The following is a 113,482-nucleotide window of genomic DNA, read 5'->3' as shown; positions in this document are numbered from 1 at the left end:
TTCGCCTTGATCTCGCCCGCGATGCGAACCATGTCCTCCCACGTCCAGCCGGCCGTGGGGACGTCTGTCACTCCGAGCTTCTTGAACACTGCTGTGTTGTAGACGACCGACCAGACGTCCTGATCCTTGGGAATGCCGTACTGCTTGCCGTCGAACTTGTACAGGCTGACGAACTTCTCTGGGTAGGCGTCCATCGACACCTTGTCCTTCTCGATGTACTGATCCAACGGCTCCAGGGCGCCGCCCTCGACGTACACCGGAGCCCGCGAGCTCTGCCACATCACATCCGGGCCTTCGCCGGCGCCGAGCGACGCATCGAGCTTGGTGTAGTACTGGTCCTCCGGGACCTGCTCCAGCGAGACCTTGATGTCCGGGTTGGCGGCCTGGAAACCGTCCACGGCCTTCTGCACGCCGGCCTTCTGGGCCGGATCCCAGATCATCAAACTCACCGAGGCCGGGCCGCCGTCCGATGAGTCGGCGGAGCCCGGCGAGCAACCGGCAAGGGCCGCGGCGACGGTCGCCATGACCGTGGCCAGGACAAGGGGCCCGCGGGAGCGTTCGAAACGGCGCATCTTCCTGCCTTCCGACGAGATATGGTGCGGAGTGAGTCAAACTGGGACCGGTCCCGGGATCGGTCCCAGTCGGGGACGCTACCACCGTCGGAAGCCCGCGAGAAGAGGGAGCCATGCGAAATTCATCGGTGCTTCACCGCACCCACACCAGCCGAGTCCGAAGCCAGCACCGGGGCCGCTGGCCGGCCCCGCGGAGGGGTTGAGCATGGGCTGGGCCTGGACCGGGACGACGGCAATCGAGCTTCAACTGCTCGGACTCGCCTTCGTGCTGTGCGCGATCATCGGCCTCGAACGGCTGTACCACCAGAAGGCCGCGGCCCTGCGGACCCACACGCTCGTCGGGATGGGCTCCGCGGTCTTCACCCTCGTCTCCGCGTACGGATTCTCGGGCGTGGTCGGCGCCGACGTGGTCCTCGATCCGTCCCGGATCGCCGCTCAGGTCGTCTCCGGGATCGGTTTCCTCGGAGCCGGCGTGATCTTCCTGCGCCGCGACATCGTCCGCGGCCTGACCACGGCCGCAACCGTGTGGGTGTCAGCCGGCGTCGGCATGGCGTGCGCGGCCGGCATGCCGGTCATCGCCACAGCAGTCACCGGCCTGCATCTCGTGACGATCTTCGGCCTCGCGCCACTCGGCCGCATCCTCCCGACAACGGACCGACGCCGAGCGCTCATCGTCCGGTACCACGACGGCGAAGGCGTCCTGCGCACTGTGCTCGCGACAGCCACCGACATGGGCTTCCATGCCGCGATCGTGTCGACGTCGCTGCACGAGAAGCCGGACGGCGACCGCATCGTCACGGTCAACTGCCGGTTCCGCGGCAAAGCACCACTGCGCGACCTCATGACCGCGCTGACCGCCGTACCCGGCGTCGTCGGCATCCAGCCCCAGGCCGACGACACCACCGATGACGACTAGTTGACCGCAGCTGTACGGGTCAGGTTGGCGGGCGTTCTTTACTGGTCGCCTGGCACTGTGGCGCGTGGGGTTTCAGGGCGCTGGGCGGCCGTGGCGAATCGGTCTGGGCGGAATGGTGCCAGCTGGTCGACTGGGTTGCCTTGGACGACTTCTTGGGCCGCGTAGTCGGCCAGGAGGGGCGCGAGTGTGACGCCGCTGTGGGTCGCGATGACATAGAGCCAGGCACCGTTGCCGGTGAAGCCGCTGACCGTCTTGCCGTCGGCGGGGATGGATCGCCGCCCGACCTGTAGGCGTTGGATCTCCACAGGGCCGTCCAGGCGGAGGACTCCGCTCAGCCGTTCCGACAGTTCAGTGGCCAGGGAACCCGCTGTGTCTGCACCGCGGGCGGGGTCGGCAGCACTGTCCAGGTCGAGGCCGTGGAGGATCATGCTGCCGTCGGGTTGTGGTCTGACGTTGAGGCGCGAGGTGGTCAGGAGCCGAGTCAGGCGCAGAGGGCGTGGGCGGGTGTGGGCCAGGAGACCGATTGCCGGTAGTCCCCTCGCCTCGGTGGGTGCCATCGGCACCTGATCGACGCCGGCTGAGGCGAGCAGTTGCTCGGTCCAGCGGCCGGCGCAGGTCACCACGACGTCTCCGGCGACAACCGTCCCGTCGGCAAGATGGATCCGGGCCCCGTCACGCCGTTCGATGCGGGTCACTTCCGCGCCGGTCAGCACCTCCGCTCCCAGGGCGCGGGCCGCTCGCAGAGTCGTCGAGATCATCATTTCCGGGACGCAGATGGATTCCTGCGGATACGACACCACGCGGTCCACGCCGTCATCGAGTCGCAGGGCCGGCTCCAGGGCCAGCGCTTCAGCCGGCTCCAGGAGCTGCGACGGATAGCCCCAGGCCGCCATCCGCTCCAGCTTCTCGTCGAGCAGCGCGGAGTGGGCCGGCTCGGTGCTCCATTCGAGGTGCCCGGTTCGCCAGAGCCACTGGTCCAGCGCGCCCTCGGCAAGATCCTGGTGCCAACGGCTGTGCGCGCGCATGCCGTCGACATTGAGGTCGAAGTACTCGCGAGGCTCCTTGCGGTTGGAGTTGACCCAGGCGTACGACTCCCCCGACGTACCCGCACCTGGGTACGTCGCCTCGCAGACCGTGACCCGCGCGCCGGCCCGGCTCAACGCGAATGCCGTCGCGCTCCCGACGACTCCTGCACCGATGACGATCACCTTCATCAGTTCACCCTTTCAGTCTTCGTCTCCGGCCATGCCCTGACGTCGCATGCGCATCCCGAACAACACCGACACGACAGTGAACGCCGCGAACGCAATGAAGATCGGCCGCTGGAGATAAAACGTGGGAGACAGCGCGAACACTGATCCACCCGAGTAACCGAAGTGGCGGGTCAGCTTTTGGTGGTTTCGGCTATTTGTTCGTGGTGGCGGATTACTTCGCTGATGATGAAGCCGAGGAGTTTTTCGGCGAAGGTGGGGTCGAGTTTGGCGGTTTCGGCCAGGTTGCGGAGGCGGGCGATCTGGCTGGCTTCGCGGGCCGGGTCGCCCGGTGGGAGGGCGTGGACGGCCTTGAGGTGGCCGACCTGCTTCGTGTACTTGAAGCGTTCGGCCAGGATGTGCACGAGGGCCGCGTCGATGTTGTCGATGCTGTCGCGCAGACCGTCCAGCTCGGCGCGAACCGCCGGGTCGATGTCCTGCGGGTCTGCGCCGTTGCTCGTGGTCATGGCGTTCAGCATAAGCAGGCGCTGCCAACTGGTCTTCTTCGTGGCTTCGGGATTGGTCCTTCAGGTGGGACCAGGGATGGTCGAGGATCTAGGGACTGACAGCTAGCCGAGCAGGAGATTGCGATGAGTACCGCACTTCCGGATACCGAACCGCAGACCGCCGCGGGCAAGGTGCTGTGGCACTTCACGATGTCGCTCGACGGGTTCATCGCCGGGCCGAACCACAGCATGGACTGGATGGGCGGCATCACCAACGGGCGCGCCGACATCATCCAGGAGTACATCTCGACGACCGGCGCCATCCTCGGCGGCCGGGACGGGTTCGACGCGTTCCCCGATGCCGACTCCACGTACGACGGAACGTGGCAGGGAACCGTGTTCGTCCTCACCCACCATCCCGAGGACGCCCCGCCCACACCCCAGACCGTCTTCCTCAACTGCGACGTGGCCGAAGCGGTCCGGATCGGGCTCGAGGCCGCCGGCGGCAAGAACCTCGAGATCCTGTCCGCGTCGATCGGCCGGCAGCTCCTCGAACGCGGATTGATCGACGAGATCGACCTGCACATCGCCCCCGTCCTGCTGGGCGACGGGATCCGCCTGTTCGACAATCCCGGCGGCTCCCCCGTCAAACTCCAGTTGGTCAACGGCGACAGCCCCACCGCCGAGATCAATGTCCGCTACCGCCCAGCCACTAGCTGAGTTCCGAGCGGGCCAGCCGGAGGAAGGCTTTGAGGCCGGCGATCACTTCCTGGTTGTCGGTGAGCCGGGTCAGGGAGTGCTCGAACTGGCGGGCGTGCGCGTCCACCTTGGCGTGCAGGGCCCTGTCGCGGGCGATGGCGTTGGCTTCGGCGGCCGCAAGGCCCTGCTCCAGCTGCGTGACACGGCGGGCTTGAGCGTCTGACGTGTCATGCAAGCCCTCGAGGTCGGTCTTCATGGTGTCCAGGCGGCGGAGGGTTTCGATGACGTCGTCGCGGGGGTGCTTGACCTCCTGCAGCATCGTGCTCATCCGGTCGCGCAGGTAGCTGAAGTAGGCGCCGGCCGGCCGGAAGAAGGTGCTGACCAGATAGAGACCGGCCAGGTAGTAGCCGATGGCGCCATCGGACAGATAGGTGATCAGGGCAACGAGTGCCGCGGACACCAGATGGGACCCGATCGCGAACCAGCGCATCCGCGAGGCGATCCGGCGCGCCTCCGACTCCCGCCCATCCGGTACGTCGATCCCGCGGTCACGGCTCGTCTGGATCTCGTGGATCAGCGCGTACGCCTGGAAGTACAGGTTCCACGGCACCGTCAGCAGCAGGATCAACCAGAGCAGACACAGCACCCCGAGGAACAACGACAGGATCTCCTGAAGCGACACATCCGCGATCGCGACCAGTACGACGGCGACGATCGTCACGACCACAGCTCCGCAGAACACCCAGATCTTCGACATACCCAGCAGGCTGCCCGAACCCGCCGTCCGCGGAATCGGTACAACTACTCAGCACGCCGGAAGAAAGCGGTGGGCTGCGAGGTTGGGGCTCGTATGACCACACTTGCCGACCGCGTCGTCGCGGCGCTCCGGGCCAACCACGACACCCTCTCCGCACTCGTACCGAACCTGTCCGACGCACAACTGAAGGGCCGCAGCGGGGCTGCGGAATGGACCCTGGCCGACGCGCTCTCGCATCTGGGGAGTGGCGCCGAGATCTCCCGCAAGCCGATCGCGATCGCCGCCGGCGAACACGTCGATGCCGAGGACAACCAGGCGGTCTGGGCCCGCTGGAACGCCGCGTCCCCGGCCGACCAGGCGGCCGGGTTCGTGAAGTACAACGCGGCGTACCTCGACACCGTCGACGGACTCAGCGCCGAGCAGCGTGATCTCCCGATCAACACGGGCATCCTGCCCGAGCCGGTGTCGCTGGCGGTCGCGCTCGGCCTGCGCCTCAACGAGGTCGCCAACCACGCCTGGGACGTCCGCGTCGGGGTCGACCCGTCGGCCACGCTGGAGCCGGGTTCGGCCGAGCTGCTGCTCGAGCTGTTCGGCGGCCCGATGGCGTTCCTGCTCGGTTTCGCCGGCAAGCCCGACCAGCTCGAGCAGGAGGTCCGCCTGGCCATCCCGGGCGGCGGCATCACGATCACCGACACGGTCACCGTGGCCGACGTCGACGACCCGACGGCCACGTTCGAAGGACCGGCAGAGGCCGTGGTGCGGCTGCTGACCGGACGACTCGGCGCGGAGCACGCCGCGGGCGTGAGCGTGACCGGCAACGTCACGCTGGACGAACTCAGGAAGGTGTTCCCGGGGTACTAAGGCTGTACGACGACGCGGCGGCCGCGGGAACTTGTGCGCTGCCAGGCCGATGCGATGTCGCTCAGAGGTATCCGGTCGATCTGGAAGGTGAGGGCGCCCGAGCGGGTCCACTCGACGACCTGTTGGTACGACTCGCCCATCGACTCCGGTGTGAGGTTGCGGGCGGCGCCGCAGATCTCGACGCCCGAGGTGCGGAGCGCCGACGCGGGGACGACGAGGTCGGCGCCGGCCGACTCGCCGGTCTGGATGATCCGGGTCGGCGCGCCGAACGCGAACTCGTCCGGGGTGAGGGCACGCAGCAGGATCTCGGTCGGACGCCCCCACAGGAAGTCGAGTACGACGTCGTACCCGCCGACGTCCGCATACGCCTGCTGCAACTCCTCGTCCGAGACGGCTGTGTTGATCACCGCGTCGACGTCGAGTTCGGCGAGCTGGCTGTCGTCGCGGCCGGTGGCGACGATCCGGCCCGCGCCGAGCAGTCGCGCGACCTGGATCGCGAGCCGCCCCGCCACACCGGTCGCGCCCTGCACCAGGACCGTCTCTCCCGGCTGCAGCCCGGCTGCGGTCTTCATCGTCAGTGCGGTGATCGCGGACGCCATCACCGTCGCGATCGCCGGGTCGATGCCGTCGGGGATCGGCGCGTACGACCCCTCGGGTACGACGGTCTTCTCGGCGAGCGCGCCGTACGGCAGTCGCGGGTTGCCGAAGCCGACCACGGTCCCGTCCGGAAGCGTGCCGATGCCGTCGAACACCGGGATCATCGGCAGCACGCCCAGGTACTTGGCACTGGCGTAGTGCGTCCCGGCGGCGACCGCCTTGTCGACGTTCTCGACCGCGGCCGCGAGCACGTCGATCACCACTTCTCCGTCCGCGGGCACTGGGTCGGGGAACTCCTCGTACCGCGGCACGCCGCCCACCTCGTGCAACACAGCAGCCTTCATGACTCCACCCTCTCTCTAACACCGTTAGATTCACTCTAACACTGTTAGAATCCGAACCGTGAGCCTGGACCGGACCCGGATCGTCGACGAAGCGGTCGCGCTGCTCGACAGCGAAGGACTCGACGGAGTGACCCTGCGCAAACTCGCTGCCCGTCTGGGGGTTCAGGCGCCGACGCTGTACTGGCACCTGCCCAACAAGGCGGCTCTGGTGACGGCGATCGCCGAGGCGATCGTGCCGGATCCCACGCCGCCGGCGCCGGATCAGCCGTGGCAGGACTGGCTCCGAGACTTCGCCCACCAGCTACGGACCGCACTCATTGCGCATCCGGACGGCGCGCGCATCGTCTCGATGGCCCAACTGTCCAGGCAGACGGCGGCCTGGTCCGAGCTGGCGATGAGCGTGCTCGCGGACCGCGGGGTCGCCCTCCGCGACGCCCGCATCATCGTGCTGACCGTGGAGCGGTTCACGGTCGGTCACGTCCTCGAGGAGCAGTCGCCGCCGCCGGACACCGCCGCTTTCGACCTCAACCAGTACGCCGCGACGTACCCGGTCACCGTCCGCGCGATCACGGAGTACTTCGCCCCCGGCCGGAACGTCGACGATCTGTTCAGCGACTGCCTCGAAACGGTCCTCGCCGGCGCCGTCGCGATCGCAGAGACCCCCTAGCCGAAGACGTCCCGGATCATCTCGAGGTAGCCGTAGCCGTGGTGGCTGTCGGGGAGCAGGGCCGAGCCCTCGGTCCACTCGTTCCAGGCGTTGACGGTGATGACCGGATGCGGTTGGCCGTGGCGTTCGAGGAACGACTTGGCCAGCAGCAGCCCGTCCTTGAACTCCTCGGGCGAGGGATCGAACGTCGTCGTCCACGGATAGCGCCCGCGCTCGAACGCACGATTCTGGTCGGTGCGCGGGGACGCGTCCCACCCGACGGTGACGTTGGGGTAGAACGGTACGTCGAGTTCCGCGACGTACCGCTCGTACTCGGCGAACGCCGCAGCGCGCAGCGGCCCGATCTCGGCGCGCGGGAACTCGAACCCGCCGAGGTCGGCGTGATGCACCCAGACGTACGACGTGGCCGATCGGAAGCCGAGCCTCCGCACCAGACCGGCCGGCGAGTCGAGGGTGATCGCTGTCGGCAGTACGCCGATGCCCCAGATCACCGCGTCCAGGTGGAGACCTTCGAAGCCGGCCTGGCGGGTCTGTTCGTCGAACCACGCCAAGGCATCAACAGTCTCCGGCACTCCGCCCAGGCCGGCGATCAGGCTGCCGAGTTCGTAGATCGACAGCCACGGCCGGCCGTCGACGGTCAGATAGTTCGGGCGCGCGAAATACTTGTCGATGACGTGCCTGGCCAGCTTCTCGAAGGCAGCGCGATCGATCGCGCCGTTCTTCAGCCGCTGGGGTGAGTCGTTCGACGGGTCGTCGTGCGGGAAGATGTCGACGAGCTCGTGGTTCGCCCACATCAGCGCGAACTTCACGTCGTTGGCGTTCCGCGCGGCGAGCAGGCCGTCGTCGAGGGCGGCCTGTAAATAGGGCCCGTCGTCGTACCAGTAGTAGTCGACCAGGAAGCCGTCGACGCCGTACTGCGCGGCGAGCCGGATCTGCCGTTCCGCCGCGGCCGGGGTGGCCTCGTCGAACGAGCCGTCGATCGGCCGGCGTGGCTGCCGGTGCCCTTCGAACCGTGGCCGTGCGGCTTCGAGCAGCGTCCACTCGTCCCAGCCCTCACCGAACCACTGCGCGTTCCGCGGATCGCGGTGCCAATCCGGGAAGTAGTACGCGAGTACCCGCGGTCGCTCCATGACGGAATCATTTCACCCGGCCGCCGTACAACTTTCCGGTCCTCGTGAGTATCGAGAGGGGTAGAAGCACTACTGCGACCCCGAAGGGCTGGCTATGTCCGGTCGATTGAGCAAGGCGGCGATCGCCGCGTTCCTGGTAATGGGAGTCACCCCTGGGGCCGCGCAAGCGGTGGGTGCGGAAGGGTCTGCGACAGCGCAGGCATCAGCTGGTTGTCGCGTGGTTGTCGGATCGGTGACTGCCGGGGGTGATGTCGCGAGCAAGCTGGTCACTGTCGGCGCCGCGACCGCCGACGCCCCGGACATCGGCGTCTTTCCGGCCGGCGCGGTCCGCGTCAGCGGGTCGCTGGAAGGTGATCCGGACGTCACCGGGCACAGCGCGTGGGTCGGCGGGTACACCGTGATGGGCTCGTCCATGTACTCCACCTCGTACTACCTCACCCTCGACGGAGACGTCGACCGGACCCGGCCCACGACGTACCTGGTCGGCGGCGGCTGGGGTGACACGACCTTCTTCGAGACCACTCGGTTCTGGGACTACCCCAAACTGCCGAACCTCACCACGCAGTACCAGTTGCGCGCCGACGGGACGCTGACGCGCTGGGAGATGTACTACAACAACGGCAACAACCCGCGACTGTGGGCCAACAAACGGTCCGCGACCGGGTTCGCCGCGGTGAAGACGATGGCGATGATCAGCCAGACGCTGACCTACGACACGTTCCTGGCCAACACCCGTGGCGGCGCGCTCTACACGATCCGGATCCCCCGCACCTCACCGATGAAGCCGATCGTCAAGAAGGTCCGCGGCTCGACCTGGCAGGCGTTCGACGCACTGGTGGCCGAGAAGTGCGGCCGGTACGGAACGATGGTGGTCGGCATCGACAAGGACACCCAGACCGCCTACTCGTACGCCGTCGGCCACGCGAACGGCACCGCTACCGTGATCCAAGGCCTCGGCAAGGTCCCGGCCACCTTCGCCGATCCGGTCTACTTCCGGCGCCAGATGCGTCAGGGCGACGCCCAGATGCTGTTCGGGGAGTGATCATCATGCCGAAACTCAGTACGGCGGGGCGAATGGCTGCTGCCACCGCATTGATGACGGGACTGCTGGTCGTGGCTCCGGGTGAGGCACTGGCCGCAGATACAGGTTCCGCAGCCGCGTGCAAGATGGAGATCGGGTCGCTGACCGCCGGTGGCGATCACACCGACCGGGTCATCACCGCCGGCTCACCGGCATCGGTGCAGGACAAGACGACCTATCCCGCGATCTATCCCGAGGGCCTGCCCAGGTTGAGCAGTCTGTTCTTCAACGACCCCGTCGTTCCCGGCACCGGCGGCGGGTACTTCGGCCACGTGGTGATCGGCTCCGGCCTGTACAGCAGCACCTACTTCCTCACCGAGGCCGGCGAGGTCGACCGATCGCAGACGCACAACTTCAGGATCGGCGGCGGCTGGGGTGACACGACGTACCTCGAGACGAGCTACCCCAACGATCCGGACCCGTGGGCCTTGGTCAACCACTACTCGCTGCGTAGCACCGGCACGATCACCCGGTGGGACGACAAGGGCGGGTTCGGCTGGACGAACGCACAGTCGGCGGGTGGGTTCTCGGCGGTGAAGACGATGACGCTGCTCAGCCAGACCGCGACGTACGACACCTTCCTGGCCACCACCCGGGGCGGGGCCCTGTACACGATCCGGCTCCCGCTGACCTCGCCGATGAAGCCGATCGTGAAGCGGGTCCGCAGCGCGACCTGGCAGGGCTTCGAGACGCTGATCGCCGAGAAGTGCGGCCAGTACGGCACGCCGCTGCTCGGTATCGACAAGGACACCAAGTCCGGCTACCTGTACGCCGTTGGTCACGCCAACGGCACGGCCACCGTCATCAACAGCCTCGGGAAGGTGCCGGCGACGTTCGCCGACCCTGTCTACTTCCGCCGTGTGCTGCAGCCCGGCGACCAGCCGCCCCTGTTCGGCGAGTGACGCATGATGTCGCGGGCCGCGGGCACCGACAGAGAGGAACGTCCGTTGATTGACTGAGGGTGGCGAGATGGTACTGGATCCGGTGGACAGCCTTGGTACGGCGATGGCCAAGGTGGCTGCCACGATGCACGCGCCGGTCGACATGCCGGCGACGTTGCAGGCGATCACTCGCGCCACCGTCGGCACACTGCCGAACGTGGACTACGTGAGCATTTCGCTGACCCGCGACGACGGCCAGATCGTCACGGTCGCGCCGACGGCGCCGCTGGCGGCCGAGGCCGACGCGATGCAGTACCAGCTCGGCGAAGGCCCCTGCCTCGAGGCTGCTCTCGACGAACCGGTGGTCCTGTCCGAGAACCTGGCCCGTGACGCCCGGTGGCCGTCGTACGGACCGACCGCGGCAAAGGCCGGGCTGGGATCGCAGGTCGCGTTCCAGTTCCTGGCCCAGCACGGTCACGTCCGCGGCGCACTCAACCTGTACTCCGAACAGGCCGGCGCCCTGGATGCCGAGACGATGCAGATCGGTTCTCTGTTCGCCACCCAGGTCGCCATCACGATGGGCTGGGTGCGGCATGAGGAGGACGTGCAGGCCGCGCTGTACACCCGGGAGGAGATCGGCGTGGCGATCGGGATCCTGATGGAGCGCTACTCCCTGACCCGCGACGGCGCGTTCAACTTCCTCGTCCGGACCTCCCAGACCGGCAACGTGAAGCTCCGCGAGGTCGCGGCCGGCATCATCGACGAAGCCGGCCGGGCCTCAGGTGCGGGGTAGTTTCCGGGTGTCGATGAGTTGCTGGGCGACGTCGCGGAGCTTGGTGTTGGTGTCCTGCGAGTAGCGCTTGAGGATGGCGAACGCGCGGTCGCCGTCGAGGCCGTAGCGTTCCATCAGGATGCCCATCGCCTGGCCGACCAGTTTCCGTGCGTCGACCGCCTGGGCCATCGTCTGCTCGTGCCGGGCGGTGGCCACCGCGACCGATGCGTGCCGCGCGAGGATGTGGGCGATCGCCTCGTCGTCCGGACCGAAACCGTCCGGCTCCGGGGAGTACAACCCGAGGACGCCGAACGACCGCGCACTGGCGCCGCCGACGGCCAACGGCACGTCCAGCACACTGCGGACCCCGAGACGAGTCACCTCCGCGGCCCAGGTCGGCCAACGGGCATCCGTCGCGGTGTCGCGGACCAGCACGACGGCCTGCCGGTTCATCGACTCGATCAGCGGGCCGGCTCCCTCGTCGATCTGCAGGTTGTAGATCTCGGCGACGACCGGATCCGTCACGGCCGGGATCTCCGGTCGCCGGCCGCGGTTGTAGAGCGCCACTCCGGAATAGCTGCAGCCCAAGGCCTGCAGCGCGAACTGGACCACGGCGTCGATCGTTTCCTCGACGCCACCGGCGCTGTGCAGCTCGACCGCGAGCCGCGCGAAGACAGCCGCCGTCTCGTCAACGGTGTCGACCATCCGCAGCCGGGGCTCGGCCACCCTCTCGTGAGCGTTCAGCTCGAGGGCGTCATCCTCGATCTCGCTCATACCGCGTCAATGCCGCCAACGGCCATGGTTCCTCCCAGTCAGCACAAAATCACTCAACCGGCTGCTGACTGCCCAACAGTCGCCGCTACTGAGCTTGCCACGATCCCGACCTCCACACCAGTCCCATCTCCGGCCGCTTCTCCTCGGCAAACGAGTGATTGCGAAAGGGGTGCAGGGGGCACTGGGGCGGTATGGCTCGTACACCGCAGACGCGAGCGACGCGGACCGATCGGGCGCCGCAGTTGAGATATGTACGGACGTTCGGTTGTGCTGCGGACCGCTTGTGGAAGCTCATTACCGCACCGGAGCAGCTCAGTGGCTGGCTCGGACCGACTGTGCTGAGTGACACGCAGTACGGCGGGTTCATGGTGGTCGCCGGCCCGCGGGTGGAACAGACCGGGATCGTGACGGTCTGCGAGCCCCCGCACTATTTCCGGGCTGCCTTCGACGACCCGCCACACCCGGCGAGCATGGTCCTGGTGGACGTGATTCCGGGGCAGAACGAAACGCACCTGATCCTGACCCACGGCGGCATCCGCCAGAGCCTGCTGGCCGAGTACGACGCGTTGTGGACCGGCGCCTTCGACCGCCTCGCGCAGGTGGCGGACGTCAGGTGGCGGGCTGAACCACGCGGGTGAAGGTGGTTTCGGCGGCAGGCGCGGCGTAGGAGTAGGCGCGGTCGCTGGCCAGCCGGGCGGACATTCCGGCGGTGAGGGTCACCGCCTGGTCGTCGGCGGTCAGCAGCAGGGTGCCGGCGGTGACCAGGAGGAGTTCCTCGGTGCCGGGGGGATCGGGTTCGGCGTCGTAGCGATCACCTGGCAGCAGGGTCCATTCCCACAGTTCCGCGCCGCCTCGGCGGGAACCGGCGGCGTGCAGGACGGCACGGCTGCCGGCGTCGTTGCGCCAGACCTCCGTCGGTTCGGACACCGCGAGCGGTTCGCTGGACGAGGGCGCCGAGAGCGCGGCGAAGTCGACGCCCAGGGCATGGGCGATCTTGTCGACGGTGACCAGGCTCGGGTTCGCCGTACCCTGCTCGATCTGCGTGAGCATCCGGCGGCTCAGCCCGGCCCGGTCCGCGAGGGTCTGCACGGTCATCCCACCGGTCTGGCGACGCCGGCGTACCTCACGGCCCAGTCGCTCGATGAACGCCGTACTGCGGTTCTCGTCCGTTGACATCCACCCTCCGCGATGCGCACTATATTTCCCACTATGAGCATCAGCATACCCATTGTGGAGCAGTTGCCTGCGTTGCCGACCGCGGACGTCCTGTCCGCGGTGCGGTCGGCGTTCACCGAACTCGCGGCCGGGACCGCGGTGCAGCCGCCGCAGACCGTCACGTTACTGCCGGGCGGTGGCGACGTGATCGCGTATCAGGCCGCCACGAGCGATGCCTACGCCGCCAAGGTCTCGCCGTACCTGCCGCAGCCTGGCGATTCCGCGACCGTCACCGCGTGGACCCTGGTCCTGAGCACCCGGACCGGCCGCCCGCTCGTGCTGTGCGATTCCAAGGCACTCACCGTCGAACGGACCGCGGCGACGACGGCACTCGCCATCGACCTGCTGGCACGGAAGGATGCGTCCACGCTGGCCATCATCGGCGCGGGCGCTCAGGCGCACGCCCATCTGCGCTACGCCCGCGCGGTCCGGTCGTTCGCCGACGTACGGATCTACAGCCGGTCGCTGCGCGCCGCCCAGGACGGCACGATCGCGGCCAGTGCGGACGAGGCCGCCGCCGGAGCCGACGTCGTACTGCTCTGCACCTCGGCCGGCGAGGCGGTCATCGACGTCACTGCCCTCGCCCCCGGCACGCTCGTCACCTCGATCAGCACCAACGTCCCGCGGGCCCACGAGATCGCCCCGGCCGCGTTGCCGGGCCTCGACGCGTACGGCGACTACCGGCCGACGGTCACGGCCTCCGCCGGGGAGATGGTGATCGCCGCCGAGCAAGGCGCCTGGTCGCCGGAGCAGCTGCGTGGCGATCTCCCCGAACTGCTGACCGATGCGTGCGAGCGTCCGACCGGCGACCGCCCGGTGTTCTTCCGCTCGATCGGCCTCGGGATCGAGGATCTCGCCATCGCCCGTCTGCTCGTCCCGTCCAGCTGAGAGGTCTTCGATGTCTTTCACCCCGTTCGCACTGGAAGAGTGGCAGTCGCGGTACGAGCACTCGGTCGACTACAACCTCGCCGACAGCGGCTGCCACCCGGTCGCCCTGGGCGAGTTGCTCGGTGACGATCCCGATGCGGTACGCCGGTTGCTCGCGATCGAGCTGCACTACCCGCCGGTCGGCGGGACGGATCCGCTCCGCGCACTGATCGCCGACTGGCACGGCGCCGAGGCCGGGAACGTTCTGGTCACCGTCGGTGCGGCCGAGGCCAACGCGATCACCGTCGCCGGCCTGGTGTCCCCCGGCGATCACGTGGTGGTGATGGAGCCTGGATACCGGCAGGTGCGGGGTCTCGCGCTGAACGCGGGCGCCGAGGTCGACGCGTTCCCGCTCGACCCGGGCAACGGGTGGCGCCCGGATCTCGCCGCGCTGGAGAGCGTCGTACGCCCGGACACCAAGCTGATCGCGATCACCAACCCGAACAACCCGGTCGGCACGATCCTGACGGCGTCCGAACTCGAGGCCGTCGTAGCGGTCGCCGAGCGGGTCGGCGCCTGGGTCCTGGCCGACGAGGTCTACCGCGGAACCGAACGGCTGACGGACGAGATCACGCCGAGTCTGTGGGGCGGGTACGACAAACTCGTCTGCGTCGGAAGCCTGTCCAAGGCGTTCGGTCTGCCCGGGTTGCGGCTCGGGTGGCTGGTCGCGCCGCCCGCGATGGTCGAGGCGGCCTGGCGTCACCACGAGTACGCGACGATCGCGACCAGCATGCTGTCCATGCATCTCGCGGAGGTCGCGCTGCGGTCCCGCGACCGGCTCCTCACCCGCAACCGCGCGCTGATCCGCGACGGCTACGACCGTCTGTCGAGGTGGGTTGCCGATAGCAACGGTCTGCTGTCGGTCGTCCCGCCGCAGTCCACCGCGCTGGCCTTCGTTCGCTACGACCTCCCGTTGACCAGCGCCGAGGTCGCCGACGCGCTGCGTACCGAAGGCAGTGTTCTGGTAGGAGCGGGTGAACACTTCGGCATCGAGTCCCACCTCCGCATCACCCACGGCCTCGAACCGCACTATCTGACCGCGGCCCTGACCAACATCACCAAGGTCCTACGGAACTACCAGGCATAGGCCTCCGGAGCGGGACCTGGGCCGGGGAAGATGTCGTCCAAGGCCGCGAGCACGTCCGGGGCAAGTAACAGGTCGGCCGCGGCCAGGCCGTCCTGCAGATGCTGCAGTGTGCGTGCTCCGACGACCGGGGCGACGACCGCGGGTTGAGCACAAAGCCAGGCCTGGGCTACGACCGCAGGTGGATGGCCGAGGTCGTTGCAGAGCTTTTCGTAGCGTTCGAGCCGCGCCCGGTGCGTGACCAGGTTGCTGGTCGCACGGGAGCTTTCGCTGCGCGCGGCCTTGTCGGACTTGGACAGGATGCCGGCGAGCAGCCCGGAGTTCAGCGGCGAGTACGGCATCACCCCGATCCCGTACGACGTACACGCAGGCAGCACCTCCAGCTCGACGGTGCGTTCCATCAAGTTGTAGATGCTCTCCTCGACGACGATGCCGAGCAGGTCACGGCGAGCGGCCGCCTCCTGGCCCTGGACCAGCTGCCAGGCCGCGAAGTTGCTCGTGCCCGCGTAGCGAATCTTCCCGGCCTGCCGGAGATCGCTCAGCGTCTCCCAGATCTCGTCCCAGCTGGTCGAGCGGTCGACGTGGTGCAGCATGAAGACGTCGAGATGGTCGGTCCGGAGCCGGCGCAGCGACGCCTCGCAGGCCCGCCGGAGGTGCACCGACGACAGGTGCAGGTCGTTCACACCAGGACCCATCCGCCCATACGCCTTGGAAACAAGGACGATCTGGTCGCGCCGGCCCGGGCGTTTCGCCAGCCAGTTGCCGATGATCCGCTCGGTCAGTCCCTTCGCCGCGGAGTCGTCGGCGATGGTCCGGTTCGCGTCCGCGCCGTACACGTCGGCGGTGTCGATCAGGTTGACGCCCGCATCGGTCGCCGCGTCGAGAATCGTGTGCGCCTCGTCCTCCGGTGTCACCGGGCCGAAGTTCATCGTCCCCAGTGCGATCGGGCTGACTCGTACCCCGGCGCGCCCGAGGGTCCTCATGCTCCGAACCGGTCCGGCGAGAAGCGGCCCAGCGCGATGTCCGACGTACCCTCCAGCGCGAGGTCGACGGTGATGTCACCGACGGCGGCCGAGTGCTTGAACCCGTGCCCCGAGAACCCGCCCGCCAGCACCAGCGAGGGCGCCGCCGCGGGAATCCCGATCACGAAGTCCTGGTCCGGCGACTTCGAGTTCATGCACGGCGTCGCGGCTGCCGCGACCGGTTCGAGCCCGGGAAAGGCACGCCGTACGAACGCCTCCACGGGATCCGTGTCGACCGGGCCGATCGGATAGTCGTTGTCCGAGGCATGCTCCAGCCACGGCTTGAACGCCACCGACGAGCCCACGCCGACCTTCACTCCGCGCCCGTCCACGTCCGGGATCCCCCACCCGTCGAGGTCGCCGCTCTCCCAGATGAACGTCGGGAACCGGCCCGGACCGTACGCCGCCCGGTCCGCGCCGGTGAACCACACCAGCGGCGACCGCTGCACCCGCAACGGCAACGCCAGGTCCGGCACCAGATCGGTGAACCAGGCGCCGGTGGCAACGATCGCCCGGCGCGCGGTGATCGTCTCCGCCCCGACAGCGATCCGTACGCCGCTATCGTCGTACTGCAATCCGGTGACCTGCGTTTCGAACCGCAGCTCGGCGCCCGCGGCCTTCGCCAGGCCCAGCGCCGCGCGGATACAGCCCTCCGGATCGAGGGCGCCGGCGCCCGGCTCGAACACGCCCACGTCACCCGGCGCGACCGCGAACTGCGGGTACCGGTCTGCCAGCGCGGCGGCGTCGAGCAACTCGATGTCGACATCACCTTCCTCCGCACACCGCACCGCATCGCGCACCAGCTCACCGTCCGCGGCGCCGACGCACAGGCCGCCCGAGCGGTGGAACACCGTTGCGCCGCTGTCCCGCTCGAGCTGCGCCCAGAGCGACTCCGCGCGGTTGACGACGGGCACGTAGTCGATGCCCTCGAACACTGTCTTGCGGAAGATTCGCGATCCGCCGTGCGACGATCCGCGCGCGTGCGCCGGCGTGAACTGCTCGATACCGATCACCGAGGCTCCGCGCGCGGCAGCACGCCAGGCCGCGGCGGCTCCCATCGCTCCGAGTCCGAGAACGGCAACGTCGTACGAAGTCATGTGAGCACCTTCGAGAGGAAAGCTTGTGTGCGTGGATGGGAAGGGTTGTTCAGTACGGCGGACGGCGGGCCCTGCTCGAGGATCACGCCCTGGTCCATGAACACGACGACATCCGCGACCTCGCGGGCGAACCCGACCTCGTGGGTGACCACGATCATCGTCTGCCCTTCGGCGGCCAGCGCCCGCATCACGTCGAGCACCTCGCCGACGAGCTCCGGGTCGAGGGCCGACGTCGGCTCGTCGAACAGCATCAGCTTCGGCCGCATCGCCAGCGCCCGCGCGATCGCGACACGTTGCTGCTGGCCACCGGACAGCTGCCGGGGATACGCGTCGACCTTGTCGGCCAGACCGACCCGGGTCAGCAACTCGATCGCGCGGGCGCGCGCCGGCGTACGGTCCTCGCCGCGCACCAGCACCGGCCCGGCCATCACGTTCTCGGCCGCGGTGTAGTGCGCGAACAGGTTGAAGTCCTGGAACACCATCCCGACCTCGGCGCGCTGCCTGCTGATCGCCTTCTCGTCCAGCTCGTGCAGCTTGTCGCCGTCCTGCCGGTAACCGATCAGGTCGCCGTCGATCGAGATCCGTCCGGACCGGATCCGCTCGAGATGGTTGATACAGCGCAGGAACGTGCTCTTCCCGGAACCGGACGGTCCGAGGACGCAGACGACGGTTCCGGCCATGACGTCGAGGTCGACGCCTTTCAGTACCTCGTTCGCGCCGTAGTTCTTGTAGACGCGCTGGGCTCGTAGCAACGGCTCGGTCATCTGCCCTCTCCTGCCGAGAACCGGCGTTCGATCTTGCCCTGGGCAACGGTCAGCAGCGAGGTCAGCGCCAGGTACCAGATGCTGACCACGATCAGCAGCGGGATGGTCTGGAACGTCCGCGCGTAGACGATCTGCGCGCTGTACAGCAGCTCCGGGATCGCCAGCACGCTGACCAGCGAACTGGTCTTCAGCATCGAGATGGTCTGGTTCCCGGTCGGCGGGATGATCACCCGCATCGCCTGCGGCAGCACGATCCTGCGCATCGTCGTCATCCGGGTGAAGCCGAGCGCGCTGGCCGCCTGAATCTGGCCGGCCGGCACCGAGACGATCCCGGCCCGGACGATCTCGGCCATGTACGCCGCCTCGTTCAGCGCCAGCCCGAGGAACGCGGCGGTCATCGGCGAGATCAGCGCGTTCGCGTTCAGCGCGGTCAGCTCCGGGCCGCCGAACGGGACACCGACGACGATCCGCGGATACAGCGCGCTGAGGTTGAACCAGAACACCAGCTGGACGAGCAGCGGCGTACCGCGGAAGAACCAGATGTAGATGCCGGCGGCGCCGGACAGCAGCCGGTTCGGGGAGCCGCGCATCACCGCGAAGACGACGCCGAGCAGGATGCCGGTCAGCATCGAGACCGCGGTCAGTGCGAGGGTCAGCAGCAGGCCGCGCAGGATCGTGCGCGCGAGCAACCACGAGAACACGACGTCCCACTGGTACCGCGGGTTGGTCAGCATCGAGTGGACCAGCATCGCGGCGAGCAGGACGACGACGGCCGCGGCTGCCCACCGCCATGGGTGCTTCGGCGGGATCGCGCGGATCTCGAGCTCGCCGGTCCGCGCGGTGTCCTGCACCTCGGTCGTCATTCCGCGCAGCCTTCACGGATCGGCTGGTAGTAGTACGTGTGGCCCGGCGGGATCGCGGCCGGATCCGTGAAGACCAGCGACTTCTGCACCGTGCCGTCCGGCCCGACGCCCCACGGCTCGCTGACCTTCTGGTACTGGTCCGACAGCGTGGCGCCCTCGACCGCGACCCCGGTGTTCCAGAACTTCGAGATCTGCGCGTAGTCGCCGTTCTCGATCAGATGGTTGATCGCCGCCTGCAACGCGGTCGTCAGGTCCTTCTTGCCCTTGGGTACGGCGATCCCCGCGATGCTGTGCCCCGTCTGGTAGGTGCTGACGACGCACAGTCCCTCGGCGTGCCCGGCGGCGTACTCGACCTGGGGCTTGTCGCCGACGACCACATCCGCCCGACCGGAGGCGAGGTTCAGTACGACGACGTTCTGGTCCGGGATCTGGTTGATCGTGATCGCCTTCTTGCCCTTGGCAACACAGTCCTTGCTCGCGTCGGTGAGCGCGTCGACCTGGCTGACGCCCTTCTGGACCGCGACCCGGTAGCCGCACAGATCGGCGAAGGAGCCGACCTTGATGCCGCTGCCCTTCTTGATCAGGAACCCGCCGCCGGACAGGTAGTACGAGACGAAGTCGACCGTGCCGAGCCGTTCGTGCTCGATACTGAACCCGGCGATCCCGCCGTCGTACTTACCGGCCTGCAGACCGGGGATGATCGCGTCGAAGGAGATGTTCTTCCACTCCACCTTCAGCCCCATCGCCGCGCCGATCGCGTTACCCAGATCGATGTCGTACCCGATCAGGGTCTTGTTGTCCTCCTTGAAGTACTCCAGCGGCGGGTACGGCGCGTTCGTCGCCAGGACCAATGTGCCCTTCTGCTTCAGCGCCGCCGGGACCAGCGCCTCGACCGCCGGATCGGCCTGCGTCACTGGCACCGTCGCGGGTTTGGTACTGCTCGGCGTGGAGGCCGCATCGGACACGGTCGTGGGATCCGCGCACGCGGCGGCGGTCGTCAACAGCAAGCCTGCGAGCAGGCACCCCCAGAAGCCCTGCGATCGATGCGTCATGACATCTCCTTGTCGATTCCTTATCGCTGGACGCTCCGCGCCGCGGATTCGTAGCCGTCGGTCGTGGCAGTCAGTACGGCGGACTCGAGCGAGCCTGCCAAGTTGCGGGCGACCGCGTCCTCGCGCCAGCGCAGTCCGGTGATGCAGCGCCCGGCGAAGACCTCCGACACCCGGTGCAGATTGGTGAGCCCGTCCAGCAGGCCGAGCGTGACGACCGGCGCCATCGCCGAGACCTCCAGCTCGCCGACCTCGGTCGCGCTCCGCGCCGCCGCGGTCGCGCCGTTCAGCAGGAACGACACCTGCATCACCAGTTCGGGGATCACCGGGTTCACCTTGCCCGGCATGATCGAACTGCCGGCCTGTACCGCGGGCAGCTCGACCTCGCCGATCCCGCCGACCGGCCCGGACGCCAGCAGCCGCAGGTCCCGCGCGATCCGCGCCAGCACCCGCCCGGCCCGGCTCGCGGCCTCGCTGACCGCGGTCAACGGCTCGAGTGACGCGAGCGAGTACGACGGACTCGGCGCGATGGTGAGGGCGAGGCCGGTGAGCGCCGTCAGCTCCTCCAGCGCAGCCTCGGCGAAACCGGGGGCGGTTCCGAGTCCGGTCCCGACGGCGGTCCCACCGAGCGGTACGGCGTACAGCTCGGTGGCAGCTGCGACGAGGGCATCCATCGCCGGGCCGACGCTCGCCGCCTGACCGCGGTGGAAGTCGGCGACCGGGATCGGTACGGCGTCCTGCAGACAGGTACGGCCGAGATGGACCAGGGCGTCGTACTCGATCGCCTTGTTCTCCAGGGACTCCGCGACCCGGCGCAGACCCACCAGCGCCTGGTCGATCAACGGGATGACGGCGATCGCGATCGCTGTCGGCATCACGTCGTTGGTGGACTGGCCGCGGTTCACGTGGTCGTTGGGGTGGACGACGACGCCCGACAACTGGGACGCACGGGCGGCGAGGACCTCGTTCACGTTCATGTTGGTCGACGTACCGCCTCCTCCCTGGACCACCGGCAGCACGAACTGGCCGAGATGGCGGCCGGCCCGGACCTCTTCACCTGCCGCGACGATCGCACGGCCACGGGTCTCGTCGAGTTCACCGAGCGCGACGTTGGCCCGCGCGGCGGCGATCTTCACCGCGGCGACGGCCTTGACCAGCTCGGGCCGATCGGACAGCCGCGGCCCGGCCAGCGGGAAGTTGGTGAGGGCTTGCGCGGTCTGAGCGCCGTACAAGATCTCACCGCCGTTCAGATTCGCCAGGTGGTCAGACCAATTCATGCACAGGACTATGGCGATTGGCCTGACCACCTGTCAACCTGTTCTAGACTTTTGGCGTGAACCCGTCCGATGAGAGCCCCTTCGCCCCGGTGGCCACGCCCCGGAGCGCACCCGCCCAGGTCGCGGACCAGGTGGTGGCAGCGATCCGCGACGGTCAGATCCAGCGCTACGACCGCCTCCCCGCCGAGCGCGAGCTGGCCAGGCTCCTCGGCGTCAGCCGACCGACGTTGCGTGAAGCGCTCGCCGGGCTGGAGCTCGCCGGGCTGGTGCGGTCCCGGCAAGGCCATGGCACCGTCGTGATCGCGTCCCCGGCGCATGTCGCGAACTGGGGCGCCGAGGTCACTCCGATCCAGGTGTTCGAGGCTCGACTGGTGATCGAGCCCGAACTCGCCCGGCTCGCGGCCGAGAAGCGGTACCCGGACGACATGGCCGCACTCCGGGAGGCCGGCGCCGCGGTGGAGCAGGAGTTCGCCGAGACCGGTCACTACCGCAGCGACCTGCCGGTCCACCGCGCCGTCGCCCGCGCCGCGCGCAATCCCGTCCTGGAAACGGCCCTCGAGGACGCCCTACGGCATACCGAATCGGCCCGCTGGCGAGAGCTCCGATCCTCCGCGCTCCGCCCCGAGGTCATCCGCGAAGGCCACGTCGACGAGGTCCGCCAACTCATCCAGGCCGTCACCCAGGGAAGCGCCGCCGACGCCGCCGCCGTCTGGCGCCGCCACCTGATCCACTTCCGCGACGAAATGCTCACCGGCCTCCACGACGAGGACGGCGCTCGCAACTAGGTCAGAATGTCTTCATGACTGGTTTGCGTGTGCTCTTTCTCGGTGGGACGGGGATCATCAGTTCGGCGTCCTCGTGGCGGGCGGTTGAGGCGGGGCTCGATCTCACGGTCGTCAACCGGGGGAAGACCTCGACTCGCGCGCTGCCTCCGGAGGCGCGGGTGCTGACCGCCGACGTCGGCGATGCCATGGCGTTCGCGGAGGTTGCCGGGCAGGAGTTCGATGTCGTGGTCGACTGGTTGGCGTTCACGCCTGATCAGGTGCGGGCTCGGACCGACGCGCTGCGTGGGCGGGTCGGGCAGTACGTGTTCATCAGCTCCGCCTCGGCGTACCAGACGCCACCGGCGCGGCTGCCGATCACCGAGTCGACGCCGTTGCGCAATCCGTTCTGGCAGTACTCGCGGAACAAGATCGCTTGTGAGGATCTGCTCAACGGCCTGTATCGCGACGAGGGTTATCCGGTCACGATCGTGCGGCCTTCGCATACCTATGACCGGACGCTCGTCCCGTTCGACGGCGGATGGACGATCGTGGAACGCATGCGCCGCGGCCAGCCTGTCGTTGTCCACGGCGACGGTTCCTCCTTGTGGACGTTGACTCATCATCGCGACTTCGCGCGCGGTCTGGTTCCGTTGCTCGGTCATCCCCGGACGCTCGGCGAGGCCTTCCAGATCACCTCCGACGACGTCCTCACCTGGGACCAGATCGCCCACACCCTCGCCGCCGCGGCCGGTGTCACCGCCCAGATCGTCCACGTCCCATCGGACGCCATCGCCGCCATCCACCCCGCGTGGGGCGCCGGCCTACTCGGAGACAAAACCCACTCAGCAGTCTTCGACAACACCAAACTCCGCCAAGTAGTCCCCGACTACGTCGCCACCATCCCCTTCGAAACCGGCGCCCGCGAAATCATCACCTGGCACGACGAAGACGCCTCCCGCCGGCGCGTAGACGCCGATATAGACAACGCCATGAACACCCTGATCGCCCGCTACACCAACTGAACGACCAGCCTCTCTCGTCCCCCGTACGGGGGTCAGCCCGAGAAAGTTCGGCGACAGCCGGCGGCGTTTTCGAACAACCTCGATCAAAGTCACCGCACAAGATCACTGTGCGGTTCCACGTGGTGTCCGTAATGTCTGCCGTGGCCGCAGAACCTCAGCACGCGGAAATAGGCCAAATGGGTGACTTACCTATCGAATGCACAGCGGATCCAGCGGGTTCGGCGGAATTCACCGCGGCGTTCGATTCGAAAGACGAGAAAGGGATGAATGTTGAAGAAATGGACGAAACGGGTCACGACCGGCCTGGTGGCCGCTGGCCTGGCGGTCGCCGCGCAGAGTGCACCGGCGCTGGCTGACCAGCAGGCGGCACCGGATTCGGGCACCACCACGGTCGCCGCATCGGAGGTCGACGGCGGCACGGTCGACGTCTCGCTGACCGAAGCGGCCCCGGAGGCCGGAGCCGTCACCGCCGCCTGCGGCGGCTGGCGTGGCGCTTTGGCCAGCTACAGCAAGTGGAAGGTGGACAAGTCGAGCTGCGGCTGGATCACCTTGGATTCGAAGAAGAACCCGCAGCACCGCCGCTACACGTGGCGGATCCCGCCCGGCAGCAACAGCAGGATCTGTGTCCAGGCGCGGGGCATCTACTACAGCACCGCCAAGAAGAAGATGGTCGGGAAGTGGACGACGGCGGGATGCGGAACCGGTGGCACCGTTCTCGTGCGCTGGTCGGGTATCCCGAAGAAGAACGGTGGCTACTCCGGTGCCTCCGGAGTCCCCCAGGTGCGGGCGAAGGTCCAACCGGGCTTCGGCGGCGTCGCGTACAGCTGGAAGTGAATCGGCTCGCGCCGACCTGACCGGCAACGACCACGGATCCGGGACACCGCCCACCCCTCGACGGCGTCCCGGATCCGTGCTGCGGCAGCCCCGACTATCGCAGACCGATCTCGGTGAGCAGGGCCTGCGCCTTCCGCCCGTGATCGTCGGCCAGGCCGGTGTCTCCGGTGACGGCCGCGCCGTGTTCGATCCCCTTGTGCGCCCGTGCTTGCTCGTAGCGGTCGCCCAGTCTCTCGGCGACCGCCAGCGCTTCGCGGTGCCTGGCGATCGAGCCCGCGGCGTCACCCAGGTCGCCGAGTGCGATGCCGATGCCGTTGAGCGCCTTGATCTCGAACTCGCCCAAGCTGTTCCGGCGCGCGAGGTCCAACGCCTCGCTCAGGTGCGCCAGGGCGTCGTCGTGCATGCCCAGCCGCGCGAGCAGCGTGCCGATGTGGAGCAACGCCTCGGTCTCCGGGAACGGGTAGCCGAACTCGCGTGCGCTGCCGAGTGCCCGCCGGTAATGGTCGAGCGCACCGACGGAGTGGCCCTGCTGCTCATGCACCGTACCGAGGTTGCCATAGGTCAGGCATACCCCGACCTGGTCCCCGACCTCCAGCATGATCGCCAGTGCCTCGTCCAGGTACGTCGCGGCCTTGTCCCAGTTGCCGACGCGCATCGCGCTGGTCCCGAGGTTGCCCAGCGCGCGGCTCTCGCTGGTGCGGTTGCCGTTGACCCGGTGCACGAGCAACGCCTGCCGGTAGCAGTCCTCGGCCGCCGCGAAGTCGCTCAGCCGGTCGAAGGCGTTGCCGAGGTTGTTGAGTGCCCGCGCCCAGCTCGCCCGGTCACCGACCGCGTCGTACCGCGTGAGTGCCTGCTTGAGCTGGTCGATGCTCTCCGGGTAGCGGTTGGAACGCAGGTAGACCGCACCGAGGCTCAGATGTGCACTCGCCTGGATCAGCGGGTCGGCGGCACGGACCGCGATACCGTGCACGATCTCCGCGTCGGCGAAGTGCAGCGCGTTGTACAGATAGCGGTTCAGAATCGGCGACATCATGGCCGCGTCCTCGCGTCTGCCCTGCTCCTCGGCCAGTGCGGTGATGCCCACCAGGTTGTGCCGCTCGGCGTCCAGCCACGCTGTCGCCGCCGCGACGTCGGCGAAGTCCGGCGCCGGGACGTCCGAAGTGGACACGGCGGGCCTGCGGTCGCGTTCGTGCGGCGCGTAGCGGTCCATGGCGCGGCAGGCGGCGTGCCGGTAATAGTCGAACAACCGGCCGAGTGCGACCTGCCGGGCGGAGGCGGCGTCCACGTCGCGCGCCAGCCCCGCCGCGTAGAGGCGGACCACGTCGTGCAGGCCGAACCGATCCTGGACGCGTCGCTGCACCAGACTGGTGGCGACCAGTTCGCCCAGCAATGTCTCCGCTGTGCGCAGGTGCACGCCGGCGAGCGCGGCCGCCGCGCGCGTGTCGACGTCGCGGCCGGGATGGATCGCGAGGAGTCGCAGCAGCAGCGCAGCCTCGGCCGGCAGATCGGCATAGGACAGGCCGATGGCGTTCTCCACCTCGTCCTCGGCCCGCAGGCTGCCCCGGCGTTCCGCGAGCCGGGCGGCGTGATCGCGCAACGTCCAGTCGCGCCGGCTCCGGATCCGGCCGGCCACCACCGTCAACGCGAGCGGCAGGTGACCGACCAGTTCGGCGATCCATGCGGCGGCATCGGTGTCCTCGGCGACCTCGGCCGCGCCGACCAGCCTGCGCAACATGTCCAGCGACTCGGTCCCCCGAAACGCCTCCAAATGCACGCGCCGCGCACCGGCCAAGCCGGTCAGGCGCCGTCTGCTGGTGATCAGCACGGTGCCGCCCGGCCGGTCCGGCAGCAGTGGACGCACCTGGTCGGCGTCCGCCGCGTTGTCCAGCACCACGACCGGGTGCCGGTCCGCGAGCAACCGCCGGTAGGTCTCCTGCCTGCCCGCGGGGCCGAGACTGTGGATCTCCGCGCCCGGCACGCCGAGCAGCCGGAGAAACTCGTCCAGCACCGCGAGTGGGTCGGCAGGCGCGCGGTCGGCGTCGTAGCCACGCAGGTCCGTCCACAGCCGGACCACGGCGCCGTCCCGGTGTGTCAGCCGGTGCGCGGCACGGACGGCGAGACTGGTCTTGCCGACACCGGCCAGACCGTCGATCACCACCACCGGCGACCGCCGCTCGTCGCAGCCTGCCCCGGTGATCGCGGCCAGCTCGGCGTGCCTGCCGACGAACTCCGTGCTGTCAGCGGGCAGCTCACCTGCCACTGTCACCCACGACGAGTCGGCGGTGAGTCCCGCGATCACCTGACACACCTGTCGCCACCGCGCTACGACCGCTTCGTCGGCGGTGAGCGCACGTACGATGTCCGCGACGAGGTCCGCGTCCACCCGCCGCCTTCCCGGCTGCAGGCAGCGGTAGACCGTGTTGAACACCGGCAGATCAGGGTTCCCTGCCGCCCGCCGCCCCCGCACGACCCGCCGGTGCAGTTCCCGGTAGGACACGCCGTTCCAGCCGCGCAGCGCGTTCAGCCGAGCCGCCAGCTCATCGAACGAACCGGCGCCCAGCGGCCCCGGCGGCACTCCGCCCTCGTCCGGCGTCCGATCGGGAGTCACGATCCGACACAGTAGTCCGTATGGCGGTCAACACTGTCCATCGCTGATCAGTAGGAGAACCGCTGATCCTCCTGCCGCGGAGCACGGCCGGTCAGGTGTTCTGCGAAGGTTTGGGTGATGCGGGTGGGGTGGGTGATGGCGGTTCCTACGGCTACGGCGTAGGCGCCGGCGGTCAGGCAGGACTGGGCTTCGGTGGGGTTGCGGATGCGGCCTTCGGCGATGACGGGGACGGTCAGCCGGGCGACGAGTTCGGTGAGTAGGTCCAGGTCGGGGCCGCGGGTGACGGGGCGCTCGCCGGTGTAGCCGGCCAGTGTGGTCCCGACGCAGTCGGCGCCTGCTGCGACGCTGTAGAGAGCATCATCCAGACTGCCGCAATCAGCCATCACCAGGGCGCCTGCTGCGTGCACGGCGGCCACGGTCGCCGCCAAAGGTTGTCCGTCGGGCCGGTCCCGGCGCGTGCCGTCCACGGCGACGATGTCCGCGCCGGCGGCGACGCAGTCCAAGGCATCCTCGACTGTAGGCGTGATGAAGACGCCGTCGGCTCCGCGTTTGACCAATCCGATCAGGCAGACGTCGACCAGCGGACGAATAGCCTCCAGGTCCTCGATCCCCTGCGCCCGAACACCTCCCGCGCCACCAGCGACAACGGCCTGCGCAACGGCCGCCATGACAACCGGAGACCGCATCGGCTCACCGGGATAGGCCTGACAGGACACAACGAGCCGCCCTTCGATCGAGGCGAGCCGCGCGTCGATCATGCGCTCATCCTCCTCATCACGTAGTGGGCCGCGCCACGCAGCGCGGTCTCGGCGCCAGCCGTGGAGATCTCGAGCCGCGTGGCCGAGACGGACGGAATCAACGTGTTCTCGTACGCCGAGCGCAGCGCCGACGCCCACGGCTCGCCCGCCCGCGCGACGCTGCCCGCGATGACGACGAGCTCAGGGTCGACGGCGTTCACCAGTCCACCGGCCGCCGCGCCGAGCGCCGTACCGCCGGTTGTCAATGCGGCCTTGGACCGCTCGTCCGCAGGTCGGTCGATCAGATCGCGGGTGGTTGTGACCGCGGGATCGCCGCCGTGGGTGTGGTACCAGGCGAGGATTCCGTGGCCGCTGGCAACGGCTTCGAGATGGCCGGTTCGCCCGCAGGGACAGGGCATTCCGGCTGCCTCGGGTACGACGATGTGGCCGAGATGACCGCCTGCGTGATGGGCGCCGAGGACCGGTTCCCCCGCGACGATCAGACTTCCTCCGACGCCGGTGCCGACCACTAGTGCGAGGAGGTTCGTCGCGTTGTACTCGAGGGACAGCCCGATGCCGAAGGCGTTGCCGTCGCCGAGTACCCAGGTCGGTAGGCCGAGTCTCTCGGACACGAGAGCAGCCAGACGCGTCCCGCCCCACCCGGGAATGCTGCTCGTCGCGGCGAGCACGGTTCCGGTGGAGGTGTCGACGACACCAGCCGTCGAGATGGCGACGGCGATGTCGTCGGGCTGCCGCAGGGAGCCGAGCAGGGCGACCGTCGCGTCGACCACGCCGAGGGCTCCCTGCCCGGCCGGGGTCGGGGTTTGGCGAAGGTCAACGGCGGGGCCGTCGGCGGCGACGCGGGTGGCGGCGAGTTTGGTTCCGCCGATGTCGGCGACGAGGATCATCCCTTCACCGCGCCCGCCGACAGGCCGCTGACCAGATACCGCTGGGCGAAGACGGCGAACAGCACCGGCGGCAACGTGGACAGGACGGCGGTCGCCGAGATGTCGCCCCAGCGGATACCGGTGCTGGTCACGAAGTTCGCGGCGCCGAGGGTGATCGGGGTGGCGTTCGACGACGACAGGACGAGGGCGAACAGGTAGTCGTTCCACGAGAAGATGAAGACCAGGACCGCGACCGCGACCAGTGACGGGGCGAGGATCGGCATCAGCACCGACCAGAGGATCCGGTAGGTGTTCGCGCCGTCGACCTTGGCGGCCTCCTCCACCTCGATCGGCAGGTCCCGGAAGCCCGCGGACAGCAGAATGATCGCGAGCGGCAGGTTGAGGAACGTGTTGGCCAGGATCAGGCCCGGCACGGTGTCGAGCAGACCGAGGTTCGACATCAGCAGGAAGTACGGGACCGCGAAGAAGATTGCCGGAAGCAACCGAAGTCCGCTGGACGCGTTCATGATGAACCGGCCGCCGAACCCGAGCCGGATCGCGGCGTACGTGCTGGGAATCGCGATCAGCAGCACGAGCAGGACCGCGCCGAGCGCGATCAGCCCCGAGTTGAGGAAGAAGCGCGGGAAGTCGTACCCCGCGGCGCCGAGTGCGTTCGCGTAGTGGTCGGTCGTCGGGGTCCCGACGGCGGTGGCGCCCCGGGAGATGTCGCCGTCGGACCTGAAGCTGACGAACAACGTGTTGAACCACGGGACGTTCACCAGTACGGCGATCAGGCCGACGGCGATCGTCGTACCCCAGAGTCGTCTCATCGGTGCGACCCCGCGATCCGCTTGACGAAGAGCGGAACGAACGGCAGCAGGACAATCATCACGAGGGTCGACGCTGCCGCGGCCAGGCCGAACTGCCCGGACTCGAACGCGGTCTTGTAGATGTAGATGCTCATCGTGGTGGTCTTCGTCCCAGGCCCGCCGGCCGTCAGTACGTAGATCACGTCGAAGGTCCGGAGGGCGTCGATCAGCCGGAGGAACACCGCTGCGAAGATGATCGGCTTCATGATCGGGACGACGATGGAGCGCACGATCCGCAGCCGCCCGGCCCCGTCGACCTGCGCCGCCTCCAGGACGTCGGTCGGGAAGGACTGCAGACCGGCGTACATGATCAGGAACGCGAACGGTGTCCACTGCAGGACGTCCAGCAGGACCAGCAGCGGGACCACGGTGTCCGGCGCGAACAGGGAGACATCCAGGCCGACGCTGCGCAGCGCCGCCGGGACGAGGCCGATGTCACCATTGAGCAGCAGCCGGAACATCACGCCGAGCAGCGCGGGCGCCACCATGATCGGCACCAGCAGCATCGTGAAGAAGACCTTCTTCCCGGGGAACTCCCGGTTCACGAGCAGCGCCAGGCCGAACCCGAGCACGGTCTCCACCGCGGTCACTGCCACCGCGAACAGCACGGTGAAGCGCGCGGCGGCCCGGAACCCGGGATCGCTCAGCACGGTGCCGAAGTTCTCGAACCCGGTGAACAGTGTCTCGGGGTTCTGCAGCGACAGCCCGTAGAAGCCGGTCTGGATGCCTTGGTACACCGGGTAAGCCACGAAGATCAGCGCGAAGATGATCAGCGGCGAACCCAGCACCCACTTCGGCACGCGTGCCGTGGTTGGTCTCAGCATCTTCAGCCAAGGAGTTTTTGCAGCGAGGCGTTCGCAGTCTTCAGCGCCGTACCGGCGTCCTGCTGGCCGACCCAGGCGCCGCTCAGGGACTCGGCGAGCTTGCTGTAGGCCTGGAAGGTGTTCGGGAATACCGGCACCGAGTAGCCGTACTTGTCGATCGACTCCGCGATCTGCCCGAACGCCGGGTTGATCGCCGCGTTCTCCTTCAGTACGGCGGGCATCGCCGGGATACCGCCGGCCTTCGCGTACGCCGTCATCGCGTCGGGCGTCGCGAGATAGTCGAGGAACTTGGTCGCGGCGCCCTTGTTACCGGAGTACTTGTTCAGCGCCACGGCCAGCGCGTGCACGTGGGTCTTGTGGCCGGGCACCGGCGCGATCGCGATCTTGCCCGCGACGAGCGGTGACTTCGCCTTGTCGTTCAGCTCCGCGAACCCGGCCGACCACTGCAGCGCGAACGCCGTCGTACCGGCCTTGAGCGCGGCCTGCGTCTCGGGGAACTCGGCCTGCGAACTGTCCTTGGACGTCCAGCCGTTCTTGTAGATCGTGCTGTAGACCCCGACCGCCTTGGCCGCCGCTGGGGTATCCAGATTCGCCTTGCCGTCAGAGGTGGTCCACGAGCCGCCCTGGCCCCAGAGCACGTCGTCCCAGATCATCGTGTTGTACAGCAGGTTCTTGGCCTGCAGGATCGTGCCGTACTGCGTCGGCGCCGCCGGGTTCGCGGTCTTGCTGAACCAGGCCGCCATCGCGACGTAGTCGTTCCAGTCCCAGTCCGTGGCGGGCTTCGGGTCGCGCTTCTCGCCGATCGCCTTCTGGGCCACCGCCTGGTACGCAGGCCACTGGTTCTTCGCCGCGAGCAGCGCGTCGAGCAGGTCCTTGCGGTACAGCAGGAAGTGGTTCGAGACGTCCAGCGGCAGCGCGTACTGCTTGTCCTGGTACTTGAGGCCGTCGACCGCCACCGGGAAGTAGTTGCTGGCGTCAACGGAAGTGAGCGGGTCGAGCGAGTTCGCGTACTGCCCGACGTTGTAGCTCGCCACGAAGTAGATGTCCTGCTGGCTCGACTTGGCCGCCATCAGCGTCGCCTCCTTGGAGAAGGTGTCCTGACGCGACAGCAGGGTCATCTCGACCTTGATCTTGTCCTTGGCGCCCTGTCCGGCGTTGTAGGCCTCGACCACCTTGCCCATGGCATCGCCCTCGGGCCCCGGCCACAGCACCATCTTCACCGTGCCGCTGCCGCTGCCCTGCTCCCCGCCGGCATCGCCGGCCTTCGACCCGGTGCTGGGCGCGCAGCCCGCGAACACTCCCGCCAGGGCAATCGCCGCCAGGACGGCGAGTCTTCCTTCACGCATCACGACCTCCAGGACCGATATCCCTAGGGTATTCTGATTACCATAGGGTTGCTTGACCGTAGCAGAGCCTGCCGGGCAAGCCAAGCGGTGACTGGAAGTCGATTGCACTAGGGTTGGCAGGGTGGCGCACAAGTACGAAGAGATCCTTCAGGACCTGACAGGGCGGATCGCGACGCTCGAGGCCGGGGCGCGGATCCCGACCGAGAAGGAGCTCGCCGCCGAGTTCGGTGCGTCGACGATGACGGTCCGGCGCGCGCTCCAGATCCTGACCCAGAACGGCCAGCTCCGCGGCGTACCCGGTCGCGGCACCTTCGTCGCGCATCCCCGGGTCACGAAGATGATGGGCAGCGCCGCGTCGTTCACCGATGCGATGCGCTCATCCGGCCGCCGGCCGAGCAGCGTGCTCGTGGAGGCCACCGTACGGCGCTCGACCGCCGAGGAAGCCGAGTGGTTCGAGGCACCCGAGGACGCGCAGGTGTACTCGATCAAGCGGGTGCGGCTGGGAGACGGCGTACCACTGGGATTCGAGGTCAGCACCCTGTCGGCGCCACTGCTGCCAGGCCTGCTGGCGGCGAACCTCGAGCAGTCCCTCTACGACACGCTCGCCACGCAGTACGGCATCACCATCGTGCGGAAGAGCATCGTGGTCTCGACCCGCTTGCCCCGCCCCGACGAGGCCGAGCACCTGCGCATCGAGCCGACCCTCCCTTGCCTGCAGACGATCGTCACCTCCGAAACCGGCGACGGCCGGCCCTTCGAACACACCGTCTCCGTCTTCCGCGGCGACCTCTACGAGATCTCCCTCTGACGATTACGGCCACTCTGCCGAAAGGACGCCATGAACGCGATGCAGAAGTTCTCTCTCGAGGGCAAGGTTGCTCTGGTTACCGGTGGTAGCCGGGGGTTGGGGCGGGCGATGGCCGAGGCGCTCGGTGACGCGGGTGCGGCGGTGGCGGTGTCGGCGCGCACGCTCGCATCGGCAGAAGCCGCCGCGACCGAACTGCGCGAGCTCGGCATTCGCGCGTACGGCGTACAACTCGAGGTGTCCGATGTCGAGGACGTCGAACGTGCGGTCGAGCAGGTGAGTACCGAGTTCGGGGAGATCGACGTGTTGCTCAACAACGCCGGTATCGGTGTCGCCGGCCGGGCCTTCGAGACGACGACGCCTGGCACGACGTGTTCTCTGTGAACGTCGACGGCGTCTGGTACTGCAGTCGCGCGGTCGGACGCCGGATGGCGCAGCGCGGCGGCGGCACCATCGTCAACGTCGGTTCGATGTCGGCAGAGATCGTCAACCAGCCCCGCTGGCAGGCGTCGTACCTGTCGTCCAAGGCCGCGGTCCATCAGCTGACCAAGGCGCTGGCGGCCGAGTGGGCGCCGCACGGGATCCGCGTGAACGCGATGGCGCCGGGGTACTTCCTGACCGAGATGTCGCCCGTCGACCAGCCGGAGTTCAAGCAGTGGTGTGTCGATCCCGCCGCCATGAAGCGGTACGGGCTGCCGCCGGAACTGGGGCCGGTGGCGATCTTCCTCGCGAGTGAGGCGTCCAGTTTCATGACCGGCTCTGTCGTCAAGGTCGACGGCGGCTTCACACTGTTCTGATGGTCACCATAGGCATTGTCGGCGCCGGGCTGCGCGGAAGGCTGTTCGCCGAGGCTCTCCAGGGACAGCCGGACGTCACTGTCGTCGGGCTCGCGGAGCCGTCGACCAAGGTGGCCGAGGAGGCCAGGGCGGCCACGGGTCTACCCGTCACCGCGTCGCATTCCGAGTTGCTCGGGGCCTTCGATCCGGACGCCGTGATCGTGGCGACCCCCGACTTCGCCCACCGCCAGATCGCCGTCGATGTGGCCGACGCCGGTAAGCATCTGCTGATCGAGAAGCCGGTCGCCACGACCATGGACGACGCCCGCGCCATCGCCGCTGCGGTCCACCGCGCGGGCGTTCGATGCCTCGTCGGCTTCGAGAACCGCTGGAACCCGCACGTCGTACAAGCCAAGGCAGCGATGGCGAACCTTGGCAGGCCGATCACGGCGTCGGCCACCCTGAGCAACTCGTTCTTCGTGCCGACCACCATGCTGTCGTGGGCGGCTCAGTCGTCACCGGCCTGGTTCCTCATGCCGCACACTCTCGACCTCGTCCTCTGGCTCACCGGCCGGAAGCCCGTGGCGGTCAGTGCGGTGGGATCTCGCGGTGTCCTCGCCCAGCGCGGCATCGACACCTGGGACGTGGTGCACGCCCTGGTCACCTTCGACGACGGATCGACCGCGACACTCTCCTCGGCGTGGACACTTCCGGATGCCGGGGACGGCATCGTCGACTTCCGGTTCCAGGTGATCGGCACCGAGGGGTCGGTGACCGCGGATCTGTCGCATCAGGGCCTCACCGTGGTGAGCGACAAGCACCGGTCGGTGTGGCCGGTCTCCGGCCGGATCGGACGCTCACAGGTCGGCCCGGCGGTGTGGATGGTGCAGGACTTCGCGGCCGGACTCGTCGACGGCGGCGACCTCGGACCGGGCATCGACCACGGCGTCCTCGTCACCCAGATCATCTGCGCGATCGAAGCCTCGATCAGCACCGGCCAGACAGTCCAACTGTCAGCTCCGAGCGATTAGGACACCGCCGATAAACTCGCAGTAGATGATTCTTTGGGTGGGTGGACCGGCGGGCGCCGGCAAGACGACGGTCAGCCAGTTGCTGGCGCAGAAGTACGGGTTGGTCTGGTACAGCGTGGATGCGCACGCACGCGATCATGAGGAGCGTGCGGCTGCGGCGGGGCTTCATGTGTTGGGGAGCGGGCCGGGAGACTTTGATCGTCGGCCGATGATCATCGAGGACGTCCAGGCGGTGAAGACCTCGGTTGTTGTCGAAGGCGCCTTTGTCACTCCCGCGATGGCCGGGGTCGCCGAGAACGCCGTGTGGTTGATGCCTTCCAAGGAGGAACAGCTCGTACGGCTGGAAGGCAGGAATCCCGGCGGCGAGCACGGCGGTCTGATCTGGGGCTGGGAGCTGATCCGCGGTCAGCTCGAGGGGACCGACGCGCACGTGATCGTGGTCGATGGTCAGACAGTCGAGGAGACCCTCAAGGCAGTCGAGCAGCGGTTCGGTGCTCGGCTGGAGGGAAGCGGATCGTGATGTCCAGGCCACCGGCCGGACGGGCGGTGACGGTGATCTCACCGTCGTGCGCGGTGACGATCGCCTGCACGATGGACAGGCCGAGCCCGGCGCCGGCGTCGGTGTGCAGCCGGGCGCCGTCGCCACGGACGAAAGGTTCGAGCAGCAGCTGAGCCTGATCCGGCGTGACCACGGCGCCGCTGTTGCCGATGCGCAGTACCGCCAGGCCGTCCTCCCGGCCGGTGGCGATCTCGACGCGACCGCCTGGCTGGTTGTAGGCGATGGCGTTGTCGACCAGATTGCCGACCATCCGCTCGATCAGAACGGGTACGCCGGTGATCGGCGCAGGCAGCAGATCGCTGCGCACCGTGAGGTCGCGGACCGGCGCCGTCTCGAGAACGGTCGTCACGACGTCGGCGAGATCGACCAGATGCCGCGGTCCGGAGCCGGCCTGGCTGCGGGCCAGTTCGAGGAGCCCGTCGAGAGTGCGTTGACTGTGCTCGACCGCCGCCTTGATGTCCCGCGTCATGGTGAGCAGCTCATCGCTGTCAGGTCTGCCGTCGAGCGTCACGTCGATGGCCGTGCGCATGGTGGTCAGCGGCGTCCGGAGCTCGTGCGCCGCGTTCGCGGTGAACATGCGCTGGCTGTGCAGCACCAGATCGCGCTCGGCGATCCCTTGCTGGATGCGGTCCAGCATCCCGTTGACGGTGCCGGCCAGGGTGGTGAGCTCGTCGGCGGGTGTCGTGACCGGCACCCGTTCGGAGAGGTTCTCCAGGGACAGCCGCTGGGCTGTGGCCGAGATGCTCCGGATCGGTCGCAGGACGCGTCCGGCGACCAGCCAGCCGAGTACGGCGGCCAGCACGATGACCACTGTCAGCGCGATCGCGGCCTGGTTCAGGAACGCGTCCAACGTCGCTTGCTGCAGTTTCTGGCTGACCTGGTGGTTGTCGTTCGGCAGCGGCGGGAGCGGTCCGGGAGTGCCGTCCACGTTGAAGATGACGACCGCGAGCCGCCTGCCCACCGCTCGGCGGAGCAGGAGATAGGTCAGCGCGGTGAGAACGATGCCGGCAGCAAGGACCATGCCCGTGTACAGGACCGTCAGCCGGGCGCGGGCGGTCAGGTGGAGGCGCATGCGCTGATCCGGTAGCCGGCGCTCGTCACGGTCTCGATCAGCGGCGGGTCGCCGAGTTTGCGGCGCAGCGTGCCGATCGCGATCCGGACCGCGTTCGTGAACGGGTCGGCGTGCTCGTCCCAGACCTTGTCCAGCAGGGTCTCCGCGCTGACCACATCGCCATCGGCAGCCAGTAGTTGCTCCAGTACGCCGAACTCCTTGGGCGTCAGGTACAGCGGCCGGCCCGCGCGTTCCGCCGTACGCCGGGCCGGGTCGAGGGCCACGTCGGCGACGCGCAGAACCGGCGGCCGTGCCGGTGTGCTGCGCCGGGCGAGCGCCCCGACACGGGCGATCAGCTCGGAGAACGCGAACGGCTTGCCCAGGTAGTCGTCGGCGCCCAGCGCGAGGCCGTCGACCCGGTCCTCGACCGCACCGGACGCGGTCAGCATGAGGATCCGGGACGTCCCCGTCGCGGCCAACTGCCGGCACACCGCGTCACCGTGCAGCACCGGGAGGTCCCGGTCCAGGACGACGACGTCGTACGGCGTGACCTCGCACTTGTCGAGCGCGGTCCGGCCGTCGAACGCGTAGCCGTGTTTGCGCAATCCGGTCGCGACGTACTTCGCCAACGGTTGCTCGTCCTCGACCAACAGAATCCGCACCAGGACATCCTCGCAGCCGGGACCTATGGATTTGTTATGGAACGGCCATCGGTCCCCCATCGGCCGACCTCGATAGACCTTTGCCATGACTACGGGAACCGAGCCGCCGGCTCCGGCGAAGACCGCGACCGTCGACGTCGTCGTGCCTGTTTTCAACGAGGAACGCTCGCTGCCCGGGTGTCTGCGGGTGCTGGACGAGTTCCTGACGACGAGCTTCCCGTTCCGCTCGACGATCACCGTGGTGGACAACGCCAGTACCGACGGCACGCTGGACGTCGCGCGGTCGCTCGTGGCGGATCACGAGCGGGTCCGGGTCGTGCATCTGGACCGCAAGGGCCGGGGGCTGGCGTTACGCGAGGCCTGGAGTGCGAGCGACGCGGACGTCGTGGTCTACATGGACGTGGATCTGTCCACCGGCCTCGAAGCGCTGCTGCCGCTGGTGGCTCCGCTCGTCAACGGGCACTCGGATCTGTCGATCGGGTCGCGGTTGGCGCCGGGGGCGCGGACTGTGCGCGGCCCGCGGCGGGAGTTCATCTCGCGCGCCTACAACCAGCTGATCCGGTTGATGCACGGGGCACGCTTCACCGACGCGCAATGCGGGTTCAAGGCGGCCCGGACCGACGTCGTCCGGCCGTTGCTCGAACACGTCCAGGACGATTCCTGGTTCTTCGACACCGAACTGCTGTTGCTTGCCGAGCACAACGGCCTGCGGATCCACGAGGTACCGGTGGACTGGGTCGAGGACACCGACAGCCGGGTCGACGTGATCGGTACCGCCTGGGACGACGTCCGCGGACTACTCAGGATGGCGCGGGCCAAGGCCTCCGGGCGGGCACGCGTGGCAGGTCTCCCCCGCCGCCCGGAGCCTCGAGCGACCCACCCGGACGCGGTACTCGGACGCCGCGAGGGTGACCTGGCCTGGCAGCTCCTGCTGCACGCAGGCCGGAAGATTTCTCCTACTTCGGCGCTGGGCCTTCCAGCCAGGAAAGGACACCTGATGGCGGCAAGGAACCGGTGGCGGACGGGAGCGCTGGTGGCGATCTGCCTGCTCGCCGGGTTGCTCTACGTCTGGGAGATCGGCGGCGGGCAGCTGGGCAACACGTACTACTCGGCCGCGGTCAGGTCGATGACCGAAAGCTTCTCCAACTTCCTCTTCGGATCGTTCGATCCGTACGGCGTGATCACGGTCGACAAACCGCCGATGGCCCTCTGGCCGCAGGTGATCTCCGTCCTGGTCTTCGGGTTCCACGGCTGGTCGCTGCTGCTGCCACAGGTGATCGAAGGCGTCGCGGCCGTGTTCCTCCTGCATCGCACAGTGCGTTTGTGGGCCGGTGAGAACGTCGCCCTGCTCGCGGCGCTGATCTTCGCGCTCACCCCGGTCACGGTCGTCATCAATCGCGACAACAACCCGGACACGTTGCTGGTCCTGCTCCTGGTCGCCGCGGCGTACGCCGTCACGCGGTCGGTGCAGGCGCCGTCGGCGCGTCGTCGTACGACGTGGTTGCTGTGGTGCGCGTTCTTCGTCGGGTGCGGGTTCCTGACGAAGATGCTGCAGGCATGGATCGTCGTACCGGCCGTCGCGCTCGCGTTCCTGGTCGGTACCACAGGCCCGCTGAAGCGGCGCATCCTCGACCTGCTCGGTGCGGGCGGTGTGCTGGTGGCGTCGTCGTTCTGGTGGGTCGCGCTGCACGACTGGTGGCCGGGAAGCACGCCGTACGTCGGTGGCAGCGCGGACGGCTCCGCGTGGGACCTGATCGTCGGGTACAACGGTTTCGGCCGGATCTTCGGCGGGGATCAGGGCGGCGGAATGGTGATCGGTACGCCGAACGGCGAGACGAAGAGCGGGTCGTTCGGTGGGGATCCCGGGCTGCTCCGGATGTTCAACGAGCTGGTCGGCGGGCAGATCTCGTGGCTGCTGCCGCTGGCGTTGTTCGTGCTGCTTGTCGTGTCGGTGGCCGGGGTACGGGCGATGCGCCGCACGGCAGCCGGGGATCCGGCGGGGCGGGCGGGCTGGTTCCTGTGGGGTGGGTGGCTGCTGATCACCGCGCTCGTCTTCAGCTTCGCCAAGGGGATCATGCATCCGTACTACACGACCGCGATGGCCCCGGCGGTCGCCGCGATCTGCGCGGCCGGTGTGGCGGTGTTGTGGCGCTGGTACCGAGCCTCGGACGCCTGGGCACTGCTGCCGGCCGGTATCGCGATCACCGCGGCCTGGGCGTTCGTGCTGGTCTCCCGCGACACCAGTTGGTACGGCTGGTGTCGTTGGGCGGTTGTCGTCGTCGCGGGCGCTGCCGTCGTCGCTCTGATCGTCGGACGGTTCTCGGTCGTACGACGTACCGCCATCGGCCGCCCCGCGCTGGCCGTCGCAGTCGCCGCGTTCCTCCTCACCCCAGGTGTCTGGTCGGTGGCCGCCGCCACGGTCAATCCCAACGGCAACACCCCAGCGGCGGGTCCGGCCATAGCGCCAGGCCCCCCGCCTACCGGTCCCGCACCAGTGGTCCAGCCCGGTCCGGGGCGGCGGACTCCGGGCGGACCCGGCGGTCCGGGCCTGGTGATTATCGGCGGAGGGTCCGGCGAGACGAAGCTGACCGATGAGCAGCGGCGAATCCTCGAGTACGCCGAGCGCAACGGCGATGGCGCCGAGATCGCGCTCGCCGTGAACGGCGCCTCCGGTGCGGTCGCTCCTTTCATCATGGAGACCGACTCGACGGTCATCGGTATGGGCGGCTTCGGCGGTCAGGACGACGTGCCTTCCACCGACCAGCTCCAGCGCTGGGTGAACGACGACACCCTCCGCTACATCCTGAGCGCCGCGCCCGGCCAGCAGACGCAACCGATGCCCTCGAACGGCGCCCGAGCGGCCGTCCAGCAGAAGCGCCAGGCCTGGATCGAGCAGCACTCCACTGTCGTCGCGCCCGCGGCCTACGGCAGCAAGCCTCCCGCGGCGAGCGCCGGCCGTCCAACTGTTCTCGGCGGCGCTCCTGACACGCTGTACCGCTGCGGTGAGCAGTGAGACGTTTCATGATGGTCTCTGCGTGTCTACTCGACGGGAGGAATGTGCCGGCATGGAATCCAGTGGTTGGTCGTTCGACGATGATCGGCAGCAGCACGTTGAGCTGGCCGGTCGTCCGGTGCGGGTGCTTGCGTATGCTCAGGCGGCGCAGACGTTGGAGCAGCTCGGCGTACCTGTCGTGGGGTACTTCGGTTCTCAGCACCATGCCGACAGCGGAACGGCGGCAGGGCTCGACCTTCCTTGCGTCGGCTCCGGTGACGGTATCGACCTCGACCTGGTGAAGTCCCTCCGTCCCGACCTCGTAGTGGGTGTCACCTATGCGGGTGAGGTGTACGGCGTCACGCCGGCCGTCGCCGACGAGCTCGAAGGGCTCGCGCCGAGTGTGCTGATCGGGATCGCCGGCGACCGGACGCTTCCTGCCGTCATCTGCCGCTTCCACGAGCTGGCGAGCGCACTGACGCCGACCGACCTCCCGGATTCCGAAGCTGACCTGACGTCGGCGCTCGACGCACTCGGTGAGAACCCGTCGGTGCAGGTGGTTGCGCTGTCGGGCGGCACCGAAACCGACGCCTACGTGGCGAACCCGGCCTACTGGCCGAGCCTGCACCTCTTGGCCGATGCAGGCGTGCAGTTCACGCCGACCACCACCGCAGGCGGGTGGGAGGTGGTGACGTGGACCGAGCTCGCCGCGAAGCATCCTGCCGACCTCGTGCTGTACGACCAGCGCCCGAACTCACTGGGCGCCGATCGCCTGGCCGGTATCCCCGGGTGGTCCGAGGTCCCGGGTGTCCGCACCGGCAAGGTGCTGCACTGGAACCCCGAACCACCGCTGACGTTCACCACCGCCGCCGCGTTCGTCACGGGTGTTGCCGAACACCACTAGCGCTATTTGGCCGGTGTGAGGTTCTGAATCGTGAGGATGGTCTCGGGCCCGAGCAGCGAGTGCGGGACGTACTCCGCGCTCGCCGGGTCCGGCCAGCCGGTCCATCGGGTGGAGTTGACCTCGATGAACCATGCAGCGGTGAACAGCGGCGCGAACGGCACGTTGTCCACGACGATCTTCTGCAACGCGGCGGCGTACTCCTTCTGCTTCGCCTCGTCGTTGGTGACCCGCCATTTCGCCAGCAGGTCATCGGTCGTCTTGTCCTGCCAGCGCGTGTAGTTCGTCGACGCCTCCTGGCCGAGCGGAGCGCCGTTCGCGCTGTTCAGTACGCCGTCGTACCCGGCCCACGGAGTGTTGCCGCCGGCCTGCCAGTCGAGGGCGATGTGGTAGTCGCCCTTCGCCATCTGACCCCACAGCTGGTCCTCCGGAGTCGGCACCACCTTGACGTTGACGCCGAGCCCGGTCCGCCACTGCTCGGCCAGCCCCAGGCCCCAGGCGCTCCAGTTGGAGTACTCGACCACGGGCTTCATCGTCAGCGGGTACGACTTCCCGCCCTTCGACAAGTTGCCATTGGCATCGAGCTTGTACGACGCCTGCGCCAGCTCGGCCTTCGCCGCGGCCAGGTCCTGCGTGTGCGGCTTGTCCTTGTACTCGGGCGCGAGCAGGTCGCCGTACACCTTCGCGTCGTACCCGGTCGCGTTCGTCGGGCTCTGGCCGGTCACGTTCAGCTTGAGCAGCTTCTCCGGGTCGACCGCGCCGTACAGGGCACGCCGGACGTGGACGTCGTCCAGCGGCGGCTTCGCGACGTTGAAGTTCAGGCCCTCGTCACCGCCGGTCGGGTAGGTCCAGTAGTGATTGGTCGCCGGGTTCTTCGCGACGAACTGCTTGTCGGCGTCCTGCCAGGACATCGTGCTCCAGTCGAGCTGCCCGTTCAGCATCATCGCCTTGCCCACCTGCGGGTCGGCGAAGGGCTTGATGTTGATGTGCTTGACGCCCTTGGACTTCCCGCCCCAGTAGTCGTCCCGCCAGTCGAACGTGATCTGCTGCGGCGAGAACTTGGTCAGCTTGGCCGGCCCGGTGCCGATCGGGTCGGGGTTCGTCCAGGTCTCCAGGTTCTGCTGCGACCAGATGTGCTGCGGCACGATCCGCTCGTCGCCGTACGACGCCAGCTTCTGGTACGCGACGTCGTCGTAGCTGACCACGACGGTGTGGTCGTCGGGGGTGGCGATGCTCTTGAAGCCGAGCGAGTTCTGGGTCAGTTTCGGGTTCGCCTTCGGGGCCTCGAAGGTGAACTTCACGTCCTTCGCGGTGAACGGCGTACCGTCGGACCACTTCACGTCCGTGCGCAGCTTGAAGGTCAGCGTCTTGCCGTCCGGGCTCCACTCGAACGACTCCGCGAGCCACGGCTCGGGCTTCTTCCCGGCCAGGTGGTCGATCCGGATCAACGGCTCGTACAGCAGGTTGGTGGCCGGGCTCTTCTTGTCCGCGGGCGAGAACCGGTTCCAGTTCTTCACGAAGGTCGGCGCCGCGGCGGACGCGGTCATGTTCAGCGTGTCCACCGCCGACTTCCCGCCGGTGCTGCCCCCGCCGGCGCCTGTCCCCTTGTCGGTGCTGCACCCGACGGCTGCGGCCGCGAGCGTGACGGCCGCGGCGAGCGCGACCAAGGCATGTCTCGGCTTGCGATGCATCATGGCTTTCCTTCCAGGACGTGGCCCCTGTCCTTCTGATGCAGCCAGCAGTGCGCCCACTGGCCATCAGGGAACTCGGTGCGTTCGGGGAATGTCTGCCGGCACTCGTCCATCGCGAACGGGCACCGGGGGTGGAACTGACAGCCGGCCGGCGGGTCGACCAGGTTCGGCGGCTCACCGAGATCGCCGGCCACGTCGAACAGACCGGCGTCGCCCGACCGCAGCGACCGGCCCGGGTCGGGCGAGGAGTCGAGCAGCAGCTTCGTGTACGGGTGTTTCGGCGACTGGATCACCGAGTCCCGCGGGCCGCCTTCGACCATCTGACCGGCGTACATCACCTGGATCGTGTCGCAGAGGTACCGGGCACTCGCGATGTCGTGCGTGATGTAGAGCAGGGCCAGGCCCTCCTCGTCACGGAGCTTCGCGAGCAGATTCAGGATGTCGAGCCGGATGGAGACGTCCAGCATCGAGATCGGTTCGTCCCCGAGCAGCACACTCGGCCGTACGGCGAGCGCCCGGGCGATGACGATCCGCTGGCGCTGACCTCCGGACAGCTCGTGCGGGAACTTGTCGATGAACTGCTCGACCGGCGTCAGATTCACCTTGCGCAGCAGCTCGAGCGTCTGCTCCTCCAGTTCCTTGCCGCGCAGCGAGCGCTGATGGATCCGCAGCGCCCGGCCGAGGGTGTAGCGCACCTTGTGGAGCGGGTTCAGCGACGCGAACGGGTCCTGGAAGATCAGCTGGACCTGACGGAAGTAGGAGCGTTCGGCGTTCCGGGCGTGCGACACCTCCGCGCCGTTCAGACGGATCGTGCCCGCGGTCTGCGGGTACGCGAGGGCGAGCATCCGGGCGACAGTGGTCTTCCCCGAACCGCTCTCGCCGACCAGGGCGACGATGCTGCCTTTGTGCAGCGTGACGTCGGCGTTCTGCACGGCCTTGACCGTCGTACCGCGGGAGCCCCGGCCGTGTACCGGGAACTCCTTGCTCAGATTGGTTGCCTCCAGCACCGGAATGCTCATGGGGTCTCCTCGTACAGCAAGCAGGCGACGTCGTTGCGGCCGACCGGGCGGAGCAACGGGATCCGCTGGTCACAGCCGTCCAGCCGGTCGGCGCAGCGTGGATGGAACGCGCATCCGGGCGGCGGGGTCCGCAGGTCGGGCGGCGAACCGGGGATGCCGCGCAGCGTGGTGAGTTCCCCGTGCAGCGGTGGGAACGAGTCGCGCAGACCGCGGGTGTACGGGTGTTTCGGCGCGGTGTAGATGTCCCTGGCGGAGCCGAGCTCGACGACCCGGCCGCCGTACATGATCGCGATCTGGTCGGCCAGCTCGAGCAGCAGCGACAGGTCGTGCGTGACGAAGACGACCGCGAAGCCCAGCTGGTCCTGGAGTTTCAGCAGCTGGGCGAGGATCTGCCGCTGCATCACCACGTCCACAGCTGTCGTCGGTTCGTCCATCACGATGAGGTCCGGATCGCAGGCCAGTGCGAGGGCGATCAACGACCGTTGCCGCATGCCGCCGGACAGCTCGTGCGGGTACGACCGCAGCCGCTCGGATCCGATCCCCACCATCGCGACCAGTTCCTCGGCCCGCTCCCAGGCCTGCCGCTGCGTCAGCTGCGGGTCATGGTGCCGCAGTACGTCCTCGAACTGGTCGCCCAGCCGCATCACCGGGTTCAGGCAGTCCATCGCGCTCTGCAGCACGATCGCGAGCTCCGACCAGCGATAAGCACGCAGTTGGCGTTCCGACAGGGTCAGCAGGTCGACCTTGTCGCCGTCCGACGAGTGGTACACGAGCCGCCCGGCGGACGTGACCGCCGGCGGCCGCTGCAACCTCGTCAACGCAGTGATCAGAGTCGACTTGCCCGAGCCGGACTCGCCTGCGACGCCGAGGATCTGACCTCGATGCAAGGTGAATGACACGTCGGCACAGGCCTTCACGGACCCGGTCTGGGAGAGGTATTCGACCGTGAGACCGTCGACCTCCAGCAGGACCTCGCTCATCGGGCCACCTCCGGTTCGGCGGCGCGACGGAAGCGCTTCATCAGCTTGCGGTTCGCGGCGGACAGCCGCGGGTTGCTGATCTCGTCGATGCCGAAGTTGACCAGGGCGGTGGCGGTGCCGAGCAGGGCGATGCACAGGCCCGGCGGCACGAACCACCACCAGAGCCCGTTGAGGATCGCGCTCTGCCCCTGCGCCTCGGAAATGATCGTGCCCCAGCTGACGCTGCCGGTGGTGCCGATCCCGAGGAAGCTCAACGCCGCCTCGGCGAACACCCCGGCGACACAGGCGCGCAGGAACATCGCCGACACGATGCCGGTCATGTGCGGCATCACCTCGGCGAACACCAGCCTGGTCTTGGACTCGCCGAGCATCCGCATCGCGACGGTGAAGTCGCGGCCGCGCAGCGACATCGTCTGCGACCGCAGGGTCCGGGCGCCGCCCGGCCATTCGAAGGCCGCGATGATCAGCGCGATCACCCACCACGCCGCGCCCTGCACGTACCCCGCGATGATCAGCGTCAGCGCGAAACTCGGAAGCGTGAGGAACAGGTTGGTGAACGCCGTCAGTCCGTGATCGAGCCGGCCGCCAAGGAACCCACTCGGTACGCCGACCAGCGCGGCGATCACCGTGGCGAGAACGGCGCTCGTGATCCCGACGAAGACCGAGCCGCGGGCGCCGACGATCACCTGGGCGAGGACGTCGGAGCCGGGCAACGTCGTACCCAGGAGATGGTTCGCGCTGGGCGGTTGCCCCAACGCGTCGTAGTCGATCGCGCGCGGCGTCGTGTCCATCACCGACGACACGAACCACGGGCCGAGCAGGGCGAGCAGCAGGAAGGCGGCGAAGACGCCGAGTCCGATGCGGACCTTGGAGTTGCGCAGGAATCCGTTCAGCATGGGTCAGGCCTCGTCCCTGGTTCGCGGGTCGAGCAGGACGTAGATCGAGTCGGCGATCAGGTTCGCGATCAGCACGGTGAGCGTGATCAGCAGGAAGATCGTCTGCATCACCGGGAAGTCGTGATCGACCGTCGCCCGGTACAGCCGGTGGCCGAGACCGGGATAGGTGAACACCACCTCGGTCAGCAGGACGCCGCCGAGGATGCCGCCGATCGCGAGCGCGAGTCCGGTGACGTTGGGCAGCAGTGCGTTGCGTGCGGCGTACTTGAACAACACCCGCCAGGTCGGCAGGCCCTTGGCCTTCGCCAGCAGCACGTAGTCCTCGCTGACCGTCGTCACCATCACGTTCCGCATGGTGAACAGCCAGCCGTTGAACCCGATGAAGATCAGGGTCAGCGCCGGCAGCGCGCCGTACTTGAGGATGCTGAGCAGGAACCAGACGTTGTTGATCTGGTACGGCACGTCGGGATCATAGGCACCCGAGACCGGGAACCAGCCGAGCTTGAACGCGAACGCCCAGAGCGCGACCAGCGACAGCCAGAACGTCGGAATCGCGTGCAGGAACGTCGTGGTCGGCGCGAAGATCGCGTCGAACCGGCTGCCCGGTTTCCAGCCCATGTACGCACCCAGCGCAGTTCCTATGATCCAGGCGATCACCGTGGTCGTCCCCACCAGCAGCAGGGTCCACGGCAGGGCTTGCGCGATGAGATCGCTGACCGGTGTCGGGTACTCGCTCAACGAGAGCCCGAAGCGGAAGTGCACGAGATCGTTCAGGTAGTGCAGGTACTGCGCCGGCAGGTTCTCCCGGGCGCCGCCGAAGAACAGGCGCACCGAGCGGATCTGGTCCGGGGTCGGCGCCTGGCCCGTCAACTGCTGGATCCGGCGGAGCATGGTCGCGGCCGGATCGCCCGGCATGAACCGCGGGATCAGGAAGTTGAAGGTCAACGCCGCCCAGAACGTCACCAGGTAGAACCCGAGGCGCCGTCCCAGGTACCGCAGGCTGGCTGAGGTGCTGATCAGTCCTCACTCCCCTCGCACGCGTCGTCACAGGGATCTGATTGGACGTGACCGTATCTGAGCAAAGATGTTTGAACAAGGTCTAATTCACACATCTACGAAAAACTGAATCGTTCAGGAGTTGGATTGGTCCGGACCGCTGCGGACCGGCTGAGGGAATCCGGGGACGCCGCGTAAGGTGACTGCCGGAAGGAGCGGCATGACCGACGGCAGGACCCTCTCCGGGGAGAACCCGGCGCTGCTGCGCCGGATCAATCGCTCCGCGGTCCTGCGCGCCCTCGAGGCCGGAACGCAGCAGACCGTCGCGCAGCTCGTGACCCGCGTCGGCCTGTCCCGCAGGACGGTCGAGGAGGCCCTCGCCGACCTGCTGACCCAGGGCTGGGCCGCGGTCGATGCCGACGGCAAGGAAAACGAGCCTCGTCGCGCCGTTGGACGGCCGGCGCGGCGGTTCCGGTTTCGGCCGGGCGCGGGGCTGGTCGCGGGGATCGACCTCGGCGCCGCGAGGATCGAATGCCTGGTCACCGATCTCTCCGGTACGGTCCTGGCCGAAGCCGCTACGGAGGCCCAGCTGGACTGGACCGCCCGACGCCGGCTCAATGCCGCCCGGAAGCTCCTCGACAAGGCGATCCAGCAGGTAGCCACGCCCGCACCGCTGCTCAGCCTCGGAGTCGGTACGACGGGAATCGTCGACGCCGGCCGCATCTCGCTGAGTACGACGCTCCCGGACTGGACCGGCATCGATGTCGCCGGCGCACTACGGGCAGCGGTTACCTGCCCGGTCCTCGTCGAGAACGACGGCAACGTCGCCGCGATCGCCGAACGCTGGACGGGCGCGGCCACCGACGTCCGCGACGTACTCCTGATCCATGCGGGTCGCCGGATCACGGCCGGCGTGGTGCTCGACGGGCAGTTGCACCGCGGGCGTCATCGCCGGGCCGGCGAGGTCGGCACGATGCCGATGCTGCACTGGGACCGCATCCTGACCGACCTCGCGGCACTCGACGCGGGCGCGACGGGTCCGCACCGGATCCTGCGCGCGGTCGCGCGCGACCTGGCCGTCGGCGTCGCCGCGATGGCGCTCACGATCGACCCGGACACCGTGGTGCTGGGCGGGCAACTGGCCGCCCTCGGCCCGAAGTTCCGGACGGACTTCGAGGCCGCGCTCGCCACCCACTGCCCGTGGGAGATCGACGTCCGCTGGTCGACGCTGGGCGGCCGCGGCGTATCGCTCGGCGCCGTCCGGCTCGCCCTCGACGACGTCGAGGCGCGGCTGCACGCGGTCGACGGCGCGGGCGAGCCGACTCCGGCAGCGCTGTCGAACCGACGCTGAGAATCCCTTACCCGCAAGCAGATCCGGACCATCGGGTCTTGACGGCGGCACGTTGCGTCGCTTCAATGGGCCGAGTTATGCGACCTTCTCACATAACTCGACCCGAAGGAGCCGCGCGTGAGGAAGAGACGGATCACCGGCAGTCTGGTCGCTGTCGCGCTCGCCCTGTCGTCGTTCTGGACCGGACCGGCGGACGCCGCGCCGCCGCTGCGCATCGAGGCAGGTTTCCTGTCGATCGGGCTCAGCTCCAACGGACGCGTCACGGCACTGACCGACATCCGCTCCGGCAAGGACTACCTGGCCCCGGGCAAGTCCGCTCCGCTGATCAGCCTGATGGTGGACGGACAGCTCGAGGAGCCGACGGGCGTCACACCGCGGCGGCCGGGAACCCTCCAGTTCAAGTTGCCCAGCGCAACCGTCGACGTGACGGTCGAGCGCAGGCCGACGTACACCACGCTCGTCATCAGTGACCTGCGCGCCCGGCCGGGGGCCGATGTGCAGACCGCCTTCTGGGGGCCGCTGCCGACGGTCGTGAATCCGCGGACGCACGCGGACCAGGAAGTCGGGGAAGCCGTCGGGGTCGTACGCGACCCGGACTTCGCGATCGGTCTGCGGCCGTTGAACGACAAGACGGTCGGCGCCTGGCCGATCGAGGACGAGCAGTACGGGTTCGCGGCCGACGTGATCAAGAATCCGTACGATCTGCAGGTCGACACGATGTACGAGTGGAGTGCGGCGGCCGTCACGCCGTGGGGAAGTCTGTTGCGCGCGTACACCGACGACTACAGCAAGCGGCGTACGCGGCAGGAGGTCAACGGCTTCGGTGGCCCGGCGACGTTCGAACTCGGCCCGTTGCATGGTCCGGACGCGTCCATCATCGGGTCGTCGATCGCGCTGTTCGGCAGCGGGCCGGACCTGGCTCCGGCCGTTCTCAGCCAGATCGAGGTGGGCGAGAACCAGCCGCACCCGACGCTGAACGGTCAATGGCAGAAGGTGTCCCAGGCCAGTTCCGCGTCGGAGTTCTGGCTCAGTACGAACTCGCAGAACGCGACCGCCTACGCGGACCTCGCGCGGCAGGCGGGCCTCGACTGGATCTACGACGCCAGCGGCGGACGAGGTCCGTGGAAGTCGACGGGTCACTACGGTCTCAACGACGGCTACCAGAACAGCGACGATGCGCTCGCCACGGCGGTCGCCGGCGTGAACCAGCGCGGTGTGCAGTTCGGGGCGCACACGTTGTCCGACTTCATCGAGCCGAACGACGCCTACCTGAAAGCACCGGCCGACAAGCGTCTCGCCGTACGGCCGGGCCCTGACCTGACCAGGGCAGTCGCGGCTGACGGCACGGAGTTGTACGTCGACGGCGTGGATCGGCTCACGCCGGGACCCGCTGACCTTCTCCGCGTCGGCGACGAGTTCATCCGCTACACCACGCAGGAGAAGGTCGGCGACGATGAGTGGAAGCTGACCGGGATCACGCGCGGATACTGGTCGTCCGTGGCGGCAGCACACTCCCCCGGCGACGAGGCGCAGGTCGTCGTCAAGAACTCGTACGGCGGTGCGATCGGCGGGCTCGACATCATCGACGAGGTCGCCGGCCGCCTGGGTTCGCTGTACGGGAAGGCCGGCTTGAAGGGGATCTCGTTCGACGGCCTGGAGTCCGCGTCGCAGAGCGGATGGGGTTCGTACGGCGTCGCGCGGATGGTGAACGGGTTCTACCGCGACCTCGGCCCGGCCGCCGCGGACGGCTTCGTCAGCGAGGCGAGCCGGATCTCGTCGAACACCTGGAGCGTCCAGACCCGGATGAGCTGGGGCGAACCGAACATCACTTCACTCGACCAGGTGATCCGCAACAACCGGTTCTACCGGGCCAACTTCCTGCCCGGAATGATGGGTCAGACCAACCTCACGCCGGCCCGCAAGGACGCGATCGTCGGCGCCCTCGCGGTCGCCGCGTCCTGGAACGCGGGCAGCCAGTACTACGCGTCGCTCTCGCTGGGCGACACGGCAGCAGGAAAGGAGCTGTTGGCAACAGTCCGCGCTTGGGAGTCGGCGAGGAACGCGGGCGCGTTCACCGCGGAGCAGCGCGCCGCCTTGGGCGACACCACGAAGCGTTGGCAGTTGACGATGACCACACCCGACCGCGAGTGGTCCTTGCAGGAGCTCGACCTGACCGGTGCCCCGGTCGGCGCCCCGCAGACGGTGACCACTGCGCAACCACAGCTGATCGGTGACCCGCCGCCCGCGGGGACGATCGGCAAGTTGTACGAGTACAAGCTCACCAGCAACACACCGCAGACCCGGAAGTTCACGGTCACCAAGGGGTCCTTGCCCGCTGGGCTGAGGCTCGACGCCGACACCGGCGCGATCACCGGAATCCCCAGCAGACAAGGCGTGCGTTCGTTCACGGTCACGACCAGCAACGGCGCCCAGCCGACGGCGTCGGCCAGCTACACGATCACGACGTCCTGAGACCCGGGGTGTCTCCTCCGCGAGGAGGAGGCACCCCGATCGCTGCGAGGTCTTGCCAGAGCGCCGGTGGGATCGGGGCGTCGAGGTGGGCCAGGTTCTGGCGTAGCTGATCAGGGGCCGCGGCGCCTGCGACAACTGAGATGACGCGTGGATCGAGCAGCGGGTACTGAAGCGCGGCGGCGGGAAGGTCGACGCCGTAGCTAGCGCACACCTTGTCGATCTCGAGCGCACGAGCGAAGACCTCGTCGGGCACGGCCTCGTAGTCGTACCTCGCGTCGCGGCTCGGCGTCGAAGCGAGCAGCCCGCTGTTGAACACAGCCGCCGCCACGATCCGTACGCCGTACTCGTCACACGCCTCCACCAGCTCCGGTACGGCGCTCTGGTCCAGCAGCGTGTAGCGATTCGCCACCATCAGTACGTCGGCCAGCCCGGTGCGGACTGTGGTCAGCTGCGCGTCGATACCGAGCGAACCGGTGCCGATCGCCGCGACCGTCCCCTCGGCCCGCAACTCGGCCAGTGCCGCCAAGGCCGACTCCGTCGCACCGGGGACTCCGGACAACTCCGGGTCGTGCACGTAGAGGATGTCGACCCGATCCAGCCCTAACCGCGCGAGTGACTCCTCGACCGACGCCCGTACGCCGGCGGCCGAGTAGTCGAGGACCCGCTGCAGGCGCGCGGGGACGACGAATCCGCCGGCCGCCATCGCCGCGCCGTCCCACGACGGATCCTCCCGCAGCAGACGGCCGACCTTCGTGGACAGGACGTACTCGTCGCGCGGCTTCGTCGCGAGGAAGCGGCCCACCCGCTGCTCGGACAGTCCGAGCCCGTAGTGCGGCGCGGTGTCGAAGTGCCGGACGCCGGCGTCCCAGGCCGCGTCGAGGATCGCGTCGGCCTCCGCCTCGGAGTACTGCCGGAAAAGGTTGCCGAGCGGCGCGCACCCGAGACCGAACCGCGGAACGTCGATCACATCTGCTCCCCAGCGTTCTGAACTGTGGACAGCACGCTAGACATCATATGTTTCGCCTGTCAATGTGAAGCGAAGCCGCAATTCAGCCCGTCCGATGCGGCCAAAGATACGATCTGGAGGTCCTACGATGAAGTTCGCCCGCTTGGGTCCTGTCGGTGTGGAAGCACCCGTCGTCGTCACCGAGGACGGGGTCCGCAGCCTCGCCGGGATCACCGCGGACCTCGACGCCGGATTCTGGGAATCCGACGGTCCGGCCCGCGTCGCGACCGCACTGGCCGCCGGTGAGCTGCCGCTCGTCGAGGACGCGGACGACCTGCGCATCGGTGCGCCGATCGCCCGGCCGGGTGCGATCGTCTGCATCGGCATGAACTACGCCGCGCACGCCGCCGAGTCCGGCGCCGAGCCGCCGTCGTCGCCGGTCATCTTCTTCAAGGCGCCGAACACGCTGGCCGGCCCGAACGACCCCGTGACCATCCCCAAGGGCAGCACGAAGACGGACTGGGAGGTCGAGCTCGGAGTCGTGATCGGCAAGCGCGCGTCGTACCTCGACTCCCCCGCGAACAGCCTGGAGCACGTGGCCGGTTTCGTGGTGGCCAACGACCTGTCCGAGCGCGCGTTCCAGATCGAGCAGTCCGGCGGCCAGTGGAGCAAGGGCAAGATCGCGGCCGGCTTCAGCCCGGTCGGTCCCTGGCTGATCACCCCTGACGAGGTCGAGCACCAGAAGCTCACCCTGCGCAGCTTCGTCAACGGTGAGGCGCGGCAGGACTCCAGCACCGCCGACCAGATCTTCGACGTCGCCACGGTCATCCATCACCTGAGCCAGTACATGGTGCTCGACCCGGGCGACCTGATCATGACCGGAACGCCGGAGGGCGTGGCGTTGTCCGGCCGGTTCCCGTACCTGCGGCCGGGCGATGTCGTCGAGGTGGAGATCGACGGGTTGGGCCGGCAGCGTCAGGAGTACGTCGCGTTCGAGGCCGGTCGATGAGCGGCGGGGAGTTCGACGGGCTGGTCGCGATCGTCACCGGAGGCGGTTCGGGTATCGGCGCGGCGATCGCCCGCGAACTCACCGCGCGGGGCGCGCGCGTCGCGGCGTTCGACCTCGAACCCGCCGGTGTCCCGGAGGGCGTGCTCGGTATCAAGGCCGACGTGACGGACGACGCCGGCGTACGGGCGGCGGTGCAGCAGGTCGCCGACACGTTCGGCCGGATCGACGTGGTGGTCAACAACGCGGGCATCGGCGCACAGGGCACGATCGAGGACAACCCGGACGACCAGTGGCACCGGGTCTTCGACGTCAACGTGATGGGCGCGGTCCGGGTCAGCCGGGCCGCCCTCGCGCACCTGCGCCAGTCGCCGGCCGCCGCGATCGTCAACGTCGCCTCGGTCGCCGCGACCACCGGGATCCCGCAGCGGGCGCTCTACTCCACCACCAAAGGCGCGGTGCAGTCGCTGACGCAGGCGATGGCCGCCGACCATCTCCGCGAAGGGATCCGGGTCAACTGCGTCAACCCCGGTACGGCGGCAACTCCGTGGGTGCAGCGCCTGCTCGACGCGGCCCCCGATCCCGCCGCCGAACGGGCCGCCCTCGACGCCCGTCAGCCGCACGGGCGGTTGGTCTCCGCCGAAGAGGTGGCGCTCGCCGTCGTCTACCTGGCCGGTCCGTCGTCCGGCTCGACCGCGGGTACGGCGCTTGCCGTCGACGGCGGGATGGCTACGCTGCGCCTACGGCCCAAGGACTGAGAAGGGAGCCGGATGGCGCTGACCGATGTCGCGATCGAGAAGATCAAGGCGATGATTCTCGACGGCCGCCTCAAGCCCGGCGACAAGCTGCCCCGCGAGGCGGATCTCGCGGAGCAGCTCGGCATCTCGCGGAGCCCGCTGCGCGAGGCGGTCAGCGTGCTCTCGATGCTGCGGATCCTCGACGTCCGGCGCGGCGACGGGACCTATGTCACGAGCCTGACGCCCAACCTGCTGCTGGAGACGATGAGCTTCATCATCGACTTCCACCAGGACTCCAGCATCCTCGATCTGTTCGAGGTACGCCGGGCTCTCGAGCCGATGGCCGCGGAAAAGGCCGCCCTCCTGATGAGCGCGGACGACGTGGCGGAACTACTCGCGCTGACCGAGGCTGTCGACGCGGACAGCCCGGTCGGCGAGGTCGTCGCGAACGACCTCGAGTTCCATCACCGGATCGCGACCGCGGCCGGAAACCCGGTGCTCTGCTCGTTCGCCGACAGTGTCGCCGGGCGGACGCAGCAGGCGCGGATCTGGCGCGGGGTCACGCAGGAGGACTCCTTCGAGCAGACGCAACGCGAGCACCGCGCGATCGCGCTCGCGATCGGCGACCGACAGCCCAGCGTCGCCGCCGCGCTGGCCCTGTCCCACGTCGCCGGCATCGAAAACTGGATCCGCCGCAACCTGACCCCCTAGGAGCGGGTGAAGTGTGGCGCTCGCTTCTCGGCGAAGGCTGCTCGGCCCTCGGCCGCGTCGTTCGTCGCGAAGCAGACCGTCTGCAGATCACGCTCATACGCGACCGCCTGGTCGAGCGGCAGGTTGAGTGCGGCCGCCACATTCGCCTTGGCGGTCTCGACAGCGATCGGAGCCCGCGACGCGATCGTGCCGGCCAGCTCCAGCGCGCGAGGCAGCAACGCGTCCGGCTCCAGCACCTCGCTGACCAGCCCCCAGCTCAGCGCGCGCGAGGCATCGATCGGATCGCCCGTCATCAGCATCAGCGAGGCATTACCCGGCCCGATGCTGTGAGTCAGCAGCGCCGACATACCGCCACCACCGATCCATCCCAGCTTCACCTCCGCAGCCGCGAAACTCGCCGTCGTCGACGCGAGCCGGATATCGCAGATCAGCGCGGTCTCCAGCCCCCCGCCGAGTGCGAACCCGTTGACCGCGGCAACCACCGGCTTCCGCAGAACCTTGAGCGAGTCGCAGTAATCCGCCCGGTTCCGGAACGCCCACGGCGTCGGGTACTTGTCGAGCTCCCGGATATCCGACCCCGCGCTGAACGCCCGCCCGGCCCCCGTCAGTACGACGGCCCGCACATCGTCGGACTCGTTGCAGTGCCGAGCCAACTCGACCAGCGCATCCGACATCTCCGCCGTGACCGCATTGAGCTTCGCCGGCCGGTTGAGCGTGATGACGCCGACCTGTCCCTCCTGCTCGAACAGCACCTCGTCACTCATGGTCGATTCCCTTCCACAACGTAGCGATCCGATCCAGGCCCGCACTGGTCGAGACGGCACCGTCCACGACCTCGCGGACCACCTCACTCGCCGCGGTCTGGAAGCCGATGTAGCCGGCACGCCTTGGCCGGACCCAGGCTGACGTGATCGTCGGCAGCGTCCGGCGATAGAAGTTCCCGACCCGTTGGTTGACCTGCTCCGACGTCCACGCGCTCAGGCGGGCGGGCTGTCCTTCGTGTTCCGGGATGAAGGAGTCCTGGGCAGTTGCTGAAAGCAACCACTGGAGATGGTCGAAGAGCTCCGGCGACGTCTCGCACCGTTGGGTGATCGCCAGCCCTGTTCCGCCGATCGTCGAGCCCGGCCGGGATCCCAGCCACTCCGACGGCGCATCGGTGAACGTCACGGCGGGCGCATAGTTCACATAGCCGTAGACCAACGGGCAGTGCGCGACGGTGTCGTCCGACACCATGTCGTCCAGCAGGCCGATCGGATCGAGCGACAGCGAATGCCGCGGGGCGCGAGAGGTCAGGTCCGACATCACGTCGAGCGCCCGACGGCCGGTCGCGGACGGCCTGAACGACTCAGGTTCCTCCCCGAGCGCGACGCAGATCGACAGGTAGGTGAGCAGCGCGTGTGGCCCCGCGAGCGACAGCGTCACCGGCGCCCGATACGACAGCGCGATCACCTCGGACCACAGCTGTGGTGTCTCGCCGGCGAGGTCCACACGGGTCGCGGCAACCTGCGTCGCGGCGTCGAGCGGCAGCGCCCACAGGTGCCCGTTCATCCGGTACGACGCAACGCTCGGTCCGACGAATTCGCCGTACAGGAGTTCGTCGACCGGTTGCAGGTGGCGTATCGCGTCCCCGAGGTGCGGGTGGTCGAGCACGATCACGTCGTACTCCTCGGCGAGTTGCTCGATCGGTGTGGACTCGAAGCCGCTCAGTGGGTGCACGTCCCAGGTCAGGTCGATCCCGCGTTGGCGCGATGCCTCGACCAGTGCGTCCCGTCCGCGCGGATGGTCCCAGGTCAGTCCTCGGTAGCGCGGCATCACGGCACCGGATCCGGAAGCGGGGTCTCGGCGACGACGCCGTCCGCCAGCAGGTCCGCGATCTCGTCCGTGCCGAACCCGGCCTCCGCGAGCACTTCCCGGCTGTGTTCCCCGACGAGCGGTGCACCGCGCTCGACCTTCGCGGGAGTCTTCTCGAAGCCGTACGGAAAGCCCGGTGTCTTGACGCGTCCCTCGGTGGGATGGTCGTACTCGACGAACGTGCCGTTGTGGCGGATCTGCGGATCGTTGACGAGCTGCTCGTAGTCGTAGACCGGCCCGCACCAGATCCCGGCCGCGGTCAGCTCCGCGAGCCACTCGTCGGTGGTCCGCCGGAGCAGACGCTCGGCGGTCAGCCGGAAGATCTCGTCGCGATGCGTCCAGCCGTGCACCTCGGAATCCATCGCCAGGAAGGTGTCCTCGCCGATCACCCGGCCGAGCGTCGGCAGATCCGGCATCGCCAGCGCGAGGAATCCGTCGGCGGTCTTGAACGTTCCGTACGGCGCTCTGATGTACACGTGCGCGTGCGGCTCGGAACCCCTGCGCTGCGGGACGTTTCCGGCCGTGAAGACCGACAGCTCCTGCATCTGCAGGGTCGTGATCGCGTCGAGCATGTTCACGGTCACCAGCTGTCCCTCACCCGTACGCTCCCGATGCAGCAACGCGGCGAGCACCGCCTCGAACGCGGTCGACGCGGTCACCGCGTCGACGAGGTACTGCCCGGCCGGCTGGGGCGGCTCGCCGTGCCGTCCGGTCGACAGCATCGCGCCGGACTTTGCCTGCAGCAACAAGTCCTGACCGGGCAGGTTCCGGTGCGGGCCGTCCTCGCCGTACCCGGACATCGACACGTAGACCAGGCGGGGGTTGATGGCCGACAGGGTCGGGTAGTCGACGCCGAGCCGTTCCGCGACGCCCGGCCGGTAGTTCTGCAGGAACACGTCGGCGGTCTCGACCAGGCGCCGAAGAACACGTTTTCCTTCCGCTGCCTTGAGGTCGACGGCCAGCGAGCGCTTGTTGCGGTTCAGGGACAGGAACGACACGTTGATCGCGTTGCCCTTCGCGCCCCCGGCCGCGGCATGCCGCTGCCACTCACCGGTCACCGGCTCGACCTTGACGACATCGGCTCCGAGGTCACCGAGGCGCTGGGCCGCGAACGGACCGGCCATCGCGATCGAGCAGTCGAGCACGCGGTACCCGTCGAGAATGCTCACAGTGTGGGTCTCCTGAGGTCGTCAGTCGGGCTGGCCGGCGACGCGGCGGATCGCGTCCCGGGCAGCGGTGGTGGCCTCGGCGCCGTCGAGCACCCGGATCGTCGTGCTGTACGCCCGCGACTCGCCGTGCTCCAGCCAGGTCATCGTGCCGTCCTCGCGCGCCGCGGTGTTCCCGGTGACGTGGTGGGTCGACGGTTCGAGGCCGACGGCGTACTGGCCGCTGCGGAGGTTCTGCCATTCGAAGAAGCACGGCATCGCGGCCGCGTCCCAGGTCACCTCGACGCCGAGCGTGCTGTCGCCGCGGATCAGCGCAACCCGATGCCGGCCGTCGGGGTCTGGCACCAGGCGGTGCTCGTAGACCTGCTCCACGAACCCGGGCTTCGGGTCGGGCATGACGCGGTACGAAACGCCTTGCTCGGCAACGGAATCGCTGCGCCAGGTCGTCTCGGCGATCGGGGCGACGAACTCGGTGCCGGCGTCGATCACCGGCCAGCCGAAGTTCAAGTGGTACAGGAACATGTGCGGCGTGCGCTCGTACCCGAGGTTGTCCACGACATCGGACAGCCGGATCTCGAGACCGTCGAAATCGACCTCGACCGTTCGGGTCAGCCGCAGATGCTCACCGAACGACGTCGCCTGCACGACCTCGCCCCGAACCCGCAGCGTGCACCGGTCGCCGTCCCAGACCTCGCCGGCCTCGAGCAACCGGCCCGGAATCGCGGTCAGCCGGCCGTGCAGACCGTGCGCCACGGACTGCTTCGGCGGATAGCGGTAGTGACCGGCGTCGACCTCAGCGCCGAACAGCGTGTGGTCGAGACCACCGGACACGAGCAACCCATCGAGCGCCCGCAACCACGACAAACCGCCTTCGTCGTTGTTCTCATGCAGACCCGGATGCCGGAACCCGTTCCCCGACCGCCACCCGAACGGCACGCCACGAAACCGCGCGGCCCCCAGATCGAGACCGCGATCCACCAGCACCTCGACCTCGAGCCCCGCCGCACTCCGCAACTGAACAGCCCGCACCCCCCGCTCGACTCCATTGCTCAACTCAACTTCACGAACCCCCGCAACACTCGCCAGATCACCCGTCCGCTCCCGCAGCGCCGCAACGGACAACTCGTCTCCGAAGATGTTCATGTCATCACCCATCCACCATCGACGTTGAGGGTCTGGCCGGTGACGAAGGACGCGTCGGGGCCGACCAGGAAGGAGACCACCGAGGCGATCTCGGCCGGTGTGCCGCGGCGTTTGATCGACTGGTGGTCGAGGACGAAGGCGTTGTAGGCCTCGGGATTCTCGTGGATCGTTTCTGCCTTCGTCGGGAAGGCGCCGGGCGACACCGCGTTCACGCGGATGCCGTCCGGGCCGAGTTCGCGGGCGAGTGCCCGGGTCAGCGCGACCGCGGCGCCCTTCGTGCTGACGTAGCTGGCCAGCTTCTCCCAGCCGCCGTGCCAGGTGATCGAAGCGACGTTGACGATCGACCCCGCTCGCCGGGCGCGCATCGAGCGGGCGGCGGCCTGCGCGGCGACGAAGTACGCGCGCTGGTTCACCGCGACGACGTCGTCGTACTCCTCCAGCGAGATGTCGAGCAGCGGTGTCGCGGGATAGATCGCGGCGTTGTTCACCAGTACGTCGAGCGCACCCAAGGACTCGGCCTCGGGGAGCGTCCGCACGAGCGCCGCCGAGTCGCGCAGATCGATCGGGAAGACGCCGTACCGAGCACCTTCTGTCTTCAGTTCGGCCTCGGACTCATCCAGACCGTCACCGGGCAGGTCGAGCAGCGCAACGCCGTACCCGTCCTGAGCCAGCCGGAGCGCGATCGCCCGGCCGAGAGAACCACCGGCGCCGGTCACAACAGCGGACTTCATTCCTGCGTCTCCCATCGTCCGGAGCGGATCGCGGGTTTGCCGACCAGCCGGCGGCCGGCGCGATCCGGGCGTACGTGCGGTCCCGCGTCGTCGTCCCAGCTGCCCGCGTCACCGAGCCGCGCGACGGCGTCCTCGTCGAGGGTGTAGCCGAGGCCGGGTGATTCGCCGAGCACGAGGTGGCCGTCGGTGATCTCCTGGTCCACGCCGATCCCGACCGGCGGCGCCAGGTCCTGGATCTCGATCGACAGATGGTTCGGTACGACGGCGGCCGCATGACCGAGCGGATTGGCGTCGTACCCCACCGGGCTGATCGGGAGGTCGAACGCGTGCGCCAGCGCGGACACCCGGAGGAAATGCGTGATCCCCCAGACGCTGCCGGTCTGGACGATGTCCACGGCGTTCGCGGTCACCAGCGGGCGGAACTGTTCGAGTCCCGTGAGGTTCTCCCCGGTCGCGACCGCCGCCTTCACCGCACGCGTGACCATCCCGAGCCCGTCGACGTCCCAGCGCCGTACCGGCTCCTCGACCCAGGCGAGGTCGACATGCTCCTCGATCCGCCGGATGTGCCGGACCGCTTCCTTGCGCGACCACGACTCGTTCGCGTCGAGCATCAGCGCGGGCGTCTGCCCGGTTGCGTCGCGGTAGAGCTGGCTCAGCACATCGAGGCGGCGCAGATCCGCGGCCACGTCGAGCCCGCCCTTCAGCTTCGCCGCCTGCAGACCACGCTCCGCGAACTGCTTGTGCAGCCTGATCAGTTCGTCGTCGGCCAGTGGACCGTCGAGGCCGGACGCGTACGCCGGTACGACGTGATCGCGGGCGCCGAGGAGCCGCCACAACGGCTGCTCGACCGCCTTCGCCTTGAGGTCCCACAACGCCATGTCGAGTGCGCCGATCGCACCGAAGACCGCACCGGCGTGCCCGCGCTTGAACACCCAGGCGAGCATCCGGTCGTACAGCGCCACCACCGCGCGCGGGTCCTGGCCGTCCAGCGCGGGGAAGAGCGTGTCGATACCCTCGTGCGAGCCGAGCCCGATCCCTTCGAGGCCGGCATCGGTGGTGAGTACGACGACCGGCACCGAGGTCTTGCCCGACCCGACCGCCCCGTTCGCGTCACCGATCGGTCGGCCCCAGTCGTGCACCGTGGTGAGGGTGCGATATCCCGTGATGCGCATCTGGCTATCCCTTGGTCGAGCCGGCGGTGACGCCGTCGGTGATCTGGCGCTGGAAGAACAGGTAGATCGCGATCACGGGCAGGGCCGCGACGAGCACTCCGCCGGCGAAGAGCGGGATGTTGTCGGAGTACTGACCGCGCAGCGCGGTGACTCCGACCATCAGCGTGCGGTGCTGCTCGGACTGCATCACCAGCAGCGAGATCAGGACGTCGTTCCAGCAGAACAAGGCGTTCAGGATGCCGACCGAGAGCAGGGCCGGGCGTCCGAGCGGCAGCATGATCCGCCGGTACACGCCGAGCGTCGTACTGCCGTCGACGCGCGCCGCCTCGACGATCTCGGCCGGAATGCGCGAGTAGAAACTCGTCATCAGGAAGATCGTGAACGGCAAGAATTGACCGGTGTACGCGAGGATCAGCCCCACGTGCGTGTCGAGCAGATGGATCTGGCCGAGCACCCGGAAGAACGGCACCATGATCACCTGGAACGGGATCATCAACGCGCCCAGGCAGACCAGGAACAGCCACCGGCGGCCGCGGAACGTGAGCTGGCTGAACGCGTACCCGGCCATCGAGCCGAGCAGCAGCAACAGCGCGACCGAACCCGCGGTGACCAGCACCGAGTTGAAGGTGTAGCGCCCGAGACCGGACGAGTTCCAGGCGTCGGCGATGTTCGCCGCGGTCAGGTGATCGGCCAGCGAGAACCGGTCCAGGACGTACTCGCGACGCGACTTCATCGCGACGTTCAGCGTGAACACCATCGGATAGATCGTGGCCAGCGCCAGCAGCGCCATCGGGATCGCGACGATCCAGCGGCCGATTCCGCGTTCGCGCATCGCTCACACCTCCTTGGTGGTGCGCTTGATCAGCCGGATCTGCGCGAGCCCGACCAGCAGCATCAGCACGAACAGCACCATCGACGCGGCCGAGGCCAGCGCCGGGCTGTTCATCTGCCCCTGCGTGACCCAGATGTAGAACTCCGGCAGGTACGTCGCACCGCCCGGCCCGCCCGCGGTCATCACGTAGACCAGCCCGAACATCCCGGTCAGCATGCCGATCATCGTGGTCACGAAGACGAACTGGATGGTCCGGCTGAGCTCCGGGATCACCACGTGCCAGACGGTCTGCGGCAGCGTCGCGCCGTCGCACCGCGCGGCGTCGAGCAACGACTGGTCCAGCGTCGAGAACCCGGCCATGAAGATCACCAGCGCCATCCCGAACGTCGCCCAGATGTGCACGCCGATCACCGACAGGATCGCGATGTGCGAGTTGCCGAGCCAGTCGACCGGTGCGATCCCGGCTTTACCGAGCAACTGGTTCAGCGGGCCGTCGAACGACAGCAGGATGTTGAAGATCGCGCCGATGATCACCGGCGACAGCACCACCGGGAAGAAGTACACGCTGCGGTAGAACCGGTGGCCGGGCACCTTCAGAAACAGGAAGGTGGCCAGCAGCCCTGGTACGGCGACCGCGACCGGCAGCGCCAGGAACAACAGGCCCACGTTCCTGAGCGCGGTCCGGAAGACCGGATCGTCCAGCAGTGTCCGGTAGTTGGCCAGGCCAACGAACAGGCCGTTGCGGTCGCCGTCCCCGGTGAGCGAGTACTGCGCACCGAGGACGAGCGGCACGATCCGCAGCCCGACGATGATCAGCAGCGCCGGCGTCACCAGCACCAGCGCCGCGATCTTGTGCTCGCTGAGGTGCCACCGGCGAACTGCCGTCGTACGGCGGGATGCGGGTACTGCCATGCTCTGCTCTCCGGACCCTGCGACTTGTTGGGTCACTTGTCCGACGCCGCCAGCTGGGTCAGCACCTGGTCGACGGTCACGTCACCGCTGATCAGCTGCTGGGAGAGCCGGTGCATGAGGTCGAGCGTCTTCGCCGACAGCGCGGTGTGCAGCAGCGGCTTGCTGTCCGGCAGCCAGGACACGATCTCGCCGGCGGCCTTCACGTCGACCGACTTGGTGTCGACGGTCTTGTCCGCCGCGATCGCGCCGGCCTTCTCGAAGAACGACTTCTCCGCGTCCGTACTCGCCAGGCTCTTCACCAGGTCGACCGCGAGCGCCGGATCCTTCGTCCACTTCATCACGCCGTACCCGATGCCGCCCTCCGCGGGCAGGAAGGTCGAGGTGACCTGTCCCGGGTTCGACACCGGCGGCTTGTAGACGCCGAGATCCGGGCCGAGGAACTCGTCGAACGACTTCCAGTGCGCGGTGTCGGAGATCAGCCCGATCACGTTGCCGCCCTTGCCGCCGGAGAACATCGTGAACTGGTCCATGAACATGGCGGTCGAGTTGACGCCCTTGTTGTACCAGCCCTCGTCGTTCGTCTTCTTCCACAGGTCGAAGATCTGCTTGACCTCGGGCGACTTCCAGTCCCGCTGGCCGGCCAGCCAAGCGTCGTACTGCGCCGGGCTGAACACGCCGGGACCGAAGCCGGACAGGAAGAACTCGATGCCGAGGCCTTCCTTGTTGCCGAGGTTGAAGCAGGCGTTCCCGGACTTCTTGATCGCTGCGCAGGCGGTCTGCAACTCGGCCAGGGTCTTCGGCGGTGCCTCCGGGTCGAGGCCGGCCTTCTTGTAGACGGCCTTGTTGTAGTAGAAGGGGAAGCCTTGCAGGGTGACCGGTACGGCGTACGTCGCGTTGTCCTTGCGGAACGCGTCCCAGCCGACCAGTCGGTCCTTCAGGTCACCGACCTTGTCGTCCAGCGGCAGCAAGGACGTGGCGCGATCCCGCATCTGGGCGCCGCCGTTGAACATCGAGATGTCCGGGCCCTTGCCGGCCTGGATCGCCGTACCGAGCAGCGTGTAGTACTGGTCGTAGGGCTGTGCGACGAACTCGACCTGGACACCCGGGTGCTTGGCCTCGAAGTCCGCCTTGGCCTTCGCGTAGTACTCCTTGGTGGTCGCGTCACCGGAGTGCCAGTCCCAGACGACGAGCTTCCCACCGCCGGCGCTCGCCCCACTGCCGGACTGGGTCTGCGGGGCGGCGGCACCGCAGGCGGCGGACACGAGTGCCAGCGCCGGAACGAGAGCGGCCGCGAACCAGCCGCGCCGCGAGCCGCGGATCCCGCGGGTGGTCGAACCTGAGGCGGTCGGCATGACACGCCCTCCTTCTGTCGAGTTCCTCGAGCCCTTCGGCTCGGTTTGATGTTAGTTGTCTGTTGTCTGTTGTCAAGAGTTTGTTGACTGCTGAAGGATGGGCGAGAATCCGGTGACAGACATCGGTGCAGGCGAACTCGGGAGGCATCATGGCGTCGGACCCCGGAGAGGCTCCCGGGCAAGCAACCGTGCGACTCGCCCCGGCGGCGGCCGCGCAACGCCCGGCGCGACTGGCCGACCTCGTGGTCGAGTCGATCCTCGACGGCGTGGTGTCCGGCGCGATCCAGCCGAACGCCGTACTCCCGCCGGAATCCGCCCTGTCCGAGCAGTTCCAGGTCAGCCGGATCACGGTCCGCGAGGCGGTCAAACTGCTCGAGGCCAAGGGTCTGGTCGAGGTCCGCCGCGGGATCGGCGCCGTGGTGAAGGACGACTCGAACTGGAACCTGCTGGACTCCGCCGTGCTCGCGGCCGCGGTCCGCAACGACGCGAATCTGGGCATCCTCGACGAACTGGTCGGCGTCCGGGTCGCACTCGAGTCCAACCTGGCCGGGCTGGCCGCGACGCAGGCGACCGACGAGGACCGCGCGGCGATCGAGGCGATCTTCCACCGGCTCGAGGCCGACACGGCACGCCCCGAGGTCTTCATCGAGACCGATGTCGAGTTCCACGACCGGATCATGGCCGCGTCCGGGAACCGGCTGGCCCGGTCGATCGTGAGCACGGTGCACAGTCAGGCCCGGACCAGCATGCGCTACCAGGGCCACCCGAGCGTGGACGACGTCCGGACGACGAACGGTGAGCACCGGATCGTGCTGGAACGGATCCTCGACCGCGACCCCGCCGGCGCCGCCGAAGCGATGACCAACCACATCAACGCCGCCTGGCAACGCCGCCGCCCCCTCCCGCGCACCTAAGGCCAACTTCGGACAGTGGTCTCGGTGATCGAGATCAGCTGTTGACCGATCCAGGGGTCGCTTCTAGTTTGCCGCTGACAGATGTCAGACAACAGACGACACAGGAGTCAAGCATGACCCGACCTCGTCCGCTCCGAGTGATCGCCGCCGCCTGCGCGCTGGTCCTCGGCGCCGCCGCCCTCTCCGCCCCGCCCACCTCGGCCGTCACGCGGCCGACCACCGTCATCCTGGTCTCCCCCGACGGCAAGAAGCCCAAGGACCTGCACGCCGACCAGGTCGTCCGCACTCTCGACGCCGCCCAGGCGCTGGCCCGGGCAAAGAACTCCACCGCCGACGTCCGCGTCCTGCTGGCCGGCGGCACCTACGAACTCAAGAAACCGCTGCGCTTCGGATCCCGCGACGGCGGCCGCAACGGCCACACCGTCATCTGGCAGAGCGTTCCCGGTCAGCACGCCGTACTGTCCGGCGGCTCCAAGGTGACCGGCTGGACGCTGACCGACCCCGCGAAGAACATCTGGTCCGCCGACGTGCCGGTCGGCAGCCGGTCGCGCCAGCTGTACGTCGACGGGCAGCTCGCGGAGCGCACCCAGCTGCTCCTCGCGGAGTCGAAGAAGACCCGCGACCACCTGGTCTTCAGCCAGCGCGGCCTGACGGTCAACGATCCGGCACTGGCCGAACGCATCGCCGGGCTGTCGAATCCCGGCGACCTCGAGATCGAGGAGCTGGGCTCGTTCACGGACCGCTACTCCCCTGTCCAGACGGTCGACGGCAGCACCCTGGTGATGGAGCAGCCGGCCTGGGACAACAACAACTTCGGGTACGACACGCTCAAGTCGCCGTACAACCGCGGTGCGGTCTACCTGAACAACGCGTACGAGCTGATCTCCGGCCCGAACCAGTGGTACCTCGACTCCGCGAAAGGCAAGGTCTTCTACCGGCCGGCCGACGGGCAGTCGATGGCGGCGACCGACGTCCGGCTGCCACGCCTGGAGTCGCTGGTGCAGATCAGCGGCAGCTACCGCGACCCCGTCCAGAACCTTGCCTTCAGCAACCTCACGTTCGCGCACACCACCTGGAACTTCCCGAGCGGCCCGCAGGGGTACGTCGACCAGCAGAGCGGCGCGCACATCGTCGGGGAGTACGCCAAGCCGGCCGACTTCCTGACCAGCTGCCAGGACGGCTGTCCCGAGTTCGAGAAGACCCGCAACGAATGGCACCAGATCCCGGCCGCCGTCCAGGTGTCGGCCGCGGAACATGTCACGTTCGACGGCAACAGCTTCGAGCAACTCGGGTCGGTCGGGCTCGGCCTCGGCATGGACCCGAACGCGCACGCTTCCGGCATCGGGTACGGCGCCGCGGAGATCGATGTCCGCGGCAACAGCTTCACCAACAGCGCCGCGTCGGCGATCGTGGCCGGCGGCGTGCAGCCCGACGCGCACCACCCGCGGGACCCGCGGATGACGAACCACGACGTACGCATCGTCGACAACACCGTCCAGGGCGTCTCGAAGAACTACCGGGACAACGCCGGCATCCTGTCGACGTACGTCACCCGCGCGACGATCACCCACAACACCCTCACCGACCTGCCGTACGACGGTGTCGACATCGGCTGGGGATGGGGTATCAACGACCCGGGCGGCAACAAGTACTACCTCGAGGCCGGGCTCTACAACTACCAGCCGATCTACCGGACGCCGACGACGTTCCGGGAGAACTACGTCGCCTACAACCTGATCCACGACACCAAGCAGGCGATGCACGACGGCGGCAGTATCTACACGCTGTCGTCCAGCCCCGGCACCGTGATCGAGCGCAACTACGTGTACGACAGCCGGACCACGTTCGGCGCCCTCATCGACCAGGGCACGCGGTACGTCGTGATGCGCGACAACGTGTTCCTCGGGAGCAGCCGCTGGGTCTACGTCAACGCCGACGCCGATGACCCGGACACCTTCAACACCAAGGACAACCTGGTCACCGGCAACTGGTGGGACATCGGCCCGGCCCGCAACCCCGAAGGCCCCGGCTTCAACAACCAACTGATCAACAACACCCAAATCACCGACGGCACCTTCCCCCCAGAAGCCCACAAGATCATGACCGAAGCCGGCACCCGCCGCTGAAGTGGTGGACGGTTCGGTGCCAGGGGTTGGAGCGGAGGGTTGGGTTGAGGAGGGCTGCGGCTACGCAGTACTTGCTGACCTGGATCGGGCGGACTCGGAGGTCTCGTAGTACGGCGTCTGCGGAGCCGGTGCGGCCGTTGGTTTTGCTTTCGACGAGGACGGTTTCGGGGAGGACGTCGATCGAGTTGGCCGCGTTGGAGAAGCGCAGGTCGATGTCGCAGGTCAGGCGCTCATGGGCTGTCGGGTCGGTGAGTGTGCTTCTGCGGTACGTCGTGACCAGAGCCGGCCGCAGTCCGTCGACGGGACCCACGCCGTACGCCGTCCTGAGCTGCTCGGCCAGGAAATCGTGGGCGGGACCCGTCAACCGTCCGCGATCCGCGGCGGCGTACGGCAGTCGGGACTTGATCGTCTCGGAGCGATTGCCCTTCAGCTTCACCTCGAAGCTGCACTCGCCGCTGTCCAGATAGGTGCGCGTGCGGACCTTGTACCGGTAGCGCCGGCGCTGGAGGTGCTGCCGGTACAGCCCGAGCGACGGCGTGTCGAAGTACACGGACTCGTACTGAAAGCTGCGCTGCCCGTCGATCTCCAGGACGGCGAACCGGTCGCGGAGCCGGTTCACCAGCTCGACGAAGACCCCGATCGGCACCAGGTACTTGCGATCCACCCGGACCTGCAGCGCCGCCTCTGCCAGCACCTCCGTCAACGAGATCGGCTGCATCTCGGCGAGCACGCCGGTCACCGCGGCCCGCGTCCTCACGACGCGTACCGCTGGAACGGACGGACGGCGGCCGGTGCGTCCGGCAGGATCCGGTAGCGCACGTCGACGACGGTCGTGTCGGTGACCAGATCCAGATCGAGTACGACGAAGTACCGGATGTCGGCGCGCAGCAGCCGCTCGAGCGCCGGGCCGACGTCACGGACATCCGGATACGCCTGGTCGAGAACGACCCGCTGCCGCCGCGACCGCAGCGTGAGCCGCGGGTGGTCGACGACGTACATCAGGGCGACCAGCAGGAAGCTCAACGCGGGCGCGACCCAGAACGGACCGGGGTGCAGGCCGTTGACGAGGCCGAGGGCCAGCGAGATGAAGTAGTACGCGACCTCTTCCTGGGTGATCGAGTCCGAGCGAAGCCGGATGATCGACAGGATCCCGAACAACCCCAGCCCGAGGCCCACCCCGGCGCCGCTGCCGGCCAGCATCGCGGTGACCGCGAGTACGCCGACGTTCAGCGCGACGTACGCGAGCAGCAGGTCGCGGCGGTGGTAGCGGCGGAAGTAGGTGCCATAGGCAAGCAGACCGATGGCGAGCAGATCGGCGGGTATCGCGAGTCCCAGACCGGACATGGTTTCCTCCAGGTGGCTGATGTTGCTTCCACCTTTCCGGCCACGGGTGAGACCTCGCTGAGGCGATCGTGAGAGAGCTCTCACGGAAGCAGGCGGTACCCCATCCCGCGCACCGTCTGGATCCGCTCGGCGCCGAGTTTGCGGCGCAGGTACCGGATGTAGACGTCGACGACGTTCGAGCCCGGGTCGAAGTCGAAGCCCCAGACCTGCGAGAGCAGCTGTTCGCGGGACAGCACCTGATCGGGGTGGCGGCAGAACACCTCGGCGAGCAGGAACTCCCGCGCGGTGAGGTCGATCGACGCGCCGTCGACGAACGCGCGCCGGGTCCGCAGGTCCAGGCTGAGTTCGCCGACCTGCAGGATGTTCGCGTCCGGCGTCCCTTCGCTGCGCAGCCGCAGCCGGACCCGCGCCAGCAGTTCCTCGAACGCGAACGGCTTCGCGATGTAGTCGTCCGCTCCGCCCTCCAGCCCGGCGACCTTGTCCCGGACACTGTCGCGCGCGGTCAGGATCACCACCGGCAGCGCGACCCTTGCCTCACGCAACCGTCGCAGCACGGTGAACCCGTCCACCCGCGGCAGCCCGATGTCCAGGACCATCAGGTCGTAGTTGCCGGTAGCACCTTCCTGGTACGCCGTCTCGCCGTCGCCGACCACCGTCGTCACGAACCCGTTGCTGCGCAGGCCGCGCTCGACGAACGAGGCGATCCGCTCCTCGTCCTCGGCGATCAGAATCCGGTTCATTCCGCCTCCACTCCGCCCGGTAACGTCAGCTCGAACCGCGCGCCCGGCCCGGCCGCCAGCCGGACGTCGCCACCGTGTGCCCGGGCGATCGACCGGACGATCGCCAGCCCCAGCCCGGCGCCTTCGGTACGGCGCTGCGCCGTCCCGCGGGCGAACCGCTCGAAGATGCGCTCGCGATCCTCCGGCGGAACCCCCGGCCCGGAGTCGGCCACCCACAGCAGCACGCTCCCGTCGGCGTCGACGTACGACCCGACCTCGATCCGGTCGTCGGTCTTCGTGTGCCGGACCGCGTTGGACACCAGCTGCATCAGGGCCTGCGTGAGCCGCTGCCCGTCGGCGACGATCGTCGCGTCCGCGGTCGCCGCGACCCGCCAGGCCCGCTCGGCCAGCGGTCGCGCCTTGGCCACCACCTCGACGACGAGTTCGGTCAGATTGACCTCGCCGAGTTCGAGGAACCCGGGCCGGTCGCTCTTCGCCAGCACCAGCAGGTCGTCGACCATCCGGTTCATCCTGGCCAGCTCGTCCAGGACCAGCGCCTTCGTCTCGGCGCGGTCCCGCGGGTCGTCGCCCATCAGTTCCAGGTGCCCGCGAATCACCGTGATCGGCGTCCGCAGCTCGTGGCCCGCGTTGTCGACGAACTCGCGCTGCGCGACGAACGCGTCCTCGAGCCGGTCCAGCATCGTGTTGAACGTCCGCGCCAGATGCGCGACATCGTCGTTGCCCACGACATCGATCCGGCGCCGCAGATCGGTCTCGCTGATCCGCTCGGCCGTCGTCCGCAACTGCCGGATCGGGGCCAGCACCCGGCCGGTGACCAGCCAGCTGGCGCCGGCGGCCAGCACCAGCGTGATCGCGGCGATGATCACCAGCGCGCGGGCCGCGTCCATCGACGGCTGCGCGATCAGGTCCCGGAACTCGAGCACGACGAGCTGCGCCTGGACCGGCTGCGCCCCGATCCGTACCGGGAGTACGCCGTACCGGACGCGGCCCGCGGTGCTGTCGACCCAGCCGTACGCCGGTTCTTTCGCGCCGGCGAGGCGCTGCACGAAGGCCGTGTCGGTGTCGAGGCGGGCGGGCGGACTGCCCTGGCTGCGGTGGTACGGGTTGCCGTTGACGATGGTGAAGAGCGCCTCGGAATCGTCCGGCAGATTGCTCTGCAGCCAGCGGTCCAGCAGGTCCTCCGGGCGCTGGAAGGACGCGGCGGCGGGTGAGGCCGCGAAGGCGCGGAACTTGTTCGCCTCATGGGTGAGTTCTTCGTCCGCGGAGTCGTCGGCGCGGGCCGCGAGCACCTGCCAGGTGAGGAAGACCAGAGCGCCCAGGGCGAGAGTGAGGACGCCGAACATCCAGCCGATGATCCGCACCCGGGCGCTGACCACCGGGCGGCGGTCAGCCATCGTCGTCCGGGTCGTCCACACCGTCATCATCGTCGTCCACCCCAGCCGTCCGGGCCGGCGGCGGCGCGACCGGCGACGCACCTGTGACCGTCGGTCTCGGCGTCGGCGTACTGGGCGTCGGCGTACTGCGCGCTGTGCTCGAAGGTGCCGGGACGACAACCGTGTCACCAAGCTCCGGCGCGGACCGCCCGGCCAGGTACCGGGGCAGCACAAACCCGGCCACCACCAGGACACCGGCGACGACCCCGTAGATCACGCGTGGAGACCGCATCCTCAAAGCCTGCGATCCCTCCCGAAGAACCGCATGAGCGGAACATTACAGACTTCTCATGTTCCACGGGGTCGCCGCCGGTCAGGGCTAGGCGGTCTTGCCGAAGGCTTCGAGTTCGTAGAGGGAGTAGCCGTATGTCGTGCCGCGCGCGGTCCCGTAGATGCGCAGGTACCGGCCCTGGCCGTTGAGGTTCGACCACTCGTCGGTGCCGCCGTTACCTGCCGTCTCGGTGGCCAGGTTCGTCCAGGTCGAGCCGTCGGCGGAGATCTGGACCCGGTAGGCCTTCGCGTACGCGGCCTCCCAGGTCAGCTTGACCTTCGCAACGGTTGCTCCCGCTCCGAGATCGACCCGGATCCACTGCGGATCGGAGCCTTCGGCGCTCGCCCAGCGCGTGGACGTGTTGCCGTCGACGGCGCGGTCGGCGGTCAGCGTCGAGTCCTCGGTCGAGGACGAGGTGGTCGGCCGGTGCTGCGAGATCAGCACACCGGCCGGGTCCGGTCCGGGATCGGTGCCGGGGTCCGGGTCGGTGTCGATGCGGAACGGCTCTTCGTACACCGCCCAGGCCAGTGGCGTGTTGAGATCCAGGTTGCCGTTGTCGAGGAAGACCCGTTGTGCGGTGTCGACCCGGCTGGTGTCCTCGTGCGCCTCCTCCTTCTTCATCTCGACGACGCGTGCGTCGAGGAAGGCGTTCAGGTACTCCGTCTCGTCGCCGCCGTCGGCTGGAGTGTCGGCGTGATCCCTGGCGTCGGCGCGGATGCTGTCGAGTCCGCCCTCACCGTGCATGACGATGGCGTCGTAGTACGCGAACTGACCCAGCGTCCGCAGCCCGTCCTGCTTGGCCTGCGTGACCGCCGGGTTGAAGTAGACCCGGTCGCGCTCGTGTTCCTGCGCGGCCTGGAACTCCGTCGTCGCGGCCGCCTGCTTCCAGGCGTCGGTGAAGCCGGGGTCGAGCCCCTCGTGCGAGTCGCTGCCATCGACCTCACGGAGCGCCGGAAGGTACTCCGCAAGCGGGTTGTCCGGCACCTGATCGGTGTAGTACTCGACCAGTTCGAGCATGTCGTGCGTCCCCGAGCAGAAACCGATGATGCCGGCCGTATAGCCGCGGCCGTCGCCGATGTCCTCGATGTAATCGAACTGGTCCCGCCAGTTCAGCGACGAGTTCTCCGCGGAGGAAACGATCTGCTGGGCGATTTCCTTCTTCACCGGATCGTCCAGATCCGCCGCCTCGGCCGCGTGACCGACGCCGAGGAACACGGTTGCCGGTACGGCCGCCAGCGCCAGCGCTGTCACGATCCGTCCGGCGACCCGTGAGGGCGGTCCGAACCTCTTGAACGAATGCGTACGCATGCTCTTCTCCTTCGTCCGGGTGGGCTGAGCCCAGTCAGGGAGGGTGCGCTCGACTGTTAGGAAACTTTCCTAATCGCCAAAAGGCATTGATAGCGCGCCACACCCCGCCACCGCAAGAGGAGAGGTCAGATTGCCGGGTAGACCTCGAGCTCGTAGAGGGAGTAGCCGTACTGCGTCGCGCGATGGACGCCCTGCATCCGGACGTAGCGCGCGGTGGTGTCCAGCCAGAGCGTGTCGGTCCCGCCGTCGCCGTCCGTCACCTCGGTCGCGGTCGTCCAGGTACTCGCGTCGTCCGAGACCTGCACCCGGTACGCCGAGCCGTACGCCGCCTCCCACCGCAGCACGAGCTTGCCGAGGCGCGTCGACGTACCGAGGTCGACCTGGAACCAGGACGCGTCGTCGTAGCCGGATGCCCAGCGCGTGGCGGGATCTCCGTCGACCGCGAGATCCGCCGTGAACGACGTACCGGGTTCGATGCTCGAGGCAACGGCCGGGCGATCCAGGGCCGCGTTGGCGGCACCGGTGCGGGGGCGTACGGCGACGCGCAGTACGGCGTCGAAGGTCGTCGCGCCGGAGGTGAAGGTCACCGGAATGTCCACGTCGGCAAGGGCTGCGTCGGCGGGAGGTGTCAGCTTCACGGTGACGGATTGGGTGAATCCGCGCTTGACGGCGACCGGCGTACTGGCCGGCTCCGCGATCCATCCCGCCGGCGCGGTCACGCGCAAGGTGCCGGTCACGTCGGCGCCGCGTTCGGCCGAGATGTCGACCACGAAACTCGACGCCGTACCGCGGACCACATCGGCCCGGTCCGCGTCGACGTGCAGCCCGGCGAGCGGCGTGTCACTCCACAGCGGCACGATCTCGGCCATGGCCGGGGTTCCGCTCTTCCACACCAGCCGTACGGCCTCGGCGCGGAGATCGTTCGCAGGCACCTCGGCGTACGCCGATGACACCGAGCCGATCCGCTGCCAGGCTCCCCCGACCTGGACCTCCACGTCCGCCGACCCCACGTTTGCCGACTGTTGGAGGATCGTGAGACCAGCCAGCTCCCTCGGCGCCGACAGACCGACGGTCAACGCATCGCCGGCACCAGGCGTCGCGACCGGAACGTAGGCAGTCTCCAAGTTCCCGTCCACGGCACGCTGGTACGACGATCCTGGCGCGGGCGCCGGCGTACCACCGGCTGTCAGCGTGGTCTTCCGCCCGCCGATCGTCTCCACCGAGAACTCTCGAACCACGACCCAGAAGTCGGTCGCGGACAACGACCGGTACCGCACGTAGCGCGCGGTCGTGCCCGCCGGTGCCGTGGTCCGGACTTCCGCCGTGGTGGCGCGCGTCAACTCGGTCCAGCGCGTGCCGTCGAGCGAGTACTCCAACGCACCCGACTGGATGTAGTCGTTCGGGCTGGACGCCTTGCCCATCAGCAGTTCGATCGCGCCGATCGTCGCGGGCTCACCGAGATCGACCCGCACCTCGGAGCCCTGATCGGGTGCGCCGTTGCTCCAGAAGAACGTGTTCGGATCGCCGTCGACCATCCGCGCCGGCACGTTGTCCTGGTAGGTCCCCAGGTTCGTCGTCGCGGTGCGGCCCGGCTGCACGCCGAGCCAGCGGTCGTGGACGCGGCCGGTCTCGGCGATCAGTTCGTCGACGACCCGTTCGCCGATCCGCGGATAGGTGCCGCTGTGCGGCAGCCGGCCGTCCCGGATCGCCTTGGCCGCGGTGACGAGACCGCTCATCTGCTGCCGCTTGGTCCAGGCCGACGCTCCGTCGCCGGCGTCCATCGCCGCGAGCAGATCCAGGGCGCGGCCCATCGCCTGTCCCCACAACTCCGTTGCCTTGAGCCACGATTCCGCCTCGGCGGCGAACGCGGGATCCGCTCCGGCCCGGATCGTTCCCGGCGCGGCAGTGATCGCAGCCACCCGCGGCCGCAGTCCGGCGATCGCCTGGGCGCGCTGCCCGGAGCGCCAGCGCTGCCAGAAATGCTCGACCGCCGCACCGAACACCGGCGCACTCTCCGGATGCAGCGTGCCGTCGTACGTGTTCAGATCCGCGAACACCTGCAACGCCGCGGCTGTCGCCTGGTTGCCGCCGGCCTGCTCGGCCAGGGCGCGGCGCCAGGACGCATCGGCGTCGTACTTCGCCGGATTCCAGCCGAGCTCGGCGAACGAGTACAGCGCGATCTTGCTGACCGCCGCCTGGTTCATCGGGTTCGAGATGACGCCGGCGACGTGATCGGCGATGGCGGGCTCCCGGCCGCTGTACGGCGCGAGCAGCAACCGGCCGGCCGCGTAGTCGTTGACCGGGTAGTTGTCCCAGATCAGGATGTCGTGGCCGAACACGGCCTTCGCCTGGGCGGCCTGCGCCGCCGTGATCGTCCGCGGCACCACGCCGATCCCGGTCCAGTGCACGACCACGTCGGTGTCGAGCTGCTCCCGCAGGGCCTTCTTGTACGGCGTTTCGCTGACGTTGTAGTACTCCGTCGGCACCATCTGCAGCGGCGCGACGTCCGCCTTCGTCTCCACCCATTCGCGCTGCACCCGGTTCAGCAGATCGCTCTGCGCCCGGCCGGCGGCGCCTCCGCCCGTTCCGTACTTCGTCTTGTCCGCATCGCAGTGCCACGAGTTGTAGTCGATGTCGTCGAGCGGCACGTTGAACGACCGCGCGCCCACGTCGTACAGCGCCTGGAACTTCGCGACCAGGGCCTGGAAGTCGGCGTCCGAGGTGTAGCAGATCGACAGGCCCGGCGAGAGCGCGAAAGTGAAGTCCACCTTGTTCTGGCGCGCCCGTGTGACGAGCTCCGCGAGTTGGGCGAGCTTGTCGGCCGGGTACGGGTCGCGCCACTGCTCGCGGTGGTACGGGTCGTCCTTCGGCGCGTACTCGTACGTGTTCATGCGATGGTCGCCGAGGTAGCTGAGCTCGTCGAGACGGTCCGCGTGCGACCACGGCGTGCCGTAGAAACCTTCGATCGCGCCGCGGTAGCGCATCGTCGGCCAGTCCCGGATCGCGACGCCGGGCATCCAGTCGCGACCGGGGCGGGCCTGGATCAGCTGGGCGAGCGACTGCGCCGCGTAGTACGTGCCGTCGGAGTCGACGCCGTCGAGCACCACGTGACCGCGATCGTGACGGTCGCGTCCGGCGGCGAGGACGTACCCCTCGACGGGCAGGCCGGTGCTGTCCGCAACCCGCAGGGCGCGGAGCACCGACGGGTCACGGCCCAGCCAGATGGTCGTCGGCGTACCGGGGTCGCTGCCGTTCGTGGTCCGGATGTTCGTCACGCCGGCGCGGTTCAGTGCCTGGCGTACGACGCGCTCCGCGTCCGCATCGGACCGCGCGGTGCGGACCAGGCCGACCACCGGAGTGAGCGGGAAGCCGTCTGGACGTGGCACGAGTTGTTGCGGCTGGGGCGAGACCGCAGCGGCCGCGGGACCGGCCGCACCGGCGGGCTGCGGCAGAAGTGCGAGCGGGGCGACCAGGGCGAACACGCAGACAGCAGACCGGAGCAGGCGCATCGAGTCTCCTCGGGCATGGGCGGGTGAAGCCAGTTAGCCAGTGCGCGTAACTGCACGTCAAGTGCTCGACCTAGGCAGTTCCAGTCAGGACTCGGAGGTACCTGGCAGCGGAGTGCCGCGTTCGTCGGGAGCGGCGGCGAAGACGGACGGGTGGTCCTTGGCCAGTGCGCGCCAGCGGTTGAAGAACAGGTTGAGGAGTACGGCGGTGACCGCGGCGGCGCTGATGCCCGAGTCGAGGACGACGCCGACGCCGGACGGGAGCTCGTCCCAGAAGTGCGGGCGCGCGATCGGGACCAGACCCATCGCGAGGGACACCGCGATGACGACCAGGTTCAGGTTGTCGCCGTACTCGACCCGCCCCAGCGTGCGGATGCCGCTCGCCGCGACCGAGCCGAACAGGACGATCCCGGCGCCGCCGAGCACCGGCGCTGGGATCGCGGCGACGACCCGGCCGAACATCGGGACCAGCCCGAGCAGTACGAGGACGCCGCCGCCGACCGCGACGGTGAAGCGGGACTTGATGCCGGTGATCGCCACCAGGCCGACGTTCTGCGCGAACGCGCTGGCCGGGAACGCCCCGAACACCGGAGCGACCGTGCTCGACAGCATGTCCGCCCGCAGGCCGTTGGCGACCCGCTTGTGGTCGACCGGCGTCTCCACGATCTGACCGATCGCGAGGATGTCGGCCATCGTCTCGGTCATGATCACGAAGATCACGATCGTCATCGCGACGATCGCCCCGATGTCGAAGATCGGCGTACCGAGGCCGAAGATCGGCGGGAACGAGACGACCTTCCCCTGTCCCACTGACGAGAAGTCGGCCTTGCCCCACGGGACGGCGATCAGCGTGCCGGCGACCATGCCGATCAGGATCGACAGCCGGGACACGAAACCCTGGAAGGGTCTGCTGATCACCAGGATGACCAGCAGCGTGATCCCGGCCAGCGCGATGTTGCCGGGATCTCCGTAGGACTTGGCGCCGACGCCGCCGAGCGCCCAGTCGAAGCTGACCGGCAGCAGCGACACCCCGATGACCGTGATGATCGACCCGGTGACGACCGGCGGGAACAGCTTCACCAGATGGGCGAAGAACGACGAGGCGATCACGCCGATCACCCCCGCCACGATGATCGCGCCGAACACCGGGCGGACGCCGTCGCGCGAGGCGATCGACACCATCGTGGACACACTCGCGAACGAGATCCCCTGCACGATCGGCAGCCGCGCACCGAACGGCCCGAGCCCCAGCGACTGCAGGAGCGTCGCGAGCCCGCTGACGAAGATCCCCGCCGTCACCAGCAGCCCGATGTCCGGCGCGGACAACCCGGCCGCGGTCCCGACGATCAACGGCGGCGCGATCAGCCCGCCGTACATCGTCAGGATGTGCTGGGTGCCGTAGACGAGCAGCTGCGCGAACGGCAGCCGCTCATCTTCGGGGCGGGCAGTCGCAGGAGTGCTGGAGGTCATGGAATTCCGCCTTCCGGAAATATGATTCCGCGTGGCGACAGATTGACACAGAGCCACTCCAGCGTCAACGGTTTGTTGAAGTTCAGCGCTGACTATCGTTGCGCGCATGCAGGCCGACCGGTTCGCCGAGCACCGAGGGTTGCTGTACGCCGTCGCGTACCGGCTGCTCGGGAGCGTGGCCGACGCCCAGGACGTCGTGCAGGACGCCTGGCTGCGATGGACCCGGGTCGACGGCGACTCCGTGGACGACGCGGAGGGGTATCTGGTTCGCGTCACGACCCGCCTGGCGATCGACCGGCTGCGGAGCGCGGCAGTACGGCGTGAGACGTACGTCGGACCGTGGCTGCCCGAACCCCTGCTCACCACGCCGGACACCGCCGATCACGTCGTACGGGCCGACGAGGTGTCGACCGCCGTACTGCTCGTGCTGGAAGCCCTCTCGCCCACCGAACGCGCCGTCTTCGTACTGAACGAAGCGTTCGGCTACAGCTACACGGACATCGCAGGCATCCTCGGACGCCAGTCCGCCGACGTACGCCAGCTCGCGCACCGCGCACGCAAGGCCGTCGCCGCTCGCCGCCGTCGCTACGACACCGACCGTACGACGCAGCGCGAGGTCACCGAACGCTTTCTCGCGGCGTGCCTGGACGGTGATGTGACGGCTCTGATGGCGGTTCTCGCGCCGGATGTCGTGCTGATCAGCGACGGCGGCGGGCTCACCGGTGCTCCGCGCAAACCCATCTACGGTCCGCTGTACGTCGCGCGTGCGTTCGTCGTTCTGTACGAGCGGCGGCCGGCCGGTACGCAACTGGAGATCGCGGAGCTCAACGGCGCACCGGGCATCGTCATCCAGTCCGCCAACGGGCCGGTGCTCGCGATCACGTTGCATCTGGTCGAGGGCGCCGTACAGGCTCTCCAAGTCGTCAGCAATCCGGCGAAACTCACCGGCCTGTCACAAACCGGCTAGCTGTCTCGTCCGTGAGGCGCCCATCGCCTCTCGGATCGGAGACCTCGTGTACGCCGCCTATCTCGCCACCACGCTCCTGGCCGCCGCGCTCACCGGTAGCGCCGCGGTCGCGAACCTCCTTCGGCACGACTACCCCAAGACCCAGGCGGACAGGATCAACGTCGACCACAAGTGGATTGTCCCCTTCGGTCTGCTGCTCGGCGCCGGATCGGTCGGCCTCCTCGCCGGCCTCGCCGTACCACCGCTCGGCGTGCTCGCCGCTGCGGGACTGGTGCTCTACTTCCTGGCCGCGCTGACCGCGCACCTTCGAGTCCACGATCACAACCTGGCCCCTTGGTCCGTGTACTTCATTGCCTGCGCGGCCGCGCTCGTCACGACGGTGACCTACCACTGAAAGCACACGGTCTACGCTGGGGCGATCATGGGGTCCTCGGTGGTGGACGGCGGCGATCATTCGCGGTTGCGGCAGCTGAACGAGCGGGCTGTGCTGGGCTCGGTTCGGGCTGCCGGGGAGTTGCGGGTCGCGGAGATCGTCGAGCAGAGCGGGCTGGGGCGGACTGCGGTCGAGGAGGTGCTGGCGAGTCTGGTGACTCGGCGGTGGCTGGTCGAGGTGAGTCCGGCGATCCGCGGGCGTGGGCGGCCGGCGCGTTCCTACCGGTTTCGGGCGGAGGCCGGGTACGTCGTCGGGCTGGACATCGGCGCGTTCTCGGTACGTGGGGTGCTGACGGATCTCGACGGGCGGATGCTCGCGAGCGTACGGCGTTCCGTGACACCGGAGACGCCGCGGAGGCAGCGGCTCGCGACGGCCGACCGGGTGATTGCCGACTGTGCGCGGGAGGCCGGCGTGCCGGCGGCGCAGGTGTGGGCGGTCGGGGCGGGTACCACCGGGTTGGTCGATGCCGCGGGCACCGTCGTCCGCGCGAACGCGATCCCAGACTGGGCAGGCACCAACCTGGTCGGCCACTTCAAAGCCCAGCTGGTTGTCGCCGACAATGACAGCCAACTAGCCGCCCTCGCCGAACAACGCCGAGGCACCCCCGCCCCCTCCGCCGAACCCACGGCCGGCCGCACCACCGCGCCCTCCGCCGGGTCCACCAGCGCGGCCGGGCCCTCCCTCTCCTCCTCCCCCGCGGACATGGTGTTTTTGCATGCGGGGCGGCGTACGGGGTTGGCTTTGGTGCTTGACGGGCAACTGCGGCGGGGAGCGTTTGGGGCGGCGGCTGATATGTCCGCGCTCAGAGGGGTTGCATGGGAGGCGGCGCTCGAGTACTTGCACGATGTTGTGCCGGCGGAGATTCCCACGGTGGACAAGGCGGAACGCGCCTTCGCGGCCGCGCGGGAAGGCGACCGGGCAGCGCGGGCCGCCGTCCGGAAGTACGCACGCGCCATGGCAGTCGCCGCCGCGACGGCGATCGCGATCGTCGACCCGCGGCTGCTCGTCCTCGGCGGCGCCTTCTCCCAGGCGGCCGACGTACTGCTCGAACCACTGGCCGCCGAGCTCGACCGCCTCTGCCCGCGCGTCCCGGAACTGCGCGCCTCCGCCCTCGGTTCCCTCTGCGTAGCCCTCGGCGCGGCCAGCCTCGCCCAGGACGCGATCGACACCCGTCTGCTGAGCCCGAGCCGCGGCCCGCTCCCCCGACTCTCGGCCCGGAGCCTCTGACCTCAGGTTGGCCGATTGTTCACCGGGCCGTTGACGCATGTCCGGTCCGGCAGCTAATAATGTCGGAAACAGGCAATAATGCGCACTAACGCGCACCCCTCCCGCCAGGAAGCAGGTTGCCGTGAACAGTCGGATCCGCCGCCGGACGTTCCTCACCACCACCGGCGCCATCGCCACCGCGACCGCGGTCGGCGACGTCGCGTACGCCACCCCGCACGCTCTCGATGACGCTTCGGAGTACGTCGACGTACAGCTGCTGAACATCACCGACTTCCACGGCTACCTGCAGCCGACGACGCCCAGTCAGGGCAGCGTGATCACCGGCGCGGGCGGCGTCCAGGTGACCGTCGGCGGCGCGGGCTACCTGGCCACGCACCTGAAGCGGCTGCGCGAGGGTCAGCGGAACTCGATCTTCTTCTCGTCCGGTGACAACTTCAACGGCTGGCCGTTCGAGGTCGACGCGCATGCCAACGAACCGACGATCGAGGCGCTCAACGCGCTCGGGCTGCAGTTCAGCACGGTCGGCAACCACGAGCTCGACCACTCGGTCGAGTTCCTCGTCGACCACATGGAACGCGGCAAGCCGTACCCGGTCAGCGGGCGCGACGACAACTTCGTCGACTCGACCGGGCAGCGTTTCCAGGGCGCGAACTTCCGCTTCTACACCGCGAACATCGTGCACGCGGACACCGGCCGGACGATCGTGCCCCCGTACAACATCGAGTGGGTCGACGCCGGCCGCGGCGGGAAGCTGCCGATCGCGTTCATCCACCTCACGTTGGTCGGTTCGGAAACCGGGTCGACGTCGTACCAGCCCGGGCTCAAGTCGCTGTCCGACCTGGCCGAGGCGAACAAACTGGCCGCGCAACTGAAGAAGCGCGGCGTCAACGCGATCGTCATCAACATCCACGACGGCGGCGTCGCCGGAAACGACTACAACGCGGGCACGAACCCGTCGGGGCCGGTGTTCCAGCTGGCCGCGAACGCCTCCCCGGACATCGCAGCGATCGTGACCGGGCACTGGCACTGCCGGTTCAACATGATGGTTCCGGACCCGAACGGCGTCCCGCGGCCGGTCGTCGAAGCCGGCAACCACGGCTCGCTGATCAACGAGATCAACCTCAAGCTGGACCCGCGCACCGGCGAGGTCATCCGGGAACTGACCCGGTCGACCAATCACGCCAACACCCGCGACGTACCGCTCGACGAGGAGCTGCAGTACATCGCCGACTACTGGACCGCGAAGGGCAAGAAGCGGTACGCCACGCCGCTCGCGCGCGTCACCGCGGACTTCACGCGGACGCCGAACGCGTCCGGCGAGAGCACGATGGGCAACCTGGCCGCGGACTTCGCCTACTGGGACGCGAATCAGCACCGCGACGGTCGCGCCGACCTGGCCCTGATCTCGGTCAAGCCGGTGTCGGGATCGAACGCCGTGACCGGCGACCTGTTGTTTGCCAAAGGCACCAATCCGTCGGACGTCGACGGGACGGTGCTGTTCGGCGAGGCGTGGGGCGCCTTCGGGTACGGCAACCCGATCCTGACGGTCACGCTGCCGGGCACCCAGCTGCACGCTGCCTTCGAGGCGCAGTGGGTGCCGCAGGCGAACGGGACCGAGAAGTTCGCTCCGTTCGCCGTGTCGCAGAACGTCAGCTACACCTACGACACGACCAAGCCGATCGGGCAGCGCGTCGACCCCGCGACCGTGCGCATCAACGGCAAACCACTCGACCTGAACCGGGACTACCGCGTCGCCGCGCTGGCCTACACCCTGATCGGCGGCGACGGTACGACGGTCTTCGCCGGCTTCACCGATCCGGTCCGCAACGACCGCGACCACGAGGGATTCATCGCGTACCTGCGCGCGCACCCGGTCCTCACACCCGCACCGCTCGGCCGCGCGCGTCCCGTGAGTTAGGCTCTCAGATGATCTGAATACCGGATGATACGAGAGCTGAAGTATGCCGAAGCCGCCGTCGCGCACTGCCGCGGTCAGGACCGCGTTGCGGGACCTGCGGGTCCAGCTCGCCCTGCTGAATCATCAGGTCGGGTCGCAGCTGTCCCTCAAGGACGCCGAGCTGGACTGTCTGGACGTGCTCGCCAGGGACGGGGCGCTCACACCGAGCGCCCTGGCCCGGCGGGCCGGCATCCATCCGGCCACGATGACCGGGATCCTCGACCGGCTCGAGCGCGGCGGCTGGGTCGTCCGTGACCGCGACCAGACCGACCGCCGGCGGGTGACCGTCCGCGTCGTCAAGGAGCGGACGGCCGCGGTCTACCAGGCGTACCGCGGGATGAACGGCGCGATCGACAAGATCTGCGCCGGCTACTCCGAGGACGAGCTCGACCTGATCGCCGGTTTCCTGAACCGCTGCGCCGAGGCCGGCCACACCTCCACCGAGAAGCTCGCCGCGAACTGACCCCTCGCTGGCTGGTCGCGTTTGGAAGCGCTCTCGGATTCAGAAGCTGAGGCGGTTTCCTGTTTTCACCAGCTGCTGCACAGATGGTTGACGGCAAGGTGGCTGATCCGACACGATCGGGGCGATAGTAACTGGAAGCGCTCCCGGAGTGTCCGCCCCCAAGCTCGAGACAGGAGCAGCACATGCGATGGATCCTCAGAGGCCTGGTCGCGGCCGGCCTGACGCTCGGCGTCGTCCTCCCCACACACCAGGGCGCCGGCGCCGCCACCACCGGCAACCCGGTCCAACTGACCAGCGGCTTCTACGTCGACCCGAACTCGAACCCGGCCGCCTGGGTCCGGAACAACCCCAACGACAGCCGCCGGACCGCGATCCAGAACTCGATCGCGACGAAGCCGATGGCCCGCTGGTTCGGCAACTGGAGCAACCCGATCGGTACGTCGGTCGGAAACTTCGTCGGCGCCGCGGACGCCGCGGACAAGCTGCCCGTGCTGGTCGCGTACAACATTCCCGGCCGCGACGCGTGCGGCGGTCACTCCGGCGGCGGCGCGGGCACTCCGGCGGCGTACCGGGCCTGGATCCACGACTTCGCCGTTGCTATCGGCAACCGTCCGGCCGTGGTCGTGATCGAGCCCGACTCGCTCGGCGACTTCAACTGCATGAACGCGGACCAGATCGCCGAGCGCAACGGCATGCTGACGTACGCCGTGCAGCAGTTCAAGGATCTCGCGCCGAACGCGTGGGCGTACCTGGACGGCGGCAACGCCGGCTGGGTGGCCGCCGACGTGATGGCGCAGCGGCTCAAGGGCGCGGGCCTGGCGAACGCGCACGGCTTCGCACTCAACGTGTCGAACTACTACACCACCGCGCAGACCGTCACCTACGGCAACGCCGTCAACAGCCACCTGACCACGAAGAAGCCGTTCGTCGTCGACACCAGCCGGAACGGGAACGGCACGGGCAACGACTGGTGCAACCCGCCGGGCCGCAAGCTCGGCGTCACAGCCCAAACCGGCGGTGGCGCGGAGATGCTGCTGTGGATCAAGGTCCCCGGCGACTCCGACGGCGACTGCGGCATCGGCGCCGGCATCCCCGCCGGCACCTTCAGCCCCGACCTGGCCATCCACCTCATCAACGGCAACTGATCACGGCGTCTTTGTGCACCCACCAACCATTCTCCACGCGGATTTGTGGTTGAGCCGTGCACAAAGACGACGGACGCGCTACGAGATGGCGTTATGCGACCGTCGGCACCGGTTGCAGCAGGGTGGCGACTTCGTGGCGGTAGACCGGTCGGGCGATGTCGCAGGTGTGGGTGAGCTGACCGATGCGGAGCATCCGGTGGACCTCGTCGGCGTCCACTCCGAGCGCGGACGCGGCGGTCGGCACGGACCACCAGCTTTCGCGCAGGCGGGCGAGGACGTCCACGTCTTCGCGTCGCAACGGCAGTTCCTTGCCGTGCGCCGTCAGCAGTCCGGCCGTGATCAATCGCCGTACGCCGGTCTGTCCGAGACCCAGGACGACACCGGCTTCCGCGACCGACATCCACTGGTCGAGGCCTGACCGTACGACGTCGGACAGCAGCAGCCGGCGGTGCGCACGGGAGCGAGCCGGCAGATGCCCCGCCCGGATCAGCCCCGCGACGCGCTGCGGCGGAACCTCCAGTAGTAGCGCGGCCTGTGCGGTGGTGACGAGTGGATCGTCGACCATCAACGGCTCCCCCAGCAGCTCGATCAGCCGAGCCCGAAACTCCCTGTCAACGTCCCCAGCACCCATTGCGTCCTCCCCAGGTCCGCGCCGTCAGATGTGTGAGCGAACGACACGGGGTCCGGGGGCCACAGGCTCTGTTGCATTGTGGCACGCTCCGCGATGAATTGATCTATGTCAGTACCGGCAATTACCGGCAATTACCGGCTGTGGAGGGAGTCTCGGAGAGTGACGAAGCCTGAGCAGCGCCCGCGGGCGGCGAACCCCGGCGCCGGGTCCTGGATCGCGCCGGGGGTGCGGGAGTCGGCCCTGGAGTTCCATCGCAGCATGCCCGGGTACGCCGCGACGCCGCTGATCGAGGTGCCCGCGCTCGCGGAGCTGCTCGGGGCCGGGAGCGTGTGGGTGAAGGACGAATCCAACCGGTTCGGGCTGCCGGCGTTCAAGGTGCTCGGCGCATCGTGGGCGGTCAACCGTGCGCTCGGACCCGCGCAAACGTTTGACGAACTCGCGTCGCGGGTCTCCGGCCGCCGGCTCACGCTGGTGACCGCGACGGACGGCAACCACGGCCGGGCCCTGGCGTACTTCGCGCGGGCGCTCGGGCTCAGGTCCCGCGTCTACGTCCCGGCCGGTCTGCCGGGTGCCCCCGTGCAGGCGATCCGTGCCGAAGGTGCGTCGGTCATCGACACCGGGCTGCCGTACGACGACGCGGTACAGGCCGCCGCGGCGAGTGTGCGCGATGGCGACGTACTGATCCAGGACACCGCCTGGCCCGGGTACGAGGAAGTCCCGCGGTGGATCGTCGCCGGGTATTCGACGCTGTTCGCGGAGATCGACGAACAGCACCCGTCCGCGATCGGGCTCGTCGTCGTCCCGACCGGTGTCGGTTCACTACTCCAGTCCGCGATCGAGCACTACCGCGTTCCGGATCGCCGTACGTCGGTCCTCGCGGTCGAACCGGTGACCGCCGCCTGCGTCACGACCTCGCTCGCCGCCGGCCGGCCGATCACCGTCGATACGTCCGCGCCCACGATCATGGCGGGCCTCAACTGCGGCACCGTCTCCTCCACCGCCTGGCCCACCATCCACAGCGGCCTGGACGCCGCGATCGCCGTCACGGATGACGAGACGCGCGCCGCCCAAGCCCTGCTCCACACCTACAACATCCCCGCCGGTCCCTGCGGCGCCGCCGCGCTGGCCGCCCTGCAAGTGACCCGGCAACCGCTGGACACAGTCGTCCTCATCAACACCGAGGGTCAGTCAGCCACGACCTTCGGTGCGTCGATCGCCCAGTAGCCGTTGTTGCCGGCCTTCAGATGCCAGGTCACGCGGACCTTGGCGGCGCCGGTGGGCACCGCGGTGGTCAGGTGCATCGCCTTGCTGATGTCGAACTTCGCACCGTCGGCCGCGGAGGCGGTCCACAGCACGCGCTTCACACCGTTGTCGAACTCCGCCACGACCTCGGCGTCCTGCGGCTGCCCGGCAGCGACCTGCTTGTAGTGGCTCAGGTAGTCGACCTGGACGCCGGCAGCCTGACGCAGCGGCACCCACGGCGTGGTGAGCGCACTGTCGAACAGTGCGGCGCCGCCCGCCGGATCACCCTTGTCGTTCCACTCGTCCGGGTCGGCCACGGCGATCACGTCACGCCCCCGGACGAAGGAGCCGCGGCCCTGGCCTTCCTCGGAGGTCGTCCAGAACTCGCCGCTCATCAGCCGCCATCCCCGGTACTCGGTCACGCCGCTGCCGGCAGGAGTCTTGTCGACGCGCGTCCAGGACGTCGGTAGCGCAGTCGTCCAGCCACCGATGCCCGCGGGCTTAAGCGCCTCGTCGACGACGCCCGAGGTGGCCGCCACGGTGTCGAACGGATCGTTGCTCCGGGCACCGATCGGTACGCCGTCGAGACCCCAGGCCGGATCGATCGGAAGACCGAGGTGCCGGTAGACCGTCGGCATGATGTCGACCTGACGCCACTCCCGCCGCAGAGTGGCGGTCGTCGGGATCCCCGGCCCGGTCGCCAGGATCCAGCCCTGGCGTGACGTGTGCTGGTCGCCGCCATGACCGAAGCCGGTCTGGCCGTGGTCGGTGGCCGCGACGATCAGCCAGCGTTCGTCCTTGTACGTCGCCCGCGCCTTGACCGCGGCGACCAGCTCACCGAACTTGGCGTCGACGCGACGGATCGCCTGGAGGTAGTCCGGGCTGTCCGAGCCGAGCGAATGACCGGTCGCGTCGACGTCGTGCAGGTAGACCATCATCAGGTCCGGGTTGTGCTTGCCGAGCACCTCGAGCGCGGCGTCGGTGCTCTGCCGGTCGGTGATCTGCTGGTTGGCGCCGTTCTGCTGGAGCTTCACGTCCGGCCGGTCGATCAGGTAGGTGTTCAGCGGCGTCCAGTCCAGCGTGGTGAACGTCGACAGCTCGGGCTTGAGCCCCTCGGCGCGGGTGATGAAATCCGGGTACTGGCTCTTGCGGTAGCCGTTGAACGAGTTGTCGAGCACGTTGTGCTTGTCCGGCCAGACACCGGTGAACATGTTCGAGTGGCCGGGGCCGGAGTTCGTCCCGGCGATCGCGTTGTCCTGGATGTACGCCGGCCCGAACTGGCCCGTCGCGCCGACGGCCGAGAGGTTCGGCGTACCCGCCTGCTGCATCTTGTCCCAGCGCATGCCGTCCAGGTCGACGAACAGGACCTTCGCGGCGCTGGTGCCGTTGGGCAGGTCGTCGGGGGTCTGCACCTTCGGCAGCGGTGGAACGGCACCTGCCCGTGCGTCGTCGTTCACGCTCATGTTGTCGATCGCCCAATACCAATCGTTCTGTGCGTCTTCGATGACCCAGCTGATCTTCGCAGACTGGGCGCCGGCCGGTACGGTCACCGGCACGGCGATGGTCTCGTTCTCGCGGTACACCTGGTCGCCCAGGGTCGCGGTGCTGTAGGTGAACTGCCGCTGCGGGGCACCGCCGTCGAACGACACGTCCACGGCGGCGACCTGCGGTCCGGTCTGGCGGTAGTTCTGGTCGTAGTTCACGTAGACCTTCGACTTGCCGGCCACCGTATAGGCAGGCGACGTCAGCGTGCTCTCGAAGAGCTGGTCGCCGGGACTGTTCGCGTCGTCCCACTCGTCGTTCTCCGCGACGGCGAGGACACCGCCGGCCTTGGTGAAGCTCTCGCGCCCTTGCCCGGTCTGGGCCGCGGTCCAGAACTGGGGCGTGGCGAACGACCAGCCGCGCCATTCGTCCATGCCCTTTCCGGTCATCGAGTCGGCGGAGGTCACCGTCCAGCCGCTCGGCGCCGTGTGGGTCCAGCCGAGCAGATCGGCCGGTATCCCGGTCTCGGTCGTTCGCGGCTGGAGCGTGCCGGCCAAGCTGTCGAAGTTCTCGGAACCGATGGTGGCGGCCGTCGCGGCGGGCGCGACGATCCCCGCGAGCACGATGGCCGTGCAGGCGGTCAGGGCGGTGAGACGTAATCGCATGAGCGGGCTCCTCGGGGCGGACCGGCGGACGACTTCGAACACTGGCAGCCCGGTTTTCCGCGCGGTATGCGGAATCTGGTTATGCGGCCCATAGCCCGAACCGGGGTTCCCGGTGCGGCCTGCCGGGTTGGACAGTGACACCGATCCCGAGAACCCGATCGCAGGAGACTCCGTGACCACCACCTTCAGCGTCAACGACCGGACCTACACCACCAACGGTGCGCCGGTCGTCGTGATCTGCATCGACGGCAGCGAGCCGGACTACCACCTCGAGGCTGTCGAAGCAGGTCGGATGCCGTGGCTGGCCGGAGTCCTCGACAGCGGGCGGGGAACGTCGTGGGAGGCGCACTGCGCGATGCCCGCGCTGACCAACCCGAACAACGTGTCGATCGCGACCGGGCAGCCGCCGTCGGTCCACGGCATCAGCGGCAACTACCTGTTCGACACGTCAACAGGTGCTGAAGTGCTGATGAACGACAAGTCGTTCCTGCGCGCCCCGACCCTGTTCGCGGCGGCGAACGAAGCAGGCCTCGACGTCGTGGTCGTCACCGCCAAGGACAAGCTGCGGCGGCTGCTCGGCGCCGGGGTGGTCGAGGCGGGTCCCAGCCTCGACGGCTCCGGTGAGTTCGTCGAACCGTCGCGGCGAGGGATCTGCTTCTCGGCCGAGAAGGCCGACCAGGCCAATCTCGAGGAGAACGGCATCGACGACGTGCTCGCGCTCGTCGGCAGGCCGTTGCCCACGGTGTACTCGGCCGACCTGTCCGTCTTCGCCCTGGCCGCGGGCGTCGAGATCATGAAGACCCGCGGCGCCGACCTGATGTACCTGTCACTCACCGACTACATCCAGCACAAGCACGCCCCGGGCACCGAGGCGGCCAACGACCTGTACGCCGAGATCGACCGGCACGCCGCCCAACTCGAAGCGCTCGGCGCGATCGTGGTCCTCACCGCGGACCACGGCATGAGCGCGAAGACCGACCACACCGGTGCGCCGAACGTCGTGTTCGTCGAGGACGAGGTACGCCGGATCCTCGGCACGGCCGGCGCCGAGCCGGGGTCGGACGAACTGCGCGTCATCCTGCCGATCACCGACCCGTACACCGTCCACCACGGTGCGCTCGGCTCGTTCGCCAGCGTCTACCTGCCCGCGGGCGCGGACCTCGAGGCGACCGTCGACGCGCTCCGGACGATCGACGGCGTACAGACCGTGTGCACCCGGGACGAGGCCGCAGGCAGCTTCTCGCTGCCGGCGGACCGGATCGGCGACATCGTGGTCCTCGCCGAGAAGGGCACAGCCCTGGGCCGGTACGCCGAATGGCACGACCTCACCGGCCTCGACGCTCCCCTGCGGTCGCACGGCGCGCTCGGTGAGCTGCAGATCCCGTTCCTCATCAACCGGGTGCTACCCCGGCCGGAAGAGCTCGACGAGCCCTGGGGCCGGCCGGCGTACATCCACAACTACGACGCCTTCTGGGTCGCCACGACCCTAGTGTCCTGAGTCGAACCTCCGACTCAGGACACTCACGTCCGAGCACGATCTCGCGGCCGCCCCCGCGTCGTGAGTCGACCCCGTCCTGCGCGTTACCCCTGAGAGAGGTCTGCGACGAGGATGTCCAGCACACTTGACCCCAGCACCGGCAACCTTTCGGCCGAACCCGTCTCCGAGGCCTCCTTCCGGCGGCTCGCCTGGCGAATGTTGCTCGCGGCAATGTTCTGCTACCTGTTCTTCTACACCGGCCGGCAGGCCTTCGGTTTCGCCATCCCCGGCATCCAGAAGGACCTCGGCTGGACCAAGGCGACCGTCGGCACGATCAGCGGAATCGCCCTGTGGTCCTATGCCATCGGCCAGATGGTCAACGGCAACCTCGCGGACAAGTTCGGCGGCCGTCGCCTGATGGCGCTCGGCGCGATCCTGTCGACGGCCCTGTGCATCATCGCCAGCTTCATGACCTCGCCGGCCGGGATGGCGGTCGCGCTCGGGGCCAACGGCTTCGTCCAGGCGATGGGCTGGTCGGCCGGCGGCCGGGTGATCTCCAACTGGTGGAGCCATCACGAACGGGGCAAGAGTTTCGGCTTCTACACGTTGGCCGCCGGTTCATCGTCGGTCCTCGTCTACGTCACGTCGACGTTGACGATCACGACGTTCGGCCTGGACTGGGAGTGGCTGTTCCGGCTTCCGGTGCTGCTGATGCTCGTCGGCGGGATCACGTTCTTCGTGCTCGCACGGGACACTCCGAGGAACGCCGGGATCACGCCGCCGCGCTCGTTCACCCATGACGCCGACGACGTCGCGTACGACAGCGACGCAGCGGCGCCCAGCTCGACGGAACGCTACCAGGCCGTTCTCGGGATTCCCCGGATCTGGCTCACCGGCATCGCTATCGGCTTCCAGAACGCGGCGCGGTACGGCCTGCTGATCTGGGTGCCGGTGTACTTCCTCGGCGACGCCTGGAAGAAGACCGACAACGCGGTCTGGATCACCGTGGCGCTGCCCGTCGGGATGGCGGTAGGTGCCCTGGTCAACGGTCAGCTCTCGGACCGCCTGTTCGGCTCGCGCCGGGACCGTCCGATCATGCTCTTCATGGTGCTCGGCGCGCTCAGCTCCCTCGGGATCTGGGCGTTGAAACCCGGTGTCGGCCTGGGCATCGTCCTGCTGTTCCTCGCCGGTTTCTTCGTCTACGGCCCGCAGTCGTCGTTCTGGGCGCTGTGCCCGGACCTCGCCGGCAAGGTGATGGCCGGTACGGCGGTGGGCGTGGTCAACTTCTTCGCCTACTTGTTCGCCGGTGCCGCCGAACCGCTGATCGGCCGCATCATGGATCACAACGGCGGCGACGCCGGGCTGATCTTCCTCATCGTGGCGATCAGCTGCACGGCCAGCGCCGCCGTAGCGTCGACCATCCGCCGCTGAAACGACCGAACAGGACTCGAGGATGACGACAGTGAACGCGACCGCGGCGATCTGGTCCGGCGTGGAAGCGGGCTTCTCCGTGGGCACGCTGCCGTTGCCGGTACTGCGGCCGGGCGAGGTCCTGGTCCGCACCGAGCTGGCCACGATCTGCGGCAGCGACTTGCACACGATCAACGGCGACCGCCCCACCCCGCTGCCGACCGTCCTCGGGCACGAGGCCATCGGCCATGTCGTCGCCACGGGAGGCGACGTGACTGTCGGCGTGGGTGACCGCATCACCTGGACGATCGGTACGTCGTGCGGCGCGTGCCGCCGGTGCCTGCGCGGCATCCCCCAGAAGTGCCTGTCGGTCCGCAAGTACGGCCACGAGGCGATCGACGACCACTGGAAGCTCAACGGCGGCTTCGGGACCTACGTGCACCTCGTGGCGGGCACGGGCCTGGTGAAGCTGCCGGACCACCTGCCCGCGGCCGTCGCCACACCCGCCAACTGCGCGACCGCGACGGTTACCTGCGCGGCACGCCGTACCGGACTCACCGCGGACGATGTCGTCGTGGTGCTCGGGTGCGGCATGTTGGGGCTGACGGCGGTGGCCTACGCCCGGGATCGTGGTTGCACCACCGTGATCGCATCCGATGTCGACCCGTCGCGCCGCGAGCTGGCAGCGCGCTTCGGCGCCACCGCGGTCGTCGAACCGCAGGACCTCGCCGCGACGACGAGCGAGTACGGCGCTGACGTCGTCTTCGAGCTGTCCGGCAACAACCACGCCGTCCGATCGGCCTTCGAGGTGGTCGATCTGGGCGGCCGGATCGCGCTGGTCGGCTCGGTGTCGCCCGCGCCGGAGATCGGGTTCGAACCGAGCGGTTTCGTCAAGAACCTCACGACCGTCGTCGGCAGCCACAACTATCGCGTCGACGACCTCGTCGAGGCCGTCGACTTCCTCGAACGCACGTCCGCACAACAGTTGTTCGCCGACCTGATCCCGGCGCCGTACCCGCTCGCCGACATCGTGCAGGCGATCAAGACCGCCGGCACCGGCGGTGCGCCGCGCATCGCCATCGACTTCAAGGAGATCGCTTCGTGAGCCTCGACTTCAAGGTCCAGGCGGACCACCTGCTCAACTACGTCGACGGAACGTGGACCCCGAGCAGCGGTGGGCAGACCCGGCCGAACCTCAACCCGGCCGACACCAACGACGTGATCGGAGAGTTCGGCGAGTCCGTGGCGGCCGATGTCACCGCAGCGGTCGACGCTGCCGAGGCCGCCCAGCCGGCCTGGGACGCGATCGGGCCGATCGAGCGGGCCAAGGTGCTGACCAAGGCGGCCCGGTTGATCGAGGACCGGATCGAGGACTTCGCCGCGGCGATCACCCGCGAGCAGGGCAAACGCCTCGGCGAGGCGCGCGGCGAGGTGACCCGGGGGCTGGCGATTCTCGAGTTCCACGTCGGTGAGGCGCGCCGGATGAACGGCGAGACAACCGCCGCCGAGGAGCCGCGCACCGTCGTACTGACGTTCCGGCGCCCGATCGGCGTCGTCGGCCTGATCACGCCCTGGAACTTCCCCCTCACCATCCCGATCTGGAAGGTCGCGCCGGCATTGTTGTCGGGCTGTACGGCGGTTCTCAAGCCGTCCCCGCTGACTCCGCTGACGGCGGCCCTATTGGTGCAGGCGTTCCACGACGCGGGCGTGCCGGCCGGCGTCCTCAATCTGGTGCAGGGTGACCGCGAGGCCGGCGAGGCGCTCGTCGACGACGTTCGGGTGGCCGGGATCTCCTTCACCGGGTCGCTGCCCGTTGGTCAGGCCATCAACCGGGCCGGCGCCGGCCGCCTGCTGCGGACCCAGCTCGAACTCGGCGGCAAGAACGCACTCATCGTGCTCGCCGATGCCGACCTCGACGCGGCCTGTGACGCCATCGTCCACGGCGCGTACGGACAGTCGGGTCAACGGTGCTCGGCCACCAGCCGGATCATCGTCGACCGCACCGTCCACGACGAGTTGATGGCCCGGCTGGTCCCGCGCGTCCGCGCAATGAAGATCGGTCCGGGAGACCAGCCGGACGCCGACATCGGCCCGGTCGTCAACGACGAGCGCCACCAGGCCTGTCTCCAGGCGATCGAGCAGGCCGTTGCCGACGGCGCCGAACTGCTGGCCGGCGGCGGAGCAGCCGAGCTCGGTACGCCGGGGTACTTCGTCGAGCCGACGCTGCTCGACCAGGTCGCGTGGAACTCCGAACTCGCCCAGGAGGAGGTCTTCGGACCGGTCCTGTCCGTCATCACCTGCGACGGGTACGACGACGCGATGCGGATCAGCAACTCGGTGAAGTACGGCATGTCCGGCACGATCTTCACCCAGAACCCGGCGCTGATGTTCCAGGCGCTGCAGGACTTCCAGGCGGGCATGCTGCACGTGAACCGCCCCGGTGTCGGCGCGTACTCGCACCTGCCGCACATGGGCGCCAAGGCCTCCCAGCTCGGCGCTCCGGAATGCTCGCCGGACGTCTGGAACTTCTACACCGACCTCCGGTCGGCCTGTATCAGGTACTGACCTCTCCGTGCGATTATGGCCGCGTTCCCGCAGGAAAGGCGGCCGATGTTCAGTCTCACGCAACTCGAGATCTTGGCTCGCGTCGTCGACGAAGGCAGCTTCTCCGCGGCGGCGAAGACCCTCTACATGAGCCAGCCGGCCGTCTCCAACCACATCCGGCAGCTCGAGCGGAGTCTGGGCGTGAGCCTGGTCCACCGTGGACCGCACGGCGCCCAGCCGACACCTGCCGGCGCGGTCGTCGTGGAGCACGCGCGCGAGGTTCTCGCCCTGCTGGACCGGCTCGAGCACGCGACCGCCGGGTACCGCGGGCTCGACACCGGCCAACTGGTGGTGGCCGGTACGACGACCTTGGGTACCTACCTGCTGCCGCGCCTGATCAGCGAGTTCACGATCCGCGCACCCAAGGTCTCGTGCCAGATCCGGGTCGGGAACGAGGACACCGTCGAGTCGTGGCTGCTCGCGGGCGAGGTCGGCCTCGGCCTGTGCGCGGCGACCCCGACCGCCGAGGCGCTCCGCAGCGAGCCGGTGCTGACCGAGGACATGGTCCTGGTCGCGCCGGCCGGTTGCCCGCTGAAGGACCGCGAGCTCACGGCAGCTGACATCGCGACGAGCCGCTTCCTGCTGCGTGAGCCGGGATCGGCGACCCGCCGGCTGCAGGAGCAGTCGCTGCGCGCGTGGGGGCTGGATCAGGTCGACACCTGGGACCTGTGGGGCTCGGACACGGTCAAGGAGGCAGTGCAGCAGGACCTCGGCCTCGCGGTCCTGTCCGAACACGTCGTACGCCGCGAGGTCGAGGTCGGCTTCCTGGTGTGTCTCGACATCAGCCCGGCTCCCCCGCAGCGCGAGGTCTCCCTCGTCCGCCGAGCCGACCGCATCCTCACCCCTCCCGAGGAGGCCTTCGCAGCCCTGGTCCGGGCCACCGCGGAGTGGCCCGGCTGAGCACTCTTCGATTACGATCTGTCACCACCGCCCCTCGCTGATCGGAGTGTCGTATGGCAGAAGGCACGGGGCAGGCGCCGCAGGGGTGGGTGCCGGTCGAGCATCGGTGGTTCGGGCTGGATCGCCGGACCTTCGCCGCGGGGTTCAGCGCACTCGCCATCGCGCTGCTGCTGATCTACGGGTTACAGGGGCTGAACGCCGCGATCCCCTGGCACAACGAGATCCGGGCCGGTCAAGTGCTGGACCTCGGCGACGGGGCGACGGCCGTGCCGCCGGTGGGATGGCAGCTCGAGCACGGCACGCTGACCGGCGGCGCGGGCGCGGCCGCGACGAGTCTGCAGATCGTGCTGGCGTCCGGCGGCGCCACGATCGAGCTGGACGGGACGTCGTACACCGGAAGCGCCGCAGCGTTCCTCGATCAGGTGCAGCGGTCGGAAGGGGATTCCGCGCGGGTCAGGGGATCCCGTGGCTCGCTGACGACCGACGCCGGCCTGGTCGGCGTGGTCGAGAGCAGCACCGGGCCGAGCGGTGACGCGGTCGACGTGGCGTTCAAGATGGCCGTGGGTACGACGGAAGCGGTCGACTCGGCGCCCGCGCTGCTGGTTCGGGTGCGAACCGCGGCGGGACAGTTCGAGCGGTACCAGGACGAGGTGGCCACGATGCTCCGCAGTATCACGCCGGGAGTCGCGCGATGACCGCCGTACCGGAGGAGAAGCTCGCTCAGCGACAGGCGATCGAGCTGTCCGGGTGGGGACAGCCGTACCAGTTCCTGCAGCCGCACAACGTTGCCTTCTGGGTCTATCTGCTCGGTGTCGGCGGCGGCGCCCTGACGATGCTGCGGTACTTCGGCGCCGGGGCCTCGTTCTACACACCCGCGCTCGCGGGTGGAGTCGTCCTGTTCGGCCTGTACCTCGTCCCGTGGTTGCTGCTCCTGCGCCACCACAATCGGTTCACCGCGCAACCCGGCTCGCTCCTGGCGACCGGCTTCGTCTGGGGCGGGATCGCCGCGCCGTTCTGGATCGCGCTCCCGGCGAACGGCGCGCTGCTGTCGATCTGGGCCAAGGCCGGCGGTACGTCGTTCGCCGCCGACTGGGGCGCGGGCCTGACGGCGCCGATCAACGAGGAATGGGGCAAGGCGCTCGGCCTGGTGCTCCTGATCGGGCTGGCTCCTCGGCTCGTGCGCAGCGCGTACGACGGGTTCATCATCGGCGCGTTCATCGGCCTGGGATTCCAGGTGTTCGAGGACGTTCTCTACGTCTACAACGGCGCGACGCAGCTGTACGGCGTCGACCAGTTCGGCTCCTCGCTGCGCGTGTTCCTGGTCCGCGGAGCGGCCGGAATCGTCTCGCACGCGTTGTTCAGCGCGATCTTCTGCGCCGGCCTGATGTGGGTACTCGGCCGCAGCGGTGAACGGAGGGTCCTCCGCGGCGTGCTGACCATGCTGATGGCGATGTTCTTCCACTTCACCTGGGACGACATGGCCGCGATCAGCGGTGGCAGCTGGCTGGTCGCGGTGCTGCCGTTCGTGATCGGCGTCGTCGAGCTCGCGGCACTCTTCTCCGTGCTGCGGCACGCGGCCCGGCAGGAACGCGGCTGGATGCGGGACCTGCTCGCTCCCGAGGTCGAGTCCGGCGTCGTCGATGCCGCGCTGGTCGATGCGGTCAGCGGTCTGCGCAAGGACCGGAAGAAGTACCGCAAGCAGCTGCGCAGCCGGTCGAAGGCGCGCCACCTCGTCGAAGCGGCGGGCGACCTCGCGCAAGAGATCGCCCGGGCGGACGGCGCCGACTCCGCCGGCGTCGCCCACGCCCGAAGCGAACTGGTCCGTCTCCGATCAGCCGACTGACGGGCCGAGGCCCAGGGATTGCGGCGTGCTGGGATCCGGGGACGGCTGGTGCAGTCCTTCGTCCAGTGCGCCGTACTCGGTCATCAGTGCCGCACTGCCGCCCCACGGGGTCTGTTCCTCGGCGATCAGGGTGTTGGTGGTGAGCAGCAGTCCGGCGACCGAGGCGCCGTTCTGCAGGGCTGACCGGGCGACCCGGAGCGGGTCGATGATGCCCATCTCGAGCATGTTGCCGTAGCGGCCGTCGAGCGCGTCGAAGCCGTCGTCGACATCCATCTGGCCGGTTCGCTCGAGCACCTCCGCGCCGTTGTAGCCGGCGTTCGTCGCGATCAGGTACGCCGGCTCACGCAATGCCCGCCGTACGATCTCGACACCGGTCGCGTAATCGCCCTTCACCTGCAAGGTGTCGAGCGCCGGTGCGGCATGGAGCAGTGCCATCCCACCGCCGGCGACGATGCCCTCGGCCATCGCGGCGCGGGTCGCCGACAACGCGTCCTCGACCCGGTGCTGCAGCTCCTTCAGCTCGGCCGGGGTCGGTGCGCCGACCCGGATCACCGCGACCTTGCCCGACAGCGACCCGATCCGTTCGGTGAGCACGTCCTCGTCGACGCCGAAGCTCGCGCGCTCCAGCTCGGCACGCAACTGCGCGATCCGGAACGCGACCTCCTGCTCGCGCCCGGGAGACGCGACGATCGCCGTCCGGTCCGCGTTCACCCGGACCTGATCCGCGCGGCCCAGCTGGGCGACGGTCATCGTCTCGAGGCTGAACCCCGAGTGCCGGCTGTACACCGCGCCACCGGTGATCGCCGCGATGTCCTCCAGCTTGTGCAGCCGCCGGTCGCCGAACCCCGGCGCCTTCACGGCCACACACTGGAACAGCCCGTTGACGTGGTTGTGCACCAGCATGCTGAGCGCCGTACCTTCGAGGCTCTCGGCGATGATCACCAGCGGCCGCGGCTCGCGCATGATCTTGTCCAGCAGCGGCATGATCTCCTGCACCTTGGTGATCTTCTCGCTGCACAACAGGATGTACGGGTCGTCGAGATTGGCCTGCAGACTGCCCGGGTCGGTCACCATGTACGGCGACAGGTAGCCGTTGTCGAACTCGAATCCCTCGACGAAGTCGACCCCCATGCCGTGCACGGCGGACTCCTCCACCGTGACGATCCCGCCGTCGCCGATCGTGAACAGCGCCTTCGCGATCGCGGCGCCGACCAGGTCGTCGTCATTGGCCGAGATCGCGGCCACCCGGGCGAAGTCCTGCTCGGTGGCGACCGGATGCGCGACCTCACGCAACCGCTCCACCAGCTTGCCGACGGCCAGGTCGATCCCCCGTTTCACCAGAACGGGGTTCCCGCCGGTGCCGATCGCGGCCATGCCCTCGCGGATGATCGCCTGCGCGATCACGGTCGCGGTGGTGGTGCCGTCGCCGACGATGTCGTTGGTCTTGATGGCGGCTTCCTTCACCAGTTGCGCGCCCATGTTCTCGAACTGGTTCTTGAGGAAGATTTCGCGGGCGATCGTCACGCCGTCGTTGGTGACGACCGGCGACCCGGTGATCTTCTCCAGGATCACGTTGCGGCCCTTGGGCCCGAGCGTCGACTTCACGGCGTCCGCCAGCTGGTCGACGCCGGACAGCAACAGGTCGCGGGCCTCTTCTCCGAATCTGAGTTCCTTGGCCATCGGTTCCCTCCGGAAATGGTCGTTACGGAACGAGGATCGCGCGGCCGCGGACGCGGCCGGCGTCGAGATCGGCGACCGCTTCGGCGGCCGCGTCGAGGGGGTAGGTCCGGGTGTGCAGCGTGACCTTCCCGGCCTGGGCGAGCGCCATCAGTTCGGCCAGCTCGTTGAACGTGCCGACGATGTTGCCGACGATGTTCCGTTCGGTGGAGATGATGTCCAGGGTCGGGATCTGCACCTGGCCGCCGTACCCGATCACGAAGTACGATCCGCCGCGGCCGGTCATCGCGAAGCCGTCCTGCTCGGCGCCCTGCTCCGCGACGAAGTCCAGTACGACCTGCGCGCCGGCGCCGCCGGTGAGCTCCAGGACCGTGTCCACGTGCTTGCCATCAGCAACTACCGTCTGGTCGGCGCCGAGCTGCTCGGCCAGCTTGAGCGCGTCCGGGTTGCGGTCGACGACGATGATCCGGGCCGCGGTCAGCGCCGCGAGGCACTGCACGCCGATGTGCCCGAGACCGCCCGCGCCGACTACGACGGCCGTCGTACCCGGCGGCAGCAGCGGGAGCGCCTTGCGGACCGCGTGGTACGCCGTGATGCCGGCATCGGCCAGCGCCGCGACGTCCTGCGGCCGGGTGCTCGGGTCCAGCTTCACGCAGGCGCGGGCGGAGGTGAGGAGGTACTCCGCCATCCCCCCATCGCTGTCGAGCCCCGGGAACGAACTGTTGGAGCAATGCATGTCGTTGCCGGCCCGGCAGGCCTGGCAGAGCCCGCAGGTCGGTGTCGGGTGCAGGATGACCGTGTCCCCGACCTGGACGTTGGTCACGGCGGAGCCGATCTCGTGGACCCAGCCGGCGTTCTCGTGGCCGATCGTGTAGGGCAACGACGGGTGCATCGCCGCGTCCCACTGGCCTTCGATGATGTGCAGGTCGGTACGGCACACTCCGGCGCCGCCGATCTTGACGACGACGTCCAGTGGGCCCTTGACGACCGGTTCCGGTACGTCGTCGACCACTGGTTGCTGGTGGTACCCGTGCAGTCGAACGGCCTTCATCCCAGTTCCTCCTCGCCCGCACCGGACTCGGCGTACCGGTGCTTCAGCATTCCCCTGCAGATCCCGGTGTTGGCCTCGACACCGGTCCGGGTCAACCGGGCCAGCCCGAGGTGCCGTGCCGCCGCCGCACGGTCGATGGCCGCCCCGGTGCCGGCATCGACGAGCAGCGGCGCGTCGGGGCCCGCCGGCAGCCCGAGCTCGGTCCGGCGTCGGAGCAGCCGGGCGAGCTCGGGTGACGGCGGCACGTCCTTGATCGTCAGGCCGACCGGATCGATGCCCGCAGCAACCAATGGCCGGCAGACCGTGTCGGTGCCGGCCAGGACCGCCTTCTGCACGAAGGTCCGGCGCAGGTCGTCCAGCTCGGCCGCTGCCTCACCAGCGAAGGATCCGACGAATCCGGCCCGCGCCGCCACGCCGGCGTTGATCTGCGCGGCCGCGAAATGGTCCTCCAGCGCGACGTCGACCGAGCGTACGGCGGGCAGCGCGGAGACCACGTCGTACGCGTCGGCGACCATCAGGAAGGCGAAGTTCGGCGCACAGAAGTACGTCGGCAGCCGCAGCCGGACGACCACGTCACCGGCTGCCGACACGACGCAGGTGGACACGAAACCCAGCGTCGTGATCGGCTCGTCCAGCTCCGGGTCCCGGACCGCGCCCAGCGCGTCCAGAACCCGGTCCCGCTCAGTCACGACCGCTGTCATCAGGACGCGACCAGCTTGGAGTCGTCCTGTGCGGCGGGCGTCGCCTCCTTCAGTTGCAGTTCGCCCGGGACCTTGAGGTCGTAGAGCTTGGCGGCGTTCAGTCCGAGGATCTTCTTCTTGCCCTCGACACCGAGCCGCGGGTAGTCCGCGAACTCCGGCTGGTCGGGCATCTCCCAGTCCACGAAGCCCTCGACCTGCCACTTCGGCTCCCAGATGCCGTAGTCGCTGCCGAACGTCATCTTGTCCTCACCGACCCAGAACAGCAGCTCGCCCATCACCTTGGCGAAGAACTGCGGGCGGGCGTGCATCAGACCGCCGATCACCACCGACAGACCGGCGTACACGTTGGGCTCCTGGGTCGCCATGAAGCAGAAGTCCTCGATCCGCGGCAACCCGACGTGCTCGACGATGAAGTTGAGCTCCGGGAAGTCGGTCGCGGCGTGGTCCACGTCGGCGACGTCGAACGCGTCCTTGTCCAGCGGCCAGATCGTGGGGCCCTTGTGGACGTGGATGTTCTTGATCCCGAGCTCCTGCGCCTTCGCCAGGTAGGTGTACGCCGCGGGGTCGGTGAGCTTGTAACCGCGCGAGCCCGCGTTCCACTCGGCGGTGTAGAGCTTCACGCCCTTGGAGCCGTACCGCTCGACGTTCCGCGCCAGCTCCACCAGGCCGGCGTCACCGTCACGCGGGTCGAAACGGGTGTTCAGCACGAACATCCCCGGATGCTTCTCGCCGAGATTCGCGTTCTGCTCGGTGGTGTTGAAACCCTCGGTGTACCACTCCTTCAGGTACGTCGGCTGGAACACCGCGACGTCCACGTAGCCGTCCTCGAAGACGTCCTTCATCAGGTCGTCCTCGGTGTAGCTCATGAACTTCTCGATGGGCCAGTGGGTCTCCTTCGGCGCGAGGCTCTGGTAGGCGTGGAAGCATTCGATCCAGCCCTTCGCGTACTGCTCCGCGCCCTTCACCCAGTTGTCCGGGCCGGCCTTCCACATGTGCATGTGGCTGTCGACCACGAAGTACTTCTCACCGTTCTTCTCGTACACGAAAAGACCCCCTTGTCAGCTGGATGCGGTCAGGTCGAAGCCGATGTACTCGGCGGCGTCCTCGGGGTTGGCGAACATGATGGTCCGGTCGTCCAGGTGCACCATCCGCCCGTAGTGGGTGGACATGTTCTCCTCGAACTCCGCCTGGTCGAAGAACCCCGGCTCCTCCCCGAGCGCCTCGGAGATGTCGTCGTACACGAAGTCCATCCGGCCGATCGCGTCGACCCGGATCATCGACGGCAGGTGCGTCACCGTGACGTTGTCCAGCCCGGTCATCACCTCGGCCACGATCGCGCCGACCTGGTTGTTCATCAGCGTCACACCGCACTTGTTGGACGCGGTGCTGTCGGACTTGAACGGGCTCTCGACGACTGCCCTGAGCGTGGTCACTGTGCCAACTCCTTCGGTGCCTCGAGGCCCAGCTGGCCGAGGATGCCGCTGAACCGGTTCTTCACGCGGTCGAGACCGTCCTCGAACCGTGGTGGCTTGGCGTCCGGCTGCGACCAGAGCGGCTGCAGCTTCCGGGCGGCGCCCAGCGCCTTCTCCGTCCAGGACCCCAACCAGTCCGTCAGGATCGCCTTGTTGTGGTCCGCGAACTCCTTGTCGTTCGTGAGCAGCTCGAACATCGCCGTGGTGTAGCGCAGGTCCCGTTCGGCGAAGTCGTACTCGGCCGCGCCGATCACCGTCGGGGTGACGAAGTCACCGTTGCGCGGGGACGCCTGCTGAACCAGCTGGCTGCGGAACAGCTCGCCGACGAGCGGTTCGAAGACGACGTTCGCGGCGAAGATCGCCTCACACCAGTCGTCGATCGCCGTCAGCTGCTCGGCGACGTCACGGACGCCCTGCCAGGCCGGGTCGTCGTTCCAGGTCTGCAGGTGCGCGCTGCCGTCGAACCCCTCGATCTCCTCCGAGAGCGTGAGGTTGTAGAGCGCGAGGTCCTGCGCGGCGCGGATCCGGTGCATGCTGTTCACCGAGATCGCGTTGTTGTGCATGTTCGTCGGCGCGCGCCGGTTGGCGTTCGCGTACAGGTAGAGACCGAGGCCGTGGTCGACGTGCATCCAGGCGCCGACGTGGTGCTCGACGAAGCGCACCCAGTTCGGGTTCCACTGCTCGAAGGCCTTCGACTGCTTGGCCGCCTCGACGTTCTGGGTGACCTGGCGGACGACGTTGGAGTTGTAGCGGTAGAGGGTGAGCTCCCACTCCTCGTTCGGGTCGCGGAACTCGTGCCAGCCGGTGGCCGGCCATTCCTTGACCATCATCCCGCCGGTCCCGGGCCCGCGCTGCGGTGACGGTTTGTCGGAGCCCCAGGCCTTCAGCGCGGTCCAGTCCAGCGGGTAGCCGCCGCGGCCGTCGGAGAAGCCGTAGAGCCAGCCCTGGCTGAGGTAGTGCCGGGGGTCCGGCTGTACGTCGACCGTGACGTCCTCGTAGTGGCTCTGCTTGCGCTTCTGCGGCTTGTAGTAGTTGTAGTGCCGGAGCGTCGAGTCCGGGAACTCCTTGGCGCCGGCCTCGGCGTCGGTGAAGACCGGCTTGGGGACACTGCGTTCGAACTTAGGTGAGTCCTGTGTGGTGGTCATAGGTTTCCTGCCTCCAGCACCTTCGAGTCACCGGCGTCGCCGGTCGTGGTGAACTTGTCGTAGTAGATGTGCTTGGTCGCGACACCGAGCCGTTCGAGCAGCGGGATCGCCGCCTCGACCATCGGCGGCGGACCGCACACATAGGCGTCAGCTCCGGTCAGATCCGGCTCCAGGCGGCGGACCACATCGGTGATCAGTCCGCTCTCGCCCTCCCACTCGTCCTCGGACAAGGCGGGGACGAACCGGAACTGCGGCAGTCGTTCCTCCAGCTCGCGCAGTTCGTCGGTGAAGCACAGGTCGCCGCGGGTGCGGGCGCCGTAGTAGAAGGTCGCCGGCCGGTCGATGCTGCGGTCGGCCATCGACCGCAGCAACGACAGGATCGGCGCCAGTCCGGCGCCGCCACCGACGAAGACCAGTCGGGCGCCCGGGTTGTCCCGGAGGGTGAACACCCCGAAGGGCCCGCTCAGCTCCAGTTGGTGGCCGACCCGCAACTCGGTGTCGAGAAACTCCGAGAACAGGCCGCCCGGGTAGACCTTGATGACGAACTCCAGTTGCCCGCCGTCCCGGCTCGACGTGTTGGCCATCGAGAACGAGCGGCTGGCATCCCAGCCCGGCACCCGCAGGTCGACGTACTGCCCGGGAAAGAACTTCAGCTCGCCGGGGCCGGCCAGTTTCAGCACCAGGTGCCGCAGGTCGTGGGTCACCGGGGTGATGGCCACGACCTCGGCGGTGCGTTCCTGGATCGGCAGCCCGGAACGGATCATCTCCTCGTCGTAGTTGAGCAGCTCGATCGTGAGGTCCTCGAACGCGTGCGCCCGGCAGAGCAGGGTGTAGCCCTCGTCCAGCTCGTACTCCGGCAGCGCGAAGGTGGAGTAGCGGTCCAGGTCGATGTCCTCACCGTCGAGGACGAACGACTTGCAGGACGCGCACTGCCCCTCCTTGCAGCCGTGCATGAGCATCACGCCCTGCTCGGCCGCGGCACGCAGGATCGTCTGGTCCTCGTCGACCTCGATCTCGATGCCGACGGGCTCGAACCGCACGATGTGCTTGCCGCCCATGAGATCTAGGCGTCAGCAGGTGCGGGGCGGCCGGCAGGGCCTCCCTTGACGTAGCGGGCGGCGAACGCGGTGCGCTCGTCATCGGTCATCTCGTTGAGCAGCACGTTCGGGCTCGCCAGCGGCGGGCACTTGCGCAGATGGTCCAGCGTCCACATCTTGTCCGGGTCCAGGTCGAGATGCGGCTGCGCGACCATGGTCTTGCCGTCGTCGCGGACGAAGCCCATGTCCGACACCACGTCGGCCCAGTTCCAGCCGTGGTACAGCGTCTCCCACTCGCGGTGGCCGATCAGCTTGCCCATGTTCGGCGTCTGCCGGCCCTGGTACGTCGGCCGGAACGCGGTCTCGTCGGTCCACTTGCACATCTCGTGGCAGTACGTCCGCCACTGGCCGTCGACCTTCGCCATCACCATGTCCTCACGGACCAGGCACGGCACCATGCACGTCCAGCAGCGGTGCGGGTACTCGTAGTCCACGTCCTCGAACACGATCGGCTTGTGCCCGTTCGGCCGGGAGAGCCGGTTGTAGTTCTCCCACCAGGCGCCGTACTTGTCGTACCAGCCCGGGTACTTGTACTCGAACCACTCGAAGTCCTTGTCTGTCATCGGGTCGATCCGCCAGTAGTTGGCGAGCCAGCCGGTGGCGAAGAACTGCGCGACCTCGTGCACGTAGCCTTTGTTCCAGATCTGGTTCCAGGACTCCTCGATCAGGTCGTGCGGGATCTCGAGCCCGTACTTCTCCAGCGGGACCAGGTAGCTGCGGTAGTAGTCGTCGTAGATCCAGCGCCGCCACATCTCGGCGTACGACTCGCGGTCCTTGCGGCGGTCCTTGGTGCCGTACTCGATGAACGTGCCGATGGCCGCGTCGACGACGCGGTGGTTGTTCCACCACGCGTACCGCAGGTCGCGGGCCAGCAGCTGGTGGTTGTCCTCGTCGGCGAGCGCCATCAGCAAGGTGGCGTACCCGTTGCTGATGTGCCGGGACTCGTCGGACTGCACCGAGTGGAAGACCGTCGGCAGCAGGTAGTCGCCGTTGGCCGCGGCCTCGGCCGGCATCGCGACGAACAGGGTGTTGGTGAACGCGGTCTCCGCCACGATGGTCAGGTAGATACTGGCCGCCGTGATCGCGTCACCGGTGATGAACCCCTCGGCGAACTGGCGGCCGATGGTGCCGCAGTAGTCGCTCTGGAAGTTCCGCAGGCTCGAGTTGAAGCCCGCCGGGTCGATGTAGTTGTTCATGTACAGGCGTTTGAGGTTCTGCTGGATCGTCGAGTGCCTGACCTCGTCGATCATCTGGATGGCCTGCCCGTTGTGCAGCTCGGGGTTCGGGACGGTCCGGAACAGCAGCGGCATCGCCCGCGCGGCGGAGATCTCCGGCAGCGGGATGATGCTCAGGAACAACTTCTGCCACTCCAGCCAGCGCTCCTGCACCTGGCGGAACATGTTGCCGCGGATCGCGCCGTCGGAGGCGCCGTACACCCGGTGGTCCTTCTCTTCCTGCATCGGGAAGTACGACCGCAGGACCTGCTTCAGCGGGTCCTTCTTCTGCGCCTTGCGGAACGTGTAGTCGGTGCCGTACTGGGAGACCGGCTCGTGGTACGCCGGTTCCCAGGACAACTCCTGGATCTTCTGGTGGGCCTTCGCCACACTCTGGCGACTCATGGCACTCCTCCCGCTCATGTGACCGGCTGTCCTTTGCAGTACACGCGGGAGGGAGTGTGCTGAAGGTCTCAAATTGAGAAGGGCTTACGGCGCCCCGAGCATCCTGGCCCGGAGCTCCGCCAGCTGTTCCGCGGTCTGTTGGGCGATCCGCTGGTCGCCCTGCGGATCCGGCCGGATACCGAAGCAGCGCAACAGTTCGGCGGCCGGCTCGCCGGGGTGCCCGGTCGCGCCGAGGACCGGATGCAGGCCGGCATCCGCGAGGTGCTCGAAGACCAGGTGGACGACGGTCCACGGGTTGTACGACTCCTCGTTCTCCATGTTCTCCAGGTTCTCCGCGCAGACCCCGGGCGCGCGGCCGGTTGTCTCATTCTGAGACAGCAGTTGCGGCTGAGTGCATTACTCTCGAAGAGGACCGGGTGGGGCCACGGATCCGTGCTGTTTCCACCTGGCGTCAGGAGGCCCCGGTGGACGAGATCGCACCCTCGATGGAGGACAACCGGCGGGCCGCGACGGCCCGGCTGAACTTTCTCACGCTGGATCCGGTCGCGCCGCAGGACGTCCGGCCGCCGATCCTCGCTTCCTGGGTCCGGTCGCGGCACTGGAACCTGCCCGCGGACAAGATCACCCTGCCGTACGTCGCGGATCCCGACAAAGACCTCCCGCTCACCCGCAGTGCGGGTCCGGTACTGCGCAGACTCCACGAGAATCTCGACGGCCAGCCGATCAGCGTCATCCTCACCGACCGCTCCGGCCTGGTGCTGCAGCGCCTGACCGCGGACACCGAACTGGCCCGGCACCTCGACAAGGTCTACCTGGCCCCGGGCTTCAGCTACGCCGAGGAGTTCGCCGGGACGAACGGGATCGGGACCGCGCTGGACGTCGGCGGACCGATGCACGTCTTCGGTCACGAGCACTACGCGGAGGACCTGGAGGACCTCGCGTGCGCCGGCGTACCGATCAAGCACCCGTTGAACGGCAAGACGATCGGTGCGATCGACCTGACCTGCTGGCGCAAGGACGCCGGGTCGCTGCTGATGGCACTCGCCAAGAGCACGGCCGAGAGCATCCGCGCGGCGCTGCTCCGGGACAGCTCGACGCGGGAGCTGTCCTTGCTGGAGGCGTACCTGCAGACGTCCCGCCGGCTGGGTGACATGGTCATCGCGATCGACGACGACCTGCTGCTGATGAACGCCAAGGCGCGGCAGTCGCTCGACGCCGGCGACCAGCGCGCGGTCCTCGGCCACGCGGCGGAGATCCTCAGCCATGGCGGTACCGAGACGATCCTGGCCGAGTTGCCGACCGGGGCGTGGGTCCGGATCACCGGCCGCCCGATCGGTGGCCGTTCCGGGTCCGGGATCCTCCAGATCAGCCCGCATTCCGCCGGTGTGGACCTGCGATCGCAGGCGTCCGGTCATCGCCCGCCGCCGCGTCCGGTGCTGCCCGGGCTGGTCGGCCGGAGCGCGCCCTGGCTCGGCAGCAGCCGCGAGGTCGACAACGCCTGCCGGGCCGGCCAATGGGTCGTGCTCAGCGGCGAACGCGGCGTCGGCAAAGTCGCGCTGGCACGTGCCGCGCACCATCAGAACAGCCCGGCCGGCCCGTTCCACATCGTCGACGCCGCCCGGCCAGGTGGCGGTTTCGCCGCGGAGCTCGACGCGGAGCTGGCCGACGACTCCGTGCAGGCCCTGGTGATCCGGCACGCCGAATGCCTCGACGCCGATGGTCTCGACAGCCTTGTCGAGGCGCTGTACGGCGTACTCGAGCGCCGGCCTTCCGCACCGCCCTGGATCGCCCTCACGCTCACTTGCGAGAACGGCGACACCCCGGATCTCGGCGAGTTGCTCACGCTGTTCCCGCTGACCGTGGAGGTGCCGCCGCTGCGGCACCACATCGAGGACGTGCGCGACCTGGTTCCACACTTTCTCAACCAGCTGAGCCACGGTGACCTGACGTGTGCGCCGGACACCATGCAGCAGCTGCTGCGCTCGTCGTGGCCCGGAAACACGGCCGAGTTGTGCCAGGTCCTCAAGCAGGTCGTCGTACGGCGTCGCCGGGCTGGTGTCATCACGCCCGCGGACCTGCCCGCCCGCACCCGGGCCGTCAGCCGCCGCAGCCTCAGCCAGCTGGAGGCGCTCGAGCGCGACGCCATCGTGCACAGCCTGCTTGCGAACGGCGGGCACAAGGGCCGCGCCGCCAAGTCGCTCGGCATGTCGCGCGCGACCATCTACCGGAAGATCCACGACTATGGAATTCAGTCTCCGTAAATGTGATCGGAGTTGCACCTGAAATCGTCACTTCTGGCACAAGTGATCAATTTGCCCTTGCCGTGAGCCCTCTGCTCGCGGTGAGATAGCGGTGTGACGGAAACGCGACCCGCCGACGCGGCGGAGGGGCGAGGCTCCTCGGGCTTCTCGTACCGCCCGTTCATCTGGCTTGCGGTCGCGACGTTCTCGATGGGCATCGACGGCTACGTGCTGGCCGGGCTGCTGCCACAGATCGCCGGCGATCTCGAGGTCACCCCGGCGGCCGCCGGTCAGCTGATGTCCGTGTTCGCGTTCACCGCCGCGCTCGCCGGTCCGGTCCTCGGCACGCTGACGTCACGGTGGGAACGCCGTACGACGATCGTGCTGTCACTGGGTGTGTTCGTCCTCGGCAACGTGGTCGTCGCGGTCGCGACCAACTACCCGGTCGCGCTCAGCGGCCGTGTGCTCGCGGCGCTCGGCGGCAGTCTGCTGAACGCCGCCGTCACCGGGTACGTGCTCGCGCTGACCCCGTCCGAGCACCACGGCAAGGCGTTGTCGTTCGTGCTCGGCGGCTGGATGACCGCGACCGCGCTCGGCGTACCGGTCGGCCTGCTGCTCGGGCAGTCCTCGTGGCGGTTCCCGATGATCCTGGTCGCGGTGGTCGGCACGATCGCCCTGATCGGCATCCTGCTCCGGCTGCCGCAGTTGCATCTGCCCGGCGGCACCCTCGTCGAACGCCTCCGCCCGCTCGGCCGGCCGCGGCTGGTCGCCGGGCTGCTCGTGACCACGGGAATCCTGTGCAGCAGCTACGCCTGCTTCACGTACGCGACCCTGATCCTCGGACCGCACTTCCACGCCGAGTGGGCGATGATCCTGATCATGTTCGGGTACGGCGTCTCGAGCATGGCCGGCAATGCGGTGACAGGACGCCTGGTCGACAAGTTCACCGCGCTCAAGGTCCTGACCGTCGTGCTGGTCGGGCTGCTGCTGAACGCCGTCCTCGGCATGATCGCGCTGATGTTCGCCCCGGCCGTGGTGGCGGCCGCCTGGGGGCTGATCTGGTTCTTCTCGGCCGGCGTCGGCAACGGCGGCGGCGCCGTTCCGCAGCAGGCGCGACTGGCGTCGATGGCGCCCGACTCGGCGGCGATCGTGATGGCGCTGAACGGCAGCGCGATCTCGCTCGGCTCGGCCCTCGGCAGCGGCCTGGGCGGTGTCGCACTCACCGCGGGCGCCGCGCCCAACGGCCTGCTCGGCGTCTCGGCCGTCGTGCTGGCGCTCACGGTCGGGCTGCACCTGGTCGTCGCGCGCGCATCACGCTAGATTTCGGCCATGGCCGAAAAGCTGCGGGTGGTGCTGGCGGCGACGCCGGCGTACCGGGAGATGGTGTTCGCGCCGGAGAGTACGGCGCGGCTGGAGGCGCTCGGGGACGTCGTCGTACTGGATGATCCGGGAGACGCCGAGGCGTTGACGGCGGCGTTGCCCGGGACCGACGTACTGATCACGTCGTGGGGTGCGACGCCGTTGACCGCGGCCGTCCTGGACCACGCGGACCGGCTGCGGTTGATCGCGCACAGTGCGTCGTCGGTGAAGCACTTCGTCACCGACGAGGTGTTCCGGCGCGGGCTGCGGATCACGCAGGCGGGGCAGGCGATGGCGGAGCCGGTCGCCGAGGTGTCGCTCGCGTTCACGCTGAGCCTGCTGCATCGCATTCAGCGGTTCGACCACGCGATGCGCGACGGGGCGTGGCGGGACGCCGTACCACCGCAGCACGGGCTCACGGCGTCGCGGATCGGTGTTGTCGGCGCTTCGCGGACCGGCGTCGAATACATCCGGATGCTCGTCGCGCTCCGGGCCGCGGAGGTCGTCGTCCACGACCCGTACCTGACCGACGATCGCGCGGCAGAGCTCGGCGTACGTCGTACCTCGCTCGACGACCTGCTCCGTACCAGCCGGGTCGTCGCCCTGCACGCGCCGACGCTTCCCGAGACCCACCACCTGATCGGCGCCCGCGAACTCGCGCTGATGCCCGACGGCGCGTCCCTCGTCAACACGGCCCGCTCATGGCTGGTCGACACCGCCGCGTTGCTGGCGGAGCTCCGTACCGGCCGGATCGACGCCGCCCTGGACGTGTTCGACGAGGAGCCGCTCCCGCCCGACGACCCGTTCCGAGCCCTCCCGAACGTCCTCCTGACACCCCATCAGGCCGCCGCCACCGTCGAGTGCTACTTCGACATGGGCAAGATCACCGTCAACGAGATCGAACGCCACGCGACCGGGCGCCCCCTCCAATACGAGCTCACCGAGGGTGCCCTCCGCCAGATGGCCTAACCCCCAAACCGCCCGCCCGGGGCGAGTCAGCAGGTTGCCGTTGAGGCTGTGTGGAGGGCCCGGCGATGGAGCAGGTCCAGGTGGTGGTGGGCCGCGCCGGTGGCGTTGGCGATCGCCAGAGAAATGTCGCAGCGCAGACCGCTGCCGCGGAGGTCGTCGACGCGGACCAGCTCAGCCAGCAGCTGGGTGGTGAGCGCGTCGAGCTTCTCGCGGATGACGTTGAGATCGGGGCCGCTGGTCGGGGCCTTGTCCGGATGGGCGGCCCAGTAGGCGAGCAGACCGCGCTGGACCACCTTGCTGGCCTCGATCTGGGCGCGGAAGAAGGCCGCGGTGGAGTCCGGGTCGATGCCGAGCTGCACGGCGGACGCGCGGACCGAGTCCAGGATCTGCTGCTCCCGGACCGGGTCGTCGACCGGCTTGCCGCTGAAGTACTTCGAGGCCGCGACGTCGTCACCGACCAGGATCCGCTGGATGACCAACTCGGTCAGCGCGTCCAGTGACGGTGCGGTCTGATGGGCTCCCCCGGGTTGCACGGTGGTGTTCGCGGTCGCGGCTGCCGGGGTCAGCAGCGCGGACGTGCCGACTGCGGTCACCGCTACGGCTGTGGTGATCAACTTTCGAAGCACAATTTCCATCCTTCCCCGATGAATCCAGAACGGATCGGGACTGTACGCCGCGACAGGTGCACATCTCGAACCATCCAGGGCCCAGCCGGCGCCGAACCCCTCTCATGCACAAGACGCTCGGGGCAGTGGGTGGAGTGGTCGCAGCCGGTACGGCGCTCGCGGTCGGATATCTCGTCGCGGATCTGACCGGTGGACCGTGGCCGGTCGACGCGGTCGGCGTCCAGGTCATCGACTGGTCCCCCGGGCCGGTCAAGGACTGGGCCGTCCGGACCCTCGGCACCGCCGACCGTCCGCTGCTCCGCGTCGGCATCTGCGCGACGCTCGCGATCATCGCCGCCGTCGCCGGATGGCTCGGGGCGCGCGGGCACCGCCGGACGGCGGTCGCGATCGCCGGTGGGCTTGGGCTGGTGGGGTTCGTGTTCGCGATCGTGAGCCGGTCGGCCGCCGGCAGCACGGTCGACCGGTTGCTACCGGCAACAGTCACGCTGGTGGTCGCCGTACTCGCCATGGCTCTGGTTACGCGAAGGCCGACTCCGGAGACAGCTGAGGCGCCGGTGGGGTTTGATCGGCGGAGGTTCTTGGTCACCGTGTCGGCCGTGGCTGTGGTGGGGGCCGCTGCTGCTGGTGCTGCTCGGTTTGCGGGTGGGTCGGGGCAGGAGTTGCGGGCGCGGGTTCGGGTGCCTCGGCCGACCGACGCCGCAGGCCCGTTGCAGGCGAGCGTCGACGTCCCCGGGATCAGCCCGTTCACGACGCCGAACGCCAAGTTCTACCGCGTGGACACGCTCCTCCAGGTCCCACGGATCGACCCGCGGGACTGGGAGCTGCGGATCCACGGACTTGTCGACAAAGAGCTCCGGCTGTCCTTCGACCAGTTGCTCGAACGACGCCTGATCGAACGCGACATCACCCTGACGTGCGTGTCCAACGAGGTCGGCGGCCCGTACGCCGGCAATGCCCGCTGGATCGGCGTACCGATCGCGGACCTGCTGCGCGAGGCCGGCGTCCGGCAAGGCGCCGACGCGGTGAAGTCGACCAGCGTCGACGGCCTCACCATCGGCACCCCGCTCGCCGCACTCACCGACGGCCGGGACGCGATCCTCGCGCTCGCGATGAACGGCGAACCGCTGCCGTTCGAGCACGGCTTCCCGGTGCGGATGGTCGTTCCCGGCCTGTACGGGTACGTGTCCGCGACCAAGTGGATCGTCGACTTCGAGGTCACCAGGTTCACCGACTTCAGCGCGTACTGGACCGACCGCGGCTGGTCCGTCGAGGCGCCGATCAAGACGTCGTCGCGGATCGACGTACCGAAGGGGTTCGCGACCGTGAAGGCCGGACCCGCGGTCGCCGCCGGAGTCGCGTGGGCGCAGCGCCGCGGCATCAGCAAGGTCGAGGTCAAGGTCGACAACGGCCCGTGGCAACCCGCCCGGCTGGCACCCGTCGACGGGCCGGACACCTGGCGGCAGTGGACCTTCCGCTGGAACGCCACCGCCGGCACCCACAAACTCACCGTCCGCGCGACCGACGCGACCGGCGAGTTGCAGACCGACCGCCAGGCGCCGCCGCGTCCGAACGGCTCGAGCGGCCTGCACAACACAGTCGTGATGGTCGAGTGACCCATCCGGCCCGCGACCGGCTCCGAAGTACTCCCATCAGCAGCCTTTGTCAGTGAAAGGGATAGTCATGTACAAGCATTTGACCCGCGCCGGAATCGCCCTCAGCGCGCTGGCGCTCGCAATGACCGCATCCGCTTGCGGGAGTGGCGACGACAACGGCAGCTCCTCGAGCGGTTCGACGACCAGCACGAGCAGCAGCGCACCGGCGACCAGCACCACGCCGTCGATGAGCGACGCGGCCGGCGACCTGGTCGGACCGGGCTGCGCCGACTACGCCAAGGCCAACCCGTCGGGCGCCGGCTCGATCGACGGTATGGCGGCCGCACCGCTCGCCACCGCCGCCTCGGGCAACCCGCTGCTGAAGACCCTGGTCGCGGCCGTGTCCGGCAAGCTGAACCCGAAGGTCGACCTGGTCTCGACGCTGAACGGCGGCGAGTTCACCGTCTTCGCGCCGGTCGACACCGCGTTCGCGAAGATCCCCGCCGCGACCGTGAACACGCTGAAGACGAACGACGCGCTGCTCACCAAGATCCTCACCTACCACGTCGTACCGGGTCAGCTCGACCCGTCGTCGGTCGTCGGCAAGCAAACGACCGTTGAGAAGCAGGCCGTCACCGTCACCGGCTCCGGCGACAGCCTGAAGGTGAACAACGCCAACGTGATCTGCGGCGGCGTGAAGACCGCGAACGCTACCGTGTACCTCATCGACTCCGTACTGATGCCCCCGGCAAGCTGACCGTGAACGAACCGACCGCGCTGCCCTGGCCCGCCGGATCGCACTCGCGATCCGGTGCGGTCGCGGACGGCGATCTCCTGATGCTGACCGCGACCGGTGACACGGCCGCGTTCAGCGCCCTCTACGACCGGGTCGCGCCGTGGGTCTTCGGGCTGGTCCGCCGGATCCTCCGGAACCCGGCCCAGTCCGAAGAGGTGACCCAGGAAGTCATGCTCGACGTCTGGCGCACCGCGACCCGGTACGACGCCGACCGCGGCTCGGCGCACTCCTGGATCCTCACGATCGCGCACCGCCGCGCGGTCGACCGGGTGCGCGCCGAACAGGCCGCCGCCGACCGCACCGAACAGGTCGGCGCCCGGTCCGCCGACGTCGCCTTCGACCAGGTGGCCGACACTGTCACCACCCGGCTCGAAGCAGAGCAGGTACGGCGGTGCCTCGGCTCGCTGACCGACCTGCAACGAGAATCGATCGAGCTCGCGTACTACAACGGCTACACGTACCCGGAGGTCGCCCAGCAACTCGGGGCCAAGCTTCCGACCATCAAGGCGAGAATGCGCGACGGACTGATCCGCCTCCGCGACTGCCTGGGGACCACGAGGGGGCAGCGGCCATGACGGAACCCGACGTACACACCCTCACCGGCCCGTACGTGCTGGACGCGCTGCCGGACGACGAACGGGTCCGCTTCGAGGCCCACCTCGCCGAATGCACCTTCTGCACCACCGAGGTCGACGAACTGCGCGCCGCCGCGGTCAAGCTCGCGACCCAGGTTTCCACCCCGCCGCCACCCGCGCTCAAGGCGAACGTGATGTCCGCGATCGAGCACGTACGCCAACTCCCCCCGGTCGTCCACGGCCAACCCGCCGTACGTCGACGCTTCACCCGCCGATCGGTCCTTGCGCTCGCTGCCGCGGCCGCCGCGGTCGCCGTCAGCGGCGGGATCGCGATCGACCAGTACCGCGACCGGACCGCCGCCGAGCAGGCGAATCGGCAGATGGCCGCGGTCCTCTCCCAGCCCGACGCACGGACCGTTCACGGGGCGGTCCAGGGCGGCGGGCAGGCCACGATCGTCGTCTCCGCACAGGCCGACAAGTCGGTCGTCGTACTCCGGGACCTCCCCAAACTCCCCAAGAACCAGACCTGGCAACTGTGGATGATCGACTCCGGGAAGACCGCCCACTCGGTCGGCCTCGCGGCCAGCGATCTCACCCGGGTCATCGACGGTTCGACCACCGGGATGACAACGTTCGGCCTCACCCTCGAACCCACCGGCGGCTCCCCCAAACCAACCCTCCCAGCCGCAGCCCTCCTCCCCCTCACCTGACCCACGCGCCAAAAGACTCCGGTCCTGGAGTGAACGACCGGACCTGGGGAGGATTGTGTGCCGAATCGGGTAGAAGATCCTCCCCAACCTCGCATCGCCGGTCGAGCCGTCGCATGAGGTTGGTGGTTCCGGCCAGCTTTGCGGAAGGAATTTTGCACTCAGTGGCAGTTATGTTCCGGAAAGCTGGTCCACGGGACCTTCGCTCCGACATACGAACCCGGTGATCTCGCCGCGACCGAGTACGAGTTGGCGTCAGGGGTCAGTCAAACTTCCAGTGACCGCTGAAGCCGGCCACCACTCTAAAACCTCTTCCTTCTTTGGTCTTTTCTTCGTCGTGGTCGGGGGGCCGGGGCCCGGGGGGCTAGTAATCTCCTGGCATGGTGGAGGTTGGTGGTGGGGTTCGGGAGCGGGTGCTGGCTAGTTTTGAGCGGCAGGGGTTGATGGTGCATCTGGGGGCGCGGATCGAGCATGTGGGGGCGGGTGAGGTGCGGATCGTGCTGCCTCGTCGGCCTGAGGTGACTCAGCAGCATGGGTACTTTCACGCGGGCGCGACCAGTTCGATCGCGGACAGTGCGGGCGGGTATGCCGCGTTCACGCTGTTTCCGGAGGGTACGTCGGTGCTCACGGTCGAGTTCAAGATCAATCTGCTCGCTCCGGCCGAAGGTGAGCGGCTGGAGGCGGTGGGCACTGTGATCAAGCCGGGCCGGACGCTCACGATCTGCCGGCTCGAGGTCTTCGCGGCCACCGGCGAAGACCGCACCCTGATCGCGGCCGGCCAGCAGACCCTGATCCAGATCGAGGCCCGCCCCGAGCGCTGAAACTCGGGCGCTGAAAACTCGTGGTCACCGGAGCGATGAGTTCGGGTCCTCCCGCTGGTCTGTAGAGGTGTGCGGACAACTGGTGAACAACGATGGGTTTTGGGGTTGGCCTCTCTCGGGTCGGTCATGGTGGCGCTGGACACGCTCGTGGTGGCGGCGGCGCTGACGACGATCCGTAGTGACCTCGGTGCATCGGCCGAGGAGCTGGAGTGGACGGTCAACGCCTATGGACTGAGTTTTGCGATGCTTCTGATGACGGCCGCCGCGATCGGCGACCGTCTGGGCCGGCGACGTACCTATGCGGCCGGTCTGGCACTCTTCACCGCCGCGTCGGTCGCGTGTGCGGTGGCAACCACGCTGCCGTTCCTGATCGCGGCCCGGGCCGTGCAGGGTGTCGGCGCGGCGATGGTGATGCCGTTGGCGATGAGTCTGCTCGGGGCGGCGTTCCCGCCGGAGCGGCGCGGGCGGGCGATCGGCGTGTTCAGCGGCGTGACCGGGATCGCCGTACTCGGTGGGCCGCTGATCGGCGGCGCGGTCACCGAGGGACTGTCGTGGCAGTGGATCTTCTGGATCAACGTGCCGATCGGCGCGGTCGCGATCGCGTTGGTGCTGACGAAGATCGGTGAGAGCACCGGCCCGGCGCGACGGCTGGATCTGGTCGGCGCGGTGCTGATCAGCCTCGCCGTACTAGGCCTGGTCTGGGGCACGGTGCGCGGCGAGTCAGCCGGCTGGACCAGTGCCGAAGTACTAGGTGCTTTCGGGATCGGCGTCGTGATGCTGGTGGCGTTCGCGGCGTGGGAGCGGCGGACCGACCACGCGATGGTGCCGCTGGAGTTCTTCCGGAACCGAACCTTCGCCGCGGCGAACTCGGCCGGCTTCTTCCTCAGCGCATCGTTGTTCGCCGCAGTCTTCTTCCTCTCGCAGTACATGCAGGCCGTGCTCGGGTCGGCGCCGTTCAAGGCCGGTCTGCAACTGCTGCCGTGGACCGCGACGCTGTTCGTCGTCGGCCCGATCGCCGGCCGGCTGGTCGACCGCGTCGGCGAACGTCCACTGGTCGTGATCGGTATGGCGCTGCAGACCGCGGGCATGTTCTGGGTCAGCGGCGGCGCGGACCACTACTGGGAACTGATCGTGCCGCTGGTCGTCACCGGGTGCGGGATCTCGCTCGCGATGCCCGCGGCGCAGAGCGCGGCGATGGCGGCGCTGCCCCGCGAAGCCGTCGGGATCGCGTCCGGGATCTACAGCATGAACCGGCAGATCGGCGGCGCGGCCGGGGTCGCGGTCCTCGGCTCGGTCTTCACGGCGGCCGGCGGCTACACCGGCCACGGCTTCGCCCGGGCGCTCGCGGGATGCGGCGTACTGTCGTTGATCGGCGCGCTCTCGGGGCTGGCGATCGCGGGACGTCGTGCGCAGAAGCTGGAGCCGGTGCTGGAAGGAGCCCGATGAACCTCGAGGAGGAGTTCGCGCAGCATCGGGGTGAGCTGGTGGCGCATTGCTACCGGATGCTCGGCTCGCTGCACGACGCCGAGGACGCCGTCCAGGAGACGTATCTGCGCGCCTGGCGCGGTCACGCGGACTTCGAGCATCGTTCGTCGGTCCGGACCTGGCTGTACCGGATCGCTACGAACGTGTGCCTGAACCTCCTGCAGCACAGCAGCCGGCGGGTCGTCCCGTCGGCGCTGGGTGCCCCGGGCAACGATCCGGACGAGCTGCACGCCCAGGCTCTGGAGGTTCCGTGGCTGGAGCCGTTTCCGGATCAGCTGCTCGGAGCGGATCCGGCCACCGTGGTCGGCGATCGCG

General features: G+C 68.5%; 106 protein-coding genes and 1 pseudogene (2 of these 107 only partly in view). 50 read left to right on the top strand and 57 right to left on the bottom strand.

All coding sequences use genetic code 11. The features are described 5' to 3' along the window. A protein-coding gene (locus E0H92_RS26475) for an ABC transporter substrate-binding protein (protein WP_131498045.1) crosses the window boundary here: on the bottom strand, positions 1-572 show its beginning. It extends 727 nt beyond the left edge of the window; the window shows 572 of its 1,299 coding nt (coding positions 1-572); it begins with the start codon at positions 570-572; its stop codon lies off the left edge, out of view. Between the two features lie 205 nt (positions 573-777). Between E0H92_RS26475 and E0H92_RS26470 the strand changes: the two genes are divergently transcribed. Further along, on the top strand, positions 778-1,488 hold the full coding sequence (locus tag E0H92_RS26470; protein WP_131498044.1) for an MgtC/SapB family protein: 711 nt from the start codon (positions 778-780) through the stop codon (positions 1,486-1,488). 38 nt (positions 1,489-1,526) lie between these two features. Here the strand turns inward: E0H92_RS26470 and E0H92_RS26465 are convergent, their stop codons facing one another. Together E0H92_RS26465 and E0H92_RS26460 are read right to left on the bottom strand one after the other, a co-directional pair. Next, positions 1,527-2,702, bottom strand: coding sequence for an NAD(P)/FAD-dependent oxidoreductase (locus tag E0H92_RS26465; RefSeq protein WP_131498043.1), 1,176 nt, complete (start codon positions 2,700-2,702; stop codon positions 1,527-1,529). Positions 2,703-2,872: 170 nt separating this feature from the next. Further along, complete coding sequence (locus E0H92_RS26460) at positions 2,873-3,205, bottom strand: chorismate mutase (RefSeq protein ID WP_131498042.1); 333 nt, start codon at positions 3,203-3,205, stop codon at positions 2,873-2,875. Positions 3,206-3,328: 123 nt separating this feature from the next. Here E0H92_RS26460 and E0H92_RS26455 point away from each other — a divergent pair, with 123 nt between their 5' ends. Next, a complete protein-coding gene (locus E0H92_RS26455; RefSeq protein ID WP_131498041.1) occupies positions 3,329-3,904 on the top strand; it encodes a dihydrofolate reductase family protein in 576 nt (191 codons plus the stop codon). Here the strand turns inward: E0H92_RS26455 and E0H92_RS26450 are convergent. After that, entirely contained in the window at positions 3,897-4,640 is a 744-nt protein-coding gene (locus E0H92_RS26450) for a hypothetical protein (protein ID WP_131498040.1), read from the bottom strand. The two genes, E0H92_RS26455 and E0H92_RS26450, sit on opposite strands and share 8 nt — an antisense overlap. Before the next feature lie 93 nt (positions 4,641-4,733). Between E0H92_RS26450 and E0H92_RS26445 the strand changes: the two genes are divergently transcribed. Continuing rightward, positions 4,734-5,501, top strand: a complete 768-nt coding sequence (locus E0H92_RS26445; RefSeq protein WP_131498039.1) for a maleylpyruvate isomerase family mycothiol-dependent enzyme — start codon at positions 4,734-4,736, stop codon at positions 5,499-5,501. On the opposite strand, the gene E0H92_RS26440 is transcribed toward E0H92_RS26445, so the two are convergent. Next, entirely contained in the window at positions 5,498-6,442 is a 945-nt protein-coding gene (locus tag E0H92_RS26440; protein WP_131498038.1) for a quinone oxidoreductase family protein, read from the bottom strand. The two genes, E0H92_RS26445 and E0H92_RS26440, sit on opposite strands and share 4 nt — an antisense overlap. 58 nt (positions 6,443-6,500) lie before the next feature. Between E0H92_RS26440 and E0H92_RS26435 the strand changes: the two genes are divergently transcribed. Continuing rightward, the gene (locus E0H92_RS26435; protein WP_202873819.1) at positions 6,501-7,109 is read left to right on the top strand and encodes a TetR/AcrR family transcriptional regulator C-terminal domain-containing protein; all 609 of its coding nucleotides are present in this window, start codon (positions 6,501-6,503) and stop codon (positions 7,107-7,109) included. On the opposite strand, the gene E0H92_RS26430 is transcribed toward E0H92_RS26435, so the two are convergent. After that, complete coding sequence (locus E0H92_RS26430) at positions 7,106-8,239, bottom strand: glycoside hydrolase family 99-like domain-containing protein (RefSeq protein ID WP_131498036.1); 1,134 nt, start codon at positions 8,237-8,239, stop codon at positions 7,106-7,108. The genes E0H92_RS26435 and E0H92_RS26430 overlap by 4 nt on opposite strands. A gap of 232 nt (positions 8,240-8,471) precedes the next feature. On the opposite strand from E0H92_RS26430, the gene E0H92_RS26425 reads away from it, so the two are divergent. The 3 genes from E0H92_RS26425 to E0H92_RS26415 all read left to right on the top strand — a co-directional run bounded on the left by E0H92_RS26425 (position 8,472) and on the right by E0H92_RS26415 (position 10,994). Further along, complete coding sequence (locus E0H92_RS26425) at positions 8,472-9,281, top strand: hypothetical protein (protein WP_238173594.1); 810 nt, start codon at positions 8,472-8,474, stop codon at positions 9,279-9,281. Between the two features lie 5 nt (positions 9,282-9,286). Continuing rightward, positions 9,287-10,222, top strand: a complete 936-nt coding sequence (locus tag E0H92_RS26420; RefSeq protein WP_238173593.1) for a hypothetical protein — start codon at positions 9,287-9,289, stop codon at positions 10,220-10,222. A gap of 67 nt (positions 10,223-10,289) precedes the next feature. Further along, positions 10,290-10,994, top strand: a complete 705-nt coding sequence (locus E0H92_RS26415) for a GAF and ANTAR domain-containing protein (protein WP_131459604.1) — start codon at positions 10,290-10,292, stop codon at positions 10,992-10,994. Here the strand turns inward: E0H92_RS26415 and E0H92_RS26410 are convergent. Further along, entirely contained in the window at positions 10,980-11,678 is a 699-nt protein-coding gene (locus E0H92_RS26410; RefSeq protein WP_131460870.1) for a GAF and ANTAR domain-containing protein, read from the bottom strand. The two genes, E0H92_RS26415 and E0H92_RS26410, sit on opposite strands and share 15 nt — an antisense overlap. 350 nt (positions 11,679-12,028) lie before the next feature. Between E0H92_RS26410 and E0H92_RS26405 the strand changes: the two genes are divergently transcribed. Next, entirely contained in the window at positions 12,029-12,385 is a 357-nt protein-coding gene (locus tag E0H92_RS26405) for an SRPBCC family protein (protein WP_165549992.1), read from the top strand. Here E0H92_RS26405 and E0H92_RS26400 read toward each other — a convergent pair. Further along, positions 12,357-12,923, bottom strand: coding sequence for a helix-turn-helix domain-containing protein (locus E0H92_RS26400; protein ID WP_131459606.1), 567 nt, complete (start codon positions 12,921-12,923; stop codon positions 12,357-12,359). The two genes, E0H92_RS26405 and E0H92_RS26400, sit on opposite strands and share 29 nt — an antisense overlap. A 33-nt stretch (positions 12,924-12,956) precedes the next feature. On the opposite strand from E0H92_RS26400, the gene E0H92_RS26395 reads away from it, so the two are divergent. Together E0H92_RS26395 and E0H92_RS26390 are read left to right on the top strand one after the other, a co-directional pair. Continuing rightward, on the top strand, positions 12,957-13,850 hold the full coding sequence (locus tag E0H92_RS26395) for an ornithine cyclodeaminase family protein (RefSeq protein WP_202873818.1): 894 nt from the start codon (positions 12,957-12,959) through the stop codon (positions 13,848-13,850). A 10-nt stretch (positions 13,851-13,860) separates the two neighbouring features. Then, complete coding sequence (locus tag E0H92_RS26390) at positions 13,861-14,976, top strand: aminotransferase class I/II-fold pyridoxal phosphate-dependent enzyme (RefSeq protein ID WP_131498034.1); 1,116 nt, start codon at positions 13,861-13,863, stop codon at positions 14,974-14,976. On the opposite strand, the gene E0H92_RS26385 is transcribed toward E0H92_RS26390, so the two are convergent. From E0H92_RS26385 to E0H92_RS26360, 6 genes are read right to left on the bottom strand one after another with little or no spacing between them, the layout of a single operon-like run. Then, positions 14,964-15,956 carry an aldo/keto reductase gene (locus tag E0H92_RS26385; protein WP_131498033.1) on the bottom strand — a complete coding sequence of 331 codons (993 nt, stop codon included), beginning with the start codon at positions 15,954-15,956 and terminating at the stop codon, positions 14,964-14,966. The two genes, E0H92_RS26390 and E0H92_RS26385, sit on opposite strands and share 13 nt — an antisense overlap. After that, entirely contained in the window at positions 15,953-17,092 is a 1,140-nt protein-coding gene (gene solA / locus E0H92_RS26380) for an N-methyl-L-tryptophan oxidase (RefSeq protein WP_131498032.1), read from the bottom strand. Before solA ends, E0H92_RS26385 begins: the two co-directional genes overlap by 4 nt. Then, the gene (locus E0H92_RS26375; protein ID WP_131498031.1) at positions 17,089-17,856 is read right to left on the bottom strand and encodes an amino acid ABC transporter ATP-binding protein; all 768 of its coding nucleotides are present in this window, start codon (positions 17,854-17,856) and stop codon (positions 17,089-17,091) included. Before E0H92_RS26375 ends, solA begins: the two co-directional genes overlap by 4 nt. Continuing rightward, positions 17,853-18,719: an amino acid ABC transporter permease gene (locus E0H92_RS26370; RefSeq protein WP_131459612.1), complete on the bottom strand. Its 867-nt coding sequence runs from the start codon at positions 18,717-18,719 to the stop codon at positions 17,853-17,855. Before E0H92_RS26370 ends, E0H92_RS26375 begins: the two co-directional genes overlap by 4 nt. After that, positions 18,716-19,771, bottom strand: coding sequence for an ABC transporter substrate-binding protein (locus E0H92_RS26365; protein ID WP_131459613.1), 1,056 nt, complete (start codon positions 19,769-19,771; stop codon positions 18,716-18,718). Before E0H92_RS26365 ends, E0H92_RS26370 begins: the two co-directional genes overlap by 4 nt. A 20-nt stretch (positions 19,772-19,791) precedes the next feature. Then, entirely contained in the window at positions 19,792-21,045 is a 1,254-nt protein-coding gene (locus E0H92_RS26360; RefSeq protein ID WP_131459614.1) for a lyase family protein, read from the bottom strand. Positions 21,046-21,101: 56 nt separating this feature from the next. Here E0H92_RS26360 and E0H92_RS26355 point away from each other — a divergent pair, with 56 nt between their 5' ends. The 3 genes from E0H92_RS26355 to E0H92_RS26345 all read left to right on the top strand — a co-directional run bounded on the left by E0H92_RS26355 (position 21,102) and on the right by E0H92_RS26345 (position 23,665). Next, positions 21,102-21,830, top strand: coding sequence for a FadR/GntR family transcriptional regulator (locus E0H92_RS26355; protein WP_131498030.1), 729 nt, complete (start codon positions 21,102-21,104; stop codon positions 21,828-21,830). A 14-nt stretch (positions 21,831-21,844) separates the two neighbouring features. Further along, positions 21,845-22,831, top strand: coding sequence for an NAD-dependent epimerase/dehydratase family protein (locus E0H92_RS26350; protein ID WP_131498029.1), 987 nt, complete (start codon positions 21,845-21,847; stop codon positions 22,829-22,831). Between the two features lie 267 nt (positions 22,832-23,098). Next, positions 23,099-23,665 (top strand): hypothetical protein, encoded by a 567-nt coding sequence (locus E0H92_RS26345; protein WP_131498028.1) that lies wholly within the window; start codon positions 23,099-23,101, stop codon positions 23,663-23,665. Between the two features lie 94 nt (positions 23,666-23,759). Here the strand turns inward: E0H92_RS26345 and E0H92_RS26340 are convergent, their stop codons facing one another. The 6 genes from E0H92_RS26340 to E0H92_RS26315 are packed head-to-tail and all read right to left on the bottom strand — an operon-like array spanning position 23,760 to position 30,936. Further along, positions 23,760-26,273 carry a tetratricopeptide repeat protein gene (locus E0H92_RS26340; protein ID WP_131498027.1) on the bottom strand — a complete coding sequence of 838 codons (2,514 nt, stop codon included), beginning with the start codon at positions 26,271-26,273 and terminating at the stop codon, positions 23,760-23,762. Positions 26,274-26,320: 47 nt separating this feature from the next. Then, complete coding sequence (locus E0H92_RS26335; protein ID WP_202873817.1) at positions 26,321-27,031, bottom strand: N-acetylmannosamine-6-phosphate 2-epimerase; 711 nt, start codon at positions 27,029-27,031, stop codon at positions 26,321-26,323. Then, complete coding sequence (locus E0H92_RS26330) at positions 27,028-27,918, bottom strand: ROK family protein (protein ID WP_131498026.1); 891 nt, start codon at positions 27,916-27,918, stop codon at positions 27,028-27,030. The genes E0H92_RS26335 and E0H92_RS26330 overlap by 4 nt, the downstream gene beginning before the upstream one ends. Further along, positions 27,915-28,727 (bottom strand): carbohydrate ABC transporter permease, encoded by an 813-nt coding sequence (locus E0H92_RS26325; protein WP_131498025.1) that lies wholly within the window; start codon positions 28,725-28,727, stop codon positions 27,915-27,917. The genes E0H92_RS26330 and E0H92_RS26325 overlap by 4 nt, the downstream gene beginning before the upstream one ends. Next, complete coding sequence (locus tag E0H92_RS26320; RefSeq protein ID WP_131498024.1) at positions 28,724-29,590, bottom strand: carbohydrate ABC transporter permease; 867 nt, start codon at positions 29,588-29,590, stop codon at positions 28,724-28,726. Before E0H92_RS26320 ends, E0H92_RS26325 begins: the two co-directional genes overlap by 4 nt. A 2-nt stretch (positions 29,591-29,592) precedes the next feature. Continuing rightward, positions 29,593-30,936 (bottom strand): extracellular solute-binding protein, encoded by a 1,344-nt coding sequence (locus tag E0H92_RS26315; protein ID WP_131498023.1) that lies wholly within the window; start codon positions 30,934-30,936, stop codon positions 29,593-29,595. A gap of 121 nt (positions 30,937-31,057) precedes the next feature. Here E0H92_RS26315 and E0H92_RS26310 point away from each other — a divergent pair, with 121 nt between their 5' ends. The 4 genes and pseudogenes from E0H92_RS26310 (at position 31,058) to E0H92_RS26295 (ending at position 34,068) form a co-directional block, all read left to right on the top strand. Further along, positions 31,058-31,744: a GntR family transcriptional regulator gene (locus E0H92_RS26310; RefSeq protein ID WP_131498022.1), complete on the top strand. Its 687-nt coding sequence runs from the start codon at positions 31,058-31,060 to the stop codon at positions 31,742-31,744. 30 nt (positions 31,745-31,774) lie between these two features. Continuing rightward, positions 31,775-32,538: pseudogene (locus tag E0H92_RS45670) on the top strand (SDR family NAD(P)-dependent oxidoreductase). Beyond that, positions 32,538-33,548, top strand: coding sequence for a Gfo/Idh/MocA family protein (locus E0H92_RS26300; protein ID WP_131498021.1), 1,011 nt, complete (start codon positions 32,538-32,540; stop codon positions 33,546-33,548). Before E0H92_RS45670 ends, E0H92_RS26300 begins: the two are co-directional and overlap by 1 nt. A 25-nt stretch (positions 33,549-33,573) precedes the next feature. Next, positions 33,574-34,068, top strand: coding sequence for a P-loop nucleotide/nucleoside kinase family protein (locus tag E0H92_RS26295; RefSeq protein WP_131498020.1), 495 nt, complete (start codon positions 33,574-33,576; stop codon positions 34,066-34,068). On the opposite strand, the gene E0H92_RS26290 is transcribed toward E0H92_RS26295, so the two are convergent. Together E0H92_RS26290 and E0H92_RS26285 are read right to left on the bottom strand one after the other, a co-directional pair. Next, positions 34,016-35,179 carry a sensor histidine kinase gene (locus E0H92_RS26290; RefSeq protein WP_202873816.1) on the bottom strand — a complete coding sequence of 388 codons (1,164 nt, stop codon included), beginning with the start codon at positions 35,177-35,179 and terminating at the stop codon, positions 34,016-34,018. The two genes, E0H92_RS26295 and E0H92_RS26290, sit on opposite strands and share 53 nt — an antisense overlap. Beyond that, positions 35,164-35,820 carry a response regulator transcription factor gene (locus E0H92_RS26285; protein WP_131498019.1) on the bottom strand — a complete coding sequence of 219 codons (657 nt, stop codon included), beginning with the start codon at positions 35,818-35,820 and terminating at the stop codon, positions 35,164-35,166. Before E0H92_RS26285 ends, E0H92_RS26290 begins: the two co-directional genes overlap by 16 nt. 85 nt (positions 35,821-35,905) lie before the next feature. Here E0H92_RS26285 and E0H92_RS26275 point away from each other — a divergent pair, with 85 nt between their 5' ends. Continuing rightward, positions 35,906-38,833, top strand: a complete 2,928-nt coding sequence (locus E0H92_RS26275) for a glycosyltransferase family 39 protein (protein ID WP_238173592.1) — start codon at positions 35,906-35,908, stop codon at positions 38,831-38,833. A gap of 52 nt (positions 38,834-38,885) precedes the next feature. Continuing rightward, positions 38,886-39,716: an ABC transporter substrate-binding protein gene (locus tag E0H92_RS26270; protein ID WP_131498018.1), complete on the top strand. Its 831-nt coding sequence runs from the start codon at positions 38,886-38,888 to the stop codon at positions 39,714-39,716. A 2-nt stretch (positions 39,717-39,718) separates the two neighbouring features. Here E0H92_RS26270 and E0H92_RS26265 read toward each other — a convergent pair whose 3' ends face one another. From E0H92_RS26265 to E0H92_RS26245, 5 genes are read right to left on the bottom strand one after another with little or no spacing between them, the layout of a single operon-like run. Then, the gene (locus tag E0H92_RS26265) at positions 39,719-41,407 is read right to left on the bottom strand and encodes an ABC transporter substrate-binding protein (RefSeq protein ID WP_131459623.1); all 1,689 of its coding nucleotides are present in this window, start codon (positions 41,405-41,407) and stop codon (positions 39,719-39,721) included. Further along, the gene (locus tag E0H92_RS26260) at positions 41,404-42,423 is read right to left on the bottom strand and encodes an ABC transporter ATP-binding protein (protein WP_131459624.1); all 1,020 of its coding nucleotides are present in this window, start codon (positions 42,421-42,423) and stop codon (positions 41,404-41,406) included. Before E0H92_RS26260 ends, E0H92_RS26265 begins: the two co-directional genes overlap by 4 nt. Beyond that, positions 42,420-43,403, bottom strand: a complete 984-nt coding sequence (locus E0H92_RS26255; RefSeq protein WP_131498017.1) for an ABC transporter ATP-binding protein — start codon at positions 43,401-43,403, stop codon at positions 42,420-42,422. Before E0H92_RS26255 ends, E0H92_RS26260 begins: the two co-directional genes overlap by 4 nt. Continuing rightward, positions 43,400-44,299: an ABC transporter permease gene (locus E0H92_RS26250; RefSeq protein ID WP_131459626.1), complete on the bottom strand. Its 900-nt coding sequence runs from the start codon at positions 44,297-44,299 to the stop codon at positions 43,400-43,402. The genes E0H92_RS26255 and E0H92_RS26250 overlap by 4 nt, the downstream gene beginning before the upstream one ends. A gap of 3 nt (positions 44,300-44,302) precedes the next feature. Continuing rightward, positions 44,303-45,262 (bottom strand): ABC transporter permease, encoded by a 960-nt coding sequence (locus E0H92_RS26245; protein ID WP_202873815.1) that lies wholly within the window; start codon positions 45,260-45,262, stop codon positions 44,303-44,305. A gap of 253 nt (positions 45,263-45,515) precedes the next feature. Between E0H92_RS26245 and E0H92_RS26240 the strand changes: the two genes are divergently transcribed. Next, on the top strand, positions 45,516-46,646 hold the full coding sequence (locus E0H92_RS26240) for an ROK family protein (protein ID WP_131498016.1): 1,131 nt from the start codon (positions 45,516-45,518) through the stop codon (positions 46,644-46,646). Positions 46,647-46,763: 117 nt separating this feature from the next. Continuing rightward, entirely contained in the window at positions 46,764-49,118 is a 2,355-nt protein-coding gene (locus tag E0H92_RS26235; protein WP_202873814.1) for an Ig domain-containing protein, read from the top strand. Here E0H92_RS26235 and E0H92_RS26230 read toward each other — a convergent pair. Further along, positions 49,105-50,085: an aldo/keto reductase gene (locus E0H92_RS26230; protein WP_131498015.1), complete on the bottom strand. Its 981-nt coding sequence runs from the start codon at positions 50,083-50,085 to the stop codon at positions 49,105-49,107. The genes E0H92_RS26235 and E0H92_RS26230 overlap by 14 nt on opposite strands. A gap of 127 nt (positions 50,086-50,212) precedes the next feature. On the opposite strand from E0H92_RS26230, the gene E0H92_RS26225 reads away from it, so the two are divergent. The 3 genes from E0H92_RS26225 to E0H92_RS26215 are packed head-to-tail and all read left to right on the top strand — an operon-like array spanning position 50,213 to position 52,518. Then, positions 50,213-51,073 carry a fumarylacetoacetate hydrolase family protein gene (locus E0H92_RS26225; protein WP_131498014.1) on the top strand — a complete coding sequence of 287 codons (861 nt, stop codon included), beginning with the start codon at positions 50,213-50,215 and terminating at the stop codon, positions 51,071-51,073. Beyond that, positions 51,070-51,828: an SDR family NAD(P)-dependent oxidoreductase gene (locus E0H92_RS26220; RefSeq protein WP_131498013.1), complete on the top strand. Its 759-nt coding sequence runs from the start codon at positions 51,070-51,072 to the stop codon at positions 51,826-51,828. Before E0H92_RS26225 ends, E0H92_RS26220 begins: the two co-directional genes overlap by 4 nt. Before the next feature lie 12 nt (positions 51,829-51,840). Continuing rightward, positions 51,841-52,518 (top strand): FadR/GntR family transcriptional regulator, encoded by a 678-nt coding sequence (locus E0H92_RS26215; protein WP_131498012.1) that lies wholly within the window; start codon positions 51,841-51,843, stop codon positions 52,516-52,518. Here the strand turns inward: E0H92_RS26215 and E0H92_RS26210 are convergent. From E0H92_RS26210 to E0H92_RS26170, 9 genes are read right to left on the bottom strand one after another with little or no spacing between them, the layout of a single operon-like run. Beyond that, positions 52,515-53,282, bottom strand: coding sequence for an enoyl-CoA hydratase/isomerase family protein (locus E0H92_RS26210; protein ID WP_131498011.1), 768 nt, complete (start codon positions 53,280-53,282; stop codon positions 52,515-52,517). The genes E0H92_RS26215 and E0H92_RS26210 overlap by 4 nt on opposite strands. Beyond that, positions 53,275-54,330, bottom strand: a complete 1,056-nt coding sequence (locus E0H92_RS26205) for a type 2 periplasmic-binding domain-containing protein (protein ID WP_131498010.1) — start codon at positions 54,328-54,330, stop codon at positions 53,275-53,277. Before E0H92_RS26205 ends, E0H92_RS26210 begins: the two co-directional genes overlap by 8 nt. Next, the gene (locus tag E0H92_RS26200) at positions 54,330-55,538 is read right to left on the bottom strand and encodes a CaiB/BaiF CoA transferase family protein (RefSeq protein WP_165549990.1); all 1,209 of its coding nucleotides are present in this window, start codon (positions 55,536-55,538) and stop codon (positions 54,330-54,332) included. The genes E0H92_RS26205 and E0H92_RS26200 overlap by 1 nt, the downstream gene beginning before the upstream one ends. Before the next feature lie 21 nt (positions 55,539-55,559). Further along, on the bottom strand, positions 55,560-56,678 hold the full coding sequence (locus E0H92_RS26195) for an aldose 1-epimerase family protein (RefSeq protein WP_131498009.1): 1,119 nt from the start codon (positions 56,676-56,678) through the stop codon (positions 55,560-55,562). Further along, entirely contained in the window at positions 56,675-57,409 is a 735-nt protein-coding gene (locus tag E0H92_RS26190; RefSeq protein WP_131459636.1) for an SDR family NAD(P)-dependent oxidoreductase, read from the bottom strand. The genes E0H92_RS26195 and E0H92_RS26190 overlap by 4 nt, the downstream gene beginning before the upstream one ends. Beyond that, on the bottom strand, positions 57,406-58,581 hold the full coding sequence (locus tag E0H92_RS26185; RefSeq protein WP_131459637.1) for a mandelate racemase/muconate lactonizing enzyme family protein: 1,176 nt from the start codon (positions 58,579-58,581) through the stop codon (positions 57,406-57,408). The genes E0H92_RS26190 and E0H92_RS26185 overlap by 4 nt, the downstream gene beginning before the upstream one ends. 4 nt (positions 58,582-58,585) lie before the next feature. Next, positions 58,586-59,413 carry a carbohydrate ABC transporter permease gene (locus E0H92_RS26180; protein WP_131498008.1) on the bottom strand — a complete coding sequence of 276 codons (828 nt, stop codon included), beginning with the start codon at positions 59,411-59,413 and terminating at the stop codon, positions 58,586-58,588. 3 nt (positions 59,414-59,416) lie between these two features. Continuing rightward, a complete protein-coding gene (locus tag E0H92_RS26175) occupies positions 59,417-60,325 on the bottom strand; it encodes a carbohydrate ABC transporter permease (protein WP_131498007.1) in 909 nt (302 codons plus the stop codon). 32 nt (positions 60,326-60,357) lie between these two features. Continuing rightward, positions 60,358-61,677 carry an ABC transporter substrate-binding protein gene (locus E0H92_RS26170; protein ID WP_131498006.1) on the bottom strand — a complete coding sequence of 440 codons (1,320 nt, stop codon included), beginning with the start codon at positions 61,675-61,677 and terminating at the stop codon, positions 60,358-60,360. Positions 61,678-61,826: 149 nt separating this feature from the next. On the opposite strand from E0H92_RS26170, the gene E0H92_RS26165 reads away from it, so the two are divergent. Together E0H92_RS26165 and E0H92_RS26160 are read left to right on the top strand one after the other, a co-directional pair. Then, positions 61,827-62,591, top strand: a complete 765-nt coding sequence (locus tag E0H92_RS26165; RefSeq protein WP_131498005.1) for a FadR/GntR family transcriptional regulator — start codon at positions 61,827-61,829, stop codon at positions 62,589-62,591. A gap of 113 nt (positions 62,592-62,704) precedes the next feature. Then, the gene (locus E0H92_RS26160) at positions 62,705-64,717 is read left to right on the top strand and encodes a right-handed parallel beta-helix repeat-containing protein (protein WP_131498004.1); all 2,013 of its coding nucleotides are present in this window, start codon (positions 62,705-62,707) and stop codon (positions 64,715-64,717) included. On the opposite strand, the gene E0H92_RS26155 is transcribed toward E0H92_RS26160, so the two are convergent. The 8 genes from E0H92_RS26155 to E0H92_RS26120 form a co-directional block, all read right to left on the bottom strand. Next, positions 64,689-65,474 carry a polyphosphate polymerase domain-containing protein gene (locus tag E0H92_RS26155; protein ID WP_202873813.1) on the bottom strand — a complete coding sequence of 262 codons (786 nt, stop codon included), beginning with the start codon at positions 65,472-65,474 and terminating at the stop codon, positions 64,689-64,691. The two genes, E0H92_RS26160 and E0H92_RS26155, sit on opposite strands and share 29 nt — an antisense overlap. Further along, a complete protein-coding gene (locus tag E0H92_RS26150; protein WP_131498003.1) occupies positions 65,471-66,061 on the bottom strand; it encodes a DUF4956 domain-containing protein in 591 nt (196 codons plus the stop codon). Before E0H92_RS26150 ends, E0H92_RS26155 begins: the two co-directional genes overlap by 4 nt. Positions 66,062-66,141: 80 nt before the next feature. Continuing rightward, on the bottom strand, positions 66,142-66,801 hold the full coding sequence (locus E0H92_RS26145; RefSeq protein WP_131459645.1) for a response regulator transcription factor: 660 nt from the start codon (positions 66,799-66,801) through the stop codon (positions 66,142-66,144). Beyond that, positions 66,798-68,225 carry a sensor histidine kinase gene (locus E0H92_RS26140; protein WP_238152466.1) on the bottom strand — a complete coding sequence of 476 codons (1,428 nt, stop codon included), beginning with the start codon at positions 68,223-68,225 and terminating at the stop codon, positions 66,798-66,800. The genes E0H92_RS26145 and E0H92_RS26140 overlap by 4 nt, the downstream gene beginning before the upstream one ends. Beyond that, entirely contained in the window at positions 68,188-68,466 is a 279-nt protein-coding gene (locus tag E0H92_RS26135; protein WP_165549988.1) for a hypothetical protein, read from the bottom strand. Before E0H92_RS26135 ends, E0H92_RS26140 begins: the two co-directional genes overlap by 38 nt. Positions 68,467-68,553: 87 nt before the next feature. After that, positions 68,554-69,813: a chitosanase gene (locus E0H92_RS45560; protein ID WP_131498002.1), complete on the bottom strand. Its 1,260-nt coding sequence runs from the start codon at positions 69,811-69,813 to the stop codon at positions 68,554-68,556. Positions 69,814-69,938: 125 nt separating this feature from the next. After that, positions 69,939-73,322, bottom strand: a complete 3,384-nt coding sequence (locus E0H92_RS26125) for a glycoside hydrolase family 84 protein (protein WP_165549986.1) — start codon at positions 73,320-73,322, stop codon at positions 69,939-69,941. A gap of 84 nt (positions 73,323-73,406) precedes the next feature. Further along, a complete protein-coding gene (locus E0H92_RS26120) occupies positions 73,407-74,789 on the bottom strand; it encodes a nucleobase:cation symporter-2 family protein (protein WP_131498001.1) in 1,383 nt (460 codons plus the stop codon). Positions 74,790-74,895: 106 nt separating this feature from the next. On the opposite strand from E0H92_RS26120, the gene E0H92_RS26115 reads away from it, so the two are divergent. The 6 genes from E0H92_RS26115 (at position 74,896) to E0H92_RS26090 (ending at position 80,981) form a co-directional block, all read left to right on the top strand. After that, positions 74,896-75,756, top strand: a complete 861-nt coding sequence (locus tag E0H92_RS26115) for an RNA polymerase sigma-70 factor (RefSeq protein ID WP_131498000.1) — start codon at positions 74,896-74,898, stop codon at positions 75,754-75,756. A gap of 46 nt (positions 75,757-75,802) precedes the next feature. Next, entirely contained in the window at positions 75,803-76,150 is a 348-nt protein-coding gene (locus tag E0H92_RS26110) for a DoxX family protein (RefSeq protein WP_131497999.1), read from the top strand. Positions 76,151-76,177: 27 nt separating this feature from the next. Further along, entirely contained in the window at positions 76,178-77,416 is a 1,239-nt protein-coding gene (locus E0H92_RS26105; protein WP_131497998.1) for an ROK family transcriptional regulator, read from the top strand. Between the two features lie 121 nt (positions 77,417-77,537). Then, entirely contained in the window at positions 77,538-79,334 is a 1,797-nt protein-coding gene (locus E0H92_RS26100) for a bifunctional metallophosphatase/5'-nucleotidase (protein WP_238173591.1), read from the top strand. A gap of 43 nt (positions 79,335-79,377) precedes the next feature. Further along, positions 79,378-79,836: a MarR family winged helix-turn-helix transcriptional regulator gene (locus E0H92_RS26095; protein ID WP_131459652.1), complete on the top strand. Its 459-nt coding sequence runs from the start codon at positions 79,378-79,380 to the stop codon at positions 79,834-79,836. 182 nt (positions 79,837-80,018) lie between these two features. Next, complete coding sequence (locus tag E0H92_RS26090) at positions 80,019-80,981, top strand: glycoside hydrolase family 6 protein (protein WP_131459653.1); 963 nt, start codon at positions 80,019-80,021, stop codon at positions 80,979-80,981. A gap of 91 nt (positions 80,982-81,072) precedes the next feature. Here E0H92_RS26090 and E0H92_RS26085 read toward each other — a convergent pair whose 3' ends face one another. Beyond that, the gene (locus E0H92_RS26085; protein WP_131459654.1) at positions 81,073-81,612 is read right to left on the bottom strand and encodes a DNA-binding protein; all 540 of its coding nucleotides are present in this window, start codon (positions 81,610-81,612) and stop codon (positions 81,073-81,075) included. Positions 81,613-81,771: 159 nt separating this feature from the next. Here E0H92_RS26085 and E0H92_RS26080 point away from each other — a divergent pair, with 159 nt between their 5' ends. Next, positions 81,772-82,836, top strand: a complete 1,065-nt coding sequence (locus tag E0H92_RS26080; protein WP_165549985.1) for a pyridoxal-phosphate dependent enzyme — start codon at positions 81,772-81,774, stop codon at positions 82,834-82,836. On the opposite strand, the gene E0H92_RS26075 is transcribed toward E0H92_RS26080, so the two are convergent. Then, on the bottom strand, positions 82,797-85,001 hold the full coding sequence (locus E0H92_RS26075; RefSeq protein WP_131497996.1) for an alkaline phosphatase family protein: 2,205 nt from the start codon (positions 84,999-85,001) through the stop codon (positions 82,797-82,799). The two genes, E0H92_RS26080 and E0H92_RS26075, sit on opposite strands and share 40 nt — an antisense overlap. Before the next feature lie 172 nt (positions 85,002-85,173). Here E0H92_RS26075 and phnA point away from each other — a divergent pair, with 172 nt between their 5' ends. The 7 genes from phnA to E0H92_RS26040 all read left to right on the top strand — a co-directional run bounded on the left by phnA (position 85,174) and on the right by E0H92_RS26040 (position 93,235). Beyond that, positions 85,174-86,499, top strand: a complete 1,326-nt coding sequence (gene phnA / locus E0H92_RS26070) for a phosphonoacetate hydrolase (RefSeq protein ID WP_131459657.1) — start codon at positions 85,174-85,176, stop codon at positions 86,497-86,499. Positions 86,500-86,610: 111 nt separating this feature from the next. Further along, on the top strand, positions 86,611-87,909 hold the full coding sequence (locus E0H92_RS26065) for an MFS transporter (protein WP_131459658.1): 1,299 nt from the start codon (positions 86,611-86,613) through the stop codon (positions 87,907-87,909). Between the two features lie 22 nt (positions 87,910-87,931). Beyond that, positions 87,932-88,993 carry a zinc-binding dehydrogenase gene (locus tag E0H92_RS26060; RefSeq protein ID WP_131497995.1) on the top strand — a complete coding sequence of 354 codons (1,062 nt, stop codon included), beginning with the start codon at positions 87,932-87,934 and terminating at the stop codon, positions 88,991-88,993. After that, the gene (locus tag E0H92_RS26055) at positions 88,990-90,453 is read left to right on the top strand and encodes an aldehyde dehydrogenase family protein (protein ID WP_131497994.1); all 1,464 of its coding nucleotides are present in this window, start codon (positions 88,990-88,992) and stop codon (positions 90,451-90,453) included. The genes E0H92_RS26060 and E0H92_RS26055 overlap by 4 nt, the downstream gene beginning before the upstream one ends. Positions 90,454-90,498: 45 nt before the next feature. Next, entirely contained in the window at positions 90,499-91,392 is an 894-nt protein-coding gene (locus tag E0H92_RS26050) for a LysR family transcriptional regulator (RefSeq protein ID WP_165549983.1), read from the top strand. Between the two features lie 53 nt (positions 91,393-91,445). Further along, on the top strand, positions 91,446-92,087 hold the full coding sequence (locus E0H92_RS26045; protein WP_131459662.1) for a hypothetical protein: 642 nt from the start codon (positions 91,446-91,448) through the stop codon (positions 92,085-92,087). Then, positions 92,084-93,235: a PrsW family intramembrane metalloprotease gene (locus E0H92_RS26040; RefSeq protein ID WP_131459663.1), complete on the top strand. Its 1,152-nt coding sequence runs from the start codon at positions 92,084-92,086 to the stop codon at positions 93,233-93,235. The genes E0H92_RS26045 and E0H92_RS26040 overlap by 4 nt, the downstream gene beginning before the upstream one ends. On the opposite strand, the gene groL is transcribed toward E0H92_RS26040, so the two are convergent. The 9 genes from groL to E0H92_RS25995 form a co-directional block, all read right to left on the bottom strand. Beyond that, complete coding sequence (gene groL / locus E0H92_RS26035) at positions 93,224-94,915, bottom strand: chaperonin GroEL (RefSeq protein WP_131497993.1); 1,692 nt, start codon at positions 94,913-94,915, stop codon at positions 93,224-93,226. The genes E0H92_RS26040 and groL overlap by 12 nt on opposite strands. Before the next feature lie 22 nt (positions 94,916-94,937). Continuing rightward, positions 94,938-95,963, bottom strand: a complete 1,026-nt coding sequence (locus E0H92_RS26030; protein WP_131497992.1) for an NAD(P)-dependent alcohol dehydrogenase — start codon at positions 95,961-95,963, stop codon at positions 94,938-94,940. Then, positions 95,960-96,652 carry an iron-sulfur cluster assembly protein gene (locus E0H92_RS26025; protein ID WP_202873812.1) on the bottom strand — a complete coding sequence of 231 codons (693 nt, stop codon included), beginning with the start codon at positions 96,650-96,652 and terminating at the stop codon, positions 95,960-95,962. Before E0H92_RS26025 ends, E0H92_RS26030 begins: the two co-directional genes overlap by 4 nt. Positions 96,653-96,663: 11 nt before the next feature. Then, positions 96,664-97,707, bottom strand: a complete 1,044-nt coding sequence (locus E0H92_RS26020) for an amidohydrolase family protein (RefSeq protein ID WP_131497990.1) — start codon at positions 97,705-97,707, stop codon at positions 96,664-96,666. Between the two features lie 15 nt (positions 97,708-97,722). Further along, positions 97,723-98,097: a propane 2-monooxygenase effector subunit MimD gene (gene mimD / locus E0H92_RS26015; protein ID WP_130381670.1), complete on the bottom strand. Its 375-nt coding sequence runs from the start codon at positions 98,095-98,097 to the stop codon at positions 97,723-97,725. Continuing rightward, the gene (locus E0H92_RS26010) at positions 98,094-99,281 is read right to left on the bottom strand and encodes a ferritin family protein (RefSeq protein ID WP_131497989.1); all 1,188 of its coding nucleotides are present in this window, start codon (positions 99,279-99,281) and stop codon (positions 98,094-98,096) included. The genes mimD and E0H92_RS26010 overlap by 4 nt, the downstream gene beginning before the upstream one ends. Continuing rightward, a complete protein-coding gene (locus E0H92_RS26005) occupies positions 99,278-100,339 on the bottom strand; it encodes an NADH:ubiquinone reductase (Na(+)-transporting) subunit F (protein ID WP_131459669.1) in 1,062 nt (353 codons plus the stop codon). Before E0H92_RS26005 ends, E0H92_RS26010 begins: the two co-directional genes overlap by 4 nt. A 5-nt stretch (positions 100,340-100,344) precedes the next feature. Continuing rightward, positions 100,345-101,997 carry a ferritin family protein gene (locus tag E0H92_RS26000; RefSeq protein WP_131347533.1) on the bottom strand — a complete coding sequence of 551 codons (1,653 nt, stop codon included), beginning with the start codon at positions 101,995-101,997 and terminating at the stop codon, positions 100,345-100,347. Between the two features lie 84 nt (positions 101,998-102,081). Next, positions 102,082-102,315 (bottom strand): hypothetical protein, encoded by a 234-nt coding sequence (locus E0H92_RS25995; protein WP_131293644.1) that lies wholly within the window; start codon positions 102,313-102,315, stop codon positions 102,082-102,084. 146 nt (positions 102,316-102,461) lie between these two features. On the opposite strand from E0H92_RS25995, the gene E0H92_RS25990 reads away from it, so the two are divergent. The 3 genes from E0H92_RS25990 to E0H92_RS25980 all read left to right on the top strand — a co-directional run bounded on the left by E0H92_RS25990 (position 102,462) and on the right by E0H92_RS25980 (position 106,565). After that, on the top strand, positions 102,462-104,258 hold the full coding sequence (locus tag E0H92_RS25990; protein ID WP_165549981.1) for a sigma-54-dependent Fis family transcriptional regulator: 1,797 nt from the start codon (positions 102,462-102,464) through the stop codon (positions 104,256-104,258). Between the two features lie 93 nt (positions 104,259-104,351). Next, positions 104,352-105,557, top strand: a complete 1,206-nt coding sequence (locus E0H92_RS25985) for an MFS transporter (protein WP_131497988.1) — start codon at positions 104,352-104,354, stop codon at positions 105,555-105,557. A 9-nt stretch (positions 105,558-105,566) separates the two neighbouring features. Beyond that, positions 105,567-106,565: a hydroxyacid dehydrogenase gene (locus E0H92_RS25980; protein ID WP_131459671.1), complete on the top strand. Its 999-nt coding sequence runs from the start codon at positions 105,567-105,569 to the stop codon at positions 106,563-106,565. Between the two features lie 26 nt (positions 106,566-106,591). Here the strand turns inward: E0H92_RS25980 and aroQ are convergent, their stop codons facing one another. Beyond that, positions 106,592-107,191, bottom strand: coding sequence for a gamma subclass chorismate mutase AroQ (gene aroQ / locus E0H92_RS25975; RefSeq protein ID WP_202873811.1), 600 nt, complete (start codon positions 107,189-107,191; stop codon positions 106,592-106,594). Between the two features lie 125 nt (positions 107,192-107,316). On the opposite strand from aroQ, the gene E0H92_RS25970 reads away from it, so the two are divergent. The 7 genes from E0H92_RS25970 to E0H92_RS25940 all read left to right on the top strand — a co-directional run. Then, on the top strand, positions 107,317-108,804 hold the full coding sequence (locus tag E0H92_RS25970; protein ID WP_238152468.1) for a molybdopterin-dependent oxidoreductase: 1,488 nt from the start codon (positions 107,317-107,319) through the stop codon (positions 108,802-108,804). A 67-nt stretch (positions 108,805-108,871) separates the two neighbouring features. Next, positions 108,872-109,540, top strand: a complete 669-nt coding sequence (locus E0H92_RS25965; RefSeq protein WP_131459674.1) for a fasciclin domain-containing protein — start codon at positions 108,872-108,874, stop codon at positions 109,538-109,540. 2 nt (positions 109,541-109,542) lie between these two features. Then, on the top strand, positions 109,543-110,154 hold the full coding sequence (gene sigK, locus E0H92_RS25960; protein WP_238152469.1) for an ECF RNA polymerase sigma factor SigK: 612 nt from the start codon (positions 109,543-109,545) through the stop codon (positions 110,152-110,154). Continuing rightward, complete coding sequence (locus E0H92_RS25955) at positions 110,151-110,864, top strand: anti-sigma factor (protein ID WP_131497987.1); 714 nt, start codon at positions 110,151-110,153, stop codon at positions 110,862-110,864. The genes sigK and E0H92_RS25955 overlap by 4 nt, the downstream gene beginning before the upstream one ends. A gap of 377 nt (positions 110,865-111,241) precedes the next feature. Further along, on the top strand, positions 111,242-111,682 hold the full coding sequence (locus E0H92_RS25950) for a PaaI family thioesterase (RefSeq protein ID WP_131459676.1): 441 nt from the start codon (positions 111,242-111,244) through the stop codon (positions 111,680-111,682). A 105-nt stretch (positions 111,683-111,787) separates the two neighbouring features. Further along, positions 111,788-113,128, top strand: coding sequence for a DHA2 family efflux MFS transporter permease subunit (locus E0H92_RS25945; RefSeq protein ID WP_238173590.1), 1,341 nt, complete (start codon positions 111,788-111,790; stop codon positions 113,126-113,128). Next, positions 113,125-113,482, top strand: the 5' portion of a protein-coding gene (locus tag E0H92_RS25940) for a sigma-70 family RNA polymerase sigma factor (protein ID WP_131497986.1). It continues 593 nt past the right edge of the window; the window shows 358 of its 951 coding nt (coding positions 1-358); the start codon lies at positions 113,125-113,127; its stop codon lies beyond the right edge, outside the window. Before E0H92_RS25945 ends, E0H92_RS25940 begins: the two co-directional genes overlap by 4 nt.

It is taken from the genome of Kribbella speibonae (genome assembly GCF_004331375.1).
Classification (GTDB): domain Bacteria; phylum Actinomycetota; class Actinomycetes; order Propionibacteriales; family Kribbellaceae; genus Kribbella; species Kribbella sindirgiensis.
Note: the sequence above shows the minus strand (reverse complement) of the source record. Positions and strands in the feature narration are given on the sequence as shown.

Coding starts and splice junctions, on each gene's coding strand:
- E0H92_RS26195 (WP_131498009.1), bottom strand. CDS start 56,678: ATGAACATCTTCGGAGACGAGTTGTCCGTTGCGGCGCTGCGGGAGCGG.
- E0H92_RS26150 (WP_131498003.1), bottom strand. CDS start 66,061: ATGTCCGGTCTGGGACTCGCGATACCCGCCGATCTGCTCGCCATCGGT.
- E0H92_RS26115 (WP_131498000.1), top strand. CDS start 74,896: ATGCAGGCCGACCGGTTCGCCGAGCACCGAGGGTTGCTGTACGCCGTC.
- E0H92_RS26430 (WP_131498036.1), bottom strand. CDS start 8,239: ATGGAGCGACCGCGGGTACTCGCGTACTACTTCCCGGATTGGCACCGC.
- E0H92_RS26215 (WP_131498012.1), top strand. CDS start 51,841: ATGGCGCTGACCGATGTCGCGATCGAGAAGATCAAGGCGATGATTCTC.
- E0H92_RS26270 (WP_131498018.1), top strand. CDS start 38,886: ATGGAATCCAGTGGTTGGTCGTTCGACGATGATCGGCAGCAGCACGTT.
- E0H92_RS26135 (WP_165549988.1), bottom strand. CDS start 68,466: ATGCGGTCTCCACGCGTGATCTACGGGGTCGTCGCCGGTGTCCTGGTG.
- E0H92_RS26470 (WP_131498044.1), top strand. CDS start 778: ATGGGCTGGGCCTGGACCGGGACGACGGCAATCGAGCTTCAACTGCTC.
- E0H92_RS26170 (WP_131498006.1), bottom strand. CDS start 61,677: ATGCCGACCGCCTCAGGTTCGACCACCCGCGGGATCCGCGGCTCGCGG.
- E0H92_RS26165 (WP_131498005.1), top strand. CDS start 61,827: ATGGCGTCGGACCCCGGAGAGGCTCCCGGGCAAGCAACCGTGCGACTC.
- E0H92_RS26040 (WP_131459663.1), top strand. CDS start 92,084: ATGACCGCCGTACCGGAGGAGAAGCTCGCTCAGCGACAGGCGATCGAG.
- E0H92_RS26440 (WP_131498038.1), bottom strand. CDS start 6,442: ATGAAGGCTGCTGTGTTGCACGAGGTGGGCGGCGTGCCGCGGTACGAG.
- E0H92_RS26005 (WP_131459669.1), bottom strand. CDS start 100,339: ATGGGCGGCAAGCACATCGTGCGGTTCGAGCCCGTCGGCATCGAGATC.
- E0H92_RS26205 (WP_131498010.1), bottom strand. CDS start 54,330: ATGCCGCGCTACCGAGGACTGACCTGGGACCATCCGCGCGGACGGGAC.
- E0H92_RS26460 (WP_131498042.1), bottom strand. CDS start 3,205: ATGACCACGAGCAACGGCGCAGACCCGCAGGACATCGACCCGGCGGTT.
- E0H92_RS26375 (WP_131498031.1), bottom strand. CDS start 17,856: ATGACCGAGCCGTTGCTACGAGCCCAGCGCGTCTACAAGAACTACGGC.
- E0H92_RS26465 (WP_131498043.1), bottom strand. CDS start 2,702: ATGAAGGTGATCGTCATCGGTGCAGGAGTCGTCGGGAGCGCGACGGCA.
- E0H92_RS45560 (WP_131498002.1), bottom strand. CDS start 69,813: ATGCGTACGCATTCGTTCAAGAGGTTCGGACCGCCCTCACGGGTCGCC.
- E0H92_RS26075 (WP_131497996.1), bottom strand. CDS start 85,001: ATGCGATTACGTCTCACCGCCCTGACCGCCTGCACGGCCATCGTGCTC.
- E0H92_RS26445 (WP_131498039.1), top strand. CDS start 4,734: ATGACCACACTTGCCGACCGCGTCGTCGCGGCGCTCCGGGCCAACCAC.
- E0H92_RS26255 (WP_131498017.1), bottom strand. CDS start 43,403: ATGAGCGAGGTCCTGCTGGAGGTCGACGGTCTCACGGTCGAATACCTC.
- E0H92_RS26000 (WP_131347533.1), bottom strand. CDS start 101,997: ATGAGTCGCCAGAGTGTGGCGAAGGCCCACCAGAAGATCCAGGAGTTG.
- E0H92_RS26090 (WP_131459653.1), top strand. CDS start 80,019: ATGCGATGGATCCTCAGAGGCCTGGTCGCGGCCGGCCTGACGCTCGGC.
- E0H92_RS26360 (WP_131459614.1), bottom strand. CDS start 21,045: ATGAATTGGTCTGACCACCTGGCGAATCTGAACGGCGGTGAGATCTTG.
- E0H92_RS26190 (WP_131459636.1), bottom strand. CDS start 57,409: ATGAAGTCCGCTGTTGTGACCGGCGCCGGTGGTTCTCTCGGCCGGGCG.
- E0H92_RS26385 (WP_131498033.1), bottom strand. CDS start 15,956: ATGAGGACCCTCGGGCGCGCCGGGGTACGAGTCAGCCCGATCGCACTG.
- E0H92_RS26295 (WP_131498020.1), top strand. CDS start 33,574: ATGATTCTTTGGGTGGGTGGACCGGCGGGCGCCGGCAAGACGACGGTC.
- E0H92_RS26260 (WP_131459624.1), bottom strand. CDS start 42,423: ATGAGCATTCCGGTGCTGGAGGCAACCAATCTGAGCAAGGAGTTCCCG.
- E0H92_RS26045 (WP_131459662.1), top strand. CDS start 91,446: ATGGCAGAAGGCACGGGGCAGGCGCCGCAGGGGTGGGTGCCGGTCGAG.
- E0H92_RS26335 (WP_202873817.1), bottom strand. CDS start 27,031: ATGATCGACGCGCGGCTCGCCTCGATCGAAGGGCGGCTCGTTGTGTCC.
- E0H92_RS25965 (WP_131459674.1), top strand. CDS start 108,872: ATGTACAAGCATTTGACCCGCGCCGGAATCGCCCTCAGCGCGCTGGCG.
- E0H92_RS26325 (WP_131498025.1), bottom strand. CDS start 28,727: ATGAGACGACTCTGGGGTACGACGATCGCCGTCGGCCTGATCGCCGTA.
- E0H92_RS26370 (WP_131459612.1), bottom strand. CDS start 18,719: ATGACGACCGAGGTGCAGGACACCGCGCGGACCGGCGAGCTCGAGATC.
- E0H92_RS26180 (WP_131498008.1), bottom strand. CDS start 59,413: ATGCGCGAACGCGGAATCGGCCGCTGGATCGTCGCGATCCCGATGGCG.
- E0H92_RS26220 (WP_131498013.1), top strand. CDS start 51,070: ATGAGCGGCGGGGAGTTCGACGGGCTGGTCGCGATCGTCACCGGAGGC.
- E0H92_RS26390 (WP_131498034.1), top strand. CDS start 13,861: ATGTCTTTCACCCCGTTCGCACTGGAAGAGTGGCAGTCGCGGTACGAG.
- E0H92_RS26225 (WP_131498014.1), top strand. CDS start 50,213: ATGAAGTTCGCCCGCTTGGGTCCTGTCGGTGTGGAAGCACCCGTCGTC.
- E0H92_RS26050 (WP_165549983.1), top strand. CDS start 90,499: ATGTTCAGTCTCACGCAACTCGAGATCTTGGCTCGCGTCGTCGACGAA.
- E0H92_RS26350 (WP_131498029.1), top strand. CDS start 21,845: ATGACTGGTTTGCGTGTGCTCTTTCTCGGTGGGACGGGGATCATCAGT.
- E0H92_RS26240 (WP_131498016.1), top strand. CDS start 45,516: ATGACCGACGGCAGGACCCTCTCCGGGGAGAACCCGGCGCTGCTGCGC.
- E0H92_RS26275 (WP_238173592.1), top strand. CDS start 35,906: ATGACTACGGGAACCGAGCCGCCGGCTCCGGCGAAGACCGCGACCGTC.
- E0H92_RS26145 (WP_131459645.1), bottom strand. CDS start 66,801: ATGAACCGGATTCTGATCGCCGAGGACGAGGAGCGGATCGCCTCGTTC.
- E0H92_RS26410 (WP_131460870.1), bottom strand. CDS start 11,678: ATGGTCGACACCGTTGACGAGACGGCGGCTGTCTTCGCGCGGCTCGCG.
- E0H92_RS26345 (WP_131498028.1), top strand. CDS start 23,099: ATGTTGAAGAAATGGACGAAACGGGTCACGACCGGCCTGGTGGCCGCT.
- E0H92_RS26060 (WP_131497995.1), top strand. CDS start 87,932: ATGACGACAGTGAACGCGACCGCGGCGATCTGGTCCGGCGTGGAAGCG.
- E0H92_RS26315 (WP_131498023.1), bottom strand. CDS start 30,936: ATGCGTGAAGGAAGACTCGCCGTCCTGGCGGCGATTGCCCTGGCGGGA.
- E0H92_RS26400 (WP_131459606.1), bottom strand. CDS start 12,923: ATGTCAACGGACGAGAACCGCAGTACGGCGTTCATCGAGCGACTGGGC.
- E0H92_RS26420 (WP_238173593.1), top strand. CDS start 9,287: ATGCCGAAACTCAGTACGGCGGGGCGAATGGCTGCTGCCACCGCATTG.
- E0H92_RS26455 (WP_131498041.1), top strand. CDS start 3,329: ATGAGTACCGCACTTCCGGATACCGAACCGCAGACCGCCGCGGGCAAG.
- E0H92_RS26365 (WP_131459613.1), bottom strand. CDS start 19,771: ATGACGCATCGATCGCAGGGCTTCTGGGGGTGCCTGCTCGCAGGCTTG.
- E0H92_RS26010 (WP_131497989.1), bottom strand. CDS start 99,281: ATGACCACCACACAGGACTCACCTAAGTTCGAACGCAGTGTCCCCAAG.
- E0H92_RS25950 (WP_131459676.1), top strand. CDS start 111,242: ATGGTGGAGGTTGGTGGTGGGGTTCGGGAGCGGGTGCTGGCTAGTTTT.
- solA (WP_131498032.1), bottom strand. CDS start 17,092: ATGACTTCGTACGACGTTGCCGTTCTCGGACTCGGAGCGATGGGAGCC.
- E0H92_RS26210 (WP_131498011.1), bottom strand. CDS start 53,282: ATGAGTGACGAGGTGCTGTTCGAGCAGGAGGGACAGGTCGGCGTCATC.
- E0H92_RS26395 (WP_202873818.1), top strand. CDS start 12,957: ATGAGCATCAGCATACCCATTGTGGAGCAGTTGCCTGCGTTGCCGACC.
- E0H92_RS26140 (WP_238152466.1), bottom strand. CDS start 68,225: ATGATGACGGTGTGGACGACCCGGACGACGATGGCTGACCGCCGCCCG.
- E0H92_RS26250 (WP_131459626.1), bottom strand. CDS start 44,299: ATGCTGAACGGATTCCTGCGCAACTCCAAGGTCCGCATCGGACTCGGC.
- E0H92_RS26160 (WP_131498004.1), top strand. CDS start 62,705: ATGACCCGACCTCGTCCGCTCCGAGTGATCGCCGCCGCCTGCGCGCTG.
- E0H92_RS26290 (WP_202873816.1), bottom strand. CDS start 35,179: ATGCGCCTCCACCTGACCGCCCGCGCCCGGCTGACGGTCCTGTACACG.
- E0H92_RS26265 (WP_131459623.1), bottom strand. CDS start 41,407: ATGATGCATCGCAAGCCGAGACATGCCTTGGTCGCGCTCGCCGCGGCC.
- E0H92_RS25955 (WP_131497987.1), top strand. CDS start 110,151: ATGACGGAACCCGACGTACACACCCTCACCGGCCCGTACGTGCTGGAC.
- E0H92_RS26330 (WP_131498026.1), bottom strand. CDS start 27,918: ATGATCCTCGTCGCCGACATCGGCGGAACCAAACTCGCCGCCACCCGC.
- E0H92_RS26125 (WP_165549986.1), bottom strand. CDS start 73,322: ATGCGCCTGCTCCGGTCTGCTGTCTGCGTGTTCGCCCTGGTCGCCCCG.
- E0H92_RS25995 (WP_131293644.1), bottom strand. CDS start 102,315: ATGGAGAACGAGGAGTCGTACAACCCGTGGACCGTCGTCCACCTGGTC.
- E0H92_RS26030 (WP_131497992.1), bottom strand. CDS start 95,963: ATGAAGGCCGTTCGACTGCACGGGTACCACCAGCAACCAGTGGTCGAC.
- E0H92_RS26120 (WP_131498001.1), bottom strand. CDS start 74,789: ATGACCTCCAGCACTCCTGCGACTGCCCGCCCCGAAGATGAGCGGCTG.
- E0H92_RS26185 (WP_131459637.1), bottom strand. CDS start 58,581: ATGCGCATCACGGGATATCGCACCCTCACCACGGTGCACGACTGGGGC.
- E0H92_RS26065 (WP_131459658.1), top strand. CDS start 86,611: ATGTCCAGCACACTTGACCCCAGCACCGGCAACCTTTCGGCCGAACCC.
- E0H92_RS26450 (WP_131498040.1), bottom strand. CDS start 4,640: ATGTCGAAGATCTGGGTGTTCTGCGGAGCTGTGGTCGTGACGATCGTC.
- E0H92_RS26320 (WP_131498024.1), bottom strand. CDS start 29,590: ATGCTGAGACCAACCACGGCACGCGTGCCGAAGTGGGTGCTGGGTTCG.
- groL (WP_131497993.1), bottom strand. CDS start 94,915: ATGGCCAAGGAACTCAGATTCGGAGAAGAGGCCCGCGACCTGTTGCTG.
- E0H92_RS26175 (WP_131498007.1), bottom strand. CDS start 60,325: ATGGCAGTACCCGCATCCCGCCGTACGACGGCAGTTCGCCGGTGGCAC.
- E0H92_RS26415 (WP_131459604.1), top strand. CDS start 10,290: ATGGTACTGGATCCGGTGGACAGCCTTGGTACGGCGATGGCCAAGGTG.
- E0H92_RS25980 (WP_131459671.1), top strand. CDS start 105,567: ATGGCCGAAAAGCTGCGGGTGGTGCTGGCGGCGACGCCGGCGTACCGG.
- E0H92_RS26095 (WP_131459652.1), top strand. CDS start 79,378: ATGCCGAAGCCGCCGTCGCGCACTGCCGCGGTCAGGACCGCGTTGCGG.
- E0H92_RS26300 (WP_131498021.1), top strand. CDS start 32,538: ATGGTCACCATAGGCATTGTCGGCGCCGGGCTGCGCGGAAGGCTGTTC.
- E0H92_RS26085 (WP_131459654.1), bottom strand. CDS start 81,612: ATGGGTGCTGGGGACGTTGACAGGGAGTTTCGGGCTCGGCTGATCGAG.
- E0H92_RS26105 (WP_131497998.1), top strand. CDS start 76,178: ATGGGGTCCTCGGTGGTGGACGGCGGCGATCATTCGCGGTTGCGGCAG.